Annotated in this window: 110 protein-coding genes (2 of these 110 cut by a window edge); 50 read left to right on the top strand and 60 right to left on the bottom strand. The window is 61.2% G+C overall.

Annotated features, from left to right (window positions below; translation table 11 throughout):
- Both AC2ISB_RS07330 and lpdA read left to right on the top strand, forming a co-directional pair.
- Positions 1–376, top strand: the 3' portion of a protein-coding gene (locus AC2ISB_RS07330) for a DUF924 family protein (RefSeq protein WP_339107593.1). Its footprint begins 233 nt before the window's first position; 376 of the gene's 609 nt are visible here — the last part of the coding sequence; its start codon lies off the left edge, out of view; the stop codon is at positions 374–376.
- A 60-nt stretch (positions 377–436) separates the two neighbouring features.
- On the top strand, positions 437–1,831 hold the full coding sequence (lpdA, locus tag AC2ISB_RS07325; protein ID WP_486574609.1) for a dihydrolipoyl dehydrogenase: 1,395 nt from the start codon (positions 437–439) through the stop codon (positions 1,829–1,831).
- 94 nt (positions 1,832–1,925) lie between these two features.
- Here lpdA and AC2ISB_RS07320 read toward each other — a convergent pair whose 3' ends face one another.
- On the bottom strand, positions 1,926–2,291 hold the full coding sequence (locus AC2ISB_RS07320; protein ID WP_486574608.1) for a rhodanese-like domain-containing protein: 366 nt from the start codon (positions 2,289–2,291) through the stop codon (positions 1,926–1,928).
- Between the two features lie 286 nt (positions 2,292–2,577).
- Here AC2ISB_RS07320 and uvrA point away from each other — a divergent pair, with 286 nt between their 5' ends.
- Both uvrA and AC2ISB_RS07310 read left to right on the top strand, forming a co-directional pair.
- Positions 2,578–5,433 carry an excinuclease ABC subunit UvrA gene (gene uvrA, locus AC2ISB_RS07315; RefSeq protein WP_486574607.1) on the top strand — a complete coding sequence of 952 codons (2,856 nt, stop codon included), beginning with the start codon at positions 2,578–2,580 and terminating at the stop codon, positions 5,431–5,433.
- Positions 5,430–5,834, top strand: a complete 405-nt coding sequence (locus AC2ISB_RS07310; protein ID WP_486574605.1) for a DUF4260 domain-containing protein — start codon at positions 5,430–5,432, stop codon at positions 5,832–5,834. The genes uvrA and AC2ISB_RS07310 overlap by 4 nt, the downstream gene beginning before the upstream one ends.
- Positions 5,835–5,862: 28 nt before the next feature.
- Here the strand turns inward: AC2ISB_RS07310 and AC2ISB_RS07305 are convergent, their stop codons facing one another.
- The 6 genes from AC2ISB_RS07305 to AC2ISB_RS07280 all read right to left on the bottom strand — a co-directional run bounded on the left by AC2ISB_RS07305 (position 5,863) and on the right by AC2ISB_RS07280 (position 10,932).
- A complete protein-coding gene (locus AC2ISB_RS07305; RefSeq protein WP_339107587.1) occupies positions 5,863–6,324 on the bottom strand; it encodes a hypothetical protein in 462 nt (153 codons plus the stop codon).
- A gap of 11 nt (positions 6,325–6,335) precedes the next feature.
- The gene (locus AC2ISB_RS07300) at positions 6,336–6,758 is read right to left on the bottom strand and encodes an excinuclease ABC subunit A (RefSeq protein ID WP_486574603.1); all 423 of its coding nucleotides are present in this window, start codon (positions 6,756–6,758) and stop codon (positions 6,336–6,338) included.
- 159 nt (positions 6,759–6,917) lie between these two features.
- Positions 6,918–7,295: a hypothetical protein gene (locus AC2ISB_RS07295; RefSeq protein WP_339107584.1), complete on the bottom strand. Its 378-nt coding sequence runs from the start codon at positions 7,293–7,295 to the stop codon at positions 6,918–6,920.
- A gap of 108 nt (positions 7,296–7,403) precedes the next feature.
- The gene (locus AC2ISB_RS07290) at positions 7,404–8,453 is read right to left on the bottom strand and encodes an enoyl-CoA hydratase/isomerase family protein (protein WP_486574601.1); all 1,050 of its coding nucleotides are present in this window, start codon (positions 8,451–8,453) and stop codon (positions 7,404–7,406) included.
- A gap of 55 nt (positions 8,454–8,508) precedes the next feature.
- Positions 8,509–9,315 (bottom strand): prolyl oligopeptidase family serine peptidase, encoded by an 807-nt coding sequence (locus AC2ISB_RS07285; RefSeq protein ID WP_339107582.1) that lies wholly within the window; start codon positions 9,313–9,315, stop codon positions 8,509–8,511.
- Positions 9,316–9,432: 117 nt separating this feature from the next.
- Positions 9,433–10,932: a CoA-acylating methylmalonate-semialdehyde dehydrogenase gene (locus AC2ISB_RS07280; protein WP_486576764.1), complete on the bottom strand. Its 1,500-nt coding sequence runs from the start codon at positions 10,930–10,932 to the stop codon at positions 9,433–9,435.
- 150 nt (positions 10,933–11,082) lie between these two features.
- Here AC2ISB_RS07280 and AC2ISB_RS07275 point away from each other — a divergent pair, with 150 nt between their 5' ends.
- The 3 genes from AC2ISB_RS07275 to coaD all read left to right on the top strand — a co-directional run bounded on the left by AC2ISB_RS07275 (position 11,083) and on the right by coaD (position 13,345).
- Entirely contained in the window at positions 11,083–11,997 is a 915-nt protein-coding gene (locus AC2ISB_RS07275) for a LysR family transcriptional regulator (protein ID WP_339107581.1), read from the top strand.
- A 213-nt stretch (positions 11,998–12,210) separates the two neighbouring features.
- Complete coding sequence (locus tag AC2ISB_RS07270; protein WP_406720944.1) at positions 12,211–12,645, top strand: CBS domain-containing protein; 435 nt, start codon at positions 12,211–12,213, stop codon at positions 12,643–12,645.
- Between the two features lie 202 nt (positions 12,646–12,847).
- Entirely contained in the window at positions 12,848–13,345 is a 498-nt protein-coding gene (coaD, locus tag AC2ISB_RS07265) for a pantetheine-phosphate adenylyltransferase (RefSeq protein WP_339107578.1), read from the top strand.
- Between the two features lie 33 nt (positions 13,346–13,378).
- Here the strand turns inward: coaD and AC2ISB_RS07260 are convergent, their stop codons facing one another.
- From AC2ISB_RS07260 to purB, 6 genes are all read right to left on the bottom strand, one after another.
- A complete protein-coding gene (locus tag AC2ISB_RS07260) occupies positions 13,379–14,074 on the bottom strand; it encodes a YfdX family protein (RefSeq protein WP_339107577.1) in 696 nt (231 codons plus the stop codon).
- Positions 14,075–14,260: 186 nt separating this feature from the next.
- Positions 14,261–15,262 carry a type I glyceraldehyde-3-phosphate dehydrogenase gene (gene gap / locus AC2ISB_RS07255; RefSeq protein ID WP_486574598.1) on the bottom strand — a complete coding sequence of 334 codons (1,002 nt, stop codon included), beginning with the start codon at positions 15,260–15,262 and terminating at the stop codon, positions 14,261–14,263.
- A gap of 90 nt (positions 15,263–15,352) precedes the next feature.
- Positions 15,353–15,496: a hypothetical protein gene (locus tag AC2ISB_RS07250; protein WP_486574596.1), complete on the bottom strand. Its 144-nt coding sequence runs from the start codon at positions 15,494–15,496 to the stop codon at positions 15,353–15,355.
- Between the two features lie 37 nt (positions 15,497–15,533).
- A complete protein-coding gene (gene gap / locus AC2ISB_RS07245; protein WP_339107574.1) occupies positions 15,534–16,538 on the bottom strand; it encodes a type I glyceraldehyde-3-phosphate dehydrogenase in 1,005 nt (334 codons plus the stop codon).
- Positions 16,539–16,751: 213 nt separating this feature from the next.
- A complete protein-coding gene (locus AC2ISB_RS07240; protein WP_339107573.1) occupies positions 16,752–17,813 on the bottom strand; it encodes a flagellar motor switch protein FliG in 1,062 nt (353 codons plus the stop codon).
- A 181-nt stretch (positions 17,814–17,994) separates the two neighbouring features.
- A complete protein-coding gene (gene purB / locus AC2ISB_RS07235) occupies positions 17,995–19,299 on the bottom strand; it encodes an adenylosuccinate lyase (RefSeq protein ID WP_339107572.1) in 1,305 nt (434 codons plus the stop codon).
- Positions 19,300–19,692: 393 nt separating this feature from the next.
- Between purB and AC2ISB_RS07230 the strand changes: the two genes are divergently transcribed.
- A complete protein-coding gene (locus AC2ISB_RS07230; RefSeq protein ID WP_486574593.1) occupies positions 19,693–20,493 on the top strand; it encodes a heme-dependent oxidative N-demethylase family protein in 801 nt (266 codons plus the stop codon).
- Here AC2ISB_RS07230 and AC2ISB_RS07225 read toward each other — a convergent pair whose 3' ends face one another.
- The 3 genes from AC2ISB_RS07225 to acnA all read right to left on the bottom strand — a co-directional run bounded on the left by AC2ISB_RS07225 (position 20,494) and on the right by acnA (position 24,451).
- Positions 20,494–20,805 carry a TM2 domain-containing protein gene (locus AC2ISB_RS07225; protein WP_339107570.1) on the bottom strand — a complete coding sequence of 104 codons (312 nt, stop codon included), beginning with the start codon at positions 20,803–20,805 and terminating at the stop codon, positions 20,494–20,496. It abuts the gene before it with no gap.
- Positions 20,806–20,911: 106 nt separating this feature from the next.
- Complete coding sequence (locus AC2ISB_RS07220; RefSeq protein ID WP_339107569.1) at positions 20,912–21,382, bottom strand: DMT family transporter; 471 nt, start codon at positions 21,380–21,382, stop codon at positions 20,912–20,914.
- A 315-nt stretch (positions 21,383–21,697) separates the two neighbouring features.
- Complete coding sequence (gene acnA / locus AC2ISB_RS07215) at positions 21,698–24,451, bottom strand: aconitate hydratase AcnA (RefSeq protein ID WP_406720939.1); 2,754 nt, start codon at positions 24,449–24,451, stop codon at positions 21,698–21,700.
- 536 nt (positions 24,452–24,987) lie between these two features.
- On the opposite strand from acnA, the gene AC2ISB_RS07210 reads away from it, so the two are divergent.
- The gene (locus tag AC2ISB_RS07210) at positions 24,988–26,028 is read left to right on the top strand and encodes a DUF1223 domain-containing protein (RefSeq protein ID WP_339107567.1); all 1,041 of its coding nucleotides are present in this window, start codon (positions 24,988–24,990) and stop codon (positions 26,026–26,028) included.
- Between the two features lie 241 nt (positions 26,029–26,269).
- Here AC2ISB_RS07210 and AC2ISB_RS07205 read toward each other — a convergent pair whose 3' ends face one another.
- The 3 genes from AC2ISB_RS07205 to tkt are packed head-to-tail and all read right to left on the bottom strand — an operon-like array spanning position 26,270 to position 30,210.
- Positions 26,270–27,142 (bottom strand): lysophospholipid acyltransferase family protein, encoded by an 873-nt coding sequence (locus AC2ISB_RS07205; protein ID WP_486574590.1) that lies wholly within the window; start codon positions 27,140–27,142, stop codon positions 26,270–26,272.
- Between the two features lie 36 nt (positions 27,143–27,178).
- On the bottom strand, positions 27,179–28,195 hold the full coding sequence (locus tag AC2ISB_RS07200) for a DMT family transporter (protein ID WP_486574589.1): 1,017 nt from the start codon (positions 28,193–28,195) through the stop codon (positions 27,179–27,181).
- Positions 28,192–30,210 carry a transketolase gene (gene tkt / locus AC2ISB_RS07195; RefSeq protein WP_339107564.1) on the bottom strand — a complete coding sequence of 673 codons (2,019 nt, stop codon included), beginning with the start codon at positions 30,208–30,210 and terminating at the stop codon, positions 28,192–28,194. Before tkt ends, AC2ISB_RS07200 begins: the two co-directional genes overlap by 4 nt.
- Before the next feature lie 247 nt (positions 30,211–30,457).
- Here tkt and AC2ISB_RS07190 point away from each other — a divergent pair, with 247 nt between their 5' ends.
- Genes AC2ISB_RS07190 through AC2ISB_RS07180 form a run of 3 tightly spaced genes read left to right on the top strand, consistent with a single transcriptional unit; the run spans position 30,458 to position 31,912 of the window.
- Positions 30,458–31,192: a hypothetical protein gene (locus AC2ISB_RS07190; protein ID WP_406736398.1), complete on the top strand. Its 735-nt coding sequence runs from the start codon at positions 30,458–30,460 to the stop codon at positions 31,190–31,192.
- Positions 31,185–31,562, top strand: coding sequence for a cell division protein ZapA (locus AC2ISB_RS07185; RefSeq protein ID WP_339107562.1), 378 nt, complete (start codon positions 31,185–31,187; stop codon positions 31,560–31,562). Before AC2ISB_RS07190 ends, AC2ISB_RS07185 begins: the two co-directional genes overlap by 8 nt.
- Entirely contained in the window at positions 31,559–31,912 is a 354-nt protein-coding gene (locus AC2ISB_RS07180) for an MliC family protein (RefSeq protein WP_486574587.1), read from the top strand. Before AC2ISB_RS07185 ends, AC2ISB_RS07180 begins: the two co-directional genes overlap by 4 nt.
- Before the next feature lie 69 nt (positions 31,913–31,981).
- On the opposite strand, the gene AC2ISB_RS07175 is transcribed toward AC2ISB_RS07180, so the two are convergent.
- The 9 genes from AC2ISB_RS07175 to pyrC all read right to left on the bottom strand — a co-directional run bounded on the left by AC2ISB_RS07175 (position 31,982) and on the right by pyrC (position 42,179).
- On the bottom strand, positions 31,982–32,452 hold the full coding sequence (locus AC2ISB_RS07175) for a hypothetical protein (RefSeq protein ID WP_339107560.1): 471 nt from the start codon (positions 32,450–32,452) through the stop codon (positions 31,982–31,984).
- A 139-nt stretch (positions 32,453–32,591) separates the two neighbouring features.
- Positions 32,592–34,067, bottom strand: coding sequence for an amidophosphoribosyltransferase (purF, locus tag AC2ISB_RS07170; protein WP_339107559.1), 1,476 nt, complete (start codon positions 34,065–34,067; stop codon positions 32,592–32,594).
- 150 nt (positions 34,068–34,217) lie between these two features.
- Positions 34,218–34,808: a CvpA family protein gene (locus tag AC2ISB_RS07165; RefSeq protein ID WP_339107558.1), complete on the bottom strand. Its 591-nt coding sequence runs from the start codon at positions 34,806–34,808 to the stop codon at positions 34,218–34,220.
- Between the two features lie 32 nt (positions 34,809–34,840).
- A complete protein-coding gene (gene radA / locus AC2ISB_RS07160) occupies positions 34,841–36,208 on the bottom strand; it encodes a DNA repair protein RadA (RefSeq protein ID WP_339107557.1) in 1,368 nt (455 codons plus the stop codon).
- A gap of 107 nt (positions 36,209–36,315) precedes the next feature.
- Positions 36,316–37,251, bottom strand: a complete 936-nt coding sequence (locus AC2ISB_RS07155) for a DNA repair protein (RefSeq protein WP_486574586.1) — start codon at positions 37,249–37,251, stop codon at positions 36,316–36,318.
- A 163-nt stretch (positions 37,252–37,414) separates the two neighbouring features.
- Positions 37,415–38,464, bottom strand: coding sequence for an alanine racemase (gene alr, locus AC2ISB_RS07150; protein WP_339107555.1), 1,050 nt, complete (start codon positions 38,462–38,464; stop codon positions 37,415–37,417).
- A gap of 182 nt (positions 38,465–38,646) precedes the next feature.
- Entirely contained in the window at positions 38,647–40,149 is a 1,503-nt protein-coding gene (locus AC2ISB_RS07145) for a replicative DNA helicase (RefSeq protein ID WP_339107554.1), read from the bottom strand.
- Positions 40,150–40,408: 259 nt separating this feature from the next.
- On the bottom strand, positions 40,409–41,089 hold the full coding sequence (locus AC2ISB_RS07140; protein ID WP_339107553.1) for an orotate phosphoribosyltransferase: 681 nt from the start codon (positions 41,087–41,089) through the stop codon (positions 40,409–40,411).
- A 49-nt stretch (positions 41,090–41,138) separates the two neighbouring features.
- A complete protein-coding gene (gene pyrC, locus AC2ISB_RS07135; protein WP_486574585.1) occupies positions 41,139–42,179 on the bottom strand; it encodes a dihydroorotase in 1,041 nt (346 codons plus the stop codon).
- On the opposite strand from pyrC, the gene AC2ISB_RS07130 reads away from it, so the two are divergent.
- The 3 genes from AC2ISB_RS07130 (at position 42,064) to AC2ISB_RS07120 (ending at position 43,837) form a co-directional block, all read left to right on the top strand.
- On the top strand, positions 42,064–43,032 hold the full coding sequence (locus AC2ISB_RS07130) for an SLC13 family permease (RefSeq protein ID WP_486574584.1): 969 nt from the start codon (positions 42,064–42,066) through the stop codon (positions 43,030–43,032). The genes pyrC and AC2ISB_RS07130 overlap by 116 nt on opposite strands.
- Positions 43,022–43,477, top strand: coding sequence for a hypothetical protein (locus AC2ISB_RS07125; RefSeq protein WP_486574582.1), 456 nt, complete (start codon positions 43,022–43,024; stop codon positions 43,475–43,477). Before AC2ISB_RS07130 ends, AC2ISB_RS07125 begins: the two co-directional genes overlap by 11 nt.
- Positions 43,478–43,615: 138 nt before the next feature.
- The gene (locus tag AC2ISB_RS07120; protein ID WP_339107550.1) at positions 43,616–43,837 is read left to right on the top strand and encodes a DUF1127 domain-containing protein; all 222 of its coding nucleotides are present in this window, start codon (positions 43,616–43,618) and stop codon (positions 43,835–43,837) included.
- A gap of 140 nt (positions 43,838–43,977) precedes the next feature.
- On the opposite strand, the gene AC2ISB_RS07115 is transcribed toward AC2ISB_RS07120, so the two are convergent.
- The 4 genes from AC2ISB_RS07115 to AC2ISB_RS07100 form a co-directional block, all read right to left on the bottom strand.
- On the bottom strand, positions 43,978–44,904 hold the full coding sequence (locus tag AC2ISB_RS07115) for a phosphoadenosine phosphosulfate reductase (RefSeq protein WP_486574580.1): 927 nt from the start codon (positions 44,902–44,904) through the stop codon (positions 43,978–43,980).
- A gap of 177 nt (positions 44,905–45,081) precedes the next feature.
- Positions 45,082–46,131 carry a glycosyltransferase family 2 protein gene (locus AC2ISB_RS07110; protein ID WP_406736405.1) on the bottom strand — a complete coding sequence of 350 codons (1,050 nt, stop codon included), beginning with the start codon at positions 46,129–46,131 and terminating at the stop codon, positions 45,082–45,084.
- Entirely contained in the window at positions 46,128–46,442 is a 315-nt protein-coding gene (locus tag AC2ISB_RS07105; RefSeq protein ID WP_486574578.1) for a hypothetical protein, read from the bottom strand. Before AC2ISB_RS07105 ends, AC2ISB_RS07110 begins: the two co-directional genes overlap by 4 nt.
- Entirely contained in the window at positions 46,442–48,733 is a 2,292-nt protein-coding gene (locus tag AC2ISB_RS07100; RefSeq protein ID WP_486574576.1) for a glycosyltransferase family 2 protein, read from the bottom strand. The genes AC2ISB_RS07105 and AC2ISB_RS07100 overlap by 1 nt, the downstream gene beginning before the upstream one ends.
- 249 nt (positions 48,734–48,982) lie before the next feature.
- Between AC2ISB_RS07100 and AC2ISB_RS07095 the strand changes: the two genes are divergently transcribed.
- Together AC2ISB_RS07095 and AC2ISB_RS07090 are read left to right on the top strand one after the other, a co-directional pair.
- Positions 48,983–50,335, top strand: a complete 1,353-nt coding sequence (locus AC2ISB_RS07095; protein WP_486574574.1) for a hypothetical protein — start codon at positions 48,983–48,985, stop codon at positions 50,333–50,335.
- Positions 50,336–50,496: 161 nt separating this feature from the next.
- Positions 50,497–52,734: a hypothetical protein gene (locus AC2ISB_RS07090; protein ID WP_486574573.1), complete on the top strand. Its 2,238-nt coding sequence runs from the start codon at positions 50,497–50,499 to the stop codon at positions 52,732–52,734.
- Positions 52,735–53,173: 439 nt separating this feature from the next.
- Here the strand turns inward: AC2ISB_RS07090 and AC2ISB_RS07085 are convergent, their stop codons facing one another.
- From AC2ISB_RS07085 to cobA, 10 genes are all read right to left on the bottom strand, one after another.
- Positions 53,174–53,968, bottom strand: coding sequence for a class I SAM-dependent methyltransferase (locus AC2ISB_RS07085; RefSeq protein ID WP_486574571.1), 795 nt, complete (start codon positions 53,966–53,968; stop codon positions 53,174–53,176).
- A gap of 147 nt (positions 53,969–54,115) precedes the next feature.
- Complete coding sequence (locus tag AC2ISB_RS07080; protein WP_339107543.1) at positions 54,116–54,718, bottom strand: L,D-transpeptidase; 603 nt, start codon at positions 54,716–54,718, stop codon at positions 54,116–54,118.
- Between the two features lie 212 nt (positions 54,719–54,930).
- A complete protein-coding gene (gene infC, locus AC2ISB_RS07075; protein ID WP_339107542.1) occupies positions 54,931–55,509 on the bottom strand; it encodes a translation initiation factor IF-3 in 579 nt (192 codons plus the stop codon).
- A 155-nt stretch (positions 55,510–55,664) separates the two neighbouring features.
- Entirely contained in the window at positions 55,665–56,324 is a 660-nt protein-coding gene (locus AC2ISB_RS07070) for an SDR family oxidoreductase (protein ID WP_339107541.1), read from the bottom strand.
- 255 nt (positions 56,325–56,579) lie between these two features.
- A complete protein-coding gene (locus AC2ISB_RS07065) occupies positions 56,580–57,410 on the bottom strand; it encodes a ferredoxin--NADP reductase (RefSeq protein WP_339107540.1) in 831 nt (276 codons plus the stop codon).
- Between the two features lie 151 nt (positions 57,411–57,561).
- Positions 57,562–57,933: a DUF934 domain-containing protein gene (locus AC2ISB_RS07060; protein ID WP_486574569.1), complete on the bottom strand. Its 372-nt coding sequence runs from the start codon at positions 57,931–57,933 to the stop codon at positions 57,562–57,564.
- On the bottom strand, positions 57,930–58,730 hold the full coding sequence (locus AC2ISB_RS07055; RefSeq protein ID WP_486574567.1) for a phosphoadenylyl-sulfate reductase: 801 nt from the start codon (positions 58,728–58,730) through the stop codon (positions 57,930–57,932). Before AC2ISB_RS07055 ends, AC2ISB_RS07060 begins: the two co-directional genes overlap by 4 nt.
- Entirely contained in the window at positions 58,699–60,366 is a 1,668-nt protein-coding gene (locus AC2ISB_RS07050) for a nitrite/sulfite reductase (protein WP_486574565.1), read from the bottom strand. Before AC2ISB_RS07050 ends, AC2ISB_RS07055 begins: the two co-directional genes overlap by 32 nt.
- Positions 60,367–60,378: 12 nt before the next feature.
- Entirely contained in the window at positions 60,379–60,687 is a 309-nt protein-coding gene (locus AC2ISB_RS07045) for a DUF2849 domain-containing protein (RefSeq protein WP_339107536.1), read from the bottom strand.
- Positions 60,687–61,472: a uroporphyrinogen-III C-methyltransferase gene (gene cobA / locus AC2ISB_RS07040; RefSeq protein WP_486574563.1), complete on the bottom strand. Its 786-nt coding sequence runs from the start codon at positions 61,470–61,472 to the stop codon at positions 60,687–60,689. The genes AC2ISB_RS07045 and cobA overlap by 1 nt, the downstream gene beginning before the upstream one ends.
- A gap of 165 nt (positions 61,473–61,637) precedes the next feature.
- Between cobA and AC2ISB_RS07035 the strand changes: the two genes are divergently transcribed.
- The gene (locus tag AC2ISB_RS07035) at positions 61,638–62,099 is read left to right on the top strand and encodes an Lrp/AsnC family transcriptional regulator (RefSeq protein WP_339107534.1); all 462 of its coding nucleotides are present in this window, start codon (positions 61,638–61,640) and stop codon (positions 62,097–62,099) included.
- Between the two features lie 95 nt (positions 62,100–62,194).
- Here AC2ISB_RS07035 and AC2ISB_RS07030 read toward each other — a convergent pair whose 3' ends face one another.
- Positions 62,195–63,469, bottom strand: coding sequence for a cytochrome P450 (locus AC2ISB_RS07030; RefSeq protein WP_486574561.1), 1,275 nt, complete (start codon positions 63,467–63,469; stop codon positions 62,195–62,197).
- A gap of 26 nt (positions 63,470–63,495) precedes the next feature.
- Here AC2ISB_RS07030 and AC2ISB_RS07025 point away from each other — a divergent pair, with 26 nt between their 5' ends.
- From AC2ISB_RS07025 to AC2ISB_RS07005, 5 genes are all read left to right on the top strand, one after another.
- Positions 63,496–65,304, top strand: coding sequence for a sensor histidine kinase (locus AC2ISB_RS07025; protein WP_486574559.1), 1,809 nt, complete (start codon positions 63,496–63,498; stop codon positions 65,302–65,304).
- Complete coding sequence (locus tag AC2ISB_RS07020) at positions 65,288–66,523, top strand: sigma-54-dependent transcriptional regulator (RefSeq protein ID WP_406720916.1); 1,236 nt, start codon at positions 65,288–65,290, stop codon at positions 66,521–66,523. Before AC2ISB_RS07025 ends, AC2ISB_RS07020 begins: the two co-directional genes overlap by 17 nt.
- Positions 66,524–66,748: 225 nt before the next feature.
- The gene (locus tag AC2ISB_RS07015) at positions 66,749–67,762 is read left to right on the top strand and encodes a TRAP transporter substrate-binding protein (RefSeq protein ID WP_339107530.1); all 1,014 of its coding nucleotides are present in this window, start codon (positions 66,749–66,751) and stop codon (positions 67,760–67,762) included.
- Between the two features lie 124 nt (positions 67,763–67,886).
- Positions 67,887–68,582 carry a TRAP transporter small permease gene (locus AC2ISB_RS07010; protein ID WP_486574556.1) on the top strand — a complete coding sequence of 232 codons (696 nt, stop codon included), beginning with the start codon at positions 67,887–67,889 and terminating at the stop codon, positions 68,580–68,582.
- Positions 68,583–68,587: 5 nt separating this feature from the next.
- Entirely contained in the window at positions 68,588–69,979 is a 1,392-nt protein-coding gene (locus tag AC2ISB_RS07005; protein ID WP_406736417.1) for a TRAP transporter large permease, read from the top strand.
- Positions 69,980–70,110: 131 nt separating this feature from the next.
- Here AC2ISB_RS07005 and tpiA read toward each other — a convergent pair whose 3' ends face one another.
- The 7 genes from tpiA to AC2ISB_RS06970 all read right to left on the bottom strand — a co-directional run bounded on the left by tpiA (position 70,111) and on the right by AC2ISB_RS06970 (position 75,210).
- Complete coding sequence (tpiA, locus tag AC2ISB_RS07000; protein WP_486574554.1) at positions 70,111–70,863, bottom strand: triose-phosphate isomerase; 753 nt, start codon at positions 70,861–70,863, stop codon at positions 70,111–70,113.
- 101 nt (positions 70,864–70,964) lie between these two features.
- Positions 70,965–71,369, bottom strand: coding sequence for a HesB/IscA family protein (locus tag AC2ISB_RS06995; RefSeq protein WP_406720912.1), 405 nt, complete (start codon positions 71,367–71,369; stop codon positions 70,965–70,967).
- A gap of 27 nt (positions 71,370–71,396) precedes the next feature.
- Entirely contained in the window at positions 71,397–72,182 is a 786-nt protein-coding gene (locus AC2ISB_RS06990; RefSeq protein WP_486574552.1) for a DUF3307 domain-containing protein, read from the bottom strand.
- Positions 72,179–72,769, bottom strand: coding sequence for a MarR family transcriptional regulator (locus tag AC2ISB_RS06985; RefSeq protein WP_406720910.1), 591 nt, complete (start codon positions 72,767–72,769; stop codon positions 72,179–72,181). The genes AC2ISB_RS06990 and AC2ISB_RS06985 overlap by 4 nt, the downstream gene beginning before the upstream one ends.
- A gap of 58 nt (positions 72,770–72,827) precedes the next feature.
- Positions 72,828–73,199 carry an SUF system Fe-S cluster assembly protein gene (locus tag AC2ISB_RS06980; protein ID WP_339107523.1) on the bottom strand — a complete coding sequence of 124 codons (372 nt, stop codon included), beginning with the start codon at positions 73,197–73,199 and terminating at the stop codon, positions 72,828–72,830.
- Between the two features lie 121 nt (positions 73,200–73,320).
- Complete coding sequence (locus AC2ISB_RS06975; protein WP_486574549.1) at positions 73,321–74,508, bottom strand: ROK family transcriptional regulator; 1,188 nt, start codon at positions 74,506–74,508, stop codon at positions 73,321–73,323.
- A gap of 147 nt (positions 74,509–74,655) precedes the next feature.
- The gene (locus AC2ISB_RS06970) at positions 74,656–75,210 is read right to left on the bottom strand and encodes a TetR/AcrR family transcriptional regulator (protein ID WP_486574547.1); all 555 of its coding nucleotides are present in this window, start codon (positions 75,208–75,210) and stop codon (positions 74,656–74,658) included.
- Between the two features lie 381 nt (positions 75,211–75,591).
- On the opposite strand from AC2ISB_RS06970, the gene AC2ISB_RS06965 reads away from it, so the two are divergent.
- The 5 genes from AC2ISB_RS06965 (at position 75,592) to ugpC (ending at position 82,164) form a co-directional block, all read left to right on the top strand.
- Positions 75,592–77,781, top strand: coding sequence for an NADP-dependent isocitrate dehydrogenase (locus AC2ISB_RS06965; RefSeq protein WP_406720908.1), 2,190 nt, complete (start codon positions 75,592–75,594; stop codon positions 77,779–77,781).
- 195 nt (positions 77,782–77,976) lie between these two features.
- Entirely contained in the window at positions 77,977–79,293 is a 1,317-nt protein-coding gene (gene ugpB / locus AC2ISB_RS06960; protein ID WP_486574546.1) for a sn-glycerol-3-phosphate ABC transporter substrate-binding protein UgpB, read from the top strand.
- Positions 79,294–79,363: 70 nt separating this feature from the next.
- A complete protein-coding gene (ugpA, locus tag AC2ISB_RS06955) occupies positions 79,364–80,248 on the top strand; it encodes a sn-glycerol-3-phosphate ABC transporter permease UgpA (protein ID WP_486574545.1) in 885 nt (294 codons plus the stop codon).
- A gap of 1 nt (position 80,249) precedes the next feature.
- Complete coding sequence (gene ugpE, locus AC2ISB_RS06950; protein WP_406720905.1) at positions 80,250–81,098, top strand: sn-glycerol-3-phosphate ABC transporter permease UgpE; 849 nt, start codon at positions 80,250–80,252, stop codon at positions 81,096–81,098.
- Position 81,099: 1 nt separating this feature from the next.
- Positions 81,100–82,164 carry a sn-glycerol-3-phosphate ABC transporter ATP-binding protein UgpC gene (gene ugpC / locus AC2ISB_RS06945; protein WP_486574544.1) on the top strand — a complete coding sequence of 355 codons (1,065 nt, stop codon included), beginning with the start codon at positions 81,100–81,102 and terminating at the stop codon, positions 82,162–82,164.
- Positions 82,165–82,189: 25 nt separating this feature from the next.
- On the opposite strand, the gene AC2ISB_RS06940 is transcribed toward ugpC, so the two are convergent.
- Positions 82,190–82,591 (bottom strand): DUF2177 family protein, encoded by a 402-nt coding sequence (locus AC2ISB_RS06940; protein WP_406720903.1) that lies wholly within the window; start codon positions 82,589–82,591, stop codon positions 82,190–82,192.
- A gap of 66 nt (positions 82,592–82,657) precedes the next feature.
- The gene (locus AC2ISB_RS06935; RefSeq protein WP_486574543.1) at positions 82,658–83,722 is read right to left on the bottom strand and encodes a dipeptidase; all 1,065 of its coding nucleotides are present in this window, start codon (positions 83,720–83,722) and stop codon (positions 82,658–82,660) included.
- A gap of 135 nt (positions 83,723–83,857) precedes the next feature.
- Here AC2ISB_RS06935 and AC2ISB_RS06930 point away from each other — a divergent pair, with 135 nt between their 5' ends.
- Positions 83,858–84,778, top strand: a complete 921-nt coding sequence (locus tag AC2ISB_RS06930; protein ID WP_339107513.1) for a LysR family transcriptional regulator — start codon at positions 83,858–83,860, stop codon at positions 84,776–84,778.
- Positions 84,779–85,193: 415 nt separating this feature from the next.
- On the opposite strand, the gene AC2ISB_RS06925 is transcribed toward AC2ISB_RS06930, so the two are convergent.
- The 3 genes from AC2ISB_RS06925 to AC2ISB_RS06915 all read right to left on the bottom strand — a co-directional run bounded on the left by AC2ISB_RS06925 (position 85,194) and on the right by AC2ISB_RS06915 (position 90,572).
- Positions 85,194–86,063, bottom strand: coding sequence for a hypothetical protein (locus AC2ISB_RS06925; RefSeq protein WP_486574541.1), 870 nt, complete (start codon positions 86,061–86,063; stop codon positions 85,194–85,196).
- 144 nt (positions 86,064–86,207) lie between these two features.
- The gene (locus AC2ISB_RS06920; protein ID WP_406720900.1) at positions 86,208–89,315 is read right to left on the bottom strand and encodes an efflux RND transporter permease subunit; all 3,108 of its coding nucleotides are present in this window, start codon (positions 89,313–89,315) and stop codon (positions 86,208–86,210) included.
- 6 nt (positions 89,316–89,321) lie between these two features.
- A complete protein-coding gene (locus AC2ISB_RS06915) occupies positions 89,322–90,572 on the bottom strand; it encodes an efflux RND transporter periplasmic adaptor subunit (RefSeq protein WP_486574539.1) in 1,251 nt (416 codons plus the stop codon).
- 385 nt (positions 90,573–90,957) lie between these two features.
- Between AC2ISB_RS06915 and AC2ISB_RS06910 the strand changes: the two genes are divergently transcribed.
- The 16 genes from AC2ISB_RS06910 to AC2ISB_RS06835 all read left to right on the top strand — a co-directional run bounded on the left by AC2ISB_RS06910 (position 90,958) and on the right by AC2ISB_RS06835 (position 104,175).
- The gene (locus AC2ISB_RS06910) at positions 90,958–91,890 is read left to right on the top strand and encodes a siderophore ABC transporter substrate-binding protein (protein WP_486574537.1); all 933 of its coding nucleotides are present in this window, start codon (positions 90,958–90,960) and stop codon (positions 91,888–91,890) included.
- Between the two features lie 15 nt (positions 91,891–91,905).
- Entirely contained in the window at positions 91,906–92,889 is a 984-nt protein-coding gene (locus AC2ISB_RS06905) for an ABC transporter permease (RefSeq protein WP_339107508.1), read from the top strand.
- Positions 92,882–93,889, top strand: a complete 1,008-nt coding sequence (locus AC2ISB_RS06900; RefSeq protein WP_339107507.1) for an iron chelate uptake ABC transporter family permease subunit — start codon at positions 92,882–92,884, stop codon at positions 93,887–93,889. Before AC2ISB_RS06905 ends, AC2ISB_RS06900 begins: the two co-directional genes overlap by 8 nt.
- Positions 93,886–94,641 carry an iron ABC transporter ATP-binding protein gene (locus AC2ISB_RS06895; protein ID WP_339107506.1) on the top strand — a complete coding sequence of 252 codons (756 nt, stop codon included), beginning with the start codon at positions 93,886–93,888 and terminating at the stop codon, positions 94,639–94,641. The genes AC2ISB_RS06900 and AC2ISB_RS06895 overlap by 4 nt, the downstream gene beginning before the upstream one ends.
- Positions 94,642–94,837: 196 nt before the next feature.
- Positions 94,838–95,572 (top strand): GntR family transcriptional regulator, encoded by a 735-nt coding sequence (locus AC2ISB_RS06890; RefSeq protein WP_339107505.1) that lies wholly within the window; start codon positions 94,838–94,840, stop codon positions 95,570–95,572.
- A gap of 122 nt (positions 95,573–95,694) precedes the next feature.
- Positions 95,695–96,210, top strand: a complete 516-nt coding sequence (locus AC2ISB_RS06885; RefSeq protein ID WP_339107504.1) for an SMI1/KNR4 family protein — start codon at positions 95,695–95,697, stop codon at positions 96,208–96,210.
- A gap of 236 nt (positions 96,211–96,446) precedes the next feature.
- The gene (locus tag AC2ISB_RS06880) at positions 96,447–97,289 is read left to right on the top strand and encodes a fumarylacetoacetate hydrolase family protein (RefSeq protein ID WP_486576718.1); all 843 of its coding nucleotides are present in this window, start codon (positions 96,447–96,449) and stop codon (positions 97,287–97,289) included.
- Positions 97,290–97,382: 93 nt separating this feature from the next.
- The gene (locus AC2ISB_RS06875) at positions 97,383–97,946 is read left to right on the top strand and encodes a GNAT family N-acetyltransferase (RefSeq protein ID WP_339107502.1); all 564 of its coding nucleotides are present in this window, start codon (positions 97,383–97,385) and stop codon (positions 97,944–97,946) included.
- Positions 97,947–98,116: 170 nt separating this feature from the next.
- A complete protein-coding gene (locus tag AC2ISB_RS06870; RefSeq protein ID WP_406720895.1) occupies positions 98,117–99,049 on the top strand; it encodes a DMT family transporter in 933 nt (310 codons plus the stop codon).
- Positions 99,050–99,163: 114 nt separating this feature from the next.
- Positions 99,164–100,159 carry an LLM class flavin-dependent oxidoreductase gene (locus AC2ISB_RS06865; protein WP_486576715.1) on the top strand — a complete coding sequence of 332 codons (996 nt, stop codon included), beginning with the start codon at positions 99,164–99,166 and terminating at the stop codon, positions 100,157–100,159.
- A gap of 58 nt (positions 100,160–100,217) precedes the next feature.
- Positions 100,218–101,054 carry a hypothetical protein gene (locus tag AC2ISB_RS06860; RefSeq protein WP_486576713.1) on the top strand — a complete coding sequence of 279 codons (837 nt, stop codon included), beginning with the start codon at positions 100,218–100,220 and terminating at the stop codon, positions 101,052–101,054.
- Between the two features lie 146 nt (positions 101,055–101,200).
- On the top strand, positions 101,201–101,557 hold the full coding sequence (gene rpsF, locus AC2ISB_RS06855; protein ID WP_339107498.1) for a 30S ribosomal protein S6: 357 nt from the start codon (positions 101,201–101,203) through the stop codon (positions 101,555–101,557).
- A gap of 21 nt (positions 101,558–101,578) precedes the next feature.
- On the top strand, positions 101,579–101,803 hold the full coding sequence (rpsR, locus tag AC2ISB_RS06850) for a 30S ribosomal protein S18 (protein WP_038073027.1): 225 nt from the start codon (positions 101,579–101,581) through the stop codon (positions 101,801–101,803).
- 13 nt (positions 101,804–101,816) lie between these two features.
- The gene (gene rplI / locus AC2ISB_RS06845; RefSeq protein WP_486576710.1) at positions 101,817–102,422 is read left to right on the top strand and encodes a 50S ribosomal protein L9; all 606 of its coding nucleotides are present in this window, start codon (positions 101,817–101,819) and stop codon (positions 102,420–102,422) included.
- A 233-nt stretch (positions 102,423–102,655) separates the two neighbouring features.
- Complete coding sequence (locus AC2ISB_RS06840) at positions 102,656–103,684, top strand: YihY/virulence factor BrkB family protein (protein WP_406736433.1); 1,029 nt, start codon at positions 102,656–102,658, stop codon at positions 103,682–103,684.
- A 161-nt stretch (positions 103,685–103,845) separates the two neighbouring features.
- The gene (locus AC2ISB_RS06835; protein ID WP_406720890.1) at positions 103,846–104,175 is read left to right on the top strand and encodes a hypothetical protein; all 330 of its coding nucleotides are present in this window, start codon (positions 103,846–103,848) and stop codon (positions 104,173–104,175) included.
- On the opposite strand, the gene AC2ISB_RS06830 is transcribed toward AC2ISB_RS06835, so the two are convergent.
- Complete coding sequence (locus AC2ISB_RS06830) at positions 104,172–104,876, bottom strand: acetyltransferase domain-containing protein (RefSeq protein ID WP_486576708.1); 705 nt, start codon at positions 104,874–104,876, stop codon at positions 104,172–104,174. The two genes, AC2ISB_RS06835 and AC2ISB_RS06830, sit on opposite strands and share 4 nt — an antisense overlap.
- 222 nt (positions 104,877–105,098) lie before the next feature.
- A complete protein-coding gene (tig, locus tag AC2ISB_RS06825) occupies positions 105,099–106,433 on the bottom strand; it encodes a trigger factor (protein ID WP_486576707.1) in 1,335 nt (444 codons plus the stop codon).
- Between the two features lie 1,053 nt (positions 106,434–107,486).
- Between tig and AC2ISB_RS06820 the strand changes: the two genes are divergently transcribed.
- From AC2ISB_RS06820 to AC2ISB_RS06800, 5 genes are all read left to right on the top strand, one after another.
- Positions 107,487–107,744, top strand: a complete 258-nt coding sequence (locus tag AC2ISB_RS06820) for a DUF4123 domain-containing protein (RefSeq protein ID WP_486576706.1) — start codon at positions 107,487–107,489, stop codon at positions 107,742–107,744.
- 399 nt (positions 107,745–108,143) lie between these two features.
- Entirely contained in the window at positions 108,144–108,473 is a 330-nt protein-coding gene (locus tag AC2ISB_RS06815; protein ID WP_486576705.1) for a hypothetical protein, read from the top strand.
- Positions 108,454–108,624: a hypothetical protein gene (locus AC2ISB_RS06810; protein WP_486576703.1), complete on the top strand. Its 171-nt coding sequence runs from the start codon at positions 108,454–108,456 to the stop codon at positions 108,622–108,624. The genes AC2ISB_RS06815 and AC2ISB_RS06810 overlap by 20 nt, the downstream gene beginning before the upstream one ends.
- A gap of 242 nt (positions 108,625–108,866) precedes the next feature.
- Entirely contained in the window at positions 108,867–109,124 is a 258-nt protein-coding gene (locus AC2ISB_RS06805) for a type II toxin-antitoxin system ParD family antitoxin (protein WP_486576702.1), read from the top strand.
- A complete protein-coding gene (locus AC2ISB_RS06800) occupies positions 109,114–109,386 on the top strand; it encodes a type II toxin-antitoxin system RelE/ParE family toxin (protein WP_486576700.1) in 273 nt (90 codons plus the stop codon). The genes AC2ISB_RS06805 and AC2ISB_RS06800 overlap by 11 nt, the downstream gene beginning before the upstream one ends.
- Before the next feature lie 518 nt (positions 109,387–109,904).
- Here the strand turns inward: AC2ISB_RS06800 and lysA are convergent.
- The 3 genes in view from lysA to AC2ISB_RS06785 are tightly spaced (at most 8 nt apart) and all read right to left on the bottom strand, a layout consistent with a single transcriptional unit that may run on beyond the window.
- Positions 109,905–111,176 (bottom strand): diaminopimelate decarboxylase, encoded by a 1,272-nt coding sequence (gene lysA / locus AC2ISB_RS06795; protein ID WP_486576699.1) that lies wholly within the window; start codon positions 111,174–111,176, stop codon positions 109,905–109,907.
- Between the two features lie 8 nt (positions 111,177–111,184).
- A complete protein-coding gene (locus AC2ISB_RS06790) occupies positions 111,185–112,060 on the bottom strand; it encodes a DMT family transporter (RefSeq protein ID WP_486576698.1) in 876 nt (291 codons plus the stop codon).
- Positions 112,061–112,062: 2 nt separating this feature from the next.
- Positions 112,063–112,227: the 3' end of a lysine N(6)-hydroxylase/L-ornithine N(5)-oxygenase family protein gene (locus AC2ISB_RS06785; protein WP_486576697.1), read on the bottom strand. It continues 1,119 nt past the right edge of the window; only the last 165 of its 1,284 coding nucleotides appear in the window; its start codon lies off the right edge, out of view; it ends in the stop codon at positions 112,063–112,065.

Genomic DNA, 112,227 nt, shown 5'->3' with positions numbered 1-112,227 from the left:
CTGGGTGGCGGATGCACAGGCGCTGGAAGTGGCGCGCCATGCGGTGGTTCAGGGATATGATCTCGAGATGACTGGTGCCTTGCGCCAGTTTTTTTATTTTCCCTTCATCCATGCCGAAGATCCCGATGCGCAAAGCTACGGGGTGGCCTTGTTCGAGACGCGGATGCCGGAAGGTGCGGTGCTGGATGCGCGTTTGCGTCAGGCGGTCATTGCGCAATTCGGGCGCTTCCCGTGGCGCAACGAGATCGTCGGTCGCCGTTCCACAGAAGCCGAGGCGCGTTTTTTGTGGAATGGCGGGCTGGATCTACTGCGCCGGTCCGAGGAAATCACCGACCGGCCCTTGCAGGAAGCGATTTTGCTTGGCGAGCGCCTCTGAGATTGATCCCTCGGCAGAACTAGTTTAATACCAAACTAGTTTTCAGATGGAGGAATCCGCATGGCCGCCAAAAGCTTCGACATGATCGTGATCGGTGCAGGCCCGGGGGGGTATGTTGCTGCGATCCGCGGGGCACAGCTCGGGCTGAAAGTCGCCGTCGTCGAGCGTGAGCATCTCGGGGGCATCTGCCTCAACTGGGGCTGTATCCCGACCAAGGCGCTGCTGCGCTCTGCCGAAGTGTTCCACCTGATGGAGCGCGCGGCTGATTTCGGGCTGAGCGCCGAGAAGATCGGGTACGATCTCGACAAGGTGGTCGCGCGCTCGCGCGGTGTGGCCAAGCAGCTTTCGGGCGGCATCGGACACCTGCTCAAGAAGAACAAGGTCACCGTCTTCATGGGCGAGGCGACCTTGCCGAAAAAAGGCACCGTCTCGGTGAAAACCGACAAGGGTGTCGAAGAGCTGACCTCGAAAAATATCGTGCTGGCCACTGGCGCACGGGCGCGTAACCTGCCGGGGCTTGAGGCCGATGGCAAGCGCGTCTGGTCCTATAAGCACGCGCTGAACCCGCCGCATCAGCCGAAGAAACTGCTGGTGATCGGCTCGGGTGCGATCGGGATCGAATTCGCCTCCTTCTTCAATACGCTGGGCGCCGAGACCACTGTGGTCGAGGTGATGGAGCGCGTGCTGCCGGTCGAAGACGAGGAAATCTCGAAATTCGCCAAGAAGCAGTTCGAGAAGCTGGGCATGAAGATCCGCGAGAAGACCAATGTCAAATCGCTGGACCGCAAGGCCGATAAGGTTATCGCAACGCTGGAGAAAGACGGCAAGACCGAGACGCTTGAGGTCGATACCGTGATCTCCGCTGTGGGCATTGTGGGCAATGTCGAAAACCTCGGGCTGGAAGCTTTGGGCGTGAAGATCGACCGCACCCATGTGGTGGTGGATGAATTCTGCCGCACGGGTGTGGACGGCCTCTATGCGATTGGCGATATCGCGGGCGCACCGTGGCTGGCGCATAAGGCAAGCCATGAAGGCGTCATGGTGGCCGAGCTGATCGCGGGCAAACATGCGCATCCGATCAAGGAAGGCACCATCGCGGGTTGTACCTATTGCACGCCGCAGGTGGCAAGCGTGGGCATGACCGAGGCCAAGGCGAAGGCTGCGGGCCATGAGGTCAAGGTCGGCCGCTTCCCCTTCATCGGCAACGGCAAGGCGATTGCGCTTGGCGAGCCGGAGGGCATGGTGAAAACAGTGTTCGACGCGAAGACGGGCGAGCTTCTGGGCGCGCATATGGTGGGCGCGGAAGTGACCGAGATGATCCAGGGCTTCGTGATCGGGCGCACGCTTGAGACCACCGAAGAAGACCTGATGCATACCGTCTTCCCGCATCCGACCATCTCGGAATCGATGCATGAGGCGGTGCTTGATGCCTATGGCATCGCGATCCACTTCTGAGTTCCCGAGCCTTGATCCGACACGCCCGCCTTTTCAGGCGGGCGTTGCATTTCAGGGCGCGGTCGGCGGGCGATATGCGGGCCTGCTGCGGGTGTCAGACCTCGATCTCGCCGCCTGCGGCCTGCCAGTAGCGGAGGCTGATCATGTTGAAGACCTCCTGATAGCCCATCTGCTGCAACATCTTGGCGGCGTTTTCCGAGCGCGAGCCGGACACGCAATACAGCGCCACAGGCGGGCAGCTAGCAAGTTGCGGCAGACACTCGGCGCTATCGGGATGGGCCTTTTTCAGCAGCGATCCGACAGGGATATGCAGGGCTCCCTTGGCGCGACCGGTCTGACGCACCTCGCCATCCTCGCGCACATCAATCAGAACCAGCGTTCCGGCGCGGACCCGCTCTATTGCGTCGCGGGCCTCGATTTTGGGGATAGCGCTGCCGCGGCGACGCAGAAAACCGAACATGTCATGCTCCTTGGGTGAGGCCCGCACGCGTTCCGGTGGGGCACAGTGATGCCAGTGATGCCGCCAAGGCGCTGGGCCTTGCAAGGGGCAGGATCAGGCATAGGCGGAAAATTGATCGCCTCGCGCAGCGTCTTTCCTGTAGGGCCGCCCAATTCGCAGGCGATGTTTCCTATCTTCCCGAAATTGCACAGGAGGGCAGGTGATTGTTCGTATTTTGTTCACGAATTGCCATTGGCAGTTTCCGAAGTTGCGCCTATCTATGGGACCAAGGCTATCGGAGGTCCAAATGCCCGAGTTGAAAACCATCGAAATCCGTGGCGCACGGGAACATAACCTGAAGAATGTCGATCTGGATATTCCGCGGGACCAGTTCGTGGTGATCACCGGTCTTTCGGGCTCGGGGAAGTCCTCTCTGGCGTTCGACACGATCTATGCCGAAGGGCAGCGGCGCTATGTCGAAAGCCTCTCGGCCTATGCGCGGCAATTCCTTGATATGATGGGAAAACCCGATGTGGATCATATCTCGGGCCTAAGCCCCGCGATCTCGATTGAACAAAAGACCACCTCGAAGAACCCGCGCTCGACCGTGGGCACGGTGACCGAGATCTACGACTATATGCGGCTGCTTTTTGCCCGCGCCGGCACCCCCTATAGCCCCGCCACCGGCAAGCCTATCGAGGCGCAGCAGGTGCAGGATATGGTGGACCGCACGATGGCGATGGAAGAGGGCACGCGCGGCTATCTTCTGGCGCCCATCGTACGTGACCGGAAGGGCGAATATAAGAAAGAATTCCTTGAGCTGCGCAAGCAGGGCTTCCAGCGCGTGAAGGTCAATGGCGAGTTCTATGAGCTGGAAGAGCCGCCCGTTCTGGACAAGAAATTCCGCCATAATATCGATGTGGTGGTGGACCGGATCGTAGTGCGTGAGGGCATGGAGACGCGGCTCGCCGATAGTTTCCGCACCGCTCTGGATCTGGCCGATGGGATTGCCATTCTGGAAACCGCGCCGCGTGAGGGCGAGGGCGAGCGCATCACATTCTCCGAGAAATTCGCCTGTCCGGTGTCGGGTTTCACCATCCCCGAGATCGAGCCGCGTCTGTTTTCCTTCAACGCGCCTTTCGGGGCCTGTCCGGTCTGTGACGGCTTGGGCGTCGAGATGTTCTTTGACGACCGTCTGGTGGTGCCCGATCAGTCGCTGTCGATTGCAGGCGGCGCGCTTGCGCCTTGGGCTAAGACCAAAAGCCCCTATGTGACCCAGACCATCAACGCGCTGTCGAAACATTATGGCTTCGACAAGAAGACCCCGTGGAAGGACCTGCCCGAGAAGATCCAAGAGCTGTTCCTGCGTGGGTCTGGCAAGGAAGAGATTCCCTTCCGTTTCGATGAGGGCGGGCGCGTCTATCAGGTCGAGCGTACCTTCGAGGGCATCATCCCCAATCTTGAACGCCGCTGGCGCGAGACCGAAAGTGCGTGGTCGCGCGAGGAGATGGAGCGCTATCAGAACACCCGTCCCTGCGGGGCCTGCCACGGCTACCGTCTGAAGCCCGAGGCTTTGGCCGTGAAAATCGCGGGGTTGCATGTGGGGCAGGTGGTCGAGATGTCGATCAAGGATGCCTTTGCATGGGTCGATACCGTGCCCAGCCAGCTGAGCCATCAGAAGAATGAAATCGCCAAGGCCATCCTGAAGGAAATCCGCGAGCGTCTGGGCTTTCTGGTCAATGTCGGCCTTGATTACCTGACGCTTTCCCGTGCGGCAGGGACGCTCTCGGGCGGGGAAAGCCAGCGCATCCGTCTGGCCAGCCAGATCGGCTCGGGGTTGACGGGGGTGCTTTATGTGCTGGATGAACCCTCGATCGGGTTGCACCAGCGCGATAATGACCGCCTGCTGACCACGCTGAAGAACCTGCGCGATCAGGGGAATTCGGTGCTTGTGGTGGAACATGACGAGGATGCCATCCGCCACGCCGATTACGTCTTCGATATCGGCCCCGGAGCCGGTGTGCATGGTGGGCGCGTGGTGGCGCATGGCACGCCCGAGGAACTGGCGGCTGATCCGGCCTCGATCACGGGGCAATATCTGTCGGGCAAGCGCGAGATTTCGGTGCCCGAGACCCGCCGCAAGGGCAATGGCAAGAAGGTCACTGTGGTCAAGGCCACGGGTAACAATCTCAAGAATGTCACCGCCGAGTTTCCCTTGGGCAAGTTCGTCTGTGTGACGGGCGTGTCGGGCGGCGGGAAATCGACCCTGACACTTGAGACACTGTTCAAGACCGCCTCCATGCGGCTCAATGGCGCGAAACAGACGCCCGCGCCCTGCGAGACGATCAAGGGGCTTGAGCATCTGGATAAGGTCATCGATATCGATCAGCGTCCCATCGGGCGCACGCCGCGCTCGAACCCCGCCACCTATACCGGCGCGTTCACCCCGATCCGCGACTGGTTTGCCGGTCTGCCGGAGGCGCAGGCGCGCGGCTATAAACCGGGGCGGTTCTCCTTCAACGTGAAGGGCGGGCGCTGCGAGGCCTGTCAGGGCGATGGTGTCATCAAGATCGAGATGCACTTCCTGCCGGATGTCTATGTCGAATGTGAGACCTGCCACGGCAAGCGTTACAACCGCGAGACGCTGGAGGTTCTCTACAAGGGCAAGTCGATTGCCGATGTGCTGGATATGACGGTGGAAGACGCGCAGGAGTTTTTCAAAGCGGTGCCCTCGATCCGCGAGAAGATGGATGCGCTGATGGAGGTCGGCCTTGGCTATATCAAGGTGGGCCAGCAGGCGACAACGCTTTCGGGCGGCGAGGCGCAGCGGGTGAAACTGTCGAAGGAACTCTCGCGGCGGTCCACGGGCCGCACGCTGTATATCCTTGACGAGCCGACCACCGGTCTGCATTTCGAGGATGTGCGCAAGCTGTTGGAAGTGCTGCACGAATTGGTGAACCAAGGCAATACAGTGGTGGTGATCGAGCATAACCTTGATGTCATCAAGACCGCCGACTGGTTGATCGATATCGGCCCCGAGGGTGGCGATGGCGGTGGCGAGATCGTGGCCGTGGGCACGCCCGAAGACGTGGCCGCCGAGCCGCGCAGCCATACGGGGCGCTATCTTGCGCCGATGCTGGGGCTGAAAGTGGCTGCCGAATGAGTGCGGATCAGGCACAGGACCGCATGTGGCGTCGCCTTGAAGGGCTGACGGTTACGATTGCGGGGATCTATCTGGCCTATGTGCTGGACCCCGGCTGGCCGTGGTGGGTATGGGTCGTGTTGTTTCTTGCGCCCGATCTGTCCTTTGCGGGCTATCTGTTCGGACCGGCCACGGGGGCGATCACCTATAATCTGTGCCATATCTACGGCTTCGGGCTTGGGATTGCCGCTCTTGGCGCAATGGGTTGGGGCAGTGATATCGCGACGCCTTGGATGGTGGCGGCGGGGTTTGTGGTTATGGCGCATGCCGGTATCGACCGCGCCTTGGGGTTTGGTCTGAAGCGGCGGGCAGGGTTCCATGATACCGATCTCGGACCGATAGGGCGGAAGACGCAGGGATAGTCGGCGGGCGGTTTGGGCCGCCGCGCCGCTAACGGAAGCTGCCTTCCACCACTGAAAGCACTTTCTTTGTGCGGGCATCGACGCGGTAGATATGCCGGCCTACCTTATAATAGCGCCAATCGCCATCCACATTGGGAAGGTCATACCGGCGCAGATCCATCAGCATGGAATGTTGATAGATCGGAAAATCGTCCCCGACCGCAAATTCCGGAGCCTTTTGCGCCTGTAATACCCAGCGCCCGCGCACGCCCTGCGTGCCAGGCACGCGGCAGAATGTCGAGCCGGTGGAGAGCGTTTTGCAATCGCGTTCGCTTTCGGGTTGCTGCGCCACAAGGGCGGCACCCTCGCGATTGCTGGGCGCGTTGATGGCATTGCCGCCGCGCAGGACCGTTTGTGCGGTCGCGGGGGCCGAGAGGCCGAGCGATATCAACAAAACACCCCCGGCGGTGACGCCGAGGGTGCGGATCAGAGAAGGTGTAAAACCGGACATTCGGTCTCCGATTAGTTCAGAATGGCATTTACCGCACCGATCAGTGCCAGCATCTGACCGGTCTTATCGACGCGATAGACGTGATCATAGCTGCGATAATAGGTATAGTGCGGGTCGAGACCATAACGACCCGGATCGCGGATCACAACATAGTCATGGTCGATCCGCTCGCCACGGCGCCACTCATGGCTGGGGAAGCGATGATCATCGACCCTGCGCTCTTCGACACGGCGGTCGTCGCGGTGGTCATCACGGCGGTCGATGACGATGACCTTCTCGTTATCACCGCGATGATGGTCATCCACCTTTTTCGCAATGCCCGGTGGCATGCCTTTATGGTCGCCTTTCTGCCACGGCGGATCGGCAAGTGCGACCAGAGGGGCGAGCGACAGGGTCGTTGCGAGAATGAGCGAATTTTTCATGGTCTTATTCATGACTTACTCCTTCGATTTGAGTAAGAAATGCGCATGGCGGGGAAGAAGTTCCAGAAGCGGAATTTAGCCTGCGCGGTTTATTGCCCAAGGCCCGAGCGCCTTGGCGGAAAAAGGCCGGACATTGGAAAATGTCCGGCCTTCAACGGGATATGCGAGCGATTACTTGTTGCTCAGCAGGGCGCTGACGAGGCCGATCACGGCCACGGTTTTCAGCGTATCGGTATCGACGCGCACGACGCGCTCGTTCACGATGCGGTATTCCTGACCTTTCGGCGGTGCGGGCAGGCGTTTGAGCTGGGCGGCGCTAGGCGCACGGCCCGGGGCGCTATGTTTTGCGCTGACCTGCTGTTGCGGGGCCGCTTTTTTCGAGCTGGCCTGAGCCGAGACGGCCTTGCCATGATTGTCCGACTTCTGGCTCTGCGAGGCCTGACATTTCTGGCCCGGCGCGCAGCCGTTTGTATTGTGACCTTGATCGGCGAATGCAGCTCCCGAAAGGGTAACCAAGGCAATCGATGCGGACATAAGTAGGCGTTTCATGAACTGCTCCTTTGTAGTCATATGTCCTTTAAACGAACTGCTAACCGCTTTTGATCGCTGTTTTTAAAAGAAAAACTTTTTTGTGTAGACGGAACTTTTCAGCTTTGCTTAAGCTGGGCAGGCCTGTGCGCCGAAATTGATAGCCAGATCTTCTGGCAAGGGGGCAAGAAGGGCATCCACCCGCGCCTGCATATCCGCGCCGGATGCGAACCGCCAGACCGGTTTGCGGTCCTTGTCGATGATCTGGGCGCGCACCCCTTCCAGAAACTCGGCGGATTCGCAGGCACGGGCGGTGAAGCGGAATTCGTTCGACAGCGCCTCGCGGATGTCGCGGGCCTCGCGACCCATACGCACAAGCCGCAGGGTCGCCGCCATCGACAGGGCCGAGTTCCGCTCTAGCGTCTGTCGCGTTTCAAGGGCGAAACTGTCGCCCGCCGTTTCCAGATTCACAAGGATGGCGGCCAGATCATCCGCCCCGAAACAGCGGTCGATCACGGTGCGGGCCGCGGAAAAAGGCCCCTCGGGCAGGAGCTCACCCGCGGGCAGGGCATCCACCGTGCCGGACTGACAGAGCGCGGCAATCAGGTGCGGCCAGTTCTCTTCGGCGATCACCCTGTCGGCAAAACCTGCATAAAGCGCATCCGCAGGTCCCATACGCGCACCGGTCAGGCCCAGATATTCGCCCAGATATCCGGGGGCCTGCGAAAGGCGCCATGTGCCGCCGACATCGGGAATAAGGCCGATACCGCATTCGGGCATGGCAACCTGTGTCGTCTTGCCGATGATCCGGTGGCGGACATGACCACCCAGCCCGACGCCGCCGCCCATCACGAAGCCCTGCATGAAGGACAGGATCGGCTTGGGATAATGGGCAAGCTTGTCATTCATCCGGTATTCGTCGCGCCAGAAGGCCTGCCCCAGAGCGTAATCGCCCGCGCGCCCTGCATGATAGACAGCCGCGATATCGCCACCGGCGCAAAAGGCCCGCTCGCCCTCGGCATCAAGGATCACCAGATCCACCGCGCTGTCCTCGCGCCAGTCGTCTAAAGCGCGCTCGATGGCCAGACACATCGGGTGGCTCAGCGCGTTCAGCGCCTTGGGGCGGGTCAGCGTGATCCGGCCTGCGCGGCCTTGGATGCGGATATGCACGTCGTCCATTCTGGGTCCTCCTCGGTTGCGGCGATGGTGGGGCAGGCGGCAAGGCGCCGCAAGCCTATTGTGCCTGAAGTTGCGCAACGGCCTCGTCCCACCAGAGGTCGTACTCCATGAAATCCATATGGGTCTTGCCCGCGAGATAGGTGATCGTGATGCTGTCCAGCCCGTAACGCTCGATCAGATCGGTGCGGAAACGCTCGGCCCCGTTGCGGGGTACATGCTCATCCTCGCCCCCCAGAATGAAGGCGATGCGCGGACCGTGGGCATAGCGTTCGGGATGGGTCATCGGGTCCAGCGCATCATGGAAAAACCGTGCATGCCAGTCAGCCTGACCAAGGTCCATGAAGTGGGTCTGGGTCTCCAGATCACGAGCGGCGGGGCGGGTCCAGTCGGGGGTGCCGACCACGGCCGCCAGTTTGGTGATGCGCTTGTCGAGGCCCATAGCCACCACGCCGATATCGCCGCCCATCGAATGGCCCGACATGGTGACGGGGGCATGGATGTCGAATTCCGCCTCGGCCCAATCGAGCACGCGGGGCACCTCTATCGCGGTCTGCCCGAGGATCGGCCAGAAGTTGCGCCGGAAATTGGCGAAGATGCGGGCGCGGCGGGTAGCGTTATCGGTATCTTCGGGGATGGTGCGCGCGCCCATCATCCACGGGTCGAAGCTGACGCCCAGATAGCCCAGACGGGCCGCGCGCTGCAAAACAGGCAGAGCCTCTTCCTTAGAGAGCTCATAGGCAGGCACATGCAGCCAGATCCCGCGGAGTTCGCCCGCAGGGGGCTGGGCCAGAACGGGAATGCCATCCACATCCTGCCGGATCGGCTCGGGGAAGGTGGCGGTGGGGCGGGAGGTATCGAACATCTGAAAGCTCCTTTTACCGTCCCAACCACGTCATGACCCAAGCTGTTCCGCAAAGAGAAAAAGCCGCCCCCGAGGGAGCGGCTTTCGTATCGGGGAGGAAGGCCCCGACAGGGAGCGTTAGTCCATCGCCTTGAAGTTCAGCGACGCACCGTCCTTGATGCCGGAGAACCAGCGGGCGGTGACGGTTTTGGTCTTGGTGTAGAAACGGAAGGCATCCGGACCATATTGGTTCAGGTCGCCAAAGGCCGATTTCTTCCAGCCGCCGAAGGTGTAATAGGACAGCGGAACGGGGATCGGGAAGTTGATGCCGACCATGCCCACATTCACACGGCTTGCGAAATCGCGCGCCACATCGCCATCGGCTGTGTAGATCGCGGTGCCGTTGCCATATTCGTTTTCGATGACCAGTGCCAGCGCGTCCTCATAGGACGATGCGCGCACCATCGACAGAACCGGCCCGAAGATCTCCTGCTTGTAGATCTCCATGTTCGGCTCGACATTGTCGAAAAGGGTCGGGCCGACATAGAAGCCGTTCTCATAGCCTTGCAGCTTGAAGCCGCGACCATCGGTCACCAGCGTCGCGCCTTCTTCCACGCCCTTGTCGATCAGGCCAAGGATACGCTCTTGCGCGGCTTTGGTGATGACCGGACCATAGTCGATATCCTCGCCTGCGGTATACGGCCCGATTTTCAGCTTTTCGATCTTCGGCACGAGGCGCTCGATCAGCTTCTCGGTAGTGCCTTCGCCCACCGGAACCGCGACAGAAATCGCCATGCAGCGTTCGCCCGCCGCACCGTAGCCTGCGCCGATCAGCGCGTCTGCGGCCTTGTCCATATCGGCATCGGGCATGATGATCATATGGTTTTTCGCACCGCCGAAGCATTGCGCGCGCTTGCCGTTGGTGGTGGCGCGGCCATAGATATATTGCGCGATCGGGGTCGAGCCGACAAAGCCCACAGCTTGGATCACTTCGTCATCCAGGATCGCATCCACGGCCACCTTGTCGCCATTGACGATCTGCAGCACGCCATCGGGCAGGCCCGCTTCTTTCAGGAGTTCCGCCAGACGGAACGAGGTCGAGGGGCAGCGCTCGGACGGCTTGAGGATCATCGCGTTACCGCAGGTCAGTGCGGGCGCCATTTTCCACAGCGGGATCATCGCGGGGAAGTTGAAGGGCGTGATGCCTGCCACAACACCTAGCGCCTGACGCATGGAGTAAAGATCGATACCCGGACCGGCGTTATCGGTATATTCGCCTTTCAGAAGCGACGGGCCGCCCTGGCAGACCTCGACCACTTCCAGACCACGCTGGACGTCGCCACGCGCATCGGGGATGGTCTTGCCGTGCTCGCGCGAGACCAGCTCTGCCAGCTCTTCCATATGCTCGTTGATGAGCGCGGCGAATTTCATCATGACGCGGGCGCGGCGCTGGGGGTTGGTGGCCGCCCATTTCACCTGTGCTTCGGCTGCTTTGGCGATGGCCGACTGCACTTCTTCAACCGTTGCCAGTGCGACTTTCGCCTGAATCTCGCCCGTTGCCGGATTGTAGATATCGGCAAAACGGCCCGATTTACCGGCGACATATTCGCCGTTGATCCAATGACCCAGCTCTTTCACGCCTTGGCCTCCAAAATCTTTCATGATGTCCTCCTCTGTCGCTGTCTTGCGACGTTCCGCTGTAGGCTAGTATTGCGAGATTGCGCAGAAAAGGGGATAAGTCTCAAAGGAAGTTTTGCAAAATCGCAAAGCCTTGAGGGGTGGTGATCCATGGATTGGGATGATCTTCGCGTGTTTCTTGCGGTGGCGCGTGCCGAAAGCCTGTCCGGTGCCGGACGGAGCCTGAAATGCGACGCGGCAACGGTCGGTCGGCGTGTGGGGCGCTTGGAGGAGGGACTCTCGACCAAGCTGTTTCTGAAATCACCGCAGGGCTACACGCTGACCGATCCCGGAATCCGGCTTCTGCCGCATGCCGAGGCGATGGAACAGGCGATGGGGCTGGCCGAAGAAGAGATCAGCGGGCAGGCTGGAAAGCTGACGGGCCAGTTGCGCATCGGGGCGCCGGATGGCATTGCCAATTATCTTCTGCCGCAGATCTGCAAGCGGATCGCCGAGGAAAATCCCGAACTGGATCTGCAGATCGTCGCGTTGCCGCGGGTGTTCAACCTCTCGAAGCGCGAGGCGGATATGGCGATCACCGTGTCGCGGCCCACGGCGGGGCGGCTGACGGTGCAGAAGCTGGCCGATTACCAGCTGCATCTGGCAGCGCATCATTCCTATCTGGCGGCACATCCCGAAATCCGCTCGCGGGCGGATCTGAAAGACCACCGGATTGTCGGCTATATTTCCGATATGATTTTCGACAAGGGGCTGGATTACCAGTCCGAGACGGGGGCCGAACGCGTGGCGCTGGCGTCGAATTCGGTTTCGGTGCAGATGCAGATGCTGCGCGCGGGGGCGGGGTTGGGGATCGTGCATGATTTCGCGCTGCCCTTCGCGCCGGGGGTGGTGACGGTGCTGACGGAGGAGGTGTCTTTATGCCGGACCTTCTGGCTGCTGCGCCATGCCGATGACCGCCGGTCTGAACGGCTGACGCGGGTGGCCGAGATGCTGGGGCAGGGGCTTCGCGCAGAGGTTGCGCGACTGGAAGCCTTGGCCGCACAGGGGTTAACTATTTCTGAATAGCGATCAGGCTTATAAAAGTTTTATAAACCAATGAGCTAGCTCATGCTTATTAATCAGGCATGCCCCTGCGTCACGGTGTCGCAATTTCGCGGAAACCCGCTGAAATAGGACCTTTCTCTAGGGGCGTCTTTACTCCTCGGGCTTGACAGATTGGGGGTGCGACCCCGACCCTTGGTATCGGGGAAAGGACCACATTTGCCTGAGGAGGATGCCATGCAGGTTCTACAAATTCTGAAGTCGAAGAAAGATGACGGCGTTGTGACGGTTATGCCCGAGGACTCGATTGCCGACGTTGCCCGTCTGCTCTCCGCGCGCAAGATCGGGGCGGTCGTCGTGTCGCGCGATGGCAAACATATCGACGGTATCGTTTCCGAGCGGGATCTGATCCGCGAAATCGGACGTCATGGCGGCACTTGCCTGTCGCATCCGGTGTCGACGGTCATGTCCACCAAGATCACCAGCTGCTGCCGGACCACAACCACGACGGAAGTGCTGGAGATGATGAGCGCGGGCGGTTTCCGCCATATGCCGGTGCTGTCGGGCGACGAAATGATCGGTCTGATTTCCATCCGTGACGTGGCGGCCGCGCGTGTGGATGAACTCCATATGGAAAAAGAAGCCCTGACCGGCATGATCATGGGCAACTGAGAAAAACGGGTGGGCCGCTGGCCCGCCCTGCGTGCACCCGGGGGCGACCGGCAGTTGGTGCGGGTCGGCTCTGATCGGAAAATTTGCCCTATTCCAATCCGATTTACGCGTTAACCCTTGCATCTGGGATGACAATCTTGTTGCCTGTCGCGGAAGAACCGCGCGAGCGAGGACGCGCGGGAGCAGAGGTAGGAGCCCCCCCATGCGTATCGGTTTGTATCCCGGAACTTTCGATCCGGTCACTTTGGGGCATCTGGATATCATCGAGCGCGGACTGTCTTTAGTGGACCGTCTGGTGATTGGTGTCGCGATCAACCGTGACAAGGGGCCACTGTTTTCGCTGGAAGAGCGTGTCGAGATGCTGGAGGCGGAATGCGCTTCCATCACGGCCCGCCGGGGCGGCGAGATTAGGGTGCATCCTTTCGAAAATCTGTTGATTGATTGTGCCGCCGATGTGGGGGCCAATATCATCATCCGCGGCCTGCGGGCCGTCGCCGATTTTGAATATGAATTCCAGATGGTTGGCATGAACCGTGCGCTTAACAGCGAGATCGAGACCGTGTTCCTGATGGCCGATGCCCGTCGTCAGGCGATTGCGTCAAAACTGGTCAAGGAGATCGCGCGGCTGGACGGTGATGTCTCGCATTTTGTTACCCCTGCCGTGCATCAACGCTTGGGGGCAAAACTGAAAACTGCCTGACGCAGGTCAGGCAGTTTTGCATGTCGTACTGGCTTAACTTTCGCCGGGGACAAGCTTGGCGGCGCTGTTTGCGCTCATCCGAGGCGACGGGTCAGGGATGCGCTGGTAATCCACGCTTTGGAAAACCACCGATTCCTCGACATCTTTCAACGCCATATTCGCGGCTTGCAGATCGCCTTTAGCATAGGCGGCTTTGGCCTGTTTCAGTTGGTCTGTCGCCAGATCTGCCGGAATCAGCGCCGAAGAAAGGTCCACCGAAACATCCGATGCTTTCAGGAGTTTCGCCGCGCCGAGCGCATTGCCGTTGGCTGCCATCGTCTGCGCCGCTTCGACCTGATGCTCGTTTTGCTTGGTCACGGTAAAATCGGCACCGACATTCATCGACAGATCGAAGGGCACATAGGCGCCCGGCTGGGTGGTGTTCATTGGGGCGATCCCCTTGGACCCTTGCGCCTCGGCGTGCTGCATATGGGTCAGGGCTCCGTCGATCATCTTTCCCGCTGCATCATCCTGCCCGTCGAAGATTGCCAGACGCGCGCCGCGCACGGCATGCATGGACAAAGCCGCCTCCTTGGAAAGCTTGACGAGATCCGCGTCGCTGGCAGCCTTCTGTTCGACCTTGTCAAGATTAGGGGCCTGTGCGTCTTCAGCGAAAGCCGGAAAAATGGCGGCGCTGCTGGCAAGACCGCCAATAAGGGCGAGCGAGAAGATACGAGTTTTACAGTCCATCATGTGACTCCTTCCGAGGAGTGGGTTTGCTTTTATCGGGGCGGGGTCGTTCCGCGCCAGTGTGTGGATAACTCGGCCCGTCGTAAAAAGGTTCCCAGATTCCAGTCACATACCCTTGAAGCCTTGGTGAGTAAGCATGAAAAAGGGGGCACGACGGCCCCCTTTTTGACACATTTTTGCCAATATTCAGATAAGCTTACCGATCGCGACCGCCGTGTCGCCCATGCGGTTGGAGAAGCCCCATTCATTGTCATACCACGTCAGAATGCGCACCATCGTGCCCTCCATAACCTTGGTCTGATCGAGTGCGAAGGTCGAGCTATGGGGGTCATGGTTGAAATCGATCGAGACATTCGGGCGGGCGGTATAGCCCAGAATGCCCTTGAGCGGACCTTCTGCGGCGGCTTTGATGGCGGCGTTGATTTCCTCCACCGTAGTGGCGCGCGCGGCTTCAAATGTCAGATCGACAACCGACACATTCGGGGTGGGGACGCGGATTGCCACGCCATCCAGCTTGCCGTTGAGTTCCGGCAGAACCAGACCGACCGCCTTGGCCGCGCCGGTCGAGGTCGGGATCATCGACATGGCCGCGGCGCGACCGCGATACAGATCCTTATGCATTGTATCCAGCGTCGGCTGGTCGCCGGTATAGCTGTGCACCGTGGTCATGAACCCTTTGACGATTCCGACGGTGTCATTGAGCACTTTGGCCACCGGCGACAGGCAGTTTGTGGTGCAGGAGGCGTTCGACACGACCAGATCTTCGGTGGTCAGCGTGCTGTCATTAACGCCAAAAACGATGGTTTTGTCGGCACCTTTCGAGGGGGCAGAGACCAGCACGCGTTTGGAGCCGTTTTGCAGGTGGATCGCGGCTTTCTCGCGGTCGGTGAAAATACCGGTGCATTCCAGCGCCACATCGACATCCCCCCAAGGGAGATCTTTCGGATCGCGCAATGCGGTCACGCGGATCGGGCCGCGTCCGACATCAATCCAGTCCTCGCCCGTGGTGACTTCGCCCGGAAAGCGGCCATGCACCGAATCAAACCGGATCAGATGCGCATTGGTTTCAACAGGACCGAGGTCGTTGATCGCCACAACTTCCATATCGGTACGACCGGATTCCACGATAGCACGCAATACATTGCGCCCGATCCGCCCGAAGCCGTTGATCGCTACTTTGACCGTCATCTTTGTCTCCTCTCGCTTTCTGCGGCGCCAAGGGCACCGTTTGCGCTAACATGAACATTCGACGTAAAAGGTCAACGCGAATGTAGGTCTTCAGCGCCAGAATTGAAGATAATAGACGAGGTCGGTTATTTTTCTGGAAAGAAAGAACAGCGTGTGGCCGCCGGTCAGAATAAGATCGGCCAGCATTGCCAGCACGATAAGGGCGGCCAGCCCAAGAGCGATACGGTTGGTCATAGACCCTCTTTTTCCGCTCCCGGACTGGCCGAAAGCTTTAGTGCAACAGGCGACCCATCGTGCCGGCCACATCGGCCATACGGCAGGAGAAGCCCCATTCGTTATCGTACCATGCCAGAACGCGCACAAGCTTGCCGCCGGTCACTTTGGTCTGGTCGGGGGCGAAGATAGACGAGTAGGGCGTGTGGTTGAAGTCGATCGAGACCTTCGGCTCGGGATCATAGGCCAGAACCTTGCCCATATGCCCCATTGCCGCTTCGCGCACGACTTCGTTCACGTCATCGACCGTCACGTTTTTCTTGGCGATAAAGGTCAGATCCACCGCCGAGACATTGGGGGTCGGCACACGGATCGAGGACCCGTCCAGACGGCCCGCCAGCTCGGGAAGGACTTCACCGATGGCTTTGGCTGCACCGGTGGAGGTCGGGATCATGGCCATTGCAGCGGCGCGCGCACGGTAGAGGTCTTTGTGGCGACGGTCGAGCGTCGGCTGGTCACCGGTATAGGAGTGAATGGTGGTCATCACGCCAGAATCGATGCCGATCGCTTCGTTCAGCACTTTTGCCAACGGTGCCAGACAGTTGGTGGTGCAGGAACCGTTCGAGACAACCTCGTCGGCCAGCGTCAGGTCGCGATGGTTGACACCGTAAACCACGGTGCGGTCGACATTGGTCGCCGGTGCCGACACCAGAACGCGCTTCGCGCCGCGACCAAGATGGACCGCCGCTTTGTCACGGGCATTGAATTTACCGGTGCATTCAAGGACGACGTCAACGCCATCCCAGTCCAGATCTTGCGGGTTATAGGTCGACATCACCTCGATCGGGCCCTGACCCAGATCCAGCGTATTGCCTTCGACCTTGACCTGACCGCCGAAGCGCCCGTGGACGGAGTCATATTTCAGCAGGTGAGCATTGGTTGCGATCGGCCCCGTGGCGTTGATCTTCACAACCTGCACGTCATTGCGCGCGGCTTCTGCGATATGCGCCAGCGTGCAGCGCCCGATGCGGCCGAAGCCATTAATCCCGATGGTTACGGTCATGATGCTCTCCCAAACGAAGCGATCAGATTCATGAATTGCCTCATGAATACCACTGCATGCACCGCGAGAAAACACGCGCAAACAGCGTGTTAGCGTAAACATTACGGGGTTGCGCTAACGTTGGCGATAACTTCGGCAGCATGCCGCCACAGAGTTCAGGACAAAGATTGCAATCCGCGAGTCACGGAGAATCAATGCTGAAGAATATGGCTCTTAGTCTTCATCTTCGGCAACAAGGAAAATCTCTCCGGCAGCTTCCATCTCGCGAATGACATTCACAACAGCGCCCATCGCCTCTTCGGCATCCTTCTCCTTGATCTTGCCCAGCGTCTCCATTTCCTCGCGCAGCCCGTCAGCCATGCGCTTGGACATGTTTTCAAGGATGAACTCTGCCGCCTTTGCATTTTCGCCCGTGACCGAGGCAGCCAGCGCGGTCAGCAGGCTTTCCTGCGGCACATTGCGCAGGATCTTCGGCAAGTCTTTCGGCGCGATCCGCACCGGAATATTGGCGAAGGTGAAGATCGCCTTGCGCACCTGATCAGCAAAATCCTTATCGGCCTCGTCAAGGCCTGTCAGAACATCATCGCGGGTGGTCGCTTTGGTATAGTTGAGGATCGCCCCGACCCGTTCGACCGGCCCCGAGGTAAAGGCCCGCACCGGCACCGCATCGACCTGAGCGATAATCGCCTGACCGATTTTCCAAACCGTCTCGGGGGCGATATTGCCGGTCAGCGACACAGCATAGGCCACGCGCCGCGCTTTCTCGCCGGGCATTTTCGACAGAAGCTCTGCCGATTTCGCCACCGTCAGCTTGGACAGCAGTACAGCGCAAATCTCGATGCTCTCCTCCTCGGCAATCGGGGCCAGCGCGTCGGTTTCCAGCGCGGCAATCCGCTCCCACGGGTCAGAGCGGGAATTGCCCGCCGCCAGTTTGCGCAGGCGGCTTTCGGCAGAGGGCGTCAACTGGCCCTGCAACAGCTTCAACGCCGAATCCAGACCACCGGCAAAAGTGATGCCAATCGCCTCCAGCTCGTTGCAGAATTCTTCGATCACGGTGTTCATGGTGTCTTTGTCGACCATACTCAGCCGCGAGATTTCCTCGGCCAGTTCGGTTTGCTGGTCATCGCTGAGCTGCATCAGGGGCAGTTTCTCGCCTTCGGAAGACAGCAGACGGACAATAATCGCCGCCTTCTGTTTTTTGGTCAGACCCGGACTGCTGCTTCCCATGTCGAAGCTTGCTGCATCAAAATTTCCCAAAGTGGCAAGTTGGTTCACCCGAGACTCCATGACTTTCTGCCTTGTATGGCGCCACATTCGCAGTTCAGCGTTAAAGGCGGGTTACTAGGTCTTTGGAAATATCGGATTTTCCCTAAAAGTTAACCATCGCCGGATGGGCCTATGGAAAAGGGCGCCCGATGGGCGCCCCGAAATGTCATGCAGTCCGGCAGGGCAGGCGTTACGCGCCAAAAACCCGACGGAAGATCGTGTCGACATGTTTCGTGTGATACTCCATGTCGAATTTCGCATTGATGCCATCCACGCCAAGCGCGGCGACCACATCCTTGTCGGCCAGCAGCAGCTCGCGGAAGTCCAGACGCTCTTCCCAGACTTTCAGCGCGTTACGCTGCACCATGGAATAGGCGTCCTCGCGCGAGACACCCGCCTGCGTCAGCGCCAGAAGCACGCGCTGGCTCATCACCAGACCGGGGAATTTGTTCATATTGTCGAGCATGTTCTGCGGGAAGATCAGCATCTTCTCGACCACGCCCGCCAGACGGTTCAGCGCGAAATCCAGCGTGATGGTCGCATCGGGGCCGATACCGCGCTCGACCGAGCTATGCGAGATGTCACGCTCGTGCCAGAGCGCCACGTTCTCCATCGCCGGCACCACCGTCATGCGCACTAGACGTGCCAGACCGGTCAGGTTCTCGGTCAGAACGGGGTTCTTCTTATGCGGCATGGCCGACGAGCCCTTCTGGCCCATCGAGAAGAATTCCGCGCCTTCCAGCACTTCGGTGCGCTGCATGTGACGGATTTCAATCGCGATATTTTCCATCGAGGAGGCAATCACGCCCAGCGTCGCAAAGAACATCGCATGACGGTCGCGCGGGATGACCTGCGTGGAGATCGGCTCGGGCTTGAGGCCGAGCTGCGCACACACATGCTCTTCGACCGCCGGATCGATATTGGCGAAAGTGCCGACCGCGCCCGAAATCGCACCGGTGGCAACCTCTTCACGCGCGGCCTGCAGACGGGCCTTGTTGCGGTCCATCTCGGCGTAGAAACGGGCAAATGTCAGGCCCATCGTGGTGGGTTCGGCATGGATACCGTGCGAGCGGCCCACGCGAACGGTGTTCTTATGCTCGTAGGCGCGTTTTTTCAACGCGGCCAGAACCTTGTCCAGATCGGCCAGCAGAATGTCGGCGGCGCGCACCAGTTGCACGTTGAGGCAGGTGTCGAGCACATCCGAAGAGGTCATGCCCTGATGCACGAAACGCGCCTCGTCCGAGCCGACATGCTCGGCCAGATGGGTCAGGAAGGCGATGACGTCATGCTTGGTGACCGCTTCGATCTCGTCGATCCGCGCGACATCGAACTCGACATCCTTGGCTTTCCAGACGGCTTCGGCGTTTTCTTTCGGGATCACACCGAGAGCGGCCTGTGCGTCGCAGGCATGGGCCTCGATCTCGTACCAGATCTTGAATTTGGTGGCGGGTTCCCAGATGTCGACCATCTCTTTGCGGGCATAACGCGGGATCATGCTTGAGACCTTTCGATTGCGCTAGATGTAAGCTGTTGGCAGGCTTCTAGACTGCGCGCCCCCGTCGGGCAAGGTAGAGGGAGGGTCTGACGGGCCGAAACTGGGCTATTTCCTGCCTCGGGACCGTTCGGGCGGCGCAAAAACGGAGGGCAGACACTCTGCGCGGGCGAATCTTCCACATATTGTCCGGCGCTGGTTCCGGTGGGGGCGCAAAATGCCTGACCGGTTTTTGGGCGGTTTTGCTGCGGCACGGGCAAAACGCGAGCAAAACACGGGCCAGGCACGGGCCGGGCACGGGCGGCATATGGGGCAAACGCCACCATCGTGACCGGCGGGGCGGGATTTGCTGCAATCCCTCTTGTGGCGGAAGGCAAGGGGTCGCAGGTTTGCGGCATGGAAACCGTTCTGCAATCCCGTCTGTCCTTCGCCCCTTGGGCCGACCCGCGCACGCACCGCCTGCCAGGGATCGTGCCTCTGGCAATCGAGGACTGGCTGGAGGTCGATGACGCCTATGCGGCACAGATGGCGCTGCGCGAGGATCTGATCGCCCACCATGAGGATCAGGTGCACGCGCTTCTGCCTCAGGCCTGTCTGGCGGCGCAGGAACTCCTTGCGATGGTGCTGCGGCTTTTGCCCGCCAAAGGATACAGGGTCGAGGCAGGGCATGTCATCTGCCCCGACGGGCGTCTCGTCACGCCGGACCCTGACGCCCCCTTACTGACATTGGGGCGACTGACGCAGAATGATTTCTGCCTGATGCAGAACGGGATGCAGGACGGGCCGGAGGGCGAGCATATCCTGACCGGTGCCATCCTGTGCTTTCCGGCGGGATGGTCGCTGGCCGAGAAGATCGGGCGCCCGATGCGGCGCATCCACAGGCCCGTCGCGATTTACACCGAGGATCTGGCAAAACGTGTCCAGCGGCTTCTGGACGGTGTGCAGCCGGGCAGGGCGTTGATGCGTGGCACCGCCTCGCGCACGGGCCAGTCGCTATTTGACAGCCGCCCCGAGGCGCTGCGCGGGCAGGTCAATCCCCAACGTCCGTTGATCCGTGTCGAACGTCAGGGGCTTGTCCGGCTTCCCCAAAGCCGTGCGGTGGTGTTTTCAATCCATACGCAGATGGTCCATCCGGTGTGTCTGGATGCCGCGCAGCGTGCTGCGCTTGAGGCCAGCGATTTACGGCTGGGGATCTAGTTACCGGCTTTCCCACATGTAGCGGGCGCGCATCTCGTCCATATCGCGGCGGATCATGCCGGGGATCAGCAGCGCATCGATCACCCACCAAAGCGCCACAAAAGCCAGCGGGATATACCCGATAAGGATTACCGCGAGCGCCGTGCCGATGCCGAACAGGGCCAGCATGATCAGCCCCGACATCCAGCGTCCCAGATAGAACCGGTGCACCCCCAGCATGGGCAGGAAGAACCACAGAAGATAGGCGATCAGCGCCGACTTCTTCTCGTTGGCGACGCGCTGCTCGACATAAAGCTGACGGGTCTCGTTCATTGTGATGTAAATCCCTATTACATGTGGTGAAAGAGATATGGGAAGGACAGCCCGCATTTCAAGCCCGTCCTCTTTACGCCCGTCCTCTTGCCCCTGTCGCGCCCCGTTATTCCGAAGGGAAAAAGCGCCCGCCAAACATGAACAGCGTCAAGCCCCCGAGCATGATTGCCAGTCCGGCGAATTTCCACCACTCGGTCGGGCGCACCGGCATCTGGATCAGGCCGAAGCTGTCAATCACCATACCCGCCGCCAGCTGCCCGATGATGAACAGGAACATGACATTGGTGACGCCGATCTTCGGGGCCAGAAAAATCGAGGTGAACACGAAGCCTGCGCCAATCACGCCCCCCAGCCAGCGCCACCACGGTTGCTGTGCAAGGGTGGTGGTGACCGCGTTCCAATCGGCAAGAACCAGTGCCGCCGCCCCCAGACACAGCGCCCCGATGAAAAACGAGATGAAAGAGGCGACGAGGGGTTGCCCGCCGATCCCCGCGCTGAGGCGGCTGTTGATGGCGGCCTGACAGGACAGGCCGATCCCGCCTGCCAGTGCCATCAGGGCGTAAAGGATGCTGTTCATGAAAATGTCCCTTCAGGGCTGGGGTTTGATGCAGGGCATGGCCCCGTGCTGTGGGCAAAGGCAAGGCGCGCAGCAGGGGCCGGATGCCGGTCTCCTATCGCTCCTCAAGCCCCGCAAGATCCGCCTGACGAGCCTTGTCGGGCATGGGCACGCGCCCAGCTCTCCGAACCTAGGACGCAACTGGCGTAACCCGAGCAGCTCCGCCTCCGTCGGACAATGGCCAGCGGTCGCTTGCTGGCCACCCGTTTGCAGCCCGTTCGCAGATACCAAAAGGCCCTGCGCAATGCACAGGGCCTTTCAGAACGTTTGGCCCGATCAGGCTTTGGCGAGGTTGCGCAGCACGTAATGCAGCACACCGCCGTTTTTGAGATATTCGATCTCGACTGCCGTATCGATACGGGCTTTGAGCTTGATCTCTTTCTTGCTGCCATCCTTGAACTCGATGGTGCAGGGCACAAGGCTCAGAGGTTTGATGTCGCCTTCAAGCCCCTCGATCGTCACCACCTCATCGCCGGTCAGCCCCAGCGTTTTGCGGGTGTCGCCATTGGTGAACTCGAAGGGGATGACCCCCATGCCGATCAGGTTCGAGCGGTGGATCCGTTCGAAGCTTTCGGCAATCACGCCCTTGACGCCCAGCAGGTTGGTGCCTTTGGCCGCCCAATCGCGCGAAGACCCCGCGCCGTATTGCTCGCCCCCGAAGATCACCAGCGGCGTGCCTGCCTCCTGATACTCCATCGAGGCATCGAAGATGGTGGTCTGCTCGCCATTCGGGCCTTTGGTAAAGCCGCCCTCGACGCCGTCCAGCATCTCGTTCTTGATGCGGATATTGGCAAAGGTGCCTCGCATCATGACTTCGTGGTTGCCGCGACGCGAGCCGTAGCTGTTGAAGTCTCTCGGCTCCACGCCATGCTCGGTCAGGTATTTACCGGCAGGGGTCGAGGGTTTGAACGAACCGGCAGGCGAGATATGGTCGGTGGTGATCATATCGCCCAACAGGGCCAGAACGCGCGCGCTCTTGATATTGGTGATCTCGCCTGCATCCGGAGACATGCCCTGGAAATAGGGCGGGTTCTGGATATAGGTCGATTCCGGCGGCCAGTCATAGGTTTCGCCCCCATTGACTTCCACCGCCTGCCATTTCTCGTCGCCCTTGAAGACATCGGCATATTTGGCCTGGAAGGCTTCGCGGGTGACGACCTTCTCGACCAGTTCGGCCACTTCCTTATCCGACGGCCAGATGTCTTTCAGATAGACGTCCTTGCCCTCGGGGGTCTGGGCAATCGGACCACCGGCCAGATCGACATCCATATCGCCCGCAAGTGCATAGGCCACAACCAGCGGCGGCGAAGCCAGATAGTTGGCGCGTACATCGGGGCTGATCCGCCCTTCAAAGTTGCGGTTGCCCGACAGGACCGAGGTCGCGATCAGGTCGTTCTCATTGATCGCTTTGGACAGTGCCGGATGGATCGGGCCGGAATTCCCGATACAGGTGGTGCAGCCATAGCCCACAAGGTTGAAGCCGATTGCGTCCAGATCCTCCTGCAGCCCTGCCGCATTCAGATATTCGGTCACAACCTGAGACCCGGGGGCCAGCGAAGTTTTCACCCAAGGCTTGCGGTTCAGGCCCAAGGCACGGGCCTTGCGCGCCACAAGCCCCGCCGCGATCAGCACATAGGGGTTTGAGGTGTTGGTGCAGGAGGTGATCGAGGCAATCACCACCGAGCCGTCCTTGAGCGTGATCTCCTGACCGTCCAGATCCACCTTCACCGCTTTTTCGGTCACGGTTTTGGTTGCGGCAGGCCCTTCGGCCGCCATATCGGCGGCTGCGTCGGACGCATCCTTGCCGCGGAAATCCGAAACGACCTTCCCGAACGCCGTGGCCGCATCGGTCAGCGCGACGTAATCCTGCGGGCGTTTCGGGCCGGAGATCGCGGGCACGATGGTGCCCATATCCAGCTCCAAGGTCGAGGAATAGATCGGCGCGTAATCCGCCCCGCGCCAGAAGCCGTTCTCTTTGGCATAGGCTTCGACCAGAGCGATCCGGTCTTTCTCGCGGCCCGTCTGTTCCAGATAGCGCAGGGTTTCCGCGTCAATCGGGAAGAAGCCACAAGTTGCGCCATATTCGGGTGCCATATTGGCGATGGTGGCGCGTTGGGCCAGCGGCAGATTGTCCAGACCGTCGCCATAGAATTCGACGAATTTGCCCACCACGCCGTGCTTGCGCAGCATCTCGACGACCTTCAGCACAAGGTCGGTGCCGGTGGTGCCTTCGACCATAGCGCCGGTCAGCTTGAAGCCCACAACCTCGGGGATCAGCATGGAGATCGGCTGACCCAGCATCGCGGCCTCGGCCTCGATCCCGCCTACACCCCAACCAAGAACGGCGGCGCCATTCACCATCGTGGTGTGGCTATCGGTGCCCACAAGCGTATCGGGATAGGCGACCTCGCGGCCCTCTTGGTCGGTATCGGTCCAGACGGTCTGCGCCAGATATTCGAGGTTCACCTGGTGGCAGATGCCGGTGCCCGGCGGCACGACGCGGAAATTCTTGAACGCGGTCTGGCCCCATTTCAGGAACTCGTAGCGCTCCATATTGCGTTCATATTCGCGGTCCACATTCATCTGGAAGGCGCGCGGATTACCGAATTCATCGATCATCACCGAGTGGTCGATCACCAGATCAACGGGGACCAGCGGGTTGATCTTTTGCGCATCGCCGCCCAAGCCCTTGATCCCGTCGCGCATCGCGGCCAGGTCCACCACGGCGGGCACGCCGGTGAAATCCTGCATCAGCACGCGGGCAGGGCGATAGGCGATCTCGCGGGGGTTGTTGCCCCCCTTTTCGGCCCATTCGCCGAACGCCTTGATGTCCTCGACGGAGACCGAGAAACCGGCATCTTCAAAGCGCAGCAGGTTCTCGAGCACAACCTTCAGCGAGGCTGGCAGCTTCGAGAAATCTCCAAGCCCGGCATCGGAGGCCGCTTGAATGGAATAATAGGAAAATGTCTTGTCACCAACCGTCAGTTCCCGACGGGTCTTGGCGGTATCATTACCGGTCACGATGGTCATGAGTTTGGCCTCCCTCTAGGTCAATAGGGTGTCGCTACGCTTTAATTGGCGCAACAACAGGGAGAGGACAAGGGGGTGCGGAAAATTTTTGTATGCATTTGTATACAATCTTGCGCACAAAGAACTCCATCGACGCATGCGCCGCGGAGGAAGGGGATCTGCCCCTGCAGGGGCCGCCCGATGATGTGCCCCCCGCCTATTAGGTGACGCGCAGATAGAGCGCCTTGGCCAAAGGTCCACTGTTCGGGCGCGGCTGTCACGCATTATTTTGTGCCCAAGCCGTTGCGGCGCTGCGTCAGCTGCGGATTAACCTTCTGCACGTCTTGTTGTGCTATCGAACCCTATGGCAAAGACGGTATCGCAGGAAGACGCTGTGTCTGGGAGGCCATGTGTTTGGGAGGCTGGTGTCGGGGAGGCTGTGTGTCGGGGAGGCGGGCGAATGCAACACAGTCGGGCTATCTCGCAAAACCTTGATTGGCATTAGCTGGAATCGCTGATTAAGTCTTCTTTGAAAAGTAAAGGATTTGGACGCTTCCATGACGACTGCGCAGGTGGATCATCTGGCGACGAAACGTAAGTTAACAGCTTCGCCTCTGCGTCTTGCAATGGTCGTAACCGTCAGCGTGATGCTGGGGTCGGCGATGATGTCCCCTGCGGTCTGGGCACAGGATATGTCCGGTGCGGGTCAGGCTGGCGCGGCCAATAGGGACACCGATCCCCAATCGGGAGAGACGACCTTTTCCGATACAGCCGGACCGGATGAAAGCGGCTTTTCCGAAAACGACGAATTCGGTGCAACGGCGGGCGCAACTGCGGAAGAGACCGCAGGGCAGACCCCGTCTTCCTCTGACGCGCCGCTGACCGACCCCGCGACCGCAGTGGCGGCGGCCACGGCTCCTGCCGGTGTGGATGTGTCCAAAGGCACCTCGCCCGTTGTGGTCGAACTGTTCACCTCGCAGGGCTGCGCGGCCTGCCCGCCCGCTGATAAGCTGCTGGAGGGTCTGGCCGAGCGTGACGATGTGATCGCCCTCGCACTGCATGTCGATTACTGGGATTATCTCGGCTGGCGCGATCCCTTCGGTCAGCCCGCCTTTACCTCGCGCCAGAAAGGCTATGCGCGCGCGGTGAAAGAGCGGATGATCTATACGCCGCAGATGATCGTGAACGGACAGCAGCGCCTGCTCGGGGCGGACCGTGTCGCAATCAAATCGGCGCTGGATACGGCCACGGCCAGCACTGCGCCTGTCGATATCGCGATCTCGCAAGAGGGCGATCAATACCGCATCTCGCTTTCGGCCAATCCGCCGTTGGGGCATGACGCGATGGTGCAGGTGGTGCGTTACCTGCCGCATGCCTCGGTCGATATCCTGCGGGGCGAGAATGCCGGTCTGAGCATGGATTACACCAATATCGTCACCCAATGGCACATCGTTGCCGATTGGGATGGCCAGACCCCGATGACATTCGATACGCAGGTCGAGGGCAGCAATCCTGCGGTGGTGATCGTGCAGACCTCGCAGCCCGGACGGTCTGTACCTTTGCCCGGTGCCATTGTTGGCGCGGCGCGTATCAAGTAAGGCCACGCGGTTTCGGGCGGCAAGAGCGGGGGAAGCTTCGGCCGGGCCATCACGCGTCAGTCCAGAGCCAGCCTAGGGACGGCTTACAGGCCGTCAATCCACAGGGCATTCAGCCGGTTTATGCGGCGCTGTCACGGTTGCGGCTGACCCGCCCAAGCGCGTGGGATTGTCCGGACATGCATCATGAAGGATGCGCAGCGCTTTCGGGGGTATCCTGTTCTATTTCAGGTCCCGTTCCGCTTCAGGTTTTGTTCCAGCGGCGGTGGATCCACAGCCATTGTTCCATATGGGCGCGGACCTGACCTTCAAGGGAATCGAGCGTAACCTGCGTCATCTCTTCCGGCGTCGTATGCGGAACCGGCTCCCCGACATAGAAACGGAAGCTCAGCCCGTCGGGTTGGCGGATGGCATAGATCGGGATCAGGTCGATATCCAGACGCAGGGCCATTTCCGCAGCAGAGAGAGGCGAGGGGGCAGGCTTTCCGAAGAATTGCAGCACGGCCCCTGTGCGGAAATACTGGTCAGTCGCAAGGGCGACCATGCCCCCGTTCTTGAGATGGCGCAGCATATTGGTCATGCCACGGCGGTCGCGCGGGTAAAGCGGTGTGCCAACGGTTTCGATGGCGGCAAGATAATCGCGGTTGAAAAGCGCGTTATTCATCGGGCGATACAGGCCCGCAATGGGAAAGCCGCGCGCGATCAGCACGCCACGGGCCGCGTCGTAATTGCCGAAATGCCCCGATACGAGCACGCAGGCCTTGCCGGTTTCCTTGAGCTCGGTCAGCCGCGCCGCGCCCGGCCCCTCAAGCGGGATGTCACGCATACGGGTGATGAACTCGGTGCCGGAAAACATCTCGGCCAAAGTGCGCCCGATATTATCGGGGACGGCCTTGCACAGGCGCGCGACCTCGGCGGGGGGCAGGTCGGGGCAGGTCAGAGCCAGATTGGCGCGGATCCGGCGGCGGAACCCCAGAAGCGGTGCCACCCCTGACAAAAGCCGGCCCGCCAGAGGGATGCGTCTTTCATAGGGCAACCGCTGCAGCAGGCCCATTCCCGCCTTGAAGACAAGGGCCGACACGCGGTCGGTCAGGCTTGGGGTGGCGCGTTTGGGCATCGGGATTCTCCGTTCGGTACCGGTGCGGCGGGCCGCTCAGATCCGGTTTTCACGCCACCAGACATAAAGTCCGGCGCCGACGATCACAAGCGCACCTGCCACTGTCCAGCCGTCAGGATACTGGCCAAAGAACAGGATTCCCCACAGCGTGGCAAAGATCAGCCCCGTATAGCCGAAGGGCGCCAGCGACGAGGCCTCGGCGATGCTGTATCCCTTGACCAGAAATCCCTGACCGATGGCCCCGCTCAGCCCGAGACCGAGAATGGGCCAGAGCGTTTCTGCTGCGATCGGACGCCAGACAAAGGGCAGCGCGAGACTGGACCCGATCAGCCCCACAAGCGCGCCCCAGATCAGCGAGGTGATCAGCCCGTCGCGCTGGATCATGCGGGTGATCAGCATACCGCCGGCAAAGCAGATTGCTGTGCCAAGCGCGTAAAGCGCCGCCCAATCGAGGACGCCCGGACCGGGGCGGATAATGATCATTGCGCCACAGAAGGCGAAGCCGATGCCCATCAGGCGGCGCGGACCGAGGCGTTCGCGCAGGAACAGCGCCGCCCCCAGCGTGACCAGAACTGGATTGAGATCGGCAAGAGCCGTGGCCTCGGCAAGGCCGATAGACTGGATCGCGGTAAAGAACAGCAGCACGGTGGTCAGCTGCATCGCCCCACGCAGCACCTGCAGGCGCGGCTGGCGGGCGGGCAGGAGGCGGCCCAATCTGGGGGCGAAGACCAGAAGCAGCAATGCGGTATTGGTGAGATAGCGCAGCCAGACGATCTGCACAGGATCATAGTGCTGCGAGAGCCCCTTTGCGCAGGCATCCATCAATGTGAAACAGGCAAACGCACAGAGCACGCATATCATGCCCAACCCGTTTCTGGGGCGGCCAGTCTCGCCATCGGCTGTGTAGGTCTTGGGGGTGTGGGGGGCAGTCTGGGGGAGCCCGTCGCGCGGTGCGACGCGGCCTGCTCTTGCAGAGCCGGCCCCGCCACCCGCCGCAACGGAAGAGGGGGCCGGTGCGGCCCCCTCTTGGTTCTGATCCCTGAGCGTGGTCACAGAAGGGATTTGACCTTTTCGGCGATCGCTTCGGGGGTGATCCCGTATTTGGCATAAAGCTCGGGCGCGGGGGCCGAGGAGCCGAAGCCGTCCATACCGACAAAGCCCGCCTTGGTTTCGCGGCCACGCTCGCCCAAGAGGTATTTGTCCCACGGTTGACGGATCGCAGCCTCGACGGCCACGCGCACGGCCCCTGCGGGCAGGATGCGGCGGCGATAGGCTTCGTCCTGCGCGTCAAACAGTTCCATACAGGGCACCGACACAACGCGGGTGCCGATGGCTTGGGCCTGCAGGATCTCGCGGGCTTTCAGCGCGATCTCGACTTCCGAGCCGGTCGCCATCAGGATCGCCTGACGCTTGCCTTCGGCTTCCTCGATCACATAGGCCCCTTTGGCGACCATGTTCTGCGTGCTGTGCTTGGTGCGCAGCGTGGGCAGGTTCTGACGCGAGAGCGCGATCACCGAAGGCGTTTCCTCGGTGGTCAGCGCCAGCTCCCAGGCTTCTGCCGTCTCGATCACATCCGCCGGACGGAACGTCCAGGTGTTGGGGGTCGCGCGGCAGATCGCCAGATGCTCCACCGGCTGGTGGGTCGGACCGTCTTCGCCCAGACCGATCGAGTCATGGGTCATGACATAAACCGCCGGAACCTTCATCAGCGCCGACAGACGCATCGCGCCACGGGCGTAATCGGTGAAGCAGAAGAAGGTGCCGCCATAGGGGCGCACGCCGCCATGCAGCCACAACCCGTTCATCGCCGCCGCCATCCCGTGTTCACGGATGCCGTAATGCACGTAACGGCCCTTGCGGTTTTCGGGCTCGAAAACGCCCAGATCCGCGGTTTTGGTCAGGTTTGACCCGGTGAGGTCCGCCGAGCCGCCGATGGTTTCAGGCACCGCGGGGTTGATCGCGCCCAGCACCATTTCCGACGCCTTGCGGGTGGCCACTTTCGGCGCCGCTTCGGATTGCTCTTTCTTGAACTTGCGGACGGCTGCGGCAAGCTTCTTGGAGACCTCGCCCGTCATCATGCGGGTGATTTCCGCCTGTTTGGAGGCCGAAAGACCGCCGAAACGCTCTTCCCACTCGCCGCGCGCTGCCGCGCCACGTGCCCCGATCTCTTCCCAGGTCGCCTTGATATCCGCCGGAATATCGAAGGGGCCGTGATCCCAGCCATAGATCTTCTTGGTGGCCTCGATCTCGGCATCGCCCAGCGGCGAGCCGTGCACGGAGTAGCTGTCAGCCTTGTTGGGCGAGCCGAAACCGATGATGGTCTTGCAGTCGATGAAGACCGGCGCGTTGGATTTCTGGGCTTCGGTCAGGGCGCGGTCGATATCGGCCGGATCATGACCGTCGCAATGCAGGACTTTCCAGCCCGCCGCCTTGAAGCGCATGCGCTGGTCGGTGATGCAGGCCTTGTCGACGCGGCCATCAATGGTGATGTTGTTATTGTCCCACAGAACAACAAGGTTCTTCAGCTTCTGCATACCGGCCAAGCCGATGGCTTCATGGCTGATGCCTTCCATCAGGCAGCCGTCGCCGGCGATCACATAGGTCTTGTGGTCAAAGACCTTCTTGCCGAAACGCGCGCGCAGGCTTTCTTCGGCAATCGCCATGCCGACAGCGGTGGAGATCCCCTGACCCAGCGGGCCGGTGGTGGTTTCAACCGCATCCAGCAGGAAGTTCTCGGGGTGACCTGCTGTCAATGCGCCTTTCTGGCGGAAATTCTTGATCTGGTCCAGGGTCACCTGCGCATCGCCGCAAAGATAGAGCAGCGAGTAGATCAGCATCGAGCCATGACCTGCCGACAGGATGAACCGGTCGCGGTCAAACCATTTCGGGGCTTTGGCGTCGAATTTCAGGTGCTTCTGAAACAGCACGGTCGCCACATCGGCCATGCCCATCGGCATGCCGGGGTGACCGGAATTGGCTTTTTGCACGGCATCCATCGTAAGCGCGCGGATGGCCGAGGCCAGTTTCCAGTGATCGGGGTGCTGTTCACGAAGCGTGGCGATATCCATGGGCGGGATCCTCATACGGCAACTTTTGGGCATTCGTTCGGCCCCTGATAGCAGGGATGGGCCGAATATCAAGTCTGCGGAATGGCCGTTTTAGTCTTTGTGCAAAGAACGGGCGCCAAGTTGCTGATCGCGCTAGCATGCGGGAACTGGCATGGGTTTGGTGCGGGCTCTGGGAAAGTCTTGACCTGATGGGCTAAACTGTCACTTAACACCGGGCGGCACGATTCGTTGTCGCGCGGGATTTGATATGTCTGCCGATTTATGCCCAGATAGCGGGATGACGACAGGCGCGCTACAGCGGGGATGTGACACGATGACGGATGAGGCGGCCGATTTTTCGCAATATGAACGCAGGCTTGCCTTTGCTTTGGCCCGTGTGGCCAAGAGTGTCGAGACACTAGTTAACGGACGTGATGCCGCACGGGCCGATCTGGCGAGCATGCGGTCCGAAGCCGAAGCCGAAGCCGCTTTGCCCTTGGCCCCGGCAGAAGCGGTGACACTTGCCGATATCGATCATTTGAAAAATGAAAACAAATCGTTAACGGATGATCTTAATCTGGCACGTGAAGAGGTGGCCGATCTGCAGACGCAGGTTGAAATGGCCGCCGCTGAACGCGAAGCCGCGCTTTCCGCATTGGAGAAGCGGCTGGGTCAACGTGCGCGCGCACTGACACAGGCCCTGTCCGAGATCGAGCGATTGCAGGCGGCCAATACCGACCTGATCGCGGCCAATCGTGGCTTGATCGATGCCGGCGGGCGGATGGCGCAGGTGCAGATCAATGAGGCGCTACGGGCCGAGGTCGAGGCGCTGAGAGCGGCCCGCGCGGCGGAGCGGGCGGCGCTGGACGAGATTATCGGCGGGATCGAGCCGCTTCTGGCCGCGCGTGACAGTGTTCTGCGCGAAGAGGCGGCGGGCGATATGCCCTCCGATAGGCCCTTGGGCGATCACGACGAGGCGAGCGAGGAGAAACAGGATGGCTGAAGTCACGGTCACAATCGGTGGGCGCGATTTTGAAGTCGCCTGCCAGAATGGCGAGGAAGCCTATCTGCGTTCGGCGGCAGGTATGCTTGATCGCGAGGCCAGCGTGCTGATCGGGCAGATCGGGCGCATTCCCGAAGTGAAAATGCTGCTGATGTCGGGGTTGATGCTGGCGGACCGGACGGCGGCTGTCGAGGACGAGATTGCCGCGATGCGTGTCGAGATGACCAAGCTTCAGGCCGAACTGGCCGAGGCGCGCGCCAATGTGACTCAGGTCGAGGTGCCGGTTTTGCCACCGGAGATGTCCGAGGCGCTGGCCGAGATTGCCGCCCGTGCCGAGGCCTTGGCCGATAATATCGAAGACGTTCTGTGACCGTGCAAGCGGCTGTCGTTCGGGGCGGGAAGGGTGTTGCAGCCTGTGCCGCGTTCGGGCTTCTGGCGGTTGCAGCCAAAGCCGAGGATCTGCCGCAGCCTGTGCGCTACCATTGTGACCGGCAGTCCGAAATTTCGGCGGTCTATGTCAACACCGTTGCTCCGCCGCTGGTTGTGCTCTGGGCGGAAGGGCATCAGGTCGTTCTGCCCTCCGGTCCCACCGGCTCCGGTGCACGCTATGCGCTGGAACGTGGTTATGTCTGGCACATCAAAGGGTCCGAGGCCTTTCTGGCGTGGCAGGATGACAGGGGCGAGAGGGTGCTGAGCCAATGCAAGGCCCAGCGAGAGTAGTGCGGAGCTGCCTTCTGCGTCGCAAGGCCGCCGGAGGGGCGGCCTGCTTCCTTGGGCCGATGCAGGCGTCTAGCGGGCGAGATCAAGGATGATCTGGTCCCGTTCCCGCGGCTTTTGCGATTGCGTATTGCCGAAGAACCCGCGGCCCCAGTTCTCGATGCCTTTGGTTTTGAGGATCTTCAGCACGCCCTGCAGCCGCTCCACCTCGCGCAGCATCAGATCCTCTGCCGCTTTCTGCACATCGGGCGTGCTGCCGCGCGTCTCGATCTCGACCGGCTTGTCGGAGGCGGTATGCATGGTGCAGCTTGCGCATGGCTCGTTGATTTCGGTGATGATCAGCTTGAGTGCGATGATCTTCAGATCGTCTTCTTTATGCGCCACCAGCCGCAGCCCCAGCGGCGCGGAGGACAGCATCGAGAGTTCCACCTTCGTACGCGGATCGATGATCAGATGTTCGTCGCCATTTGCGATTTCTTTCAGAGCCATAGCGGTTGCATGAAGATCCAGAAAGGTCTTTGCAGGGATTGTCTTATTGGGCATCTCGGCATCCATGATTGCGAAAAAGAGCACTGTCCCATCCAACTTATGCGTGATCTGTGCATAAGCCGTTAATCCTTGCCGCGAATGCAAAAATGGCGCCTGTTTCAAAGGCGCCATTCCCGTGCAATTTTATCGAAGCTTATTCTGCTGCGGTTTTCATCCGGAACCCTTTGGCCAGCTGGTCTGCCGGAGAGATCGGATATTCGCCCGAGAAGCAGGCATCGCAATATTGCGGGTTCTCTTTGTTGCGGCCTTCGGCTTCGCCCGCGGCACGGTAAAGACCGTCGAGCGAGATGAATTTCAGGCTGTCCACACCGATCCAGTCGCGCATCTCGTCTTCCGACATCTTGGCGGCCAGCAGCTTGGAGCGGTCGGGCGTATCCACACCGTAGAAGCACGGCCATGCGGTGGGCGGGGAGGCGATGCGGAAATGCACTTCCTTCGCACCGGCATCAAGGATCATGTCCTTGATTTTGCGCGAGGTGGTGCCGCGCACGACCGAGTCATCCACCAGAATGACGCGCTTGCCCTTGATCAGCGCCTTGTTGACGTTGAGCTTCAGGCGCACACCCATATTGCGGATCTGCTCGGTCGGTTCGATGAAGGTCCGGCCCATATACTGGTTGCGGGTGATGCCCAATGCGAAGGGAATGCCCGATTCCTGGCTGAAGCCGATCGCCGCGGGCGTGCCCGAATCCGGCACGGGGCACACAAGATCGGCCTCCACAGGAGCCTCACGCGCCAGTTCGACGCCGATCTGGCGGCGGGTCTCATAGACGGAGCGGCCACCATACTGGCTGTCGGGGCGCGAGAAATAGACATGCTCGAAGATACAGAAGCGCGATTTGGCAGGGGCAAACGGGCGGGAGGATTTCACCAGCCCGTTCTCGATCACCACCATCTCGCCCGGTTCGATCTCGCGGACGAATTCGGCACCGATGATATCGAGGCCGCAGGTCTCGGAAGACAGCGCGAAGCCATTGTCGCCCAGACGGCCCAGAACCAGCGGGCGCACGCCCAAGGGATCACGCACACCGATCAGTTTGGTGCGGGTCATGGCGACCACCGAGAAAGCACCCTCGACGCGGCGCAGCGCATCAGCGATACGGTCGGCATGGCGCTTCTGGATCGACCGCGCCATCAGGTGGATGATGCACTCCGAATCCGAGCTGGACTGGAAGATCGCGCCCATCTCGATCAGCTCGCGGCGCAGCTGGTCGGCATTGGTGAGGTTGCCGTTATGGGCCACCGCCGCACCACCCAGCGAGAATTCCCCGAAGAAGGGCTGGATGTCACGGATGACAGCGCCTTTCTTGCCAGCGGTGGAATAGCGCACATGGCCGATGGCGATCGGGCCGGGCAGCGTTTCCATCAGCGAGGCTTTGGTGAAATTGTCGCGCACATAGCCGAAGCGGTGGGCCGAGTTGAACCCGTGTTCGGGGTCATGGGCGACGATGCCGCCTGCTTCCTGACCGCGGTGCTGAAGCGCATGCAGGCCAAGAGCCACAAAGTTGGCAGCGTCTTTCACGCCGACAACGCCAAAGACGCCGCATTCTTCCTTCAGCTTGTCATCGTCAAAAGGATGGGAAAGGAAATGCTGGGGCAGATCATTCATGGAAACTGGCTCCGGGCTCGGGATCTGGGAGGGTTGAGGGCCATATAATGCGAAACGGGAAGGGTGTTAACCCCTCCCGTTCGATAAAGCTTTACAAGCCTGTCATGATTTTCCTGCCGAACGCGGCTTCAAGCGCCGCTTATCGGGGGATTATTGCTCGATCGTGGTCTCGGAAGGGGCCTCGACCGGTGCGGGGCAGGTTGAAACAAGCTGCTCATAGCGTGCGGTGATCCAGCCCGGCGCATCCTGCGGCATCGATTCGTCCATCTGGCCCGACATGCGCGAGAACACTTTCGCCGAACGCGAATCGTCGATCACCGGCATCGCCTCATTGACCATGACGCGATCATAGACCACGAAGGCCACCGCCACGAGCACGATCCCGCGCAGGACGCCGAAGAGGAAACCCAGACCCTGATCCAGCCCGCCAAGCGCCGAGCGCTGTACGGCCGAGGCAAAGAGGGGGGTGATAAAGCTCATCACGATCAGCGCGATGGCAAAGACCGCTGCGAAACCGCCAATGGTCGCCAATTCGCAGCTTCCGGCCAGAAACTTGTCCAGCATGGGGATCTGCGCGATCAGCGGGCGGGCCGCATCGGCAAAGATATAGGCCAGCACGGCGGCAGCAATCCAGCCGAGGATGGCCAGCGCCTCGCGCACGAAGCCACGGCTATAGGCCAGAATGGCCGACAGGATGATGATAACCGCCACGATGGCGTCGACGATGGTAAACCCGTCCATACGTTTTTACGTCCTTCAGTCTCGCCCGGGCGTCAACCGGCGCCGAACATGTCTCCGACAAATGTCACGAGATCGGGGAGTTTCCTCAGGGCGATCCCGTCGCCCCCTTCGGTTTTCGTGCCGGAAGGAGCAATGGCTTGTGAGAAACCAAGTTTTGCCGCCTCTTTCAACCTGTTTTCCGCCTGACCCACCGGACGCAGCGCCGCAGACAGGCTGATTTCGCCAAAAATCACCATATCCGCGGGCAGGGCTGTGTCTTCGCGGGCACTCAGAAGGGCGGCGGCGGCGGCCAGATCGGCGGCAGGTTCGGTGACCTTCATGCCGCCTGCGACATTGAGAAAGACATCAAGGCCCGTGAAGGGGATGCCGCAGCGGCTTTCGAGCACCGCGATAATGGTCGAGATCCGGCCACTATCAAGCCCCACCACCGTGCGGCGCGGGCTGGCCAGAGTGGAGGGGGCGACAAGGGCCTGAATCTCGGTCAAGACGGGCCTTGTGCCTTCTATCCCTGCAAAAACCGCCGATCCGGGGGCGGCTTGGCCACGTTCGGACAGGAAGAGCGCCGAGGGGTTGGTGACCTCGGCCAGACCGCCACCGGTCATCTCGAAGACGCCGATTTCGGCGGCAGGGCCAAAGCGGTTTTTCACCGCGCGCAGGATGCGGAACTGATGCCCGCGCTCGCCCTCGAAATAGAGGACCGTATCGACCATATGCTCGACCACGCGCGGGCCTGCGATCTGGCCTTCCTTGGTGACATGGCCCACCAGAATGACCGAACAGGCGCGTTTCTTGGCAAAGCTGACAAGCTCGTGACAGGCGGCACGGACCTGGCTGACCGAGCCCGGAGCCGATTCGACATTATCGGCCCACATGGTCTGGATCGAATCGATGATCACCAGATCGGGGGATTCGGTCTCCATCGTGGTGAGGATGTCGCGTAGGTTGGTCTCCGCTCCCAGTCGCACCGGCGCATCGGCCAGCCCCAGACGCTGGGCGCGCATGCGGACCTGGCTCGAGGCTTCCTCGCCCGAGATATAGAGGCATTTGAGGCCGGTCTGGGCAAAGCGCGCCACCGCCTGCAACAGCAGCGTGGATTTCCCGATGCCGGGATCACCGCCCACCAGAATGGCCGAGCCGGGCACGAGGCCGCCGCCCAGCACGCGGTCGAATTCGGCCATGCCGGAACAGGTACGCGGCGGCGGGGCCTCTTCATCGGCCAGGGTGGTCAACCCGATCACGCGGCCTTTGGTAGAGCCGAGGGTTTTGCCCTTGGGGCCTGCCGAAAGCGGGGCCTCTTCGATGAGGGTGTTCCATTCGCCGCAGGCATCACATTTGCCGTTCCATTTGCGATGGACGGCGCCACAGGCGGTGCAGGTATAGGAGAGGATGTTCTTTGCCATAGGGTAAATATGCGGAACACAGGGCGAACATCAAGGGGAAAGGGGCGCTGCCCCTCTTGGAGCCTGCGGCTCCAATTCACCCCGGGATATTTGGGGCAGCTGGAGGCCTAGCCGCGATCGGGGCGGGGCGAAAGTTCGGCGGGTTTGGGCAGGGCTACGACATTCGAGCTGTCTTTCGTGCTGCTCTGGGGGCGTTTGGGGGCGACGTTGGGCAGTTGTTCTTCCAGTTCGTATCCCAGCGCCGGCAGAATGGCGGCGAGATCGCGTTCGAGGAGTTGGAACTCGCGGGTGACGCGGCGCTCTTCCGCCTCGACCTCGCTCAGCCAGTGGCCGATCTCGTCGCAGGTTTTGCGCGCCAGTCCGATCTGCTGGGCCAGCCTGTCGGTTTCCTGCTGGCGGGCCTTGAGCGTATCGCGGGCGCGGGCGACGTTCGCATCGCTGTAGATGCGCGCAAGATCGCGCGATTGCAGGCTCATCTGGGCGGCAAGTTCCAGCAGTTCCGGTTCGAGGCCGGGCAGGTCGGGGTGCTGGCGCAGCCATGTGATCCGTTCGCGCATGGTGTCGAATTCCCCTGAGAGGGTGAAGGCACCGGCGCGGTCGGCTTCGTGGGCAAGGCGGTAGGCATGGGCCACATCCTGCATGCCGATATGGAAATTGCGATGCGAGCGTTCCAATCGGCTGACGCGGTTATGTGCGGGCAGATAGAGAGCCAGAAGCAGGACCAATGCGGCAAAGCCTGCCTGTAACCACGGGCCGATATCCGTGACTGCGGCCTGCCCGAGTTGGGCCTGCCCGAGTTGGGGGTGTCCGATTTGGGATTGGCCGAACTGTGCGGGCACATGCAGCCAAGGCAGAAATCCGAGGGCCGAGCCGAGAAACTGGCCAAGGGCGCAGAAGGCCAGAAGCAGGACCAGCCCCGAGATCGTGGTGTTGACCATATCGGCCAGATCGCTGCGGCTTCTGGCGAGGCGGCGCAGATGGTTTGCTTCCGCCATTTCCGGAACGGTTCCGCGCTGTGCGGATTTCGGATTTTGTGACGCCATCGGATACCCCTGCCACCGCTCTGCGCCACCATAAGCGCGCCTTTTCACCCAAGGGAAACATGGGATAAATTTTCAGTGAGCGCAAGGGCGGCAAAGCCCAGGGCAAGGGGGCTACGCCTGTAATTAGGCGCAAGATCAGAGCCTTGCGCCTATCGGTTGTGCATTAGCCGAGCGTTTCGCTATAGCGGCGCTGATAGCGGGCCCCGAGCGAGGTGAGGACCTCGTAGCCGATGGTGCCGATCAGGTCGGCCAGCGCATCGACGCCCTGATGGGCATTGAGCAGATCCATCTCCTCGGGGGTGCCATCGAGATCGGTGATATCGACGGTGATCAGGTCCATCGAGACACGCCCGATCAGCGGGCAGGCGGTGTCTCCGGCCCACAGAGTGGCGTTATTGGACAGGCGACGGCTGATGCCATCGGCATAGCCTGCCGAGACCGTGGCCACATGGCTGCGGCGTTCGGCCTGCCATGTATTGCCATAGCCCACCGTTTCGCCCGCCTCGACGATCCGCGTCTGGATGACGGGGAGCGAGAGCGTGACCACCGGCGTGGCGTCGGTATAGGGCCGTCCGCCGTAAAGACCGATGCCGGGGCGCACGAGGTCGAAATGGTAGTCCTTGCCATAGAGCAGCCCGCCCGTGGCCGAAAGCGAGCGGCGCAGGCCGGTGCCATCGGTCATGCGGGTGAATTCCGCCAGCTGGCGTTCATTCATGCCGGTATGGGGTTCGTCCGAGCAGGCGAGGTGGCTCATGATCAGGCTGGGCGATTTTTCCAGAAGGCTCGGCGCCAGGGCCCGCCAGTCGGCATCTTCCAGACCAAGGCGGTTCATGCCGGTGTCGAGCTGGATGCCGAAGGTGGCTTCGGGCAGCACGTCCATATGGCGTTTGACCTGTTCGGGCGAATTCAGCACCGGTGTCAGGTCGAGATCGGCGATCATGTCGCAGTCGCCTGCCATATGGCCGGACAGGATGAAGATTTCCGGCCCGTCGCCAATCGCTTGGCGCAGTTTCGCGCCTTCCTCGGCCAAGGCCACGAAGAAGGTCTTTGCGCCTTGGCGCAACAAGGTGCGGGCCACACGGTCCGCCCCCAATCCGTAGGAATCGGCTTTCACCACGGCGGCAGTCTGCGTCGCGGGGCCGGATTTGGCGTCCAGAGCCTTCCAGTTGGAGGCGATGGCGTCGAGGTCGATGTGAAGAAGTGAGCTTGCCATAGGCGAATGTCTTCGCCTTTCTGCGGGGTTCGTCAAGAACTAACCGCATCCTTGCCTGTTTGCCGAAGGATTTGCGCCCATTTGCGAGTATTGCGCGAGAAAGTTGAGGGGATCGGATGGTATGGGCGAAGAAAATTCGAGCGATCTTCGCCCTTGCAGGAAGGAGGCGGGGCGGTGCCGAATCAGAACCCGTCCGCGCCGTCGCCCTGCCATGCCTTGGCCAGATCCGAGAAGCGCGTGAAGCGGCCTTCGAAGGCGACCTCGACCGAGCCGATCGGCCCGTGGCGCTGCTTGCCCAAGATGATCTCGGCCTTGCCGTGGACCTGTTCCATAAGCTGTTGCCAAGCGGCCATCTTTTCCAGCTCGTGATCGCCGGGTTTCTCGCGTTCTTTATAATATTCGTCACGATAGACGAACATCACCACATCGGCGTCCTGTTCGATCGAGCCCGATTCCCGCAGATCCGAGAGCTGCGGGCGTTTGTCGTCACGGCTTTCCACCGTCCGGCTGAGCTGCGAGAGCGCGATCACGGGGATGTTGAGCTCTTTGGCAATCGCCTTGAGCCCCATCGAGATCTCGCCGATCTCCTGCACGCGGTTATCGCCACGCCCCGAGCCGCGCAGAAGCTGCAGGTAGTCGACAATCACCACATCAAGCCCATGTGTCCGCTTCAGGCGGCGGCAGCGGGCGGCGACCTGCGCAATGGGCAGGGCGGGGGTGTCATCGATATAAAGCGGGCAGGTCTCCAGCGATTTCGCGGCCTCGACGAAGCGGCGGAATTCCTGTTCGGACATATCGCCACGGCGGATCTGCTCGGAGGGCACTTCGGCGGCTTCCGACAGGATACGCGCGGCCAGCTGTTCGGCCGACATCTCGAGGCTGAAGAAGCCCACGCAGCCGCCCTCGATGGCGCCTTCGGTGCCGTCATGTTTCTGCCCGCGCTTATAGGCTTTGGCGATGTTGAAGGCGATATTGGTGGCAAGCGAGGTCTTCCCCATCGAGGGGCGCCCTGCAAGGATGATAAGGTCGGACGGGTGCAACCCGCCCATCTTCTTGTCCAGATCGCGCAGGCCGGTGGAAATCCCCGCAAGGCCGCCCTCGCGCTGATAGGCGGCATTGGCCGATTGCACGGCCTCGGTCACGGCCTTGAGGAAGGAGACAAAGCCCTTCTCGGCGGTGCCCGACTCGGCCAGCTTGTAGAGCGCGCCCTCGGTCTGCACGATCAGCTGTTCGGCCTCTTGCCCTACATCCAGCTTCGAGGCGCTGGCGGACAGTTCGCGCCCCACATTGATCAGCTCGCGCCGTAGCGCCAGATCATGGATCATCTGCGCATAATCGCGCGCCGCATAGGCCGAGATCGCAGCCCCCGCCAGACGCGCCAGATAGGCCGGACCGCCCAGTTCTTTCAGCCCGCTGTCGTCTTCCAGATAGCCCTTCAACGTGACTGGAGAGGCCAGCGCGTTCTTCTGGATGCGCGCCACGGCGGTCTCATAGATGCGGCGGTGGACGGGTTCGTAGAAATGATCGGCCTTCACCACTTGGGCGATACGGTCGTAGATATCGTTATTGGTCAGGATTGCGCCCAGAAGCTGTTGTTCCGCCTCGATATTATGCGGAACCGGATCGGCGTCCTGCGCGCCATTCTGGTCGATCTGATCGTTACGGACTGCGCTGATCTCGTTCATCTCAATGCCTCGATACCCGTGAGGGGGTCTCTTACCTTATCTCGCCCGCGTAACTCAATGTGGAAAACACTGGGGGAGCGTGCCCTGCGGGCGTCCCTTGCGGGGGCGGGTTTTGTGGTGGATTGCGGCGTTTCTACCATATCCGGCGTAAAGAGGCTAAGGAAAATGCAAGCGGGCGGGCTTGTGCACATTTTGCGCACCGACCCGCCCACAGGCTTATCCACAGAAATCTTGGCGCGACCCTTGTCGCTGACCAAGGTCAGTCTTTTTTATTGGCATCCTGCCATGCGCGCGGCGCTTTGAGGAAGGCCTCGACCTCATCCAGCGTCTCGGCGTCAAAGGCGCCTTGGGCGCGTGCCTCGGCCAGAACGTCCCACCAGGTGCACAGATAGGAGAGTTCGACGCCATGTTCGCGCAGGTTCGGGATCGTCTCGTCGAAGATGCCGTAGTAGAAGATCACCGAAGTGTGGCCGCAGGTCGCGCCCGTCTCGCGGATCGCATCCACGAAGGACAGTTTCGAGCCGCCATCCGTGGTCAGATCCTCGATCAAGAGCACGCGCTCGCCTTCGGACATCGCACCCTCGATACGGGCATTGCGGCCATAGCCTTTGGGCTTTTTGCGCACATAGGTCATCGGCAGGGCCAGACGTTCCGCCACCATCGCGGCGAAGGGAATGCCTGCGGTCTCGCCACCGGCCACATTGTCGAATGCCTCAAAGCCCGCCTCGCGCATCACGGTCACCGCCATGAAATCCATCAGCGTCGAGCGGATACGCGGGAAGCTGATCAGCTTGCGGCAGTCGATATAGGTGGGGGACGGCAGGCCCGAGGCCAGCGTGAAGGGTTCGCGGGCATTGAAATGCACGGCCTTGATTTCCAGCAGCATACGCGCGGTCAGGCGGGCGATCTCTTCTTTCGGGGGGAAGCTTGCGGGGATCATATGGTACCTTCCTATGGGAAACCGCGCCGGAGAACCGGCGCGGGAGATATCAGTCTTGGACGTGCCAGAAGCAGGGGAAGCCCGGATCAAACACAGTGACGGGGCTGTCTTCGACCGCGATCTTGGCGGGCCATTGGGCGGCCTCATCGGTCTTGGTCAGCGTCAGCGTCGCGGCATTCACCGGCAGGCGGTAGAAGGCGGGGCCATTCTCGCTTGCGAATTTAGCAAGGTTCTCCAGCTTGCCTTCGGCCTCGAAGACATGGGCCAGAAGCGCCATCGTATTGGTCGCGGTAAAGCAGCCCGCGCAGCCACAGGGGTTTTCCTTGGCGTTATCGGTATGCGGGGCCGAGTCGGTGCCGAGGAAGAAATGCGGGTTGCCGGAGGTTGCCGCCTCGACCAGCGCAAGGCGGTGCACCTCGCGTTTGGCCACCGGCAGGCAGTAGTAATGCGGCTTGATCCCGCCCACGAGGATGTGGTTGCGGTTGATGATCAGATGGTGCGTGGTGATCGTGGCACCCATATCGTCGCCCTGCGATTTCACATACTCCACACCGTCCTTGGTGGTGACATGTTCCATCACCACGCGCAGGCCCTTGACCGCGCGCAGCACCGGATCAAGGACACGGTCAATGAACACGGCCTCACGGTCGAAGATGTCAATCTCGGGCGCGGTCACCTCGCCATGCACACAAAGCGGCAGGCCGATCTCGGCCATTTTCTCCAGCACGGGGCGGACCTTGTCGAAGTCCTTCACACCCGAGGCCGAATTGGTGGTGGCGCCCGCGGGATACAGCTTCACCGCTTTCACCAGACCCGAGGCATGGGCTGCCGCCACATCCTCCGGGTCGGTATCCTCGGTGAGGTAAAGCACCATCAGCGGCTCGAACTCCGCGCCTTTGGGCAGAGCCTTCAGGATACGGTCGCGGTAAGCAGAGGCCTGAGCGCCGGTCACGACCGGCGGCACCAGATTGGGCATGATGATCGCGCGGCCGAAATGGCGGGCGGTCTCGGGGGCGACGGCCTTCAGCATCGCGCCATCGCGCAGATGCAGGTGCCAGTCATCGGGGCGGGGAATGGTGATCTGGGTCATGGGTGTCGATTACCCCGAGCGGGCGCGCAAATCCAGCGCGAAGCGCGGGCCTGCGTCGAAAACTCTTGTCGAAAACTTTGCCACGCGTCGTATAGGCCGGGGGCTATGGCCGGGCGCAAACACCACGGGGACCAAATTGACAATACATGCCCGCCTGCCATCACCCGTCCTGAGGGATATTCGGGGAGCGGGGACGATGGTTGCGATTCTGGTGGCAGTGACGATCCTGCTATGGGCCAGTGGCAGGCTGCCCGAAGATCTGACGGCGCTGATCTTCTTTGCTGCGGCAATGATGTTTTCGGTCGCGCCGGCTTCGGTCATCTTTTCGGGCTTTGCCTCGGCGGCATTCTGGCTGGTCCTGAGCGGCTATGTGCTCGGTCTGGCCATCGCCAAGACGGGGCTTGCCGCGCGGGCTGCGCGGGTGCTGGCGATGCGGCTGGGGCAGTCCTATCCGCGGCTGGTCTTCGGAACGATCGCGCTCAGCTACGGGCTGGCCTTCTTCATGCCGTCCAATATGGGGCGTATCGCATTGCTGATGCCGATCATTCTGGCGCTGGCGGAGGAAACGGGGTTGGTGCCGGGGCGTCCGGGGCGGGTCGGTCTGGCACTGGCCACCGCTCTGGGTACCTTTCAGCTATCGGCTTCGGTGCTGCCTGCGAATGTGCCCAATCTGGTGATGCTGGGGGCGGTCGAGACAAGCTATGGCCTGCATCTGTCCTATTTCCCCTATCTTCTGGCCACTCTGCCGGTTCTGGGGCTACTTAAGGGGGCCGTGCTCGGGGCATGTGTTCTTCTTGTGTTCCGTTACCGGTTGACCCAGCGGCGAGGAATTCGGCACCAAGGTGAACCATAGAAGCGCGCTTTATGTCGCGGCAATTCTGGGACTTGCGGCGCTGGTGGCGCAAAGCGGGCTGGGCGCGCGGATCGGGGCAGGACTTCTGGCCTATGCGCCATTGGATGGGCAGGGGCGCTATAGCGATGTGGTGACGCTGACCGGTCTGGCGGGGCTGTTGAATTTTGTGGTAACCGCCAATGGTGTGCCCGCGCTGTTCACTCCGCTGGCACAGGCTCTTGCCGATGGAAGCGGGCTGCCGCTCTCGGGGGTACTGATGCTGCAGGTCGTCGGATTTTCGACCCCGTTTCTGCCCTATCAGGCCGCCCCGATCGTTGTGGCAATGGGATTGGCGCGTGTGCCGCTTCGGGCGGGGATCTGCTTGTGCCTGAGCATGGCCTTGCTGACCTATCTCCTTCTGCTGCCGCTGCATTATGGCTGGCTGCACCTGCTGGGCTGGATTTAGACTGCAGACGGGACGCCCCGCCTTTGCGCGCGTTGCATGGCGGGGCTGCAGCATTACACATGGTCCCTTGCGACGCTTTGTCATAAACCCGACCATAGGGGGGAAAGTCCTGCAAGCACGCATACAGGAGTTTTCCAAATGACGCATATCGCACAAATGCCGCGTAAACCGGCGGCAACCTCATCGGTTCTGCGGTTCTTCCAAGCGATCGGTCGGGCTTTCGTCGCCTTTGGAGAGGCGCGTTCGCGTCAGTCCGAGATCGTTCGCCTCAACGGGCTTTCGGATGCGGCTCTTGCCGCCAAGGGGATCCGTCGGGACCAGATCGTGACCTATGTCTTCCGCGACAAGTTCTATCTCTGACTTGTGGTTCAGGGCGGGGATGCAGGGCAGCCTTGCCTTGCCCGTCAGGCCAAAGGCGTAAAAAGTTCAGGCGATCCGGTCGGTATGACGGATCGCCCTTTTTGTGCCTGCTTTATCGCATCGGATCCGTGATCGCCCGCTCAGACAGGCTCGGGTTCCAGTTCGATCCCGTTCGGGGCAAGCAGTTCGACCAGTTTGTTATAGCGACGGCGGAAACGCGGTGCATCAAAGCGGCGCGCCCCGTCGCGGCAGATCAGCGCCTCGAGATAAAGCCGTTCCTGCGGACGGATGCTGCGCAGCAGGGTATGCAGATAGGCAATGTTCTGACGGCAGTTGCGATACAGCTTGCGGAACTCTGTCGCCGTCAGCTTGCCCTCGCAGGCACGTGCGATCATCAGCTCCAGCACGTTGCAGCCCGCCAGCATTGCCTCGATATTCTCGCCCGCCAGAATGCAGGGCAGGAGCGTGACATTGGGACGGTGGAAAAGGGCGGCATGCATGGCATCAAGCCGCTGCAAAGGATCGTAGACCACGAAGGCCTGTTTCGCGCCATCCAGCATTTCGGGCGCGAAACCATAGCGGTCCGAGAAACTGATACGCCGCATTTCCGGATAACGGTCATCCCAACCGGCCAGACGCGGGTCGAGCGTGGCCTGCGGCTGTAGCGCGATCACCGTGGCATCGGGGGCCACCACAGAGAAAGCCGCCGCCGCATAGCCGCAAGAGCCCGCCCCGTAAAACACCACGCGGTCATAGTCTTCGAAGACCCCGTCATCGACGAGCCGGTCGAAATAGGCATAGACCTCGGGCGCGCGGAACCATGTCGCATCCTCGGCAATGAGTGTCAGGCTGGACCAGCCACCCTCCTGCGCGATGCGGTAGCCAAGGGGCAAACCGTCCTGATCCGTATCAAGCAGATCATCGCGCAGTTCGAAACTGACCAGAAGGACAGGCCCGTCCTCGCTGAACAGGGCCACATGCGCTGGGCCCAACTGTTCGAAATGGCCGAATTCCTGCCCGAGCGCGCTCATCCGCGTCTGCCAGTTGTTCACGCTCATATCCTGCATGGCGAGGCCCCTTCAAATTCGGTAATGGCCGGACACAGTGCCGGACCGGCGCAGAGAGTATCTGCGATTTTCAGTTAACCTATCACTATTTTAAAATGACAAAATCATGGTGAACGCAAGAAAATGCAATGGCCACAAGGTATTGCGTAAACAATGCTGTGATTGATGCGGTATTGTTTACAAATTCGGCTTGGTCTGGCTGGTCTGTGCCAAATGTGCCAGCCGCAGCATGCGCTGGGCATCGGCCTTTGACAAGGGGCGCGTCGGCGGGGTCAGCAGAAGCCGCCCGAACATGGCGCGCGGGGCCTCTTCGCGCAGCAGGGACCGGATCTTCTCGTGACGCCAGCGCACGGCCTGCGCGTGCAGGGCACCGAGCACGGGATCGTCCAGCAGGCTCTGGTACAGCGGTCCGCGTAGCGGGGCTGTGCGCTGGATGCTCCGGTCCTCGTCTTGGCAGAAATTGCGCTCCACCCAGTAGGACAGGTCGAACCCTCCGACATCGCGATTGGCCCGTCCGCGGTCGCATTTGACAACATAGTTTTCCATTGCCCCAAGCGCATAATGGTTCAGCTGCACCATGCCCCAGCAGTTTCGATCGGGTGGCGTGAAAAGGCGGTTTTTCTGGTAGAGATCGGGGAGCGGAGTGCCCGCGCCGTCAAACCAGCGCGGCGCCGCGCCCTGTGTCAGGCCACGGGGGCGATGGACCCCCAGTTTGCGGTAATCTCCGGTTCTGCGCAGGAGCGTCTTGAACAGCGAGGCCCGCCACGGCCAGAGCATGGCAGGGGGGGCGGCCTTGTCGAAACAGTCCGTTACGGGGGTGTCGGTATAGTCGATCACGCCGTTATTGCCGAAAAGCCGCCATGTCAGGGCGATGGCATCGGCGTCGGGCAGGGCGGCGATCAGGTCCGAAAACCGTCCCGCCCCCAGATGGATATTCACGAATTCATCCACGTCGAAGACCAGCACCCAATCGGCGCGCTGCTGTGCCGGATGCTCGTCGGCGCGCAGCAGGGCTTCCCATTGCGGGCCACGCCGCCACGGGCCGGGATTGCGTTCATGGCTGAGCCAGCCCATCTGTGCCAACCGGTCCAGCATCAGATCGGTGCCATCTTCGCAATCGTTGGAATAAATCAGGAAATGGTCCATGCCGATGGCACGGTGATGGGCGATCCATTCCAGCAGGAAAGCGCCCTCGTTCTTCATGCAGCTGATGCCGAGGATATTCATGAGGCCGCCTCCAGCGCGGCGAGAGCGACAGGGGAAAGCGTGCGTCGGGAAATGCCCCGCTTTGCACAGCCGGGAGACGCGAGCCATTCAGTGAGCGTCTTCTGACCTTTTGACGCGTTACAGCCGCGGCAGCATAGAGCGATATTCTCGAGTGAGATGAGCGAAGCGTTGTTTATTATATGTTCCCAGCTCGGGCGTTTGGCCGCTGGCGCGGCTTCATCCCCGAAAGGGGCAGCGCAATAGATGCAGGCGCGGTCGCGCGCGTGGATTTCGGCTTCCAGTGCTTTCGGGATCTTCCAGCGGTTTGCCATTAGTGCTCCGCCTCGCCCTCATGTTCGACCGTGAAGAAGAAATCGGGGGCCACGTCGCGCAGATGCATATCTTCGGGCAGGCAGTCGGGGCCGGCATTGAACACCGCCGAGCCGAAATGCTGGAGCATGCGCGAGAGCCGTTCGTATTTGGCACTGGTCAGGTCGCCATAGAAATTCTCGTAATTCTCGGTGGCGCGCAGCTCGGCAATCTTGGTGCGATGCGCGGCCACGGCGGCTTCATGGGCGGCACGGATCTCGGGATCGGCCATCAGGCGGTCATATTCGGCCTGTAGCGCGGGGATCATCCGCTGGATCGAGCGTTCCTCCTCGAGGTTATGGTTCATCCGGAACCAGTAGTTCAGCCCCTGATCGCGGTCGACATGGTTCACCCGCCCGCGGTCACGCTTGACCAGAAAGCTCTCGGCAGAGCGCACAGCATAATGGTTGAGCTGCACCCAGTCATAGCCATAGGTTTCCAGCGTCGAGCGCCAGCCATTGCGGAACATCTCGCGCGGCATGGGCTGGCCCGACCCATTGAGCCATTTCACCTGATCCCACAGGTCCGGCACCAGACCTTTGGGGCGGTGCACCCCCATCTTTTTGTAGATATCCATATTGCGGAACAGGGTCTTGAACCCCCAGGCCTGATGCGGCTTGCGCACGACTTCCGGCGCGCAGGTGGTGAACTGGTCCAGAAGAAAGCGGTCCTCATAGTCATGCACATCGCAATTACCGAACAGCCGCCATGTCAGCGAGATCATATTCGCCTCGCCCATCGCCTTATAAAGGTCGGTCAGGGTGCCATCGCCGATCTTGATATTGATGAACTCGTCCACATCCATACAGATCGCCCAACCGGCCTGCTGGATGACGGGCTCGGATTCGGCGGCCTGAAGGGCGGCATGCTGGGGCTTCAGCTCGCCCCCCGGACGCCACGGGTTCTCGCGGTGCTGGACCAGCCCCTTGGCCATCAGCATGTCCAGCATCGTATCGGTGCCATCGGTGCAGTCATTGGTGTAGATCAGGAAATCATCCACCCCGATCGCACGGTGATAGGCCAGCCATTCCAGAATGAACGGGCCTTCGTTTTTCATCGTGGTGACAATCGCGGTGCGACCGGCGCGCAGGGCCGCTTTGGGGGCGGGTTTGACCTTGGAGACCGGAGGCCGCACGGGCTTGTGCCCCCAGACATCCAGCGATAGCGCCAGAAGCTGTTCGTCCTCTACCAGCGAGGTCTTGGGGGCCAGCTCTGCCGCCTTGCGCCCCGGCACGCGCAGCGCCATTGCCCGCCAGAAGGGGAAGACATGCGCAGGATCGGGCTTGGCATAGGCCACACGCACCATGCGCCATGTCGCCTCCAGCCCCGCCTTTGCGGGCGCACATCCCCAGCGTGCGGTGCCGCGCCGCGCATCGAACTGGCGGCAGATATGGTCGGCGAAACATTCCGCGGCACCATTGCGCACCCGCCACGGATAGATCCGCCGCCCGACCAGCATGATCACCCCGGAAGGGGCCTCGAGGCAGGCATCGAAGGCGCCCATCCTGCCATCGGCCACAGGGGCCAGAAGGTCCGTGACATCCAGCGTCAGCACGGCGCGGGCTTCGGCCAGAAACCGCCATTTCGCAATTTCGAAGACCAGACCCTGCCCGAGGGGCGCGCGCCACGGATCGGGGGCGGGAGGCTCCATCCGGTCCTTGCCGGGGGCGTCGGGGGCAAGGAAGGGGTGGCTTTCGGGGCCCATGCCGGGCTTGCCCATCGCGACGGGGCAGTCCAGGACGATCACCACCATCTCCAGATCGCGGTCATCCAGCCCCTTGGCCAGCCGCGCCACGAAAGGCGCATCGGAAAACCGGTTGAGGATCACCGCGCCGGTGGCGGCATGCTGGTCGGCATGCCAGCTGAGCCAGTCCAGCACCGTCTCGGCGCTTTCCTCGAAACGTTGGCCGAACAGGCAGTTGCGATCACGCAGCAGATCCCATTCCGCCTCGGCCATTGCAAGCGGGCGCATATGGGGCGGGGTGGTCGCATCGGTCTGGGTCGTGATCTGCACCGGCAGGGGGCCGTCGAGCGTGGCGCAGAGCATCGCCCCGCCAGCCACATCGCGCGTTTCGGTGATCGTGCCGCCGTCCAGATGGGTGATCTGCGCGGCCTGTGAGGGGTTGGCAAACATCGCGCGCAGATGGCGGCAGCCCTGAGCCTCCCACGTCACCGCATCCAGAAGGACGGGGCCGGTGCCCGCCTCTTCGCACGGGTCTTCTGCCAGAAGGCTGCGTCTGATCACTGATGCCATGTCGTCGTTATCCTGCGTCTCCGGCGGAGGTTTCCGCGGCCCGCCCTGTCTTCGGGGCAGTCTGTTGTCTTTGTGAAAGCACAAGCCGCAGATTTGGTTAAGGCCATTTCGGTTTTTTTTCGTATTCCGTTGGAAAATGTCACGATTTCGGGCAAGTTGAGGCCAAATTGGGGCAAGGCCCCGCCGGACTTGGCCTTCGGGTGTGATATGGCCCGTAGAATGACTGGCCTGTGGTGTGTGGGGGGGATCATGCGCGAGATAGGAACGCTGTGGATCGGCGGCCGGCTGAGCTGGCTTGAAATCCTGTGTCTCAAAAGCTTTGTCGATCAGGGACAGAAAATCACGCTTTTTTCCTACGGGCCGATCGAGAATGTCCCTGACGGGGTCATCTTGCGCGACGGGCGCGAGATCCTTGCCCCAGACCCGCAGGAAGGGTTTCTGAAATACGAGCGCAAGGACAGTTTCGCGCTGTTTGCCGATCTGTTCCGGCTGCATATGCTGGCCAAATGTCCGGGCATGATCTGGGTGGATACCGATGTGTATTGCCACCGCCCGCTCACATACGACAGCCCCTATGTGCTGGGCTACGAGCTGCCCGACAGCCCGCGGGTCAATAATGCGGTGCTGGCGCTGCCGGCGGGGTCTCTTCTTTTGCAGACCATGCTCGATTTCACCAAGGACCGGTTTTCCATCGCGCCGTTCCTGCCGCCCCATCTTGCCAGCAGCTATCACGAGGCGGCTGCGCGGGGCACGCCTGTGCATGTCAGCCAGCAGCCTTGGGGGATCTGGGGGCCGTTGATGGTGACCTATTTCACCCATGCTCTGGGCCTTGGCGGGCAGGTGCAGCCGATGGAGGCGTTCTACCCTGTGCCGTTCCCCGAGCGGGCCAAGCTGCTGGGCAGCGAAACGGCGATGCAGGCGCGTCTTTCCGCGCAGACCACGGGGCTGCATCTCTGGGCCTCGAACAAGCGCAGCCTCGGGCGCAATCCCCATAGCGCCCCTGCGAACGGCAGCTATCTTGAACATCTGTGCCGCAAGCACGGGCTGCGTCCCGAATTTGCCCCGATCACAGGGCGCGCCAAGCTGACCTTCGAGGAAACAGGGATCGCAGCGCAAGTGCTGGCCGAAATGGGGGTCGGGGTGGTGCGGGCCTGCTATGATCTGGGCGGCATGGCACCGGGCCTCGCGCTGGCCGCGCATCGGCGGCATAATTGCGATGTGGTACTGGTGGATCTGACCCCCGAAGGGACCGCGCAAACCACGCCATCGCCCTGGGTTGCACCCTATGTCGAATGGCTTGTCTCGCAGGGGGTGCGGCGGGATCTGGTGCGCGTCGTTCTTGACCCGTTCTTTCTGGAGCCGGACGGGTTGGCCCTTGCCACCGGCAGTTATGGCGACCAATGGCCGGTGACCGCGCTAGGGCCGCTTCTGCCGCGTCTGTTGCGCCCCGATGGGGTGCTGGTCATCGACATCCGGCGCGGATCGGGCGGGTTTCCCTATCTGCGCAAGCAGGGGGCTTTGCGGCGGCTGGAGGCGGCAGAGCCGGAGCCGGACGCCGCCATCACGCGGGCCATTTTTACGCCGCAAGCGCCAACTTCATGAGATTTAGGAAATTTTTTACGTTCTGACGGGGCGTTGGGGCAGAAATGCCTTGGAAATGTCGCACGTGCTTCGCATGATGACCGCATTTACCAAGGCAGCTGCCTTTGCGTTAATATGCATTAACAAGACCGGCATCCGGTGGCCAGGAAAGTGTAGGAAAGATGAGCAAAGACTATCAGGTTGCGGCGCTTTGGATCGGCGGCAAGATGAGCTTTCTGGAGGTGCTGTGCCTGAAAAGCTTTGTCGATGCGGGCCAGCATATCACGCTGTATTCCTACGAGCCGATCCCCAATGTCCCCGAAGGGGTGGCGATTGCCGATGCCAACGAGATCCTTTCGGCGGACCAGTTCCTGCGTCATGGCCGCACCAATTCGCCGGCGCTGCATTCGGACCGCTTCCGCTATCACCTGCTGGCCAAGAACGACCATATGATCTGGGCCGATACCGATGCCTATTGCGTCAAACCCTTCACCACCCCCACGGGGCATTTCTTTGCGTGGGAAAGCAAGGAAGGGGTGAATGGCGGCGTGCTGGGTCTGCCGCAGGACAGCGAGGCGCTGGGGCGGCTGATCGAGTTCACCAATGACGAATATGCGATCCCCACATGGTATGGCGATGACTACACCCGCGAGCTGGAAGCGGCCCGCGACCGTGGCGAGCCGGTCCATGCCGGTGACCAGCCCTGGGGCGTCTGGGGCCCGCATGGCCTGACCCATTTCCTGAAGGAAACGGGCGAGATCAAATATGCGATGCCGCAAGAGGCGCTTTATCCCATCGACTACAAATGGCGCGCCAAGATGACCCAGCCGGGCTATGACTGGCAAAAGCATATCACCGAGAAAACCTATTCGATCCATTTCTATGGCCGCCGTTTGCGGGCGCGGATCAATGACAAACATGGCGGCATCCCGAAGCCGCGCAGCTGTGTCGGCATGCTGATGACCAAACATGGCGTGCTGCCCGACGGGTCGATCCTGACAGCTGCGGCCCCCGCGCCGGTTCCGGCCCCCGAAGGTGCCAGCGGTGCGGCAGCAGAGGCGCTGCTTGCGAAAACCGGACTGACGCGCGTGGAACGGATTGCCGATCTGGGGGCCACCGCCCCCGATCTACTGCAGGCCGCCCAGAGCCGTTTCGATTGCGATATCGACCTGATCGACCTTGCCCCCGATGGAAGCTGGCCCGCTCTGGCGACGCCCCATGCGCAGGGGGTGAAGGCGCAGCTGGTGGCAGGCGGTATTGATGGCGCGCGCATCCGTATCGTGACCCAAGCGGCAGAGGTGAAGCCCGCCGATCTGGTGCTGTCACTGGCAAGCTTTGGCGATGTGGCGAAAGTCAAGCATCTGGAGCCGCTGATGGGGCGCCTGTTCCATGCCGATAGCCGGATGCTGATGGATATCCGCGCCGGTAGCGGGGCCTTTCCTTTCCTCAAGCCCTATGGCGAGAACGAGGTTCTTGAAGATCTGGCGGGAAGGGGAAATGGCAAGATCAGCCGGGTGCTCTTCAGCCCTTTTGCCCCTAAGGCCGAAAGCGATCCGGCCTGGGCAAAGATCGCGCGTGAACTGGCAGGCCCCGAGGGGTTCTATACCGATAACGGCCAGCATAGCTTTCTCTACGTGCCGCGCGGGCGCACCCTTGTGGTGACCTTCGACAATCTTGATATCGCGATGGGCAAGCGCGAGGACCGCCGCCCTTGGGGCTATAGTTTTATCGAGAAACAGGGCTGGTCGATGCTGGGGGCTATGGCGGGCGGCTGGACATGGTATCGCGACCCTTGGGTGATGGCCGAATTCGACCGGCTGGCCGCCGAGGGGTTCTTTGCCCAATTCGACCGCGTGGTGTTTTACGGCGCTTCGATGGGCGGTTATGCGGCCTGTGTCTTTGCGGCGGCCTGTCCGGGGGCGGATGTGGTGGCGATCTCGCCGCAATCCACGCTGGATAAAACCGTGGTGCCGTGGGAGACGCGCTATAAAACCGTTTGGGGGCAGGATTTTTCCGGCAAATATGGCGATGCGGCGCAGGCGAGCCTGACGGCAAACCGTGTGAGTATCCTCTATGACCCCTATGAGCCGCTGGATGCGGGCCATGTGGCGCGCTTCACCGGCGAGAATGTGGTGAAGCTGCGCGCGCCGCTGATGGGGCACAGGCTGGGGTCGTCACTCAGCCAGATGGGGATCTTGCAGCCGATCATCCTCAAGGCGCTGGAGGGGCAACTTAGCCCCAATGACTTCCATATGGCGCTGCGGGCGCGACGGAATTTCCCGCGCTACCAGAAGGAGCTTTTCAACCGCTGCGTGGCCAAGGGCCATCTCTCGCTGGCGCGACGGCTGGGCGCGTGGGTTCTCAAACGCAATGATAACGCGGCGGTGAGGAAAGCCCTGCGCGATCTCCCGAAAACCTGATTTGAGTTTTCGCGCCCCGCGTGCAGATTGATATGTGTCAAAGTCCTCCGTCTCCTGTGGGACTAGACAAAGGTCAGGTGGATCTATCTCCCTCTAGCCGGTTTCCGGCAAGATCCACCCATTGCGGGTCAACGGGCATTCTCCCTTGCCCGATCCGAAGAAAGCGCCGCGGGTCTCCCTCCTGCGGCGCTTTAAATTTTCGTGGCGCTTCAAATTTCGGACGCGGTGGTGGTTGTGCGGCGTGTCTGTGGTCCGAGGGACGATGGTCGGCGGCGGTGCTCCGGCTTTGCGGCACAAGGTTTGCGGCACAAGGGCGGCTCTTGCTCGGGCGGCAGTCAAAGGCCGGTCGCGCATCGCTCGGCGGCGTGCCCCGTCTGGCCGCGCGCCGGTCTTGCAGCAGGCCCGCTTTACAACATACCTGTCGGGGAGGGAGCGCCGCTTATTCGGTGCCCATGCCTGCGCCTGTGCCCGTATCTGCACCGGGGGCAGGCTGCGCGTCATCCCATTTGCGCATGTAGTCGGTCTGGTAGACGCTGCCATCGCCCAGCGACCCTTCCAGCGGCTTGCGCACCACATAGAGCAGCATGACCGGCGAATTCAGCGGAAGCTGGCGGCTCAGGCGCGGGCGTTTGCCAGTGTCATTGGGGTTGGTGGTGGTGGCAAAGGCATTGGCGAAATTGGGCAGCATCGGCTGCAATTTCAGATCAAGCACCTCATAGCCCAATGTCCTCTGCCAGAAGCCGAACACCATTTCCGGCGTGATCTGGTAGAAGCCGTGGTTGATCCAGCCATTGCAGGGAGAATGCCCGATCAGCGTGCCGCCCGGGCGCAGCATGGCATTGAGATTGCGGAACGCGGTCGGCAGATCGAAGATATGCTCGCAGGTGCCGCCATCATAGACCACGTCGAAATGGTGGTGCAGCGCCTCGGGCAGGGGCTTGCTGAGATCCTGCACCAGAGAGGCCCCTTCGAAATCCGACATATCCATCGAGTCAACGGTATCGAAGCCGAGCTTGCGGATGAAATGCTCGGAATAGATCGATTGCGGGTCTTTCAGATCGGCCTCGCTCAGGCCGGGAAGATATCTGGCAATCGTGTCGGTCAATAGCTGGGCCGAAGCCCCCTTGCGCGAGCCGATCCATCGCTGGCGACCGAGCATCACGAAATTGCCGGAAAGGCGATGGGTCTTCACTGTCTCGATCAAACGGGCGCAAAGCGTGTCGGGAAGGGCCATAATGAACCTTTCAGCTAAATCTATCCTCTTGAAGTTCCTTGTGTTCGCATATCCGGCCCTAACTCTTGGTTAATGCCCCCCCCCTGCGCCAATAAAAAAGCGCCCCCGTCTGGGGGGCGCTGGTAGAACCGGCAGGCTATGGTGGGATCAGAGGATCTTGACCTGCGATCCCACGGGGCACAGCTCGAAGAGTTGCTCGACCTGTTCGTTATAAAGCCCGATACAGCCCGACGAGCTGCGACGCCCGATCTTGCGGGTGTCATGGGTGCCGTGGATGATATAGGCGGGCCAGCTGAGATACATCGCGCGGGTGCCCAAGGGGTTGTCGGGACCGGGCGGCATGTAATGCAGCGAGGGATCCTTTTCGAGCATCGATTTGGTCGGGGTCCAGTCGGGGCCGACTTTCTTGCGCACGATCTCGGTATAGCCGCGCTTGGTCAGCGCATCGGTCATCGGCACGGAGGTCGGATAGAGGCGGTAATCGGCACCGTCGACGGCCCAGTAGTGCAGGGCTTTCGAATGGGTGTCGGCGATCAGCGTCACGCGATCGAGCCGGTCGAAATGGTCCTGCCAATGGATCTCGCGGAACGCCGAGATATTGTGACGCGACGGCGCGGCCACGATGGCCGGTTGCTGCGCCATAGGAATGTCTTGCGTCGCGGCACGTGCAATCGCGGGGGCGCAAAGCGCCGCACCACCCAAAAGCAGGGCGCTGCGCCGCGAAAGGTGACCGGAACGGTCTTGAGACATGGTGTGAACTCCCGTTCAGAATTCTGAATATGAGCAAAGTCGCATGAAAGACCCCGCTCGCTCAACTCACGCCTGCTCACGCAGATGCGATCTTTGCAGAGGTGATGTAAATGCAACTCCTACATCTACCTTCCACGAAAAACCCTCCCCGAAACACGAGGAGGGCAACCCTGCTGGCTATGGCCAATGCACAGCCTTGATCGTGTCGGACCTTATTTCGGCCCGATCATCATCACCATCTGGCGGCCTTCCAGCTTGGGCATGTTCTCGATCTTGCCCAGCTCGCCCACGTCATCCTTGACGCGGTTCAGAAGTTCGAGACCCAGATTCTGGTGTGCCATCTCCCGACCGCGGAACCGCAGGGTGACTTTCACCTTGTCGCCGCCTTCAAGGAATTTCTTCACCGAGCGCAGCTTGACCTCGTAGTCATGGACATCGGTCCCCGGACGGAACTTGACCTCTTTGACCTCGATGATCTTCTGCTTCTTGCGGGCTTCGGCTTCGCGTTTCTGCTGTTCGTATTTGAACTTGCCGAAATCCATGATCTTGCAGACCGGAGGTTTGGCATTGGGGGAGATCTCGACGAGGTCAAGCCCGGCTTCCTCGGCCATAGCAAGCGCCTTCGACGGGGTCACTACACCAACATTTTCACCTTCCGCGCCGATCAGACGAATTTCAGGGGCGCGGATCCGTCCGTTCACGCGAGGACCAGTGTCGCGGGTCGGCGGGGCATTATGGGGTCTGCGGGCTATGGCGTTAATCCTTCTGTAGCCTAAAATCAGTTGGCGCATAAAATAGGACCGCGCGCGACCGGTTTCAACCGCAAACGCACCCGCCGGTCCAAGAAACCCCAGATTCTGCCAAGGCGGGAAGCCGGATCGGGGGATTGGCGGCGGACCGGGGCGCATCCTGTGACGGATGCGCTTTTTCTGGGCGGTCCCTGTGCCTAGGCGCTGCGGCGCAGGGCCTGCAGGGCCTCAAGGGGGGGAGACTCACCATCGGTCAGCTCGATCAGCTCATGGCGGATGTCGGGCATATCGACCAATGTAGCCAGTGCGCGGGCGACATTGCCGCGTTTGACGGTGCCATAGGGCAGGGCCAGTCCTGCCGCGATCCTGCCGTCCTCGTCTTCCGTCACCAGCGTGCCGGGGCGCAGGATGACCCAAGACAGCGCGCTGCGCACCACGGCGGCATCGGCCTCTTTCTTGACGCGCATGTAATGTTCGAAATTCGGGTTCGGCTCTTTCCACCGCCCTGCTTCGGGAAAGGCGGAGACAAGGTAGAACCGGTCCACCCCCGCACGTCCCATTGCCGCCATCACCTCGCGCGGGCCCTCGCCATCGATACGCGAGGTGCGATCCAGCCCCGATCCTGCGGCCCCCGCCGAGAAGATGACGATGTCATGGCCCTCGATCATCGGGGTCAGATCCTGTGCGGTAAGCTCCATCATATCGCCCAAAACGGGGCTGGCCCCCTGGGCGGTCAGTTTTGCGGCCTGTTCGGGGGTGCGATGCAGGGCCGTGACCTCGTGTCCGGCCGCGATCAGCATGGGCAGAAGGCGCGCCCCAATACCGCCCGTCGCACCGATGAGAAAAATATGTGCCATTGGGAAATCCTTTCTGGTTTTTCACATCTAGGGCGCGCGGGGCGGATCGTCACCCGCTCTTGCGTTTTGCAGGCCCATAGGGGTCTATGCGCCATATAGCCGCCGGGACCGGCTCTTTCCACGCGCAGATCGCCCCTTCGTGCCGGGGGCTCCAAGATCGCGCCCTATGGTGTCGAGATGTAGGGGGCGGGACGACGATGGGAAATGAAAAAGGCCCCCCGCAGCGCGGAGGGCCGTGAAAAACTGTCAGCGGGATCAGACGCCTTCGCCGACGAAGGCTTTCTCGACCACATATTCACGCGGCTCGGAATTGGCACCTTCGCGCAGGCCGAAGCTTTCGAGCACCTCCATCACGTCCTTGTTGAACGCCAGAGACCCGCAGACCATCGCGCGGTCGGTTTCGGGGTTCATCGGCGCAAGGCCCAGATCCTCAAAGACCTTGCCCGACTTCAGGTTGTCGGTGATGCGGCCCATATGGTGGAATTCCTCGCGGGTCGCGGTCGGGTAGTATTTCAGCTTGCCCTCGACCATCTCGCCGATCAACTCGTCATTTTGCAGACCCTCGACCAGCTGCTTGCCGTATTCCAGCTCTTCAACCGTGCGGCAGGTGTGCATCATGATGACCTCGTCGAATTTCTCGTAGGTCTCGGGGTCGCGCATCAGGGACGCAAAAGGCGCAAGGCCGGTGCCGGTGGCCAGAAACCACACGCGCTTGCCCGGAAGCAGCGCATCATGGACCAGCGTGCCGACGGGTTTGGGGCGCAGGATGATCTCGTCGCCTTCCTTGATGTGCTGCAGACGCGAGGTCAGCGGGCCATCCGGAACCTTGATCGAGTAGAACTCCAGCTCTTCGTCCCAATTCGGCGAGGCAATGGAATAGGCGCGCAGCAGGGGCTTTTCCTTGCCGGTCTTCTCGTCGGTCTGCATCAGGCCGATCATCACGAATTCCCCCGAACGGAAGCGCAAAGATTGCGGGCGCGTCACGCGGAAGGAGAACAGGCTGTCGGTCCAATGTTTGACCGAGGTCACGGTCTGCGCATCGGGAAGGGTTTTGACGGGCGGGGTTTTGGTTGCAGATTCGGTCATGGCGGTCTCGTGTTTGGTCCGGAGGGCATCAGATGGGCGTCCGGAAAGAACATATCGAACGGGTATGGCGAAAGGCTGAACCCGAAAAAGATGGCGTTAGCGTGCTGGGGCCTGCCATAGCGCAGAGCTGCGCTTATGGCAAAGCCTGATCTTAGCCCATCAGACGACGGCGGTAGGAATGCTCCTGCCAGTCGGCGCGGAAGATCCATTGATCCTGCGGCTGGCGGGTGGCCAGCTCATCCGAGATCTCGACCTCGTCAAAACCGGAGCGGCGCGCCATGGCATATTGGTCGGCAATCACATGGCCACGGGCGCGCAGCCGCCCCGCAAAGCCCAGATCGCGCAGCCGGCGGCCAAGGGTAAAGCCGCGCCCGTCGGCAAAGGACGGGAAGTCGCAGATCACCAGCTCGGCCCCTTGGGTCAGGGCCGCAAGCTGCGCCGGATCGGTGTCGGAGGGCAGCACCACCGGCGCGCCCGTGAAATCATCGGCATGAAAGCCGTCATCGCGTACAATCTTGCTCATGCGACGGTTTCTCCTTTGGAGGTTTCGTCAATTACCTTGCCATCGGGGCCCACACGCACGGCCTTGCCGCCGATGAAATGGATCCCGCATTCGGTTTTGGATTGCCCGCGCCAGCGGCCAGCGCGGGGGTCTTCGCCCGGTTTCACGGGGCTGGTGCAGGGGGCGCAGCCGATGCTGGGGTAGCCCTTGGCCACCAGCGGATGCTTCGGCAGGCGGTTCTGGATCATATATTCCTGCAGATCCTCGCGCGTCCAATGCGCCAGCGGATTGATCTTCATACGGGTGGGGGTCTCTACCTCGAAGAAGTCGATCGCCGCGCGTGTCCCCGACTGATAGCGCTTGCGCCCCGTGATCCAAGCGTCAAACTTGCTGAGTGCGCGTTCCAGCGGCACCGTTTTGCGTAAGGTGCAGCAGGCATCGGTGTTGAACTGATGCAACGTGCCATCGGGGTCCTCGAAATCGAGGTCCTTCTGGTCGGCGGTGATCACCTGTACACCGGTCAGACCCAGCTTCTCGGCCACCTCTTTCTGGTAGTCGAGCGTTTCCTGAAACAGCATATGCGTATCGATGAACAGCACAGGCGTCGCCGGACGGATCAGCGACACCATATGCAACAGCACCACCGATTCCGCCCCGAAAGACGAAACCATCGCCACATCGCCCGTGTCATGGTCATCCAGCGCCTTCTCCATCACGGTGATGGCGGCATGGTGCTTGTAGCGGCTGTTCAGCCCTGCAACGCGGTCCTCGATCGAGGCCCAGCCGTCACGCGGCATTCTTTTTGGCTGCGTCTCCATACAGCGCCTCCTTGAAAGGTTCGGCACCAAGGCGCCGATAGGCCGCGAGGAAGGTCTCGTCCGTGGAGTTGCGTTTCTCCAGATAGGTCTTCAGCAGACGCTCGACCGCGGGCACCACCTCGTCATAGGCAAAACCGGGGCCGGTACGTTCACCGATGGCGGCGTTTTCCGTCGCATCACCGCCCAGCGTGATCTGGTAGTTCTCGACGCCCGCACGGTCGAGACCGAGGATGCCGATATGGCCCACATGGTGGTGACCGCAGGCATTGATGCAGCCCGAGATCTTGATCTTCATCAGACCGATCTCGTCTTCCAGATCCAGCTCTTTGACGCGCAGCGCGATCTGCTCGGCCACGGGGATCGAACGGGCGGTCGCAAGCGCGCAGTAATCCATACCGGGGCAGGCAATGATATCCGAGGTTAGCCCCGCATTGGCCGTCGCCAGACCCGCCTTGGCAAGCGCGGTGAATAGCGCCGGAATATCGCCCTTGGCGACATGCGGCAGGATCACATTCTGTTCGTGGCTGATACGCAGCTCGCCATAGCCATATTGATCGGCCAGATCGGCCATCAGGCGCATCTGCTCGCCCGTCGCATCGCCCGGCGTCTTGCCGTGCTCTTTGAGCGAGATCACCACCGAGAGATGGTTCTCGACCTTATGGGCATTGGTATTGCGGTTGACCCAACGCGCCAGCGCCGGATCAACCGCCACAGCCGCCTCCAGTGAGGAAGGGTCGGTGTTCTTGAAGGCGGGCGGGGCGAACTGGCGCTCGAGATCGGCCAGAACCTCCTGGTCATAGCCCGAGAATTTCGCGCGGATCTTGGCGAATTCCTCATTGACCAGCTCGCGCATCTTCTCGATCCCGTTCTCGAAAACGGTGATCTTGATACGGGCTTTGTATTTATTGTCGCGGCGACCGATGATGTTCCAGGTGGAGACAACCGCCTCGAGATAGGGCAGCAGATCGGCCTTGGGGATGAAATCGGTGATCACCTGACCGATCATCGGCGTACGGCCCAAACCGCCGCCCACAAGAATACGGTAGCCCTGTTGGCCGTCCTGTTCGACCAGCTCCACCGCCAAGTCATGCACCTTCAGCGCCGCGCGGTCATGGGTCGAGGCGCCAACGGCGATCTTGAACTTGCGCGGCATGAACTGGAACTCGGGGTGGTCGGTGGACCACTGGCGGATCAGCTCGGCCGTGGGGCGCGGGTCTGCGATCTCGTCGGTGGCGGCACCGGCGAAATGGTCCACGGTGGTGTTGCGGATCGTATTGCCCGAGGTCTGGATCGCATGCATCTGCACATCGGCCAGCGCATCAAGAATATCGGGGATATCCTTCAGCTTGGGCCAGTTGAACTGGATGTTCTGGCGGGTGGTGAAATGGCCATAGCCCTTGTCGAAGCGATCGGCAATCATGCCCAGCTGGCGCATCTGGTCCGCGCGCAGCGTGCCATAGGGGATCGCAATCCGCAGCATATAGGCATGCAGCTGCAGGTAGACGCCATTCATCAGGCGCAGCGGCTTGAATTCATCCTCGGTCAGCGAGCCGTCGATGCGGCGGGCCACCTGAGCACGGAACTGCTTGCAACGCTCGCGCACGAAAGCTTCGTCGAAATCGGAATAGGTATACATCGCGCGCTCCTGTTACTGGCTGGCTGTTTCGGCTTGCTTGCCGTGGAAGTAGTTCGACGGACCGCGGGTCCGGAAGGCTTCGCGGAAATGGGTGGGCTCGGGGCCGTTCTCCCCCATCTTCGCATCGGCCAGATAGGGGCCGACGGCGATCTCCGGCTGGCCTTGGGCCACCAGCATCCGCATTTCGGCGATGGTCTCGTCCTCGATGAATTCGGCCTGCGCATGGTCGCGCACCCAAGACCCGTCGGCGGCGAGATAGATCACATCGCCTTCCATCAGATCATTGGCGGTCAGGACTTTCGGCGTGAATTTACGTGCCATCAGAATGCCTCCTCACGGGCTTGCTCTCGGGCGTGATGATCTGGCTGGTGAAGATCGGTAAGGGTGTGGGTCTTTGTCGAAAGGCGGGGCGCAAGGCCCAGAAGGATAATGGCGGGCCCCACACAACACCCGGCCACCTCGGGCAGGGTTGCAAGGGTCGCGGCCCAGATTTTCTGTTCGGTCTGGGCGACATTCTCGACCAGTGTCACGGGCGTTCGGGCCGAGGCCCCGTGCATCATCAGGCGGCCCTGAATGAATCGGGCGGCTTTCTTGCCCATATAGATGGCTGCGACCGCGCCGGGAAGGGCCAGACGCGCCCAATCGGAATCCGTATAGCCTTTGGTGTCATGGCCGGTCAGGAAGTTCAGCTCGGAATTGCGGCCCCGCTCTGTCAGGCTCTGGCCGATCGCCGCCGTCGCGGCAGAGGCCGAGGTGATGCCGGGCAGAACCCTGAAGCCGATGCCGGCCAGTTCGAGCGCGGTGATTTCCTCGTTCATACGGCCAAAAATCGACGGATCGCCGGATTTCAGCCGCAGGACCCTGCGTCCCTGAAGGGCAAACCCCAGCAGCAGGCTGGTGATATCGGTCTGATCCATACTGGGGCCGAAGCCGCGTTTGCCGGTCTCGATCCGCGTGGCCTGCGGGCCGATCAGCGCCAGCACCTCTGGCCCGACCAGCGCATCATACAAGACGACATCCGCCTCGGCCAGTGCCCGCGCCACCGCCAGCGTCACATGCTCGGCAGACCCCGGACCCGCACCGGCAAAGGTGACAAGGGGGGGCATCTGGGCGTTTGACGGGCTGTGAGACATTTGCATAGACCTCTGGCTTTCAGGCTGTAATATAGGAAATTATTCCCCTGTGGCGCTATGGGGTCTTGCGAATAAGGATGTATGTTCGTAAGCCAAATAAACTTGGAACGTATGTTCCGTTCACCGGAGGTTGGGCGAATGTCAGTCCGTATTGACGACATGGATCGGAAAATTCTTTCTCAGCTCCAGCTGGATGCGAGCCAATCGCTGGATGATATCGCGCGCAAGGTCGGCTCGTCGAAGACGCCCGTGTGGAATCGTATCCGCAAGATGCGCGAGGCGGGGATCATCGGCCAGCAGACTGCCATTCTGGACCCCGAAGCCCTTGGTTTCGATGCCTGTTTCTTCGTATTGATCCGCACCTCGGAACACGAGGCCGACTGGCAGCAGAAGTTTCTGGCCGCCCTGCGCGCGCGCCCCGAGGTGATGGAGGCCCACCGGCTGGCGGGCGATATCGACTATATCCTGAAGGTGCGCGTGCAGAACGCCCGTGCCTATGACGCCTTCTATCAGGCGCTGATCTCCGAGGTGAAGGTGCATAATGTCACCGCCCTCCTGTCGATGGAAGAGATCAAGAATACCACCATGCTGCCTTTGTAATCAGGGGGCCGTTACATATGTGCTGGCCCGCGGGGAGGTTTCCTGCGCCGGGTTTTTCCTGCGGCAAAGCGATCCTGCATTTGCCGGTTCTGGCGCTAGTAATGCACCTTCAGCGTATTCAGCCCGTGGAAGGGATAGAGATCGGCATAGGCAGGCGGCTCGGTCAGCGTCAGGCGGGGCAGACGTTGGATCAGCACTTTCAGCGCAATCTGCATCTCCATCCGTGCCAAGGGGGCTCCCAGACAGAAATGGGCGCCCGCACCGAAGGCATGATGCGGCTTGCCCGGACGCTGTGGGTCGAAGCGGTCGGGGTCATACCAGATGGCGGGATCACGATTGGCCCCTGCCAGCAAAAGCCCGATCCGCTCCCCGCGGGCAAAGACCTGCGTGCCGATTTCCATATCCTCTTTCACCCAGCGCAGGAACAGATGCAGCGGCGGGTCGAAGCGCAGGGCCTCTTCCACAAGCGCGGCAAGGGCGGGCGCGTTGTCTGCGGCCTCCTGTGCGGCGGCCCAAAGCTGGGGCTGGCGCAAAAGCTGTGCCAGCGCATTGCCCAGCGAGTGCACCGTCGCCTCGTGTCCGGCATTCAGCAGCAGGATCGCGGTCGACAGGATTTCGGCCTCGCTCAGCCCGCGATCCTCATCGGTTTCCGTTGCCAGTAGCGCCGAAAGCAGGTCATCGGCGGGGCTGAGGCGGCGTTTGGCCATCTGCCCGCGCAGGAAGGCGCCAAATTCCAGACTGGCCGCGACGGCGGCGGTTTCGACCTCGGGGCTACGGCGCGCCTGATACATCCCCACCATCGCATGCGACCAGCGCAGCAGGTCGGGGGCGGTGGCGTCGTCCAGTCCCAGAAGGCGGGCGATGATGATGGCGGGCACATGCTGGGCATAATGGGGCAGCAGGTCGCACCCGCCTTCGGGCAGCGCGTCGATCAGCTGATGGCACAGCGCCTCGATTTCGGGGGCCAGGGCCGCGATCCGCCGTGAGGTGAAGGCCCGTAGCACCTGCGCGCGCAATTTGGCATGGGGCGGGCCGTCAAGTTCCAGCATGCTATGCGCTTCGAGATCATAGAAGGGCGCAAGATGGGCGGCGGGCGTGGTGCCGAAACCGGCAGGGGCCGCGCGGCCCAGACGTCGGTCGCGCAAACAGCCACCGACCACGGTGGAATGCGCGGTGACCGGCAGGCCCCAATCCTCCCAGAAGACTACCCGTCCGGCCTGCCTGACACGGTCGTAAAACAGGTAGGGCGCCTGCACGAAGGCGGGATCGCGCGGCGATTGCTGGAGGCGGGGCAGGGAGCTGGGCGCTGTCATCGGGCCATTAAGCGCGGGCTTCGGGGAAATGGCAAGCCATGCAAATGGTTGACACATGCCCTTCTGCGCCGGATGACAGATTCATGCAAAACACAGTCGCGCCTTTTTTGTCGAAGAAACACCTGCGTCGGGGGGCAGGGCTGTTGCTGGCGGTGACGGCCCTGATCTGGGCATCCGTCTCGGTCTGGTATCACGCGGCGGATCGGGGCATGGCGCAGGCCCGCGCCCGTGGGCAGGCCGATCTGCGGCTGGCCTCCGACCGGCTGGTGGCCGCGCTGTCGCAATATCGCGAGGATGCGGTGCTGGCGGCGGATCATCCCTATGTACGGGCCTTGGCGGCGGGGGACGGGGTCTGGTCGGCGCAGGAAGTGGCGCAGACCCTGCAACGGTTTGCCGATCTGGCGGGGGCCGAGCATCTGGTGCTTTTGCGTCCCGACGGGCGGGTGCTGGCCGCGCCCGAAGGCACCCCTGACCGTCTGCCGATGACGGAAGATGTCGCGCGGGCGGCGCAGGGGGCTTTGGGGCGGTTCCACGGCGTGGAGGGGCGCGGCACACATCGCATCTTCGCCTTTGCCGCACCGGTTTTTGCCACCCGCCCCGCGCGGGGGCGGCAGGTGGTGGGCATCGTCCGGCTGACGCTTGATGCCGAAACGGTCGAGGCGACAGGGCGGGGCGATCCGCTGCCGGTCTGGTTCAGCGATGATCAGGGGGTGGTGTTCACGGCCAACCGTGCGGGGCTGATTTTCCGGCGGGCGGCAGATGCGGGGCCCGCCGATCCGCGGATCTATCCTGCCGATGTGCCTTTCGTGACGGTGCCTGTCCGCGAGCGGGTGATTGCGGGGCAGACCATTCTTTGCACCCCGCAATGCGCCTTGCCAGTGGTGCTGGATCTGCCAGTGATCGGGCTGACGGGGCATGCCGAGGTGCCGGTGGACCCGATCCTGCATGAGGCGCGGGTGCAGATGTTTGTCGTGGCGCTGGCCATGCTGGCGATCGGGGCGCTGTTTGTCACGCTTTGGGCGCGCAGGCAGGCGCTGGCCGACCGTCTGGCCAGCGAGGCCGCGCTGAATGCCGCGCTGGAAAGCCGTGTGGCCCTGCGCACGACAGAGCTGCGCGAGGCCAATGCTGCGCTGCTGCGCACACAGGCCGAACTTGTTCAGGCCGGAAAACTGTCGGCCTTGGGACAGATGTCGGCAGGGATCAGTCACGAGCTGAACCAGCCTTTGATGGCGATTGGCTCTTTTGCCGAGAATGCCGGTATTTTTCTGGCGCGCGGGCAACAGGATCGGGCGCGCGACAACCTGCGCCGCATCGGCGAGATGTCGGACCGGATGGGGCGCATCATCCGCAATCTGCGGGCCTTTGCCCGCCCCGAGACCGAGCCTGCCTCGCCCGTCGATATGGCGCGTGTGATCGAGACGGCGCTCGAGATTGCGGCGTCGCGGCTGGCGGGGGTGCCGCTGGACTGGGCGGGGCTTGATCAGCCGGTCTGGGTGATGGGGGGCGAGACGCGGCTGGCACAGGTGGTGGTCAATCTGCTTTCGAATGCCGTCGATGCCTGTGCGGAGCAGGACCGGCCGCAGATTCGCATGAGACTGTGCGCGCAAGGCGGTCTGGTCCGGCTGGAGGTGCAGGATAACGGGCCGGGCATTGCCGATCCCGAGCGGATGTTCGACCCGTTCTATTCCACCAAAGAGGTGGGGACGAATGAAGGAATGGGGTTGGGGCTGTCGATCTCTTACCGCATCGTGCAGAGTTTCGGGGGCACGCTTACAGGGACCAATCTGCCGGATCCGGCGCGGGGCGCGATGTTTGCGCTGACCCTGCGCCAGCCCGATACAGCGCCCGATACGGAGACCGATAGGGAGGACGGAAATGGGAACGGTCAATAAGGTGCTTCTGGTCGATGATGACCGTGCCGTACGCGAGGCCCTGTCTCAGACCATCGAACTGGCCGATCTGGAGCCGGTCGCGGCGGGCAGTTTTGTCGAGGCGAAAGACCATCTGACGCCAGAGTTCGCGGGGATCGTGGTCAGCGATATCCGCATGCCGGGGCGCGACGGGTTCTTCCTGCTGGAATATGTGCGCGGGCTCGACCCCGAATTGCCGGTGATCTTGCTGACGGGCGAGGGCGATGTGCCCTCGGCTGTGCGCGGTATGACGGGGGGGGCGTTCGACTTTCTGGAAAAGCCCTGTGCGCCGCGCGACCTGCTGGCGGTAGTCGAGAAGGCGATGAAAACCCGTGCCTTTGTCATGGAAAACCGCGCCTTGCACCGCGAGGCCCGCAAGGGCGATGCGGCCGCAAGGATGCTGGTGGGCCATTCCGAGGTGGCCGAACGCCTGCGCGACGCCTGCCGTCTGGCTGCGCGTTCGGGCGCGGAGGTGCTGGTGACGGGCGCGCCGGGGGCGGGAAATTCCAAGGCTGCCGAGGTGATCCACCTGCTCTCGGCTGCGGCACAGCGCCCCTTCGAGAAACGTTCGGCGGCTGGGCTTGCCCCCGAGACGCTGGAACAGGCCTTTGCCACAGCCGATGGCGGCACGCTCTATCTCGACGAGATCGCGGATCTGCCGCAGCCGGTGCAGTTCACATTGCTACAGCTTCTGGAAACCCAGCCCGCCACGCGGCTGATTGCGGGCACCTATCGCGACCTCGAGGCCGAACGCGATGCGGGGCGTTTCCACCCCGATCTCTACTGGAAGCTGGATGTGCTGCGGGTGCGGGTGCCCGCGCTGGCCGAGCGGCCCGAGGATATTCCGGTGCTGTTTCGCCATTATGTGCGACTGGCCTGCGAGAATTCGTCGCTGGCCATGCCCGATATCCCGCAACTCTATCTGCAAGGGCTTGCCGCGCGCGATTGGCCGGGCAATGCCCGCGCGCTGATGTCGGAGGCGATGCGCTTTGCCATGGGGCTGAGCGGCACCGAGCAGGCCGAGGCCGAGCCGGGCCTGACCGAGCAGATGGCCCAACTGGAGCGCGGCATTCTGGTCAATGCGCTGGAGCGCCATCAGGGGCGGGCCTCGGATGCGGCCAAGGCCCTGAAACTGCCGCGCAAGACCTTCTATGACAAGCTCGCGCGCCACGGCCTCAAGCCCGAGGATTACCGGCTGTGACAGATCACGCGGATGTGCGGAATTTCGCACCACTCTGAAACGAGGCTGTGCGATTTGTCGCACAACTTCATGGGTATGCTTGGGAATATTTACCGCAAGTATCTGTATTTATGTGATTTATTATTTTATGCATATCTGTGTTGCGAAGGATGCATGGCAATCTCCATTCTGTGTATCATGGAGAGGGGCGCGACATCGCGCCATATGGATCTGGGAGGAGCCCCCATGAAAGTTACCAAAGCCGTCAAGGCCTTCGCGCTGGCATCGACTGCCATTATCGCCACCGCAGGTCTGGCCAATGCTGCCTGTGATGACGGCGAGATGGTCATCAAGTTCAGCCATGTGACCAATGCCGACAAACACCCCAAGGGGATCGCGGCGGCGGCCTTTGCCGAGCGCGTGAACACGGAAATGAACGGGAAGGTCTGTGTCGAGGTCTACCCGAACTCGACGCTGTATAACGACGATCAGGTGTTAGAGGCGATGCTGCAGGGCGATGTGCAGATGGCGGCACCGTCGCTCTCGAAATTCGAGACCTTCACCAAGGTGTTCCGCATTTTCGATCTGCCCTTCATGTTCAAGAATATGGATGCCGTGGAAGAGTTCCAGCAATCGCAAGCCGGTCAGGATATGCTGGCGTCGATGGAACGCCGCGGCTTGATGGGACTGGCCTTCTGGCATAACGGTCTCAAGCAGTTCTCGGCCAACAAGCCGCTTCTGCTGCCGAGCGATGCGAAGGGTCTGAAATTCCGTGTGCAGCCCTCGGACGTGCTGGTGGCACAGATGAAGGCGCTGGATGCCAGCCCGCAGCCGATGGCCTTCAAGGAAGTGTATGGCGCGCTGCAGACCGGCGTTGTGGACGGGCAGGAAAACACCTGGTCCAACATCTACGGCCAGAAGTTCTACGAAGTGCAGGATGGCACGACCGAAACCAACCACGGTCTGCTTGACTATATGGTTGTCGTCTCGACCGACTGGTGGGACAGCCTTGATGGCGATATCCGCGACCAGCTGGCCACCATCATGGCCGAAGTCTCGGCAGACCGCAATGCCGCCATCGCGCAGGTCGATGCCGATAACCGTCAGGCGGTCATCGATGCAGGGGCCGTGGTGCGCGAACTGACCGACGAGCAGCGTCAGGCATGGGTGGATGCGATGAAACCCGTCTGGGCGCAGTTCGAGGGCGATGTCGGCGCCGATAACATCGCGCTGGCGCAGGAAATCAACGCCAAGCACTAAGCTGGAACGGCCCGAGCGGCCATCACTCACGGGTTCCAGCGAAGGCTCCGCGCGCCATGTGCGGGGCCTTTCTCGGGCCATGCCCGATCACCCGATCATCACCAATTCAACAGGGGGCAGGGATATGTCTTCCCATGACACCACGCCAAAAGGCCCGTTTGGCGCCTTTATCGACGCGCTGGAAGAAAACGCGATCGCCTTTATTCTGGGCGCGATGACCTTGATCACTTTCGTCAATGTCGTGCTGCGCTATGTCTTCAACGCCTCGTTGATCTGGGGGCTTGAAGTGGTGCTGATCCTCTTTGCATGGCTGGTTATTCTGGGGGTGTCCTATGCCTTCAAGAAAACCGCGCATCTGGGGGTGGATGTGATCACCAATATGCTGCCTGCGCGCGGCAAACGCCTGATGGCGGTGGTCTCGGCGCTGTGCTGCCTGCTTTACGCGATTTTCCTGCTGAAAGGCGCGTGGGATTACTGGGCTCCCTATGCGGGCCTTGACCAGACCTCGGGCCATTGGTTTCCCACCGGCTTCGAGAAAACCCGCGACCGCGCGTGGTATGAAACCGATCAAGTGCCGATGCTGGAGATTTTCCGCTGGCTCGAGCCGCTGATCAATCAGGGCGAATCCTATGACAAGCTGCCCCGCGTCATCCCCTATTTCATCCTTCCCTTCGGTGTGGCGCTGATCACCCTGCGCATCCTTCAAGCCCTGATCCGCGTGATCAAAGGCACCCAAGACAGCCTGATCGTCAGCCATGAAGCCGAAGACGACGTCGACCGCGTGGCACAGATGAACGCCACCGCTGCCGGTAAGGAGTAACCCCAATGGAAGTCATTCTGCTCTTTGCGGTCATCGTGGGCCTGCTTTTGCTGGGCGTGCCGATTGCGGTCTCGCTGGGCCTCAGCTCGATCCTGTTCCTGCTGGCCTTTTCGGAAACCTCGCTGGCCTCGGTTGCGCAATCGCTCTATCAGGCGATGGCTGGTCACTACACGCTGCTGGCAATCCCCTTCTTCATCCTCGCCTCCAGCTTCATGTCCACCGGCGGCGTTGCCAAACGGATCGTGCGCTTTGCCATCGCCTGTGTGGGCCACTTCCACGGTGGTCTGGCAATCGCGGGGGTCTTTGCCTGCATGATCTTCGCGGCCCTGTCGGGCTCGTCGCCCGCAACCGTTGTGGCCATCGGCTCGATCGTGATCGCGGCGATGCACCAGATGGGCTATACCAAGGACTTCGCCGCAGGTGTCATCTGTAACGCGGGCACGCTGGGCATCCTGATCCCGCCGTCGATCGTGATGGTGGTCTATGCCTCCACCGTCGAAGTCTCGGTCGGCCGCATGTTCCTTGCAGGCGTCATCCCCGGCATCCTCGCGGGCCTGATGCTGATGGTCGCAATCTATATCTTCGCCCGTATCCGCAAAATGCCCAAAGGCGAATTCGCCGGCTGGGGCGAGATCGGCTCGGCCTTCAAGGACGCTTTCTGGGGTCTGATGCTGATCGTCATCATCATGGTCGGTATCTATGGCATCCCCGGCGTGACCGGCGCGATCTTCACGCCGACCGAGGCCGCCGCTGTCGCCTCCATCTACGCATGGATCGTCGCGAACTTCATCTATAAGGACATGGGCCCGCTCAATGACAGCGAGACCAAAAAAGCCGACCTCCTGCACCGCCCCTATGCGCTGGTCACGGCCCTGTGGCACAAGGACACCCGCAAAACTCTCTTCGAGGCAGGCAAGCTGACCATCACCCTGATGTTCATCATCGCCAATGCGCTGATCCTCAAACACGTCCTCACCGATGAGCAGATCCCGCAGAAAATTGCCAATGCGATGCTCTCGGCAGGCTTCGGCAAGATCATGTTCCTCGTGATCGTCAACCTGATCCTGCTGATCGGTGGCCAGTTCATGGAACCCTCGGGGCTCATCGTGATTGTCGCACCGCTGGTCTTCCCGATCGCAATGGAACTGGGTGTCGACCCGATCCACCTCGGCATCATCATGGTGGTGAATATGGAAATCGGCATGATCACCCCGCCCGTCGGCCTCAACCTCTTCGTCACTTCGGGCGTGGCGGGCATGTCGATGATGCGGGTGGTGAAGGCGGCCCTGCCATTCCTTGGCGTGCTCTTCATCTTCCTGATCATGATCACCTATATCCCGTGGCTCTCGACCTATCTGCCCACCACCTTCATGGGGCCTGAAACGGTCATCAAATAACGCCTCCACCCAAACGAAGAAAGCCGCCCCTCGGGGCGGCTCTCACATTTTCGCTTTCCAGCTGCTGAAAATATCCCGGGGGAATTGGCCGCAGGCCAAGGGGGCAGAGCCCCCATTTTCAGCGTCCCCTATCAGGCCTCAATGCCCGCCGTCTCCAAAGCCGCAATGATCGCGCCGAAGTCACGGGCCTTCAGGCTCGCGCCGCCAACCAGCGCCCCATCCACATTGGACACCGCAAAAATCTCCTCGGCATTCGACGGCTTCACCGAGCCGCCATAAAGCAAGCGCATGCCCTTGGCCTCTTCGCCAAAGGCTTTGCCCAGCGTCTCGCGGATGACATCATGCACCTCGGCAATCTGCTCCAGCGTCGGCGTGCGACCGGTGCCAATGGCCCAGACAGGCTCATAGGCGATGACCGTATTCGCAGCCGTCGCGCCCTCGGGGACCGATCCCGCAAGCTGCGCGCCAATCACCTCCAGCGTGCTGCCCGCATCGCGCTCGGCCTCGGTCTCGCCCACACAGATCACCGCCGTCAGACCCGCCGCATAGGCCGCCAGAGATTTCGCCGCCACAACCGCATCGCTTTCACCATGATCGGCGCGGCGCTCGGAATGGCCCAGAATAACGGCCGAGGCGCCTGCGTCCTTCAGCATCTGTGCCGAGATATCGCCCGTATGCGCCCCCGAGGTCTTCGCATGGCAATCCTGACCGCCAATCGCGATCCGGCCCGCAGCCGCCTCGGCCATCGGCGCCAGAAGCGTTGCAGGCGGGCAGATCAGCACATCGCAGTCCGCGCCCGAATGCGCCTCCACCAGCGCGGCAATCTCGGCCAGATCGGCCTTCAGCCCGTTCATCTTCCAGTTTCCGGCGGCTAGTTTCCGCATGCTGTCCTCCTCGATAACGCAAGTCGCGCCCAGACTAGGTCAGGGCGCGGGCAGGGGAAAGGGGCCATGCGGCAGGATCGGCGCGGTTAGCGCTAGAAGCGTCAGCCTTTCAGGCGCGGCACGCCATCCTCGGGCTGTGTCTCGGCGCTAAGTTCGCCAATGTCCTTGAATTTGATGGATTCTCCGCAGCCGCAGCTTTCCGCTACATTCGGATTGCGGAATTTGAACCCCGATTCGAGAAGGCCCGTTTCGTAATCGATCTCGGTGCCGATCATGAACATCTGTGCGGTGGGCGCGATCAGCACACGGGCCGCACCTTCCTCGATGACCATATCCATCGGTCCCGCTTCCTGTGCGATTTCCATCGTATATTCCATGCCTGCACAGCCGCCTTTCTTCACGCCGATGCGGAAACCGGCGGCATTCTCGCGGCTCATGAGCTTGGCGATGTGCTTGACGGCGGCGGGGGTCATGGTGACAGCGGGCTGCCCGGGAATACCAAACATGGGATGCTCCTTCGATGAAGCTGTAATTTAAGGGCTATGCTGCGGGATTCCAAGGGCCGGAATGCCGATAGGGGGTAGATGCGCCAACAGGCCCAGCGTCAGATATGCACAGGCAATCGCCCAGCCGAACGAGGCCAGCGTGCCGATGATCACATATTCATTGGCAGCATTATGGTCCGGCCCGCCCTTGGCCTCGAAGCGCAATATGGATTTGGCGGCGATCAGAAAGCCGATCCCCTGTGGCTGGCCGGTCAGTATCAGCACGAAGATCAGGGCGCGTTCCAGAAGGCCGATCAGTTGACCGCCTTTCGGCAGCCCCCCTTGGGGCGCACGTTCGGCGAGCGGCTGCATCAGCGCGCCAACCACGAAGCCGCCCACGCGCACGGTCAGCACCGCCCCCGCCACAAGCGCGAAAACCGTCGGCAAATAGGGTGCCAAACCGCTTTGGGTTTTCATCCAAAGCGTGTGTGCCCAAAGATCGGGCAGGGTTAGTGCCAAGGCGCAGATCACCAGCCAATGCGCGGCCTGATCGGCCAAGAAGACCCGCAGTGCCGTGCCGCGCAGCCTGGGCTTGAGGGCGTCGATCAGAAAATGGCTGGCCAGGATGGCGACGAAGGCCAGCGCGCCCTGCGCGTCAGGCGCGGGCAAGAGCAGGGCGAGCAAAAGCGCATGAACGCCCATATGCCGCGCCAATGCGGGCAGGCGGCGGGTCAGCGGGCCAGAGGCTTTCTCTTCGGCCATCTTTGCGCTTTGAAAGACGAAATCCCCCAGCAGATGGGCAAGGAGAAGTGCTGCGAGACTGGCGGCGATCATGCGGCCTCCCATTGGGCCAAGGCCTCGGATATCGGGCCGAACCCCGCGCCTTGCAGGGCTTGCGCCACCGCCTGACGGGATTTGCCCAAGGCCTCCGCCGTGGCCTGTTGCGAGGGCGCGGGCAGGGCCAGCATCTCGCGCAGGGTCTCGGCCTGTTTCTGCGTCCAGCTTTTGCTGAGCGCATCGGCCAGCCGCACCGCAGCCGACCATGCGCCCCCCGCTGCATGGTGGAGTTCGGCCCCCGTTATCGCGTCCAGCAACCGCCCCGAGGCCACAAAACCCGCCCCCTGTGCGGCATTCAGATCGCCATTTTCGGGGATCACGCCCGCGCCCCGCGCCATCGCGATACGGGTGTCCAGCATCGGGTCCACCGCGCGCAGGCTGGCGCGGACCAAAAGCGCCAAGCGCAGGTCCAGAAGCGCGGCCTCACAGGCCATCTGCCAGCCATCCCCTCGGTGACGGCTGATCCAGACCGCTTCGGGAACCGCCTCGGCCACGCATTCCAAAGCAGCAAGCCCCGTCTCGATCAAGGCGGGGGGCAGGTCGGAAGAGCCGACAATATCACCTGTGAGAACCGCATAATCCATCTGCAAGCATTATCGCTTGCTTTTGGCTTTGTGCAAGTGATTTTGCTTGCGTATCGGGTTACATGAAGCCCAGTTCGAGGCGCGCCTCGTCTGACATCATATCCATGCCCCATTGCGGATCGAAGGTCATTTCCACATCGACCGATTTGATCCCCTCGACGCAGGAAATGGCATCCTGCACCCAACCGGGCATCTCGCCTGCCACCGGGCAGCCGGGTGCGGTGAGGGTCATGATGATCTTCACGTCATCCTCGTCGGTGATCTCGATCGTGTAGATCAGGCCCAGATCGTAGATATTCACCGGAATTTCGGGGTCGAATACGGTCCGGCAGGCCGCCACGACCGAATCATACATGGGGTGGTCAATGGTCGAAGGCTTGATCAGAGGGGTGCCTTCCATCGGTGCGTCTTGCGTGGTTTCGGACGTCATTGGAGTTTCCCCGATATGGATGCGAATAGTTGAGTGATGATATAAGGATTGGCAACGGCTTCGTAAAGTGCGCAGACGAACACATCCTTTCCTGCTGTTCCGCCTATGGCGCCGGTAGGGCTCAGTTCAGGAAGAAGCGCGAGAAAATAGGCGCGGCGGCGGCCCCGATGGCGCGCGCGTTATGTCCGGTTCTGGCTTCCAGCACATCGGGCGGCAGCAGGCCGTTCATATCGAGCGCCGCCAGCTTTTCGCGGACCTGCCGCACCAGCTCTGCGCGGACCTCTTCGGGGAAGGCACCATCAATGACGATGGCCTGAAAATCCACCACCGCGCAGGATTCGCGGGCCGCCTGCGCGATGGCATGGGCGCTGCGGTCCAGCCAAGGGCCCAAAAGCGTGCCATAGGGGGTCCAGTCCTGCGGCATCTGCCACATGGCGCCCGCATCCATCCCGTTGCTGCGGATGGCCGCCTCTAGCAGGAAGATCGACGCTTCATCGCGCAGCGTCGCCAATGTGCCCTGTGTCGAAAGAATGCGCAGCGCCCCCAGCATGCCGGCATTGTGGCGGTTGCCCTCGACCACGGTGCCGTTAAGGGAAATGCCTCCGGTCAGGAACGACCCGAGAAAGACATAGGCAAAATCGGCGACCTCGCGCCCGCGCCCGTAATTCTGCTCGGCGCAGCAGGCGGCGGTGCCGTCATTGATCAGGCTGACGGGCAGGGGGCTGAACCGCGCCACACCGTCAATAAGCTGGCAGCCGACCCATTCGGGAAACCGTGCCGCCGCCAGCGGCTGGTTGTCGACGGCGCGCCACAGATCCAGCGGCGCGGTGATGCCGATGCCACAAAGACGCTGGCGTTGTGCGGGGGACAGTTGCTGGGACATCTTCGCGATGCCGTCGCGCAGGAATTGCAGGATCAGCTGCGGCGTCGGGGCGGCATAGGTGGACTGTCCCTGCGCCAGAACCTGCCCGTCCAGCGCCATCATCACCAGATCCGAAGTGCGGTGGCCGATTTTCAGGCCAAAGCTGATGGCCCCGTCGGGATTGATGCCCATTGGCAGCGACGGCTTGCCGACACGCCCGCGCTGCGGTGTGCCGCGCAGCAGGAACCCGTCGGTTTCCAGCTTGCGCAGAATGGTCGAGACGGTCTGGGCGGAGAGGTCGATTCTCTTGGCGATCTCGGCCCCGGGCAGGGCCCCGTCGCGATGGATCAGGCTGAGCACCAGCCGTTCATTATGCGCGCGCACACCGGTATGGTTCACGCCGAGGCGTTGCCCGATAAAGTCGCCAGCCTCCATGAGGTCCCCCATTCCGTGCTCTCCGGATTTACGCCTGCGCAGGCCTCCGGTGATCACTGCACCAGAATTTTGCTCTCTCTGGCCAAATTTTATAATTCGATCCGTCGGGATGGTCGAGGGAATCTGTCAACATTCCGCCAGAAACCGCCGACAGAGCCGCTAGACTTGGGGGCTCTCCCCGGAATTGGAGGGCTGCGAGGGCGTATCGCCAAGCAATGCAACCAGAATGCCCACCGCCATTTCATCCAGCAGCTCTTCCTCTTTGGTCGTCAGCAGCACGGCAGGCACCACGGGCGAGGCGATCTTCATGCCCATGAACAGCATCGCCACCATCAGGATCTCGACGCGGAATTTCTCGCCATGTTCGGCGATCAGCGGATCGATGAAAAGCCGTTTGATGGCGCTCTGGATTTCCGCCTGCACCGACTGGCAGGCCAGCGAATGGCTGATGATCGGCAGCGGCCCGTAATTGAACCCGCGCAGATCGCCATTGCGGATCCGTTCGATGATGAAGCGCGTGAAGGAGGGGCAGCGGCGCGCATCCTCGAAACACATGTCGATGGCGCGGTCGATCACGGCTTGGAAAAGCTTCAGCTTGCCGCCATAGGAGCGATGCAGATAGGCCACATCAATGCCGACATCCGCCGCGATATCGCGCAGGTTGCAGGCATCGAAGCTGCGGGCGGAAAAATGGTCATGCGCCACCTCCAGCATGCGCTCCCGGGTTGAAATGCGGCGTGGGTCTGTCGTGTTATCCATATGTGCCTTACGATAGATGCACGCCTTGGCCACGTCTTGGGTCTGCGGGCAATGAAAGGGCTGTGCAGAAGAAAAGCTTGAAATTCTAAATCCTTCGGGGGCATGCCAAGAATAACGGCGCGGCGACATTTTGTCTATCAGGCCGTGCCTGTCAGAGTTTTCTTGTGCCGCTCCGTCACACGTGGATTGCCCACCGATCTTTGGTATACGTTCGCACACATTGACTTGCAACGTGGTGCAGGTTACCCGTTTGCAAAACCTGCGCAACGGGTACAGTCTGCGCATATCTATTTCAAAACGGGCATTTGCCCAAGTCCAGATCGGAGACCGTTCTTCATGGCAAATAAGACCCCCGATATCATCTACACCATCGTTGACGAAGCGCCGCAGCTGGCATCCGGCTCGCTTCTGCCGATTATCAGCGCCTTCGCCGGTGCGGCAGGTCTGGGTGTGGAAACGCGGGATATTTCACTCGCAGGGCGCATTCTGGCGACCTTCCCCGATTACCTGACCGACGACCAGAAAATCTCGGATGATCTGGCCGAACTGGGCGAGCTGGTGAAAACCCCCGAGGCCAATGTCATCAAGCTGCCGAATATCTCGGCCTCGGTGCCGCAGCTGACCGCCGCGATCAAGGAACTGCAATCGCAGGGCTACAAGCTGCCCGACTATCCGGCAGAGCCCGCAACCGACGCCGAAAAGGACGTCCGCGCGCGTTATGACAGCATCAAGGGGTCTGCCGTGAACCCTGTGCTGCGCGAAGGCAACTCGGACCGTCGTTCTGCCAAGGCGGTCAAGAACTACGCGATGAAGCACCCCCATTCGATGGGCGAGTGGAAATCCGACAGCAAGACCACCGTCGCCTCCATGTCGGGCAATGACTTCTTTGCCAATGAAAAATCGGCCACCCTGTCGGAGGCCACCGGCGCGAAGATCGTCTTTACCGCAGAAGATGGCACCGAGACCGTTCTCAAATCGGGTCTGAAATATCAGGCGGGCGAGATCGTCGATGCGACCTTCCTGTCGGCAAAGGCGCTGCGCGACTTCGTGAAGAAAGAAGTCGAGAGCATGGAGCCGGGCGTGCTGTTCTCGGTGCACCTGAAAGCCACGATGATGAAGGTCTCGGACCCGATCATCTTCGGTCATTTCGTCTCCGTCTATCTGGAAGACTTCCTTGCCAAGCATGGCGAGACCGTGAAGGCACTGGGCTTCAACCCCAATGGCGGTATCGGTGATCTGGAAGCCCGCATCAAGGGCAATGCCGAGCTGGAGGCCGACCTGAAGGCAGCCCTCGCCGCCAAGCCGCCGATGTATATGGTGAATTCCGACAAGGGCATCACCAACCTGCATGTGCCGTCGGATGTGATCATCGACGCCTCCATGCCCGCCGTTATCCGCGCAGGCGGTATCGGCTGGGGTCCGGATGGCAAGGCCGCAGACACCAAATGCTGCATTCCGGATAACTCCTATGCCGGCGTCTATGACGAGACGATCAACTACTTCAAAGAGACCGGCAAGCTGGATGTGACCACCTGTGGCGCCGTGTCCAACGTTGGTCTGATGGCGCAGAAGGCGGAAGAATACGGCTCGCACCCGACCACCTTCGAGATCGCGGGTAAGGGTAAGGTCGAGATCGTTCTGGACAATGGCACCGTGCTGCATTCGCATAATGTCGAAGCGGGCGATATCTGGCGTTCGGCCACGGTCAAGAAAGCCCCGATCGAGGATTGGATCCGTCTGGCGATCCGCCGCACCAAGGCCACCGGCCTTGCGGCCTTCTGGCTGGATGCGAACCGCGCCCATGACGCCGAGCTGATCAAATATGTCGAGCCCGCGCTGAAAGAGGCCGGTATCGAGATCCCGATCATGGCCCCGCGTGAAGCCACCCGCTTCACCTTCGTCGAGATGCGCAAGGGCAATGACGTGGTCACCATCACCGGCAACGTGCTGCGCGACTACCTGACCGACCTCTTCCCGATCCTCGAACTGGGCACCTCGGCCAAGATGCTGTCGATCGTGTCGCTCATGCAGGGCGGTGGCCTGTTCGAGACCGGTGCCGGTGGCTCGGCCCCGAAGCACGTGCAGCAGCTGGTTGAAGAAAACCACCTGCGTTGGGACAGCCTTGGCGAGTTCTGTGCGCTTGGCGAGAGCTTCAAGTTCCTCGCCGAGAAGGGCAATGCCAAAGCGGGCGTCATGGCCGCGGCTGTGGAAGATGCGACGCAGAAGGTGCTGGAAGACAATCGCTCGCCCGAGCGTAAGGTCGGCCAGCCCGATAACCGTTCCTCGCATTACTGGTTCGCCCGCTACTGGGCCGAAGCGATGGCAGCGCAAGATGCGGATGCCGAGCTGAAGGCGCATTTCGCCCCCATCGCCAAGGCGCTGGCAGAAGGCGAAGAGGCGATCCTTGGCGAGCTGAAGGCCGCCGAGGGCAAGCCTGCCGATCTGGGGGGCTATTACCATGCCGACCCCGAGAAGGTCGCAAAAGTGATGCGCCCCTCGGCCACGCTGAATGCGATCATCGGCTGATCTAGCTGGAACGAACGGGAAAGGGGCCTTTCGGGGCCCCTTTTTCATGCGCGGCCCCTGTTTCTTGCACAGACTGCGCAGGATATAATAAGCCGGCTTGTCAAAAAAGCTTAACGGAACCTGCAAGAAGCTGTCACAAAACTGCATTAGCGCTGCCCTCAACAGATCACGATAGCCTCACGAAGGGGATAGAAGATGTTGAAGACGCTGATGATGGGCACCGCGCTTGTGGCAGCCTCCGCCAGTATGGCTGCCGCCAAAACGCAGGTGACATGGTGGCACGCGATGGGCGGCGAGCTGGGCCAGAAGCTTGAAGAGATCGTGGCCGATTATAACGCCAGCCAGGATGAATATGAGGTCATCCCGACCTATAAGGGCAATTACACCGAGACCATGACAGCGGCGATTGCGGCCTTCCGTGCCAAGCAGCAGCCCGATATCGTGCAGGTCTTCGAGGTGGGCACCGGCACCATGATGGCGGCCAAAGGCGCGGTCTATCCGGTTTACCAGCTGATGAAAGACGCAGGCGCCGATTTCGACCCCGATGCCTATCTTCCGGCGGTCGCGGGCTATTACACCGACACGCAGGGCAATATGCTGTCGATGCCCTTCAACTCCTCGACCCCCGTTCTGTATTACAACAAAGACGTTTTCGCCAAGGCGGGTCTGGACCCGAACACCCCTCCCAAAACCTGGGCCGATATGGAGGCGTTTTCCAAAAAGATCGTCGAGTCGGGCGCGGCAGAATGTGGCTTTACCTCGGCCTGGATCTCTTGGGCGCAGACCGAGAATTTCTCGGCATGGCATAACCGCCCGATCGGCACGCTGGAAAACGGCTTTGGTGGCCTTTCGACCGAGCTGACCTTGGCTGATGACCTTCGCGCCCGTCACTGGGGCAATCTGGCCGAATGGCAGAAGGCGGGCCTCTTCCGCTATGCCGGTCCGGGCGGTGGCGATGATGCCAACCCCTCGTTCCAGTCGGGCACCTGCGCGATGGTGATGAACTCCTCGGGCTCGCGCGCGGGTCTGATGGCGAATTCGGATTTCGAGGTGGGTGTGGGCATGTTGCCTTACTACGCCGATGTTGAAGGCGCGCCGCAGAACTCGATCATCGGTGGCGCGACGCTTTGGGTGCTGCAAGGCCATGACGAGGCCGAATATAAGGGCGTGGCCGATTTCTTCACCTATCTGTCCTCGCCGGAAGTGCAGGCCGATTGGCACCAGTTCTCGGGCTATCTGCCGATCACCAAAGCGGCCTATGCGCTCAGCCAGGAGCAGGGCTATTACGACAAGAACCCCGGTGCGGATGTGGCGATCAAACAGGTCTCGCTGAACACCCCGACCGAGAATTCCAAAGGTCTGCGCTTTGGCAATTACGTGCAGATCCGCGGCATCATCGACGAGGAATTCGAGGCGCTTCTGGGCGACAAGAAAACCGCGATGGAGGCTCTGCAATCGGTGGATAGCCGCGGCAATGCGCTGATCCGCGAATTCGAGAAAGCCAACCAGTAACGGCGTCCCCCTTGGCAGAAGGCCCGCGCGCTTGCGGGCCTTCTGGTGTTTCGGGGGATAAGGATCCGATATGCAAAGCAAAAAGACCCTCTTCCGGTCACGCGGGCTGCCCTATCTTCTGCTGGCGCCGCAACTGGCGATTACCATTGTCTTCTTCCTCTGGCCTGCGGGTCAGGCGATGTGGCAAAGTTTCCTGCGTCAGGATGCCTTCGGGTTTTCGACGCAATTCGTGGGGCTGGAAAATTACCTCGCGCTGTTTCAGGACCCAAGCTATCTGAACTCTTTCAAAGTGACGGCGGTATTTTCGGTCTCGGTGGCGGCGGTGTCGATGGGGGCGGGGCTGTTGTTTGCCGCCTGTGTCGATCGCGTGCTGCGGGCCAATCGCGCCTATACCACGCTTCTGGTCTGGCCCTATGCGGTGGCACCGGCGGTGGCGGGCGTGCTGTGGTGGTTCATGTTCAACCCGACCATCGGGATTGTCTCCTATGCGCTGCGTCAGCTGGGCTATGACTGGAACCATGCCACCTATGCCTCAGATGCGATGATCTTGGTGGTGCTGGCGGCCAGCTGGAAACAGATCAGCTATAACTTCCTGTTCTTCGTGGCGGGGCTTCAGGCCATTCCGGCCAGCCTGCGCGAGGCGGCGGCCATTGATGGCGCAGGCCCCATGAAGCGCTTCTGGAGCGTGGTCTTCCCGCTTCTGTCTCCCACCACGTTTTTCCTGCTGGTGATCAATATCACCTATACGATGTTCGATACATTCGCGGTGATTGATGCAGCCACTGCGGGCGGTCCGGCGCAGGCCACGAATATCCTTGTCTATAAGGTCTATCAGGACGGTTTCGTGGGAATGAACATGGGGGCCTCGGCCGCGCAATCGGTGGTGTTGATGGGCATCGTGATCGCGCTGACGGTGATCCAGTTCCGCTATATCGAACGTCGGGTGGAGTACTAAGATGGTTGAGAACAGACCGCTTCTGACCGTGCTATCGCATGTCATCCTGATCCTTGGCGTGGCCGCTGTGGCCTTGCCTGTCTGGCTGGCGCTTGTGGCCTCGACCCATCCCACCTCGGCTTTTGTCTCCGGCACCGTGCCTTTGTGGTTCGGCCCCGAGGGGCTGTCGTCCTACGCGCGAATGCTTGGCGAGGGGGTGTCGACCTCGGGGACGCCGCCCATCGGGTTGATGCTCTGGAACAGCCTCATCATGGCGATGACGATCACCATCGGCAAAATCGCCATCTCGATCTCTTCGGCCTTTGCCATCTGCTATTTCCGCTTTCCGGGCAGGCAATTGGCTTTCTGGATGATCTTCATCACGCTGATGCTGCCCGTCGAGGTGCGCATTGTCCCCACCTTCGAGGTGGTGGCCAATCTGGGGCTCTTGAATTCCTACGCAGGGCTGTCGGTGCCGCTGATTGCCTCGGCCACAGCGACCTTCCTCTTCCGGCAGGTGTTCCTGACGCTGCCCGACGAGCTGACCGAGGCCGCAAGGATCGACGGGGCAGGGCCTTTGAAATTCTTCTGGGATCACGCGCTGCCACTGTCGCGCACCAATATCGCGGCGCTGTCGGTGATCCTGTTTATCTATGGCTGGAACCAATATCTCTGGCCGCTGATCGTGACCACGGATGAGGCCCATTACACCATCGTCATGGGGATCAAGCGGATGGCCTCGGTGGTCGATGATGTGCCGCGCTGGAACGAGATCATGGCAGTGGTGGTGATGGCGATGCTGCCGCCGGTGCTGGTGGTGGTCGCAATGCAGAAGCTCTTTGTCAAAGGGCTTGTCGAGACGGAGAAATAAGATGGCCGGAATTACTTTATCCAGTGTCGTAAAGACCTATGCGGGCGCCACGGACCCTACGGTGAAGGGCGTTGATCTCAGCATTGAGGATGGCGAGTTCTGCGTGCTGGTCGGGCCTTCGGGCTGCGGGAAATCCACGCTGTTGCGGATGATCGCAGGGCTTGAGACGGTGACAGGGGGCGAGATTGCCATTGGCGGGCGCGTCGTGAATGACCTTGAACCCATGGACCGCGATATCGCCATGGTGTTCCAGAATTACGCGCTTTACCCGCATATGACGGTGCGCCAGAACCTGTCTTACGGGCTGAAGAACCGCCGTATGCCCAAGCCCGAGATCGCGTCCCGCGTCGAAGAGGTCGCCCGCATCCTGCAGATCGGCTCGTTCCTCGACCGCAAGCCGCGCGCGCTTTCGGGCGGGCAGCGCCAGCGGGTGGCCATGGGCCGCGCCATCGTGCGCGAGCCTTCGGTCTTTCTGTTCGACGAGCCTCTGTCGAACCTTGATGCCAAGCTGCGGGTGTCCATGCGCGGCGAGATCAAGCAGCTGCAAAAGCGCCTTGGCACGACCTCGGTTTATGTCACCCATGACCAGATGGAGGCGATGACTCTGGCCGATAAGCTGGTGGTGCTGAATGGCGGGCAGATCGAGCAGGTGGGCACGCCGCTGGAACTGTATCGCAACCCGCAGACGGTCTTTGTGGCGGGTTTCATCGGCTCGCCGGGGATGAACCTGATCGATGCGCGGATCGAGAATGGCGCGCTGATGGTGGATGACCTGATGCTGCTCTCCGATGTGGCGGGGAAAGGAGAGGTAGTGGCGGGCCTGCGCCCCGAGACCATCGGCTTGCGCGCGGGCACAGGGTTCAGGACCTCCTATGTCGAGGATCTGGGCAATAGCCGCCTTGTTCATGGGATGCTGGGCGGTCAGCCTTTCGCCGCCCAAGTCGCCCCCGATACCGAGATCGCGCCGCAGATGCAGGTCACCCTTCAGGCGGGCGGGTTGCATCTGTTTGAGCCCCTGACGGGGCGGCGGCTGCCGCAAACGCAGCGCGCGATGGCGATGGCTTGAACAATGGCTGGGGCGTTCGCGCGCCTCAGCCGATCCAGCGGGCGATCATGACGCCCGCCCAGACCGAGACGCCGGTCAGCACAGTGCCCCAAAGCGTGTCGGTGATCACCTGCTCCCACGACCAGTCGCGCATCACCGCAAGCGAGGTGAACTCATAGGTGCCATAGGCCAGCGCCCCCAGCACCGCCCCATTCACCAGCGCCTGAAGCGGCGCATCATTGCGCAGCGCAGGCAGGCTGACCAGATAGATCGCCCCCGCGACATAGGCCAGATAGAAGATCGCCGCCGGACCCATCCGGAAGGGATCGGCATAAAGATCCGAGATATGGCGGTCGAAGACCGGCTTCACGATGAACCGCAGCCCCAGAATATCGAGGCCAAGAAACACGATAGTTGTGGCGACATAGGCCGAGAGGATCTGGATCATGGGATTTCCTTTGCTATCCTCTCAGCAACGTTACGGCTGGACGATAAGTTTCGCGGGGGCCGGAATTTACATCCCCCAACTGCGCTCCAGAAGCGCCAGCCAGTTCTCATGGGCGATCTTCACCACCAGATCCTGCCCGTAGCCATGATCCAGCATCGCCTGCAGCAGCTTCGGCAGCCCCGAAACATCGCCCAGACAAGAAGGAATATCCGCCCCGTCGAAATCCGACCCCAGCCCGATGTGATCCTCGCCCAGGATCGACAAGAGGTGGTCGAGATGGCGCAGCATCTCCTCCCAGCCGCAATCGCCGCGCATCCCGTCGGGGCGCAGGACTTGCGTGGCATAATTCAGCCCGACCATGCCGCCGGTGTCCCTGATCTGATGCAGCTGGCGGTCGGTCAGATTGCGCGCTGAAGGGGTGACGGCATGGGCATTGGAATGGGTGGCCACCAAAGGCGCGTCACTCAGATGGGCCACATCGTCAAAGCCCTTCTCGTTGAGGTGGCTCAGGTCGATCATGATCTTCAGCGCATTGCATTCGCGGATCAGATCCTTGCCCGCTTGGGTCAGCCCGTCACCGGTATCGGGCGAGGAGGGATAGGCAAAGGGCACCCCATGGCCGAAGACCGTGGGCCGCGACCAGACCGGCCCCAAAGACCGCAACCCTGCCGCGTGCCAGACATGGAGCGCATCGAGATCGGAGCCAATCGCCTCGGCGCCCTCCATATGCAGAATCGCCGCGATCTTTCCGGCGGCTATAGCGGCGCGAATCTGGGCGGATGTCCTGCAAATTTGCAGATCGCCCTTGCGTTCTAGCCACATCAAATGCCCCGCCTCGGCCAAGGCCACATTCACCGCCTCAGTCATCGGCAGCATCGGCGGCAGATCAAGGCAATAGGGCGGGGTATCCATTGCGGCAAACATCTGGCCCAGATCGCCGGACATGGGCGAGGGCGTGTAGATCGCGAAGAAGCCACCTGCAAAATTGCCGGCCCGCGCGCGCGGCAGGTCGATATGCCCCGTTCCGTCCTGCCCGTTCCATATCTCCTCCCGCCTGAGGGGGTGGTTCAGGAGGCGCAGTAGAAAATCATTATGGCCGTCAAATACGGGAATCTGTGGCAAAACGGACATCTTTGTCTCCGTCGAAGAGGGGCTGGACGCGGCAAGAGCGGGGCAGGCCTGTCCCGACTTGCCCCTTGAGTCGCAGTCAACACCCGTTCGCCGGACAGGAAAAGACCTGCCTGCGACAAATTGACATGCATATATATGCAGAGCTATCTTGCAGATATGCAGCATGAATTCGACTGGAATGATCTGAAGTTCTTTTTGGCGCTTTACAGATCCAAACGCATGGTGATGGCCGCGCATACGCTCGGCATCGACCAGACCACAATCGCACGGCGTGTGCGCCAGCTGGAGAAATCCATTGGCGCGCAGCTTTTCACCAAGACCCCCGAGGGCTACGAGATCACCCCTGCGGGCGAGCGTATCCTGCCCTTGGCGCTGGAGGTCGAGCGTGCCACAGGACGGGCGCGCGAAGAGATCGGCGGCGAGGCGGGGCAGCTTTCGGGGACAGTACGGGTCGGGGCACCTGACGGTCTGGGCATCCACTTCGTGGCGCCGGTGCTGACGCGGTTTCAGGAAGACTATCCCGATATCCAGATCGAGCTTCTGGTGCGTTCGCGGACATTCCGGCTGTCGCGGCAGGAAGCTCATCTAACGTTTTCAATGGCTTTGCCAACATCGGGGCGACTTCTGGCACGGCGGATGACGGAATACCACTTGGGGTTTTATGCCTCGCGCGATTATCTCGCGCAGCATGGTACCCCCAAGACACTGGAGGATGTGAAGGACCATAACTATGTGGGCTATGTCGACGAGCTGCTGCCCACCGATGCCATGCGCTATCAGGTCGAGCTGGGCATCACCAATCCCGTGCTCTTCGGGTCGAACTCCATTCTGGCGCAGCGCGAGGCGATCCGCGAAGGCGCGGGGATCGGGGTTTTGCCCGCCTATGTCATCCATGACGACCCCGATCTGGTACCGATCCTTGCACCGCGCCATGTGCTCAAACGGACCATGTGGATCTTGTCGCACCAGTCGACGGAAGATCTGGCAAGGGTGCGGCTTGTATCGGAATATTTGCAGAACGCGACCCGCGCATCACGGGCGCGCTTTGTGTTGTGACGCAAGGTTTCGGGCGCAAAAACCGGCTTTTCTTTCCGTTAGGTAAATCAGATTAAGTGACGAACATCTCTGGACGTGCCCCTCGGCATCTGTTTCAAAGTTGATACACGGTTCGGACCTGTCGTGCTTGGGTCCGGATCGAGTGGGAGGAACGACAATGATGCCGGATTTGTGCTGGCTCTCGGGGAGGGGAGTTGGTGCGTGGTTCTAGGACCTTCGGTGTGATTGCTGTGGATCTGCAAGGCAGGTCATTAAGGACCGTATCGTGCCCCTGATCGGGGAGGACAGGCGCGGCGCGATACGGTCCGTTTTTTTCCAGACATCAGGTTAGCGTCATGTTTCTTCGCGCAGGTCCCCTGACCTTGCGCGTTTTTTGCATATGTCGGTGTCGGTGTAGGGGCGACGCCTGGGGGCGTTACCCCGGGAAGATGCGCGCCATCTCGCGGTCGAATTTGGCCCAGCTCATCGTAGCCTTATTGCCCGCATAGCCATCATAATGCGACTGCCCGTTCGAGGTTGGCAGCCCCGCCCAGATTTTGGCAAGATTGTTCATGAAGCGTCTGCGCGTCAGATCCCCCGCCAGAAGCTGGCTCAGCCCCGCCTCTTCCAGCAACAGATCGGCAAGCCTGTCCTGTACATTGGGGCTGAAACGTACCTCTGGCCCCAGTTGCAGGCTGGCGGCCAGACGCCGCAGCGTGGTGGGAATGAACTGGTAGCGCCCGATGGCATGCGGCTGTCCCGGCGTGGCTTCGATCCATGCGTAGATTTCGCCCAGCGTCATCTGGCTGGGCACGCGGGCGGGGCGGCGTTTGGCCCCGTATTGCACCGCATCATAGCCCATCGGGCCCGCCTCGGCCTGTGCAATCAGATGGCGGATCCATTCGGCCTCGGACGAGCCCTGCCGCAGGAAGGGGGCCATAGAAGCGATCGGGGCTATAGGGTCGGGCAGGGCCTGCGGAGAAAGACCCCGCGGGGACAGGGCGCGGGGGCGGGCGGGGCTTGGTGCAAAGAAGCTGCTGCCCTGCGCGCCGGTAAACAGGCTGCCGCTGCTGCTGGCACCGGTCGGGGCGGGGGCGCTGTCCTCGCGTGGCAGGCTGGCCAGTTGCACCAGAGGCTGGGCGGCTTGCTTGCGTGTTTGCAAGGCGGGGATCAGGGCCTGCGAGCGTTCGACAAAAGCCCCCTGCGCGGCCAGAAGCGAAACCGGCTGCGCTGTGGCGGACGAGGCCGCACCCCCCGCAGCAAGAAGCAGGGACAGGACGATAGGCAAGGGGCCGTTCTGGCGCATGAAGAGATCCCGAAGCTCTGGATGTCCCTTCCTCTTTGGCAGCGAGATCTTCAGAATTCGTTTATAGCGGCGCCATCTTCGGGTCGCGCCATGAAAAAGGCTCCGGACATGCCGGAGCCTTGATCTTGTTCGGGCCGGGCGGGCCTAGAGCCGTTCCTTACGCGCGCTCCGGTCCGCCAGTTTGCGGATCAGCACATAGAAGCTTGGCACAAGGAACACACCGATAAAGGTGGCGGCGATCATCCCGCCCAGCACGCCGATGCCGATGGCATTCTGGGCCGCAGCCCCCGCTCCGGACGCCCGCGCCAGCGGTAACACGCCCAGCATGAAGGCCACGGAGGTCATCAGGATCGGACGCAGACGCATCTTCGCGGCCTCGATCGTGGCTTCATAGAGCCCCTTGCCCTCGGCTTCGAGATCCTTGGCGAATTCCACGATCAGGATCGCGTTCTTCGCGGCAAGCCCCACTGTGGTCAGCAGGCCCACCTTGAAGTAGACGTCATTCGACTGGCCGAAGAACTTGGCCGCCGCCAACGCGCCCAGCACCCCGATCGGCACCGAGAGCATGACCGAGAAGGGGATCGACCAGCTTTCATAAAGTGCCGCAAGGAACAGGAAGACCACCAGAACCGACAAGGCGTAAAGCATGGGGGCCTGATTTCCTGACTGGCGTTCCTGATAGGACATGCCGGTCCATGCGGTGGCATAGCCGCCATCCATATCGGCCACCAGTTCCTCCATCGCGCTCATGGCCTCGCCCGAGGAATAGCCCTCGGCCGCGCTGCCCTGCACCTCGATGGCCTGAGTGCCGCCATAGCGCGACAGCGACGGGGCCACGCTTTGCCAGCTGGTGGTCATGAAGGCCGAAAACGGCACCATGTCCCCATCGGTATTGCGTGCATACCATTTGCCGATGTCTTCGGGCTGCATCCGCCATTGCGCATCGCCCTGCACGATCACCGGATTGAGGTTGCCATCCTGATTGAAGTCATTGACCTGACTGGAGGCGAAGATCGTCGAGAGCATGGAGTTGATCGCCGAGATGGTCAGCCCGAAGCTTTCCGCCTTCTGCTGGTCCACATTGATCTTCAGCGCCGCTTCGTCATCGTTGTTATTGACGCGTACCGCCGTCAGGCGCGGGTCTTTATTGGCGGTTTCCACAAGGGTGTCGGCCGCCTTGCGCAGCGTGTCGATGCCGGTATTGCCCTGATCGACAAGATACATCGAGAACCCGTTCGAGTTGCCAAGCCCCTGAATGGCGGGCGGCAGCAGGAAGATGATCTGTCCGGCGCGGCTGGCACCGAACTTGCCCATCGCCCGACCGGCCAGCGCGGATGCGGCGGCATTGGCGTCGGTGCGCTGGTCGAAATCCTTCAGCTTGGCAAAAAGCAGCGCATTGTTCTGCCCCGTGCCGGTGAAGGAAAAGCCCAGCACCCCGAAGGTCGAGACCACGATGTCTTTCTCGTCATTCAGCAGGTAGCTCTCGACCTGTTCCATGACATCGCGCGTCTGGGCCTGCGTGGCGCCTTCCTGCAGGGTGATCATCACCATCACCGCCCCCTGATCCTCTGTCGGCAGGAACGAGCTGGGCAGGGTCTTGTAAAGCACCACCACACCGGCAATCGCCGCCGCCAGCAGCGCCAGCGCAATCACCGGCGCTTTCAGGAGCTTGGTGACCGCACCGGTATAGAAATGGTTCATGCGGTCGAAATTGCGGTTGAACCAGCGCGCCGGAGCAAAGCGCGCCGCGCCGTGGCTTTTCTTCAGCATGGTGGCGCAAAGCGCGGGCGTGATGATGATGGCCACCACAGCCGACAGGATCATGGCCGAGATGATCGTCACCGAGAACTGCCGATAGATCACCCCCGTCGACCCCCCGAAGAAGGCCATTGGCAGAAACACCGCCGACAGTACCAGCGCGATGCCCACCAAGGCGCCCACGATCTGCCCCATCGATTTGATGGTCGCCTCCAGAGGCGAGAGATCGTCCTCTTCCATCACACGTTCGACGTTTTCCACCACCACGATGGCGTCATCGACCAGCAGGCCGATGGCCAGCACCATAGCAAACATGGTCAGCGTGTTGATCGAATAGCCAAAGAGCGACAGAATCCCGAACGCCCCCAGAAGCACCACCGGCACCGCGATGATCGGGATCAGGGTGGCGCGCCATTTCTGCAAGAAGACCAGAATGACCAGCAATACCAGACCGATGGCTTCAAATAGCGTATGCTCCACCTTGCCGATAGAGGCCTCGACAAAGGGCGTGGTATCATAGGCATAGCGCACCTCGACACCGGCGGGCAGGCTTTTGGCGATCTGGTCGATCTGCGCCCGCACAAGGGTTGCGGTATCCACGGCATTCGCGCCGGTCGCCAGATTGACCGCGAAACCCGAAGCGTTCTGCCCGCTGAAGCGCGAGCGGGTGCCGTAATCTTCCTGTCCCAGAACCACGCGCGCCACATCGCCCAGAAAAACGGTGCCGCCGCTGCTATCGGTCTTCAGCAGGATATTCTCGAACTGTTCGACCGTGCTCAGTTGGCTCTGGGCGGTGATCGTGGCGGTGAAGGTCTGGCCTTCGGTGGTCGGTTGCGACCCCAGAGAGCCGACCGAGACATTGGTGTTCTGCGCCTGAACCGCGTCGGTCACATCGGTGGCGGTGAGGTTGTACTGGCGCAGTTTCAGCGGATCGAGCCAGATCCGCATCGCATAGCCCGACCCGAAGGAGTTGATCGAGCCGACCCCCTGCACCCGCTGCACGGGGCTTTCGATCCGGTTGGCAACCATATCGCCGAGCTGGATCTGGGTGTAGCGGTTATCCGTCGAGACCAGCGCCGCAACCATCAGGATCGAGGTCGAGGACCGGCGCACCGTCAGGCCCTGCTGGGTGACCGAATCCGGCAGCTGGCTTTCGACCTGACTGATCTTGTTCTGCACATCGTTCTGCGCATCGATCGGGTCGATGGATTCATCATAGGTCAGCGTGATGCTCGACCGGCCTTCGGAGCTTTGCGAGACCATATACAGAAGCCCGTCCAGCCCCGTCAGCGCATCTTCCAGCGTTTCGGTGACCGAGTTCTGCACGGTTTCCGCCGTCGCACCGGTATAGGTGGCCTGAATGCGCACGGTCGTCGGCGCGATCTCGGGATATTGTGCCACCGGAAGCTGGCTCAGCCCAAGCGCCCCCGCCAGCATGATCGTGATGGCGATGACCCATGCGAAAATGGGGCGGTGAATGAAGAAATTGACCATCAGCCCTTACTCGCTTGCCGCGCCGGAGGCTGCGCTCTCTGCCGGTGCCTCTGTGGTAGGGGTCCCTGTGGCAGGGGTCTCCTGCACCACGCCTTCCTTGTCGATGGTGACAGCAACAGTGCTGACCTCGGCGCCGTTTTGCAGCTTCATCAGCCCGTCCACGACCAGCTTGTCACCATCCTTGAGCCCGTTGGTGACGATCCACTGGTTCTGGTAGGAGCCATGCGTGGTCAGCGTGACCTGCTCTGCGGTGGAGGTGTCGCCGACGATATAGGCGGTCAATGTGCCGTCGCTGGCACGCGAGGTGGCGTTTTGCGGGATCAGGATCGCCTTGGAGGTGCCCAGCGTCATGGTCACGCGCAGGAACTGGCCGGGCAGGATCTTGGCATCGGGATTGTCGAATTGCACACGGTAATCAATGGTGCCGGTTGTGTCGGACACCACCGAAGACGGGGTGATCAGCTTGCCGTCACGGGGATAGGGTTCGCCGGTCTCCAGCGTGACCGTCGTCTGCACGTCGGAATTCAGCTTCAGGATGCCCGCCTCGACCAGATCCCGCGTGCGCTGCATCTGGGCCGAGCTTTCGGACACATCCACATAGATCGGATCCAGCCGCGTGACGGTGGTCAGCGCATCTGTCTGGTTGGCGGTGACCAAGGTGCCGATCGAGGTTTCGGGCACCTCTACGATGCCGTCAATCGGACTTTCGATCGAGGTGCGGTCCAGATTGAGCTGCGCCGTCTGCAGGCTGGCCTGTGCCGATTTCAGCGTGGCCTTGGCCGAAGCCAGCGTCGAGGCGGAATCTTCCAGCGTGGTCTGCGTCACCCCGACATCGCGGATGCGGTTATAACGGTCATAGGTGGATTGTGCCGTTTCGACAGCGGCCTGTGCGGATGCGACAGAGGCTTCGGCTGCGGCAAATTCTGCCTCGTAAGTATCTGGTTCGATGGTAAAAAGGACGGTGCCCTTGGGGACGAACGCGCCGCGCTGATAGGGAATCGAGGTGATCACCCCCTCGACGCGCGGGCGGATATCGGCCTGCTCATAGGCCACGGCGCGCCCCGGCAGGGTGACGACGAAAGGCACGTCGCTTTCGGCGACGGTGATCACGCCGACCTTCTGGGGGCCTTGTGCGGGGGCGGCCTGTGCCGCAGCGGGGACCGCCGAGACCAGCACTGCGGAGGGGGCGCAGACAAGCCCGAGCACAAGAGCGAGTGCGGTCATCGAAAAGGTGGGGGAAGAAATGACGTTCGGCACGGGTCCTGTCTTTCGTTTCTTATGGGCTGGGGGGGCACGGAGCATGCCGGAGACGGGCAGATATGGCCGCGCGGCCCCGGAAAGAGAAAATGTGAGCAAACTGGGCAGATCGATGCTGCATGAATTAACCTACAATATAGAACCCGACAGTTTGTATTGGGAATTCTGACAGAGGGGTCTGCGGATAAACGCACAATAGCGTGAAATCCGCGCGACGCCACGCCCTTAATTCCGTTATCCGACTATTTTTATCGGCATTGGTCTGGACGGACCTGCCAAGCTCGCTTAAGTGAGGGTCGAACCGCCGGTAACGGCGCGGGAGTCAGGTCCGTATTTTGCCCGACCTCCCGACGCGCGGGGGCGGTTGGACAATCAGGAGCCTGAGATGACATTCACGAAGTCCCTATCTGTTCTGGGCCTTGCCCTGCCTTTGGCGCTGGCCCCCTTGGCACAGGCCTTTGCCGCCGATGTGTCGGTAGAGACCGCCCGCGGGGAGGCCACGGTTGCGGCCAAGCCCAAGACGGTTGCGGTTTTTGACATGGCGGCGATGGATACGCTGGATGCCTTGGGTGTCACCCCCGCTGGACGTCCCGACAAGACCTATCTCAAGCGCCTCTCGCATCTGCAAAGCGCCACCCCTGTGGGCACGTTGTTCGAGCCCGATCTGGAGGCGCTGGCCGGTCTCAACCCCGATCTGATCATTGTGGGCGGGCGGTCCTCGACGAAATATGACGAGGTTGCGCAGGTTGCGCCGACCATCGATATGACCATCGGCACCGATATCGTCAGTGAAAGCCGTGCACGGCTGAAAGCCTATGGCGAGATCTTCGGCCTGCAGGATAAAGCCAAGGCGCTGGATGCGGCGCTGGAGACCAAGCTGGAGAAAGTGCAGGCCGATGCCAAGGGGCAGGGCGATGCGCTGGTCGTGATGACCAATGGTCCGAAAATCTCGGCCTTCGGTCCGGGCTCGCGGTTCGGCTGGATCCATCAGGCAATCGGCATGGCTCCTGCGGCCAAGGATCTTTCGGTGGCGCCGCATGGTGATGCGATCAGCTTCGAATTCATTGCCGAAACCAATCCCGAATGGATCTTCGTGGTGGATCGCGGTCAGGCGATCGGCGCGGATGAACAGAAAGCCTCCGACACGCTGGACAATCCGCTTGTGGCACAGACCTCGGCGGCCAAAGAGGGCCATATCGTCTATCTGAATGCTTCCGATGCCTATATCGCCGGTGGTGGTTATCAGGCGATGATGGAGATGCTGACCGAGGTCGACAAGGCCTTCGAGGCGTCTTCGGCGAAAACCTCCGCAAACTAAGGCGGTAACGGCACCATGTCCCGCACGAAGACACTTCTGGCCTGTGTGATGGCGATTGTGGTGCTGTCGGGCCTCTCCGTCTGTATCGGGGCGGCCCGCATGGATCTGGCCGATCCGTCGGGGATGCTTGTGCTGACCGTGTCACGCATCCCGCGCACGCTGGCGGCTTTGCTGACCGGCGCCGCGCTGGCGGTGGCGGGGGTGGTGATGCAGCAGATCGTGCGCAACCGCTTTGTCGAGCCGGGCACAGCCGGAACTGCCGAAAGCGCCGCGCTGGGGATCTTGCTGACCTCGATCTTCTGGCCCGACAGCCCGATCTGGGCCAAGATGCTGGCCGCTGCGGTGGCGGCGTTGCTGGGGACATGGCTCTTTGTGAAGATGATCCGCAGGCTGCCGCCGCGCGAGGTGCTTCTGGTGCCGCTGGCGGGGATCGTGCTTTCGGGCGTGATCGGGGCGGCGGTGATCTGGGTCGGCTGGGAAGCCGACATGATGCAATATATCGCGGCATGGCTGATGACGGGCGAATTTTCCGGCGTGATTGCGGGGCGCTACGAATTGCTCTGGATTGCCGGTGCTGCCGCTGTGGTGGCCTTTTTCGCTGCGGACCGTTTCGCCATTCTGGGTCTTGGCCCCGAAGCGGCCACCGCCTTGGGGCTGAGCCCGCGCGCGGTCATGCGGCTGGGGCTGGTGGTGGTGGCCGTGGTCACCGCGATGGTGGTGGTCTCTGTCGGTATGATCCCCTTTGTCGGGCTGGTCGTGCCCAATATCGCGGCGCGTCTGATGGGCGATAATCTACGCAAATCCCTGCCGGTTGTGGCCCTTGGCGGGGCGGGGCTTGTGCTGGCCTGCGATATTCTGGGACGCCTGATCGTGGCCCCTTACGAAATTCCGGCGGGCACGATTTTGGGGGTGGTCGGGGCGCTGGTCTTCCTGTGGCTGCTCTGGAAACCGCAGCGTCCCAAGCGGCGTAAACCTGTGCCGGAGAACGCGAATGTCTGATCTGGCTCTCTCCGATCCGCGCAGGTCCCTGACCCGATGGCAGATCCTGCGCGCGCCCGTCCTGTGGCTGTCGCTGCTGTTGCTGGGGGCTTGCGCGATCTGGCTTTTTCAAGGGTTAACAGGAAATTACCAGTTTATCCTCATGCTGCGTCTCAAGAAGCTTTGCGCGCTTCTGGCGGTGGGCGCGGCGGTGGCGGTCTCCACGATCGTGTTCCAGACGGTGTCGGCCAACCGCATCCTCACCCCCTCGATCATGGGGTTCGACAGCCTCTACGCGCTGATCCAGTCGCTTCTGGTGGCGGGGCTCGGGGTAACAGGCTTTGCCATGCTGGGGGCGACGCCGAAATTTCTGACCGAGACGCTGCTGATGACGCTGCTGGCGTTGATGCTGTTTGGCACCTTGCTGCGGCGCGGGGCACGTGACATCGCGCGAATGATCCTGACGGGGGTGATCCTTGGTACGCTGTTTCGCGCAGGGGCAAGCCTTGTGGGGCGGCTTCTGGACCCCAATGCCTATGCCACTGTGCAATCTGTGACATTTGCCAATTTCTCGCGCGCGCAGACCGATGTTCTGGGGCTGGGCGGCGCCATAACGGTGCTGGCCTGCCTTGCGGCATGGTGGATCGGGCCGCGGCTTGACATTCTGGGTCTGGGGCGTGACCGCGCCATCGCGCTGGGGCTGCGCCACGGGCGCGTGGTGATCGGGGCGCTTGTGCTGGTGGCGGTTCTGGTGGCGGTCTCGACCGCGCTGGTCGGGCCGGTGGCCTTTTTCGGGCTGATCGTGGCGGGGCTGACCCATGCCATCGCGCAACGCCATGCGGGGGGCGCGCGCCATCGCTATCTGATCCCCGTGTCGATGCTGGTGGCCATGACTATTCTGGTGGTTGGCCAGACCCTGTTTGAGAGGGTGGCCGGACAACAGGCCACGCTGTCTGTGGTGGTCGAATTTCTGGGCGGCCTCTTCTTCCTCTATCTTCTGCTGAAAGGCAAAATCCGATGATCCGTGTGGAAAACCTCTCCTATCAGATCGATGGAAACGCGATCCTGAGCGATGTCTGCTGCACCATTCCTTCGGGGCAGGTGACGGCGCTGATCGGGCCGAACGGGGCGGGCAAGTCCAGCCTGCTCAAGCTGTTGGGCCGGATCGAGACATTGCAGACGGGGCGGGTGCAGATCAACGGTCTCGATCTGGCACAGACGCATTCGGGGCGGCTTGCGCGCGAGCTGTCTTTCATGAGCCAGAACCTTGCCGTGGCCTCGCGGCTGCGGGTGCGCGAGCTTGTGGCCTTCGGGCGCTGGCCGCATTGTCATGGGCGTCCCGGTCCGAAAGATCTCGAGATCTGCGAGACGGCGCTGCGCAATTTCGACCTTCTGGGGTTGGCCGACCGTTTTCTGGACGAGCTGTCGGGCGGGCAGGCGCAGCGGGCGCATCTGGCGATGACCTTCGCACAGGACACGCCCTGGATGCTGCTGGACGAGCCGTTGAACAATCTCGACATGGCGCATGCGCGCGCGCTGATGAGGCGGCTGTCGGATCTGCGCGATGCGGGGCGGTCGGTGGTGATCGTGCTGCATGACCTCAACCATGCTGCCGCTTGGGCCGATCATCTGATCGCAATGAAGAACGGCCGGATCGTGGCCGAAGGCGATGCGGACGAGGTGATCACGCCGCAGACGCTGGCGGCTCTTTACGAGACCGATGTGCAGGTTCTGCGCTATGCGGACCGCCCCTTGGTGCTGCACCACATCTAGCAAGCGGGTTTGTCCGTATTCTGCACGGCTTTTCGGCAGTTTTGGTCCGCAAGGCCCGCTATCGTCATGAAAAATTCCGAAACCGCATGAAAATCGGCGGTTTCTATTTGCCTGTCTCGCCTTCCCCCTAGATTTGCCCTATCCGCAGGCCAGCGCCGGAATGTCCGGTCTTGGGGCCGGCCTTATAGGGGTAGGAATGAACGACAAGAAAAAACAGGCCCTTCCGTCCGGTGTCGCGGCCTCGTCTGTCAAGGGCGGAACGCCTGTCACGAAAGCCGAGGCGGGCGATCATCTGGTCGAGAAAATCGCCCGCGAACTGAGCGCCGCGATCCTGTCGGGCGCGTTGAAACCGGGCGAGAGGCTGGCGGAATCGGCCATCGCCCGCCGGATGTCGCTCTCGCGTGCGCCGGTGCGCGAGGCGCTGCGCCTTCTGGAACGGTCGCGTCTGGTGGATTACCGCGCCAATCGCGGATTTATCGTGCACCAGATGGATCTTGCCGAGATCGCGGCGCTTTACGATCTGCGGATCGTCATCGAGACGGCGGCGATCCGGCGGCTTGTGGCGCGCGAGGACCCCGATCTGGCCGATCAGCTACGCCACCAGCTTGATCTTCTATATGGTCTGTCGGGCACGGGGGTGGCGCGGTCGCGCTCTGTCGATGCCGATCTGGAATTCCATCGTCTGATCTGTCGGCTCTCGGGCAATCCGCGGCTGGCAGAGGTGTTCGAGCAGATCGCCAATGAGGTGAAGCTGTGCATCAACCAGACCGGACGTGTCGAGGATGGTCCGCGCCGGATTGCCGCCTCGCATGAACATATCCTGACCCGTGTGATTGCCGCCGACCCCGAGGGAGCGGCGGCGGCGCTGACCGATCACCTGCGCGAGGCCGAGGCGATGATGCGGCAGCTTTTCGCCCGCGCTGCGGAATAGGGGCCGCGGAATGTTTGCGGGTTTTTACGTGAAAAGACATAGCTTGCTGCGGGCAGGCATGCGATCCTGTCCGGGATGTTGGCCCGGGCGCTGGACGCTATCGGGGCAACCGAGGGGAAGCCATGACGGATGACGATTTCATCACGAGGATCGGCGAGATCCTCCTTGCGGCGGGCAAACAGCCTGCGCCCGAGGTTCTGAAGCTGTGTGACAGCCAGTTGGCCGAGGCCGAGGCGCGCATTGGTATGGTGCCGCCGATGCTGTTGCTCAAGCTCTATCGCGGGATTTCCAATGGGGGCTTCGGGCCGTTTCTGGGCCTTCTTGGGCTGGGGGGCGGCGCGACCGACAGGGCGGGCCATACTGCCGATCGTCTGCACCAGATTTACGCCGATCCCGACGATGGCAATCCCGCCCGTGACTGGCCGGTAGGGCTGTTGCCGATTTGCGAGGAGGATGGCGGGCAGTATATCTGTATCGATTGTTTCGACGAGAGTCTGCATCGATGGTGCCCCGAGCATTGGGACCAGAGCCTGCCGCCGCAATCGGCGATCCTGCCGCTTGATCTTGATCTGCGCGACTGGCTGGGGGCGTGGATATCCGGTCTGGCGGCCCCCGCCACGACAGAGCCGCTGCCGTAGGAACGGTCCCTTTCCGGCGGCTGCCGGAACACGTTTGTCGAAAGTCGGCATCTTCGGAAAGCACCCCAAGGGTTTCAACCGGCCCGGCCTCCGATGGGCGGTTTGCCTCCGGCCCGAGGAGATTTTGGCAAAACCCCGCGCAGTGACGCGGGGTTTCTTTCGGGAGCGGCTCTTGCCATTTTGCCCCCGCAGGGGTTTCGTAGCCTCAGGCGCTGGCCGCATATGAGGAAAAGACCATGAAGCTGCTACGACACGGGCCCGACGGGCAGGAAAAACCCGGGCTTTTGGATCAGTACGGACAGATCCGCGACCTGAGCGGGGTAATCCCCGATCTGACGCCCGAGCAGCTTGGCGCGGAGGCGCTGGCGCGTCTGGCGGCGCTTGATCCGGCCGCCCTGCCGCTGGTTCCGGCGCAGACCCGTCTGGGTGCGCCGGTCGCGGGCACGCGCAAGGTGCTGGCCATCGGGCTGAATTACGCCGATCATGCTGCCGAAACGGGGGCTGTGGCGCCGAAAGAACCGATGCTGTTTTCGAAAGCCGTCACCTCGATCTGCGGCCCGAATGACGTGACCGAATTGCCGCCGTCCTCGACGCGGCTTGATTGGGAGGTCGAACTGGGCTTCGTGATCGGTACACGCGCCAAGGCAATCGCGGCGGGGACGGGGCTGGCGCATATTGCCGGTTACGTGCTGGCCAATGACTATTCGGAACGCGAATGGCAGAAAGATCGCGCGGGGCAGTTTGTCAAAGGCAAAAGCCATGACAGCTTCTGTCCGCTGGGGCCGTGGCTTGTGACCCGTGACGAGATCGCCGACCCGCAGGACCTGTCGATGCATCTGAGCGTGAACGGTGAGACACGGCAATCCGGCAGCACCGCCACGATGATCCATAAGGTGGTGTTTCTGGTCGAATATCTCAGCCAGTTCGTCACACTGGAACCGGGCGATGTCATCCTGACGGGCACACCTCCGGGGGTCGGGGCCGGTATGAAGCCGCCGCAATTCCTCAGGGCAGGCGATGTGGTGGAGCTGGGCATCGAGGGGCTGGGCCGGCAACGCCACGAGGTTGTGGCCCTTTGACCGCGTGCTGACGCTTGCGGGCGGGCCAGCCCCCGCCCGTTCTGTCAGCCGCAGCAGGGAACGCGCTTGCGAGAAGCGCGAGGGAGGAGAGAGATGCGCGACGCCGATATCCGTTTTCACGAAGCCGCGCCACAGGATGCGCCCGAGATCGCGGCCCTTCACATTGCGGCATGGCATGACACCTATCGCGGTATCCTGCCACAGGATATGCTGGACAGTCTCGATCACGGGCAGCGCACCGATCTGTGGACACGGGTGATTGCGGTCAAGGCCGGACAGGCGGAAGGCGCGGTTGTTCTGGCGCGTCACGGGGCGCGGCTTCTGGGCTTTGTGTCCTATGGCCCCCAACGTGAATCCGATCTGCGCGGCAAGGGCTATGCGGGCGAGATCGAGGCGCTCTATCTCGACCGCTCGGTGCAAGGCCGTGGGCTGGGGAGACGGCTTTTGCAGATGGCGGCCGAGGGCTTGATGCGGGCCAATATTGCCGCCGCCGCCCTATGGGTGCTGGAGGCCAATCAGTCCGCTTGTGGGTTCTATCAGGCGATGGGCGGCGAGATCTGCGGTACGCAGATCGAGATCCGCCCCGAGGCCACCTTGCAGGACCGTGCCTATGGCTGGCTGGATCTGGGCCGGATCCTTGCGGTGACGGCGGCATGAGCGTGCGCCGGAATGGGGCCGACAGGCCCGACCCGATCACGCAGCAGCACCTGTCGCGCGATTATTTTGCTCAGCGGGCTTAGAATGAGCATCTGATATCTTGTTGTTGCGCGGATTTGCTGTTTCTTTGTGCGCTGCAGAACAGGCCAAGATATCAGGTCGGAGGAACCATGTCCCAGCAGCCCCAAACGCAGAAATGGCAGATGATCGCGGTGCTTGCCTTGCCGCCGCTGTTCTGGGCGGGCAATTTCATTGTGGCGCGCGCGGCCCGTGATCTGGTGCCGCCGCTATCGCTGGTCTGGGGGCGCTGGCTGATTGCGCTGATCGTGCTGGCCCCTTTTGCCGCGCGGCATGTCCGGCGTGACTGGCAAAGCTACTGGCGCTATCCGTGGCTGGTGCTGGGCACCAGTGTAACCTCGGTCATTGCCTTCAATACGCTGATCTATTGGGGGCTGCATTACACGCAGGCCACCAATGGCATGTTGCTGAACTCGACCATCCCCGTGCTGGTCATGCTGATCGGGGCGCTGGTCTTCCGGCAACGGCTACGGCTGTGGCAGGCGGCGGGGCTGGCGCTGTCGCTTGTCGGGGTGGCTGTGGTGATCATGGGCGGCGACCCGCAGCGTCTGGCGCAACTGGCCTTCAACAAAGGCGACCTGCTGATTTTCGCGGCGATGGTGGCATGGGCGTTCTATACCCTCTGGCTGACGCGCCTGCCCGCCGAGATCAGCCGCGTCGGGCTTCTTGCGGTGCAGATCGTGATCGGGCTTGTCGTGCTGACGCCGTTCTGGCTTTGGGATCTGTCGCTGGGCCATCAGCCGGTTCTGGTGCCGCAAGCGGCCTTTGCCGTGCTGTTTGTGGGGATCGTGCCCTCGCTCGGGGCGTTCTTGCTGTATATGCAGGCTGTCAAGCTGGCCGGATCGGGGCGGGCCTCACAGGCGATCCACCTGATCCCGCTTTACGGGGTGATCCTTTCAACGCTGTTTCTGGGCGAGAGCCTGCATCTTTACCATCTGGCGGGATTTGCGCTGATCCTTGGCGGTATTCTGCTGGCCGCCCGCAGTCCCAAACCGGCACAGCCGATGGTGCAGGGGGCGAAATAGGCGCGACAGGTGTTTTGTGCGAAATTGCGCAGAACTCGTGATCTCTCCGCAGTCCGGGTGGTTTTCGCGCGGGGCCTGCCTGCACAGATTAAAGAACACTGTAGGAGATAGCCGATGATCCCTTATTCCGTTCTTGATCTGTCGCCCATCGCACAGGGGCAGACGGCTCCGGATGCGCTGCGCCATTCGGGCGAGCTGGCCGCCCATGCCGAGCGCCTGGGCTATACGCGCTACTGGCTGGCCGAACATCACAATTCGCGCGGCATCGCCTCGGCGGCTACGGCGCTGGTGATCGGCCATGTGGCGTCGAAGACCTCGACCATCCGCGTGGGCTCTGGCGGGATCATGCTGCCCAACCATGCGCCGCTGATGGTGGCCGAAGCCTTCGGCACGCTGCATGCGCTTTATGGCGACCGGATCGATCTGGGGGTGGGGCGCGCGCCCGGCACCGACCCGCGCACCATGCAGGCGCTGCGGCGCGGGCTGGAGGCGGATCGCTTCCCCGAAGATGTGGTCGAGCTGATCGGCTTTCTGGGGCCGGTGCAGGAGGGCCAGCCGGTGATGGCGGTGCCGGGGGCGGGGTCCAATATTCCGGTCTGGATTCTGGGCTCATCTCTTTATGGGGCGCAGCTGGCCGCCCATCTGGGGCTGCCCTATGCCTTTGCCAGCCATTTCGCCCCCGATGCTTTGGATCAGGCGGTACAGATCTACCGCGACCGCTTCCAGCCCGGTCTGACGGAAAAGCCGCATTTCATGCTGGCGCTGAACCTCTTTGCCGCCGAGACCGACGCAGAGGCGCATCTGATGCGCTCGTCGATGATGCAGGGCTTTGTGAACCTGCGCCGAGGCCAGACCGGCCCGCTGCCCGCGCCCGTGGCCGATCTGTCGAGCGTGGCCACAGAGCCCGAGCTGCGCCAGGCCTCGCACCAGCTGTCGATGTCGGCAGTCGGCAGCCCCGAGACGGTCGAGCGCCAGCTTGCCGCCTATATCGCGCGCTACCGCCCAGATGAGGTCATCCTCAACGGCCAGATCTTCGACCACAACGCGCGGATGAAGAGCTTCGAGATCGGCGCGAAGGCCATGCAGAACTTGGCGAAGGTGGCGGCTTAGGAGCGTCGACTTCCGTGGAGCGGCGTGATAAGTGCGGCTATTGTTGCCGGAGATTTCCATGACCGAACGTTTGTCGATTAAAGCCTATGATCTCATACGCGACCCAAAGGTCACACCACGCCTGCAAGGGACAGATGGCTGGATTTGTGGCCAGCCTCCAGGCATCAAGCCGCAAGAATGGCCCTTGGATCCGAATTGCGGTTTTCCGCTGCAGCACGGTTTCACATTGGAGTTGCCCGAGGATTACCTCATCCATGGGCCTGATATCGTGGCTTTCAGCTTCTTCGGGCTGGCCCCTGATTTTAACGAGGGGGTTGCTTTCGGGGATGAGTATCTTCGCGGAGTTATGCAATCCCCTGAGCCACCGCAGGACCAAAGCAGCGATCTTATGGCGCTCTGGTCTCATGCGCAGGTATCTCATCCAAGACTGCACCGCTTTCAGGACGAATTATTTGGAGAATATGCTGTTATCCTGCTGACAGAAGAGGAATATCGCGGCCCGCTATGCGAGGTTCCGCGTTTGGCATATAGTCCGATCTTTGCAGAGCATCCGAAGGCGGATTTTCTGGATAAAAACTGCCATCTGCCCGTAGCCGTGCGGCGTCTCGAACGTCAGTCAGACCCCAATGCCGGGGTCAAGCCCAAAGAATTTCTTGGTGAGCATGATATTTACGAGTCACGTTTTCAGAAAGTCGGCGGAAAATATATCGCAAAGCCCTGGCTCAGTGCCCTAGCGGCTGATCATTTCGGCGGTACGATGCAACAGGTTCAGGGAGTGCCCGATGTCAGCCCCTATTATATAGGCTTCGAGGAATATTTCGGGAATTTCAACTTTGGTGGCGGAAACGCGCAGCTATGCCTGAAGAACTTTGTCTTCGACTGGGCCTGCGGGTAAACGTTGGGATTAAACCTTGCCAAACACCCTCCCATCGCGTATAGCGCGCGGACTTCCGCAGTTCAATCGAACCGGCGTAGCCTCTCGTGGCAGGATGCGGAAAGTGGTGCCTGCCTATGAAGCCGCCTTATGAAACAGGAGAAGCCATGCCCCTTTACGAGCATGTCCTCATCGCGCGTCAGGATCTGTCCAACGCGCAGGCCGAAGGCCTTGTCGAACATTTCTCCACGGTCCTGTCGGACAACGGCGGCAAAGTCGTCGAATCCGAATACTGGGGCGTGAAGACCATGGCCTACAAGATCAACAAAAACCGCAAAGGCCACTATGCCTTCCTGAAAACGGATGCCCCCTCGGCTGCCGTTCAGGAAATGGAGCGCCTGTGCCGTCTGCATGACGACGTCATGCGCGTGCTGACCATCAAGGTTGACGCGCACGAAGAAGGCCCGTCGGTTCAGATGCAAAAACGTGATGACCGCGAAGGCGGCCGTCGTGAGCGTCGTTGATAGAGTAGGGGACTGAAAACCATGGCAAAACCGTTTTTCCGTCGTCGTAAAGTGTGCCCGTTCTCCGGCGAGAACGCACCGAAGATCGACTACAAAGACACCCGCCTCCTGCAGCGCTACATCTCTGAGCGCGGCAAGATCGTTCCGGCACGCATCACCGCAGTGTCGGCCAAGAAGCAGCGTGAACTGGCCCGTGCAATCAAACGCGCCCGCTTCCTCGCTCTGCTGCCCTACGCTGTGAAGTAAGGAGAACATCACTATGGAAGTTATCCTTCTCGAGCGCGTCGCAAAGCTGGGCCAGATGGGTGACGTTGTCACCGTGAAGCCGGGCTACGGCCGCAACTACCTTCTGCCGCAAGGCAAGGCTCTCCGCGCCTCGGCCGCCAATATCCAGGCGTTCGAAGCCCAGAAAGCGCAACTGGAAGCCCGTAACCTCGAGACCAAGAAAGAGGCAGCCGCCCTTTCCGAAAAACTCGACGGTCAGCAGTTTGTCGTGATTCGTTCGGCTTCGGACGGCGGCAACCTCTACGGTTCGGTCACCACCCGCGATATCGCGGCTGTGGCAACCGAAGAAGGCTTCACTGTTGACCGCAAGCAAGTCGTCATCCGCCTGCCGATCAAGGTTCTTGGTCTGCACGAAGTGGAAGTCCACCTGCACCCGGAAGTTTCGGTTGTGATCTCGATCAACGTTGCACGTTCGGTGGAAGAAGCAGAACTGCAAGCTTCGGGTAAATCGATCCAAGAGCTGGCTGCTGAAGAAGAAGCCGCTGCAGAATTCGAAATCTCGAACCTGTTCGACGATATCGGTTCGGCTGGTCGTGACGACGAAGACGAAGCTCCTGCCGCAGAGGCAGAAGAGAAGTAAGTTCTCTTTTTGCGACGTTTTGAAACCGCGCCTTTCGGGGCGCGGTTTTTTTATTTCCGGCAAGAGCTTATCGGAAATGGAACCATAGCCTGCCTGATCCGTTTGAAGGCAAAGACAGAAAGTGCCCCATGCCCGCAACGCCCTCCAGACGGACCCTCGCACGGCTTTTTGTCGCAGGGCTTGCGCTCTGGCAGGCCTTTGCTAAGGTCGCCCCCCCGAAGGAGACAGCCGCCATGTCCGACAGATCCAAGCCGCAACCGGGGCGTCGTGCCTCTGACCCGCCCGAGGATGCGGCAGCCTATGGTGATCCGGCGGATCGCAGTTGGGGACGGCAGGCAGCGGGCCCGTTCCAGATGGGGCTGAAAGCGTGGTGGTGCGTGCTCTTGCGGACCAAAGGACAGATCACCGAAGACCGCGTGATGGCGGTGGCCGCCGGCGTGACGTTCTATTCCATCCTCGCGCTTTTTCCGGCCTTGACCGCGCTGGTTTCGATTTTCGGCTTTTTCGCGGACCGTGGCGAGGTTCTGTCGATGCTTGACGAGGTGTCGCGCTTTGTGCCGCCCGAAGCGTTGACGCTGATCCGTGGCCAGTTGGAGGCGCTGATCGGGGCGGATCAGAGCGCGCTTGGCTGGACATCGATCGTCAGTATCGCGCTGGCGCTCTGGACGGCGAATGGCGGGATGAAGGCGCTGATCGAGGCGCTGAATGTCGCCTATAACGAACGTGAAAACCGCAACTTTTTCTGGATGAATATCGTCGGGCTGGGCATGACGCTCGGCGCGATCGTCTTTCTTTGTGTGCTGATCCTTGCAGCGGCTGTCTTGCCGGTGGCGCTGGCCTTCCTGCCGCAGATTCCCGGCTGGGGGTTTGTGGTGCTGGTGGCGCGCTGGCCCCTGATGGCGGGCGTTCTGGTACTGGCCCTGTCCATGCTCTATCGCATTGCCCCCAACCGCCGCGCGCCGCGTCTGGTCTGGGTCTTGCCGGGGGCCTTGGCCGGATCGGTGCTGCTGTTGCTCTCGAGCTGGGGGTTTTCCTTCTATACCTCGAATTTCGGTAATTATTCGGCCACTTATGGCTCTATCGGCGCGGTGGTCGTGCTGATGATGTGGATCTGGATCGCGACCATTGCCGTGATGCTGGGGGCCGAGCTGAATTCAGAGGCCGAACGCCAGACCGCGCGGGATAGCACCGTGGGCCCCCGCCAGCCATTGGGGCAGCGCGAGGCCGATGTGGCGGATAGCGTGGCGGATATCTCCTCCTGAGAGGAAATATCATTTTGGGCGCGGTGATCATTCTATTGGCCGATAAGCGGCCAAGTTTTGCCCCAGTTTTCGCGCACCCTGTGCAGGATCGGCGGTAGACCTGCCGTATCGGCACGGGCCTGCTGTATCGGCACGGGTCTGTCGAGGCAGGGGAGACTACTGTGGCTTGGCTACGCTTTCTGACAGCGGTCATCGTGCCGACGGTGGCTTTGACGCTGGGGCTTCTGGCGGTCTACCAGCAAGGGGCAGCGGCCATTGGCCCGCGTGAACCGGAAGGGCGGTTGGCGGCCTCGCCGCGGCCTGTCGCGCATCCACGGCGGCTGGCTGCGAGGCCGGACGTTTCCGCGCCTGTTCTCTTTGGGCCTGCTGCCCGTGGAGATAGTCCCGTTCTTCTGCCCACGCGCATGACGCCTGTCCCGACGCAGGCCAGACCGGCCTATTTGCGGGTCGAAGGGGGCACATGGACGCGCAGCCAGCGCTTGCGGCGCTAGCGCATCGCGGCCACAAGCCACAGGCTGCCGAAGATCACCGGTTGGTGGATCAGATAGACGGCAAGGCTGTGCCGCCCCAGAAAGCCAAGCCGTCGCAAGCCCCTGCTATGGGGCAGATCGCGTCGCAACAGGCCTAACCCGTCTGCCAGCTTCGCACCGCCCAGCCCCAGCAGCACCATGCCCAGCCAAGGAAAGACCGGGACGAAATCCATCGCCGCCCCCCAGCGTGTTGACAGGCCGATCCACCAGAGCCACGGGGCATTCATCTGTGGCATCGCGAAGAGATACGGCATGAACAGCGCCAGTCCTCCCAGCAGAAGTGTCACAAGCGCGGGCAGTCTGAGGCAGGCCAGCGCCAGCAGCGAACAGATGGCGATGGAATGCAGGATGCCGAAATAGACATAGAAGCCCGGCATGGCGAGATAGGTCACCCCAGATACCGCTATTGCCCCTGCAACAATCGCGGCCTCGCGCCGCCAGAACCCGCGCCAGCCTATGCTGCGCCCATGTGCCAGCCAGAGGCTGACCCCCACCAGAAGCAGGAAACTGCCTGCAATGGCGCGCGCATAATCGGGCCACCAGAGCGGAAGGTCCGGATGGAAGCCGAGCGCCTCCAGATCATAGCCCAGATGGAAACTGGCCATAGCGATCAGCGACAGGCTGCGGAGAAGGTCGGGCCAGATCAGGCGGGAAGAGGACATGCTACCTCGGAAATTGGGTCTGGCTGGAAGATCAGCCGCGCCGCTACGAAGTCAAGGGCGGAGCCGTCACGAAATGGACAGGCGGGCCAGAGGAAGGGCAGAGCACCGCTTTGACGGGCGGACCTGTGATCGGATAGAGAGCGTCGGCCTTACGCATCGGCCAAGAAAAACGGGCAGGTTTTGGACCCGCCCGTTTTCCGAATGATCGAAAGTCTGGAAAGCTTAGAGCTCGTCGAGCGCTTCGATGGCTTTCTGCAGGTCTTCTTTCGACACGTCCTTATCGGTGACTTCGGCTTTCTCGACGATGAAATCGACAACCTTGTCCTCGAAGATCGGCGCGCGCAGCTGTTGTTGCATCTGCGGGTTCTGCTGGATGAACTCGAAGAACTGACGCTCTTGGCCCGGATATTGACGCGCTTGCATCATCACCGCTTGGGTCATTTCGGCATCGGTCACTTCGATTTCTTGCTTGCGGCCGATTTCTGCCAGCAGCAGGCCCAGACGCACGCGACGCTCGGCAAGTTTCTTGTGCTCGTCGGTCGGCTCGATCGCGCCATGATTATGGCCGTGATCTTCGGGGTGCTCTTCGTGATAGAGCTGATGCGCGATCTGGTTGGCTTCCGCATCAACCAGCGTCGGCGGCAGTTCGAAGGACACTTTGCCATCCAGCGCGTCCAGCAGGCCGCGTTTCAGGATCTGACGCGAAGCGCCTTTGTATTCCTGACCCAGACGCTCTTTGATCTGCTCTTTCAGCGCATTGAGGTCTTCGGCACCGAATTTCTTGGCCAGCTCGTCATCGATCTCGGCTTCTTTCGGGCCGCGGACTTCTTTGACGGCGCATTTGAACAGGGCTTCTTTACCTGCCAGATGCTCGGCTTGATAGGCCTCGGGGAAGGTCACTTTGACTTCGACTTCTTCCTCTTCCTTGGCACCGACCAGCTGGTCTTCGAAGCCGGGGATGAAGGAGTTGGAGCCGAGCACCAGCGGATAGTCTTCGCCTTTGCCGCCCTCGAATGCGACATCATCCACGAAGCCTTCGAAATCGATCACGACCTGATCGCCGTCTTTCGCTTTCGAGCCTTTGCGGCGCTTTTCGAAGGATTGTGCATTTTTGGCCAGACCTTCAAGGGCTTCGGTCACGGCTTCGTCAGCGGGGGTCACGACGAGGCGCTCGAGTTTGATGTCCGATGCGTCGAATTCCGGAATTTCCGGCAGCGCTTCATAGGAAACGGTAACAACAACGTCGTCGCCTTCTTTCCAGTTCTCGCCGTCTTTCATCTCGACTTTCGGCTGCATCGCCGGACGGTCACCCGATTTCTCGAAATGCTTGTTCATTGCGCCGTCGATGGCTTCCTGCATGGTTTCGCCCATGAGGCGCGCACCGAATTGCTTTTTCAACATCGGCATCGGAACCTTGCCCTTGCGGAAGCCCTTCAGCTCGATCTCGGGCTGCGCTTCCTTGAGCTTGGTCGTGACTTTCTCTTCGAGCTCGGCGCCGGTGATGGTGATTTCGTAGCCGCGGCTGAGGCCTTCGTTGAGGGTCTCGGTGACCTGCATGTGGATTTCCTTCTTTGATGAATGCCGCGAGTCAATGCGCGGCAGGCAAGCTCAATTTCACGCGCCGTTCTATGGGGCGGCACACGTGGAAGCAAGGTGAAACTCTGTGTTTACAGGGCAGGAATGTCATAAAAGAGCGCGTTCTGGCCGTTGCTGGCCGTTGCCGGGCGGAGATTGCGGCAGAAGGCTTGGCGGGAAGGTCCCGGCAACACCCTGTCAGGGCGCGTCGTGCCGCAGGGGTGGCGCGCCAGTGCGGCGTGGCAAATGGCCGAAATGGGGCCGCCCGATTCCAAGATCCACGCCTGGACAGGGCATAAAACGCGCTCGATGGCCCGGAAATATCGGGCGCAGGCAAACCAGAAACGGGCCTCACAATACGCGCAAGAGCGACGGGAACAGAACAAGACCAGAACCTGAATGCGCCAACTTGTGGCGAAGCGCTAATCAGAGGAAAGGTTGAAAATGTCGGAAAGCACAACAATTTCAAAGTAGTGCGGGTGGAGGGACTTGCCCCCCCACGCCGTTAGGCACCAGAATCTAAATCTGACGAGTTACGAGCAAAAACAGTAGAGATAGTTCAGGAGTTTGGCAGAACGGATCGGAAACGGAAGGTGAAAATGCTAACGCATTTTCTCGGAAAATGTCGCCCTAGAAGGCGATGGTCGGGTTACGATATGCTGCGGCATGTTCCTGCTTTGATCGCCTTGCGATCCTGCATGCCTGATTATTTAATAATTTGATCATGCTGAAAGATATTTCCCCAAATACAGACCAGTCCCCGCATCACGCATCGCTACTCCGTCACATTTTGATTGGTCTGGAGATGCATTCCGATGCCAAGAAAACCGTGGTTGTCGCGCTGGTGCCGAGTGAGATGATCTGCGCCAAGATCTGTGAGCGGACATTCGCCTTAAACTTGGACGAACTGATAGTATACGCTACTTGAGCAAGCTTATAATAAACTATAAGGCGACGTGATCTCTTTTTTGAATTCTTCCCCTAGTGGAGATTAGAATTGTCAGTTGAATTTGGCTTTGATAGCGACCCCACAGTGTGAAAGTTATTGAGGTAAAGACGTTTGAAAATATACGTCCACTCGACGATCAGTTCGGGAAGTGGCCCCTGGAGGTCGCTCCACCTGTGCTGACAGGGTTGCTCTTCTCTGAAAATGCAAGTGTCGAAAAAGTATACGCTCTCGTTGACGCAGCCAAAATCCCGAACTTCCAGCAAGTTTTGGAGCGGCATGACCAAGAGAGCCGTTGCCTGTTCAAGGGAGAGGCACTGGAGAAATTAGGAGAGGTCGGTCCCTGACTGGTCGAATTGAAATCTACGGATCGTCTAAGCCGCGCATTATTCAAGCGGGGCAGCGGGATTAATGCGCTGTGGGATAAAGGTGCGGCAATCTTTATTCGATCAAAATCCGAAATTGATGATCTCTGGTCGCATTTCAGGAAGTTTGTGCGGTATCGTTAGGCTGACGGGCGATGGACCTATTTTCGTTTTTGGGATGCGGCCTATCTATACCAATATGCCGTAAGCCATCACGAAGACGCTGCGCCGTATCTGGCACATTTGCTTGGTGTCGGAATTGTTTGTATTCCAAACCCTTCGAAGGGCACCCTTCTCGTTGTAAAAAACTCCGCACCGGAGGCGCCGATCAGCTTGCCTCAGCGGAGCAGCGCGGGTCATTGGCCCTTCTTTCATGAAGATATGGCGCGGATCCGCTTGGAGAAGTTTGTCGACGAGATCGAGACGACGCTGCTTTCAGAGATACCTGAAGTTGCGAGTTTGCCAGCAGATCGGAGGCCCAGAGGGGTGCGGCGAATGGTCGGCTCTGCGGTTCAGCTCGGTCTCTGCTGCAAGCAGTCGGTCGAACGCTATTGCGTTGCGACATTGATCCTAGGAAAAGCCCCCGAGCTTTTTCCGGAGTTGATGGATCTGCTCAGTGGGCCGCGTCATGAACTGGACAAATCACGGGACTTGCTGGCCCGTTCTATGAAAATCAAAAGGGAAGAGCATTATGGCCACCACGCTGTGTAACGATACCTATGATGACGTGAGCGACGCTGCAGGTGAGGCGTGGGACGATGCCGGAGAATGGGTGGACAAGAAAAGCGCCGACATTGCGGCGGGTTGGGCCGAGGCAAAGCGGCAGGCTGCCGAACAATTCCCAAATGGTGTCTTTCCATGATGTTGGTTGAAGCGTTGTGCAACGTAAGAGCTGTTTTCCGGCCCGATAGTCCGGTCTGGAACAGGCAAGGGCGGTGCAGGTTCTGGTGCGCGCTTCGACGGTTTCTCTTGGGCGGGATACCAATATTGGAAAATGATAAAATGATAATATGTGTGTTCTCCCTTCCGCGAAGGCACGGGACCGCATCTTGCATCGAGTACCATTATTTGGTACATCCTGACGCAAGGATGAAGGAGGCACCCATGGCACGGAACACGTCCGTTTCGCTCGGCGATCACTTCGCCAGCTTCATTGATGCTCAGGTTCAGGGAGGGCGATATGGCTCGGCCAGCGATGTGGTTCGCGCCGGGCTTCGCCTTTTGGAAGAGCACGAGGTGAAGGTGAAAAGTCTGGAAGCCGCCCTGATTGCCGGCGAGCAGTCCGGCGAGCCGCGCCCCTTCGATCAGGAGGCCTTTCTGAGCCGGATGCACGCCAAGCACGCTGCACGGCATGACATCTAAGACCTATCGCCTTTCACCGCTGGCAGAAGCCGATCTCGAAGACATCTGGTTTTACACGCTGGAGCGATGGTCGCTCAATCAGGCCGACAAGTATGTTCGTGACCTCGTCTCCACATTTGACGCCCTCGCGGCAAGTCAGGTGCAGGGTCGAAACGCGACGGTGCGGGAAGGCTACCTGAAACGCGCCTGCGGGTCACAGGTGATCTACTTTCGCGACCGGGGAGACTGGCTGGAAATTGTCCGCATCTTGCATGGCGCCTAGGACGTGGAACGTCACCTTTGACCGTTCTGGGCCGGAGAAAAGTGCGCCGTTACAATATGATAATATGTGCTTATGCACCGACTTGAGGTGCAGGGCTTTCCCGCCATTCACTGTGAATCATAACTTTCTTCGGCTAGAATGAGCAATGTGCCATTCGGCAAACCGTAGCTATGAAGAACTAATCAACAAATCCGCAGTTTTGGGCCGAGAGTGCCCCCATGCGACCGGGTGCTTCAAGTTAGGGTCAAGCGGCATAATCGATTACGATTAGAAAAGATTATGCCGCTCAGCGCGCGCGATCATCGACCCGTGGACGGCCGTGGCTCTTCGGAAAGGATGGTTTCAGCCGCGCGATCTGGTTTGGCGGGGAAACAGTCCCCCGGACTGTTTCCTGATCCGCCGTACTCAGTCAGCCAGGAAAGATTGCTCATAATTTCCCATAGCCAGAGAGCGTGGATCACGCCGCCAGTGACAGCGCAAGCCAATTAATGGGGTCTGAGCCTAATCCTCCCGCGACATTACGCTGCTTCGACATCCATGTCCTGAACAGACTCTGTGCGACAAAGATCATCAAACGTTTGGCGCCTGCGAATAAGTCTCGATGCCCTGCCATCGATGAGGTATTCCGCAGCGTGCAGGCGGCTGTTGTAGTTGGACGACATTGACGCGCCGTATGCGCCGGCGTCGTGGAAGACGAGGAAATCACCGACCTCAGCAGGCGGTATGTTCCGGGTCTCAACAATGCCATCAGATCGCTGAGTGAAAACATCGCCGGATTCGCATAGAGGGCCAGCGACGACAGTTGGATGCATGCCAACCGAGGCGAGGCTGCGACCGCTGTGCGATATTACAGAGATTTCGTGATAGCTTCCATAGAGCGCCGGGCGCATCAGATCGTTGAAGCCCGCATCGACGAGCGTGAAGTGATTGTCGCCCATCTGCTTTGTGGCGCGAACCTCCGCAAGCAAAAGCCCCGCCTCGGCGACAAGAAATCGTCCCGGCTCGATCTCCAGACGTACAGCATGTCCGAGCCGGTTTTCTGCTTGTTTGCGCACTTTATCCCAGAGGTTGAAATAGTGTGTCGTGTCGATGGGCTGGTCCCCATCGCGATAGGGAACGGAGAGCCCTCCACCAGCCGAGATCGCCTCGAAATCCACATCCAGTTCACTGAGCAGAGCGGTCATCGCCTCACACACGCGCTGAAGGTGCGCGTAATCGACGCCGGAGCCGATGTGCAGATGAAGTCCAACAAGGTGCAGGCGGTAACGTCCTACCAATTCTATAGCCCGACGAAGCTCATTGTGCCAGATTCCGTGCTTGCTGTTCTCACCCCCGGTGTTCGTTTTCCTGCTGTGGCCGTGACCAAAACCCGGATTGATCCGAAGCCAGACGCGATGACCAGGCGAGACCTCCCCGAGTTGATGTAACATGTCTGTCGAGCCGACATTCACCTCAACCTTGTCCTCGACGACGCGGCGGAGAGTGGCGCGATCAAAGATGTCGGCGGTATAAACGATGCCTGCAGCGTCGTCCGCGCTCTTCGCGGTAGAGAAACCCGCCCGCTGAGCGCGCTCGATTTCCCCAAGCGAAACAGCATCCACATGCACGCCCGCCTCACGCATCAGGGAGAGGATATGAATGTTGGAACATGCCTTCTGCGCATAGCGGATCACATCGAATGCGCGAAGCTGGCTAATCCTGTCGCGGATTGTCGCGGCATCGTAGACCCATAGCGGTGTTGCATGCTCGTTCGCGAGGTGGATCAGGAGATTTGTGGGAATATTTTTCATGATACAGTTTACTCACTGGCTGTCGGCCGCGGGCGTAGCCACGGCAGGATTGCGGAAAGGGCGACGGGCAGGATGACGAGGCCGGCCCCTGCAATCGCGATCGGGCCGAGTGCTTCGCCCAGAAGTAGTGCGGCCACGACAACGCCGAAAACGGGTTCGAGCGCCAGGAACAGTCCACCTGTATTCGTGCTGGCCCCTTCAATCCCCTTATTCCAGCACCAGCCGGCCGCGAAACTGCATCCGACGCCGAGATAGAGGAGCGCGATTGTGCCTTCTCCCGACCACCGGATTTCCCAAGTTGTCGTAAGAAACGCCGTGAAGGGAACGAGCAGGACCGTCCCGATCACGGTGGTCAGCGCCGTGAAATTCTTCACGCCGATCTCCTTCATCCAGGGCTTGGACCAGCGCACCCAGACAGCGACAACCGCCGTCGAAAGCAGGACAAGGGCGCAACCGGCGAACTGCGCGCCCTGCGGCCAGCCCATGACCAGCAGCACGCCGGTCAAGGCGAGCGCGCCGAATGTCAGGTTGAGAGCGGTCAGGCGCTCGCCCCAAAGCAACCAGCCGACAAGGACGAACATTAACGGCTCGAAGCCGATCATCACGGCTGTGCTGGCGGCCGTGGTGTAATGCAGGCCGATGAACTGCAACAGGAATGTGACCGGAATCATCAGAAAGGCCAGCAGGGTCAGACTGCCGAGTCTGCCGCGGGGGAGCGCCCGGATCGCTGGAAAAAACACAGGTAACCAGAACACCGACGCGATCATGAAGCGGATGAGCACCACAAGCGGAGCCTCAGTCATGCCGATTGCGAACTTGCCGGCGACGAACGACGTTCCCCATAGAAACGCCGCTGCGAGCAGATAGAGGATATAGAGGGGCATGGTCAGGCGGCCCCCGCCAGATAGCTATCGCCCGACAGGTCGAGTACGGAGTTCGACTGTGGGGAGGCATAGTGCTCGCGCCCAAGCACGGAATTGATGATCGTCGCGGCCCGCCACGCATTCAGAGAAAGGTTGGGCTCTGCAACGCCGTGGCTCGTTCTCGCCGC

It is taken from the genome of Thioclava sp. NS-SX20 (assembly GCF_057380695.1).
The sequence above is the reverse complement of the archived record's forward strand: the minus strand, read 5'-3'. Positions and strand labels throughout refer to the sequence as shown.

Excerpts from the sequence above, each read along its gene's own strand:
- lpdA (WP_486574609.1), top strand. The coding sequence starts at position 437 with ATGGCCGCCAAAAGCTTCGACATGATCGTGATCGGTGCAGGCCCGGGG.
- AC2ISB_RS07320 (WP_486574608.1), bottom strand. The coding sequence starts at position 2,291 with ATGTTCGGTTTTCTGCGTCGCCGCGGCAGCGCTATCCCCAAAATCGAG.
- uvrA (WP_486574607.1), top strand. The coding sequence starts at position 2,578 with ATGCCCGAGTTGAAAACCATCGAAATCCGTGGCGCACGGGAACATAAC.
- AC2ISB_RS07310 (WP_486574605.1), top strand. The coding sequence starts at position 5,430 with ATGAGTGCGGATCAGGCACAGGACCGCATGTGGCGTCGCCTTGAAGGG.
- AC2ISB_RS07305 (WP_339107587.1), bottom strand. The coding sequence starts at position 6,324 with ATGTCCGGTTTTACACCTTCTCTGATCCGCACCCTCGGCGTCACCGCC.
- AC2ISB_RS07300 (WP_486574603.1), bottom strand. The coding sequence starts at position 6,758 with ATGAATAAGACCATGAAAAATTCGCTCATTCTCGCAACGACCCTGTCG.
- AC2ISB_RS07295 (WP_339107584.1), bottom strand. The coding sequence starts at position 7,295 with ATGAAACGCCTACTTATGTCCGCATCGATTGCCTTGGTTACCCTTTCG.
- AC2ISB_RS07290 (WP_486574601.1), bottom strand. The coding sequence starts at position 8,453 with ATGGACGACGTGCATATCCGCATCCAAGGCCGCGCAGGCCGGATCACG.
- AC2ISB_RS07285 (WP_339107582.1), bottom strand. The coding sequence starts at position 9,315 with ATGTTCGATACCTCCCGCCCCACCGCCACCTTCCCCGAGCCGATCCGG.
- AC2ISB_RS07275 (WP_339107581.1), top strand. The coding sequence starts at position 11,083 with ATGGATTGGGATGATCTTCGCGTGTTTCTTGCGGTGGCGCGTGCCGAA.
- AC2ISB_RS07270 (WP_406720944.1), top strand. The coding sequence starts at position 12,211 with ATGCAGGTTCTACAAATTCTGAAGTCGAAGAAAGATGACGGCGTTGTG.
- coaD (WP_339107578.1), top strand. The coding sequence starts at position 12,848 with ATGCGTATCGGTTTGTATCCCGGAACTTTCGATCCGGTCACTTTGGGG.
- AC2ISB_RS07260 (WP_339107577.1), bottom strand. The coding sequence starts at position 14,074 with ATGGACTGTAAAACTCGTATCTTCTCGCTCGCCCTTATTGGCGGTCTT.
- gap (WP_486574598.1), bottom strand. The coding sequence starts at position 15,262 with ATGACGGTCAAAGTAGCGATCAACGGCTTCGGGCGGATCGGGCGCAAT.
- AC2ISB_RS07250 (WP_486574596.1), bottom strand. The coding sequence starts at position 15,496 with ATGACCAACCGTATCGCTCTTGGGCTGGCCGCCCTTATCGTGCTGGCA.
- gap (WP_339107574.1), bottom strand. The coding sequence starts at position 16,538 with ATGACCGTAACCATCGGGATTAATGGCTTCGGCCGCATCGGGCGCTGC.
- purB (WP_339107572.1), bottom strand. The coding sequence starts at position 19,299 with ATGATCCCGCGTTATGCCCGCAAAGAGATGGTCGACATCTGGGAACCC.
- AC2ISB_RS07230 (WP_486574593.1), top strand. The coding sequence starts at position 19,693 with ATGGAAACCGTTCTGCAATCCCGTCTGTCCTTCGCCCCTTGGGCCGAC.
- AC2ISB_RS07225 (WP_339107570.1), bottom strand. The coding sequence starts at position 20,805 with ATGAACGAGACCCGTCAGCTTTATGTCGAGCAGCGCGTCGCCAACGAG.
- AC2ISB_RS07220 (WP_339107569.1), bottom strand. The coding sequence starts at position 21,382 with ATGAACAGCATCCTTTACGCCCTGATGGCACTGGCAGGCGGGATCGGC.
- acnA (WP_406720939.1), bottom strand. The coding sequence starts at position 24,451 with ATGACCATCGTGACCGGTAATGATACCGCCAAGACCCGTCGGGAACTG.
- AC2ISB_RS07210 (WP_339107567.1), top strand. The coding sequence starts at position 24,988 with ATGACGACTGCGCAGGTGGATCATCTGGCGACGAAACGTAAGTTAACA.
- AC2ISB_RS07205 (WP_486574590.1), bottom strand. The coding sequence starts at position 27,142 with ATGCCCAAACGCGCCACCCCAAGCCTGACCGACCGCGTGTCGGCCCTT.
- tkt (WP_339107564.1), bottom strand. The coding sequence starts at position 30,210 with ATGGATATCGCCACGCTTCGTGAACAGCACCCCGATCACTGGAAACTG.
- AC2ISB_RS07190 (WP_406736398.1), top strand. The coding sequence starts at position 30,458 with ATGTCTGCCGATTTATGCCCAGATAGCGGGATGACGACAGGCGCGCTA.
- AC2ISB_RS07185 (WP_339107562.1), top strand. The coding sequence starts at position 31,185 with ATGGCTGAAGTCACGGTCACAATCGGTGGGCGCGATTTTGAAGTCGCC.
- AC2ISB_RS07175 (WP_339107560.1), bottom strand. The coding sequence starts at position 32,452 with ATGCCCAATAAGACAATCCCTGCAAAGACCTTTCTGGATCTTCATGCA.
- purF (WP_339107559.1), bottom strand. The coding sequence starts at position 34,067 with ATGAATGATCTGCCCCAGCATTTCCTTTCCCATCCTTTTGACGATGAC.
- AC2ISB_RS07165 (WP_339107558.1), bottom strand. The coding sequence starts at position 34,808 with ATGGACGGGTTTACCATCGTCGACGCCATCGTGGCGGTTATCATCATC.
- radA (WP_339107557.1), bottom strand. The coding sequence starts at position 36,208 with ATGGCAAAGAACATCCTCTCCTATACCTGCACCGCCTGTGGCGCCGTC.
- AC2ISB_RS07155 (WP_486574586.1), bottom strand. The coding sequence starts at position 37,251 with ATGGCGTCACAAAATCCGAAATCCGCACAGCGCGGAACCGTTCCGGAA.
- alr (WP_339107555.1), bottom strand. The coding sequence starts at position 38,464 with ATGGCAAGCTCACTTCTTCACATCGACCTCGACGCCATCGCCTCCAAC.
- AC2ISB_RS07145 (WP_339107554.1), bottom strand. The coding sequence starts at position 40,149 with ATGAACGAGATCAGCGCAGTCCGTAACGATCAGATCGACCAGAATGGC.
- AC2ISB_RS07140 (WP_339107553.1), bottom strand. The coding sequence starts at position 41,089 with ATGATCCCCGCAAGCTTCCCCCCGAAAGAAGAGATCGCCCGCCTGACC.
- AC2ISB_RS07130 (WP_486574584.1), top strand. The coding sequence starts at position 42,064 with ATGATGATCGCGCGGCCGAAATGGCGGGCGGTCTCGGGGGCGACGGCC.
- pyrC (WP_486574585.1), bottom strand. The coding sequence starts at position 42,179 with ATGACCCAGATCACCATTCCCCGCCCCGATGACTGGCACCTGCATCTG.
- AC2ISB_RS07120 (WP_339107550.1), top strand. The coding sequence starts at position 43,616 with ATGACGCATATCGCACAAATGCCGCGTAAACCGGCGGCAACCTCATCG.
- AC2ISB_RS07115 (WP_486574580.1), bottom strand. The coding sequence starts at position 44,904 with ATGCAGGATATGAGCGTGAACAACTGGCAGACGCGGATGAGCGCGCTC.
- AC2ISB_RS07110 (WP_406736405.1), bottom strand. The coding sequence starts at position 46,131 with ATGAATATCCTCGGCATCAGCTGCATGAAGAACGAGGGCGCTTTCCTG.
- AC2ISB_RS07105 (WP_486574578.1), bottom strand. The coding sequence starts at position 46,442 with ATGGCAAACCGCTGGAAGATCCCGAAAGCACTGGAAGCCGAAATCCAC.
- AC2ISB_RS07100 (WP_486574576.1), bottom strand. The coding sequence starts at position 48,733 with ATGGCATCAGTGATCAGACGCAGCCTTCTGGCAGAAGACCCGTGCGAA.
- AC2ISB_RS07095 (WP_486574574.1), top strand. The coding sequence starts at position 48,983 with ATGCGCGAGATAGGAACGCTGTGGATCGGCGGCCGGCTGAGCTGGCTT.
- AC2ISB_RS07090 (WP_486574573.1), top strand. The coding sequence starts at position 50,497 with ATGAGCAAAGACTATCAGGTTGCGGCGCTTTGGATCGGCGGCAAGATG.
- AC2ISB_RS07085 (WP_486574571.1), bottom strand. The coding sequence starts at position 53,968 with ATGGCCCTTCCCGACACGCTTTGCGCCCGTTTGATCGAGACAGTGAAG.
- AC2ISB_RS07080 (WP_339107543.1), bottom strand. The coding sequence starts at position 54,718 with ATGTCTCAAGACCGTTCCGGTCACCTTTCGCGGCGCAGCGCCCTGCTT.
- infC (WP_339107542.1), bottom strand. The coding sequence starts at position 55,509 with ATGCGCCAACTGATTTTAGGCTACAGAAGGATTAACGCCATAGCCCGC.
- AC2ISB_RS07070 (WP_339107541.1), bottom strand. The coding sequence starts at position 56,324 with ATGGCACATATTTTTCTCATCGGTGCGACGGGCGGTATTGGGGCGCGC.
- AC2ISB_RS07065 (WP_339107540.1), bottom strand. The coding sequence starts at position 57,410 with ATGACCGAATCTGCAACCAAAACCCCGCCCGTCAAAACCCTTCCCGAT.
- AC2ISB_RS07060 (WP_486574569.1), bottom strand. The coding sequence starts at position 57,933 with ATGAGCAAGATTGTACGCGATGACGGCTTTCATGCCGATGATTTCACG.
- AC2ISB_RS07055 (WP_486574567.1), bottom strand. The coding sequence starts at position 58,730 with ATGGAGACGCAGCCAAAAAGAATGCCGCGTGACGGCTGGGCCTCGATC.
- AC2ISB_RS07050 (WP_486574565.1), bottom strand. The coding sequence starts at position 60,366 with ATGTATACCTATTCCGATTTCGACGAAGCTTTCGTGCGCGAGCGTTGC.
- AC2ISB_RS07045 (WP_339107536.1), bottom strand. The coding sequence starts at position 60,687 with ATGGCACGTAAATTCACGCCGAAAGTCCTGACCGCCAATGATCTGATG.
- cobA (WP_486574563.1), bottom strand. The coding sequence starts at position 61,472 with ATGCCCCCCCTTGTCACCTTTGCCGGTGCGGGTCCGGGGTCTGCCGAG.
- AC2ISB_RS07035 (WP_339107534.1), top strand. The coding sequence starts at position 61,638 with ATGTCAGTCCGTATTGACGACATGGATCGGAAAATTCTTTCTCAGCTC.
- AC2ISB_RS07030 (WP_486574561.1), bottom strand. The coding sequence starts at position 63,469 with ATGTGTCAACCATTTGCATGGCTTGCCATTTCCCCGAAGCCCGCGCTT.
- AC2ISB_RS07025 (WP_486574559.1), top strand. The coding sequence starts at position 63,496 with ATGCAAAACACAGTCGCGCCTTTTTTGTCGAAGAAACACCTGCGTCGG.
- AC2ISB_RS07020 (WP_406720916.1), top strand. The coding sequence starts at position 65,288 with ATGGGAACGGTCAATAAGGTGCTTCTGGTCGATGATGACCGTGCCGTA.
- AC2ISB_RS07015 (WP_339107530.1), top strand. The coding sequence starts at position 66,749 with ATGAAAGTTACCAAAGCCGTCAAGGCCTTCGCGCTGGCATCGACTGCC.
- AC2ISB_RS07010 (WP_486574556.1), top strand. The coding sequence starts at position 67,887 with ATGTCTTCCCATGACACCACGCCAAAAGGCCCGTTTGGCGCCTTTATC.
- AC2ISB_RS07005 (WP_406736417.1), top strand. The coding sequence starts at position 68,588 with ATGGAAGTCATTCTGCTCTTTGCGGTCATCGTGGGCCTGCTTTTGCTG.
- tpiA (WP_486574554.1), bottom strand. The coding sequence starts at position 70,863 with ATGCGGAAACTAGCCGCCGGAAACTGGAAGATGAACGGGCTGAAGGCC.
- AC2ISB_RS06995 (WP_406720912.1), bottom strand. The coding sequence starts at position 71,369 with ATGTTTGGTATTCCCGGGCAGCCCGCTGTCACCATGACCCCCGCCGCC.
- AC2ISB_RS06990 (WP_486574552.1), bottom strand. The coding sequence starts at position 72,182 with ATGATCGCCGCCAGTCTCGCAGCACTTCTCCTTGCCCATCTGCTGGGG.
- AC2ISB_RS06985 (WP_406720910.1), bottom strand. The coding sequence starts at position 72,769 with ATGGATTATGCGGTTCTCACAGGTGATATTGTCGGCTCTTCCGACCTG.
- AC2ISB_RS06980 (WP_339107523.1), bottom strand. The coding sequence starts at position 73,199 with ATGACGTCCGAAACCACGCAAGACGCACCGATGGAAGGCACCCCTCTG.
- AC2ISB_RS06975 (WP_486574549.1), bottom strand. The coding sequence starts at position 74,508 with ATGGGGGACCTCATGGAGGCTGGCGACTTTATCGGGCAACGCCTCGGC.
- AC2ISB_RS06970 (WP_486574547.1), bottom strand. The coding sequence starts at position 75,210 with ATGCTGGAGGTGGCGCATGACCATTTTTCCGCCCGCAGCTTCGATGCC.
- AC2ISB_RS06965 (WP_406720908.1), top strand. The coding sequence starts at position 75,592 with ATGGCAAATAAGACCCCCGATATCATCTACACCATCGTTGACGAAGCG.
- ugpB (WP_486574546.1), top strand. The coding sequence starts at position 77,977 with ATGTTGAAGACGCTGATGATGGGCACCGCGCTTGTGGCAGCCTCCGCC.
- ugpA (WP_486574545.1), top strand. The coding sequence starts at position 79,364 with ATGCAAAGCAAAAAGACCCTCTTCCGGTCACGCGGGCTGCCCTATCTT.
- ugpE (WP_406720905.1), top strand. The coding sequence starts at position 80,250 with ATGGTTGAGAACAGACCGCTTCTGACCGTGCTATCGCATGTCATCCTG.
- ugpC (WP_486574544.1), top strand. The coding sequence starts at position 81,100 with ATGGCCGGAATTACTTTATCCAGTGTCGTAAAGACCTATGCGGGCGCC.
- AC2ISB_RS06940 (WP_406720903.1), bottom strand. The coding sequence starts at position 82,591 with ATGATCCAGATCCTCTCGGCCTATGTCGCCACAACTATCGTGTTTCTT.
- AC2ISB_RS06935 (WP_486574543.1), bottom strand. The coding sequence starts at position 83,722 with ATGTCCGTTTTGCCACAGATTCCCGTATTTGACGGCCATAATGATTTT.
- AC2ISB_RS06930 (WP_339107513.1), top strand. The coding sequence starts at position 83,858 with ATGCAGAGCTATCTTGCAGATATGCAGCATGAATTCGACTGGAATGAT.
- AC2ISB_RS06925 (WP_486574541.1), bottom strand. The coding sequence starts at position 86,063 with ATGCGCCAGAACGGCCCCTTGCCTATCGTCCTGTCCCTGCTTCTTGCT.
- AC2ISB_RS06920 (WP_406720900.1), bottom strand. The coding sequence starts at position 89,315 with ATGGTCAATTTCTTCATTCACCGCCCCATTTTCGCATGGGTCATCGCC.
- AC2ISB_RS06910 (WP_486574537.1), top strand. The coding sequence starts at position 90,958 with ATGACATTCACGAAGTCCCTATCTGTTCTGGGCCTTGCCCTGCCTTTG.
- AC2ISB_RS06905 (WP_339107508.1), top strand. The coding sequence starts at position 91,906 with ATGTCCCGCACGAAGACACTTCTGGCCTGTGTGATGGCGATTGTGGTG.
- AC2ISB_RS06900 (WP_339107507.1), top strand. The coding sequence starts at position 92,882 with ATGTCTGATCTGGCTCTCTCCGATCCGCGCAGGTCCCTGACCCGATGG.
- AC2ISB_RS06895 (WP_339107506.1), top strand. The coding sequence starts at position 93,886 with ATGATCCGTGTGGAAAACCTCTCCTATCAGATCGATGGAAACGCGATC.
- AC2ISB_RS06890 (WP_339107505.1), top strand. The coding sequence starts at position 94,838 with ATGAACGACAAGAAAAAACAGGCCCTTCCGTCCGGTGTCGCGGCCTCG.
- AC2ISB_RS06885 (WP_339107504.1), top strand. The coding sequence starts at position 95,695 with ATGACGGATGACGATTTCATCACGAGGATCGGCGAGATCCTCCTTGCG.
- AC2ISB_RS06880 (WP_486576718.1), top strand. The coding sequence starts at position 96,447 with ATGAAGCTGCTACGACACGGGCCCGACGGGCAGGAAAAACCCGGGCTT.
- AC2ISB_RS06875 (WP_339107502.1), top strand. The coding sequence starts at position 97,383 with ATGCGCGACGCCGATATCCGTTTTCACGAAGCCGCGCCACAGGATGCG.
- AC2ISB_RS06870 (WP_406720895.1), top strand. The coding sequence starts at position 98,117 with ATGTCCCAGCAGCCCCAAACGCAGAAATGGCAGATGATCGCGGTGCTT.
- AC2ISB_RS06865 (WP_486576715.1), top strand. The coding sequence starts at position 99,164 with ATGATCCCTTATTCCGTTCTTGATCTGTCGCCCATCGCACAGGGGCAG.
- AC2ISB_RS06860 (WP_486576713.1), top strand. The coding sequence starts at position 100,218 with ATGACCGAACGTTTGTCGATTAAAGCCTATGATCTCATACGCGACCCA.
- rpsF (WP_339107498.1), top strand. The coding sequence starts at position 101,201 with ATGCCCCTTTACGAGCATGTCCTCATCGCGCGTCAGGATCTGTCCAAC.
- rpsR (WP_038073027.1), top strand. The coding sequence starts at position 101,579 with ATGGCAAAACCGTTTTTCCGTCGTCGTAAAGTGTGCCCGTTCTCCGGC.
- rplI (WP_486576710.1), top strand. The coding sequence starts at position 101,817 with ATGGAAGTTATCCTTCTCGAGCGCGTCGCAAAGCTGGGCCAGATGGGT.
- AC2ISB_RS06840 (WP_406736433.1), top strand. The coding sequence starts at position 102,656 with ATGTCCGACAGATCCAAGCCGCAACCGGGGCGTCGTGCCTCTGACCCG.
- AC2ISB_RS06830 (WP_486576708.1), bottom strand. The coding sequence starts at position 104,876 with ATGTCCTCTTCCCGCCTGATCTGGCCCGACCTTCTCCGCAGCCTGTCG.
- tig (WP_486576707.1), bottom strand. The coding sequence starts at position 106,433 with ATGCAGGTCACCGAGACCCTCAACGAAGGCCTCAGCCGCGGCTACGAA.
- AC2ISB_RS06815 (WP_486576705.1), top strand. The coding sequence starts at position 108,144 with ATGGCGCGGATCCGCTTGGAGAAGTTTGTCGACGAGATCGAGACGACG.
- AC2ISB_RS06810 (WP_486576703.1), top strand. The coding sequence starts at position 108,454 with ATGGCCACCACGCTGTGTAACGATACCTATGATGACGTGAGCGACGCT.
- AC2ISB_RS06805 (WP_486576702.1), top strand. The coding sequence starts at position 108,867 with ATGGCACGGAACACGTCCGTTTCGCTCGGCGATCACTTCGCCAGCTTC.
- AC2ISB_RS06800 (WP_486576700.1), top strand. The coding sequence starts at position 109,114 with ATGACATCTAAGACCTATCGCCTTTCACCGCTGGCAGAAGCCGATCTC.
- lysA (WP_486576699.1), bottom strand. The coding sequence starts at position 111,176 with ATGAAAAATATTCCCACAAATCTCCTGATCCACCTCGCGAACGAGCAT.
- AC2ISB_RS06790 (WP_486576698.1), bottom strand. The coding sequence starts at position 112,060 with ATGCCCCTCTATATCCTCTATCTGCTCGCAGCGGCGTTTCTATGGGGA.